Raw genomic sequence first — 115,343 nt, 5'->3', positions numbered from 1 at the left:
AAAACCCAAGATTTTTTTGCAGAGTTTTTCTTTCATGATGGGGCCCTCCGGCTTTCGAAAACAAAAATTTCGACACGACTTTCCTTAACTTGTAAACGAGGGAGGAACAGCTGTTATTGCACGGCATTCTGCACAAACCTCAAGCAGGACTTTTGTGCAGTATTTTCTGTACTTGCAAGGAAAACAAAACGCCGGTTTCCGGGGCGTTTTGACCCCAAATATGAACAAATTGTTTCCGGCTCACGGCCAATTCAGAACACTGACTTCACATTTATAAAGCAAAGCGAGCTTTTGCACTTTACTTCGATGAGTAAAACGAATTTCAACAAAAGCTTTCAATTGTTTCATGATTTCGGATATTGACTTTAGATTGAAATTGCGGTATAGTAAGGATGCGGAGAGCGGAAAACGCCCCGCTGTGTACTGAACTTCGGGTCCAAGACCCGTAAAAAGATATAGGAGGTTTGATTATGTACTATTACATTCTGGGCTGTGGTATCGCATGTCTGGTCCTGTTCGGCATCAACAGCATGGACACGGTATGTGTCAAGCCGGCCGAGATCTTGGGCAAGGTCATTCTGTGGCCTCTCGCCCTGATGGAAGCAGTTGTTCGTTACAGCTCCACTCATCACAACATCAAGACCGCGCTGTAAAACATCTCGTTCCCAGGTAAAACGACAATCAGGCGGCTGCGCTTTTTTGGAAGGCGCAGCCGCCTTTTTGTTTTGCACTTTGGCGCGGCGTATGGTACAATAAGAAAAACCCCGCCCGGCGGGCTCACCCTGAACAACGAATAGGAGAACTATGAAACCCGATTACAAGCTGGTCGCAAAGGCCAAATATATCCACATGACCGCCGACCTCGCCAGCGAGCTCTGGCACGAGGTCTACAAGCGCTATTACCCGGCGAAGCAGCTGGACGCGCTGGTGGAGACGCTGCAGAGCGCCGACGCCATTGAAGAGGACATCGACCGCGATGTGAACTACTTCCTCGTCTTTCTGGGCGACAAGCTCATCGGCTACTTTGCCTGGAAGATGGAGAACACCGCCCTGCACCTGCTCCACCTCTATCTGAAGCCGGAGTACCGGGGCAAGGCCATCGGCCGCGACATCGTGGCCTCCTGCGAGCGGCTGGCCCGCGGCGAGGGCCGGGGCCGCGTCTGCTGCGAGGTGCACACCAAGTGCCTGCCGGTGCAGCAGTTCTTCAAGGCGCGGGGCTACCGGCTGCTCAAGCCCGTAGAGAACGCGGTGGGCGGCATCTCCATGCAGCTGACCGAAATGGAAAAGATGCTCTGAAATTTCCCATTGCAATTTTCCTGCGTTTGTACTACACTAATGTAGTGCAATGAAGTGCCCATCGTGGGCCAGACCCCCACCAAAACGACAAGGGAGGAAACGAGCCATGGCAAAAGATCATCCCACCGGAGAGTCCGGCCTGTATTCGGCACTGCTGGAACTGAAAACGCCGGAAGAATGCTATCGCTTTTTGCAGGATGTGTGCAGCTACGCCGAGCTGAGTGCAATGGAGCAGCGCTACAACATCGCAGAAAAGCTGGTCAGCAAGCAGAGCTACACCAGCATCATGGGCAACATCGGCGCGTCCAGCGCCATCATCAGCCGGGTCAGCCGGGTCATCAGCAGGGAGGACAGTGTGCTGCGCCGCCTGCTGGAAGAAAAGGCCGAGGCACCCACCGAGGAATAATGCAGGACCGCGCACGGCGGGGCAGGGGAGCACTCCGCCCGCGGTGCGCTTTTTTATCCCCTGCTGCGCACAGCGCACAGCAGGGCCGCAGGAAGGAGCAGATACAATGAGCAAAGCAGTTGTCTTTTTCGCCGATGGCACCGAGGAGTGCGAGGCATTGCTGGTGGTGGACCTTCTCCGCCGCGCCAAAGTCGAGGTCATCGTGGCGTCTGCCATGGGCCGCAGAGAGCTGGTCAGCAGCCATAACATCCACCTGACCGCCGACGCTCTGGCCGAGGAGGTGGATTATTCCGACGTGGACATGGTCGTCCTGCCCGGCGGCATCCCCGGCACCCCGAACCTTGCCGCCAACAAGACCGTGACCGACACCTGCACCGCCTTTGCCAGGGCAGGCCGGAAGGTGGCAGCCATCTGCGCGGCCCCCAGCATCCTGGCTTTGCTGGGCCTGCTGGAGGGCCGGAACGCCACCGCCCACGCCGGGTTCCAGGACAAGCTGGCCGGGGCCGTCGTCCACGACGAAGAGGTCGTGGTGGATGGCAGCATCACCACCAGCTACGGTCTCGGCGGCGCTATCCCCTTTGCGCTGGAGCTGGTCCGCCAGCTGGCCGGCCCGGCGGAAGCCGACCGCATCCAAAACGCCATCGCCTATCGACACTGAGAGGAGGCTTCCCCCATGCGCTTTGTCACCTGCCGTCTGCCGGACGGCATCGAAGACCCGGCCATCCTGTCGGCAGATGGCCGTCAGGTCTGGCCGCTGAGCTGGCTGGGCCTGCGCTATGAGACGCTGTCCGACGCCATCCCGTTCCTGACCCCGCAGGTGCGGGCGGGGCTGTCGCTGGCCATTGCGGGCATCCCGGCCCTGCCCATCGAGGCCGTCACGCTGGAAAGCCCCATCCCGGCCCCGGCGCAGGACGTCATCTGCCTGGGCATCAACTACATGGCCCACTCGGACGAGGCGGAAAAGTATTCCGCCGACGCCTTTGCGACCCGGCATCAGGATGCCATCTACTTTTCCAAGCGGGTCACGCGGGCAGTGCCGGACGGTGGCTTCATCGAGGCCCACACCGACCTTGTGAAGAAGCTGGACTACGAATGCGAGCTGGCTGTGGTGCTGGGCATGGATGCCAAAGATGTGCCTGCCGGGCAGACGAAGGACGTTGTATTCGGCTACACCATCCTGAACGACGTCTCGGCCCGCGATGTCCAGACGGCCCACAAGCAGTGGTATTTCGGCAAGAGTCTGGACGGCTTCACACCCATCGGGCCTTGTATCGTCACGGCGGACGAGTTCGAGATCTACCCGCCCAGACTGGGCATCCGCAGCTTCGTCAATGGCGAGAAGCGGCAGGACTCCAACACCGGCCTGCAGATCTTTGACATCGACCACGTCATCGCGGAGCTTTCGCAGGGGATGACCCTGAAGGCGGGCACCCTCATCGCCACCGGTACCCCGGCGGGCGTCGGCATGGGGATGGACCCGCCGCAGTTCCTCGTCCCCGGCGATGTCGTGCGATGCGAGATCGACGGCATCGGCACCCTGACAAACCCCGTCCGTTGAACGGTGAGAACGACGGCCCCGGACATGATGCCGGGGCTGTTTTTGATTTCCAAACTGTAATATAATTGTTGGAATTTTGATTTTGTTTAGAAAAAGAGGAGCAAACCTGCCTTATTCATAAACTGTTCAAAATAAATTCATATACAGTTCATTGACATCCGGTATACATAGGGCAACGAAAGGCGCACCGCTGCGCCAAACCCCAGAACCGTACAGCAATGCAGACCCCAAAAAGAACGGCCTGTGTTTGAGGAAAGGAATTGGAACGCTATGAAAATTGGTTTTACAGAGCTGATCCTTGTCGTGATCGTTGCGTTCGTGGTCATCGGCCCGGATAAGCTGCCGGAGTACGCACGCAAGCTCGGCAAGATGCTGCGTGAGCTGAAGAAGTACACCGGCGCAGCCTCCGAGGAGATCCAGAAGAACGTCGTCGAGCCGCTGAACGAGATCCAGGCTCCCATCAAGGAGGCGGTCGCCCCCCTGACGGACCTCAAGAAGGACATCGACGACAGCATGAAGGATGTGACCAAGAGCTTCACCAACATCGGCAAGACCAGCAAGGAAGAGGCCAAGAAGGCCGAGGAGGCCGAAGAGGTCACCGAGCTGGAAGATGCCGTGGAGGAGCTGCCCGAAGAGCCTGCCAAGGCCGAGGCTGCTCCCGTAGAAGAGCCGGCGAAGGCGGAGGAAGCACCGGCTGAGGCTGCGGAACCCGTGAAGGCCGCAGAAAAGCCCGCCGAAACGGAAGCGCCCGCCCCGGCTGCGGAAGCTGCCCCCGCCCATGAAGCCGAGGCCGCTGCCCCGGCGGAAGAGGCCAAGGCATAACAGCCCCTATTTGGATGCACCCGCGCCCGCGGTTGTACGATACATTGTAAATCAGCCCGCCCGCACGGCGCGGCAAGAGGAAAAAGGAGATTTTATTATGAGAATCGGACCTCAGGAGCTTATCATCGTTCTGATCATTGTTCTGGTCATCTTTGGACCCAAGAACCTGCCGAAGCTGGGCAAGATGTTCGGCAAGACCATGAAGAACTTCAAGGAAGGCATGGACGACGTCGATGACAACGGCGAAGTCAAGAAGACCGAGACCCAGTCTGAGGACAAGGCTGAGAAGAAGGACGAGGAGTAATTCGTGGCTACAAACGTTAAGCGCAAAAAGAAAGCCGAAGTCATGTCGGAGGACGGCAGCATGACGCTGACCGGCCACCTGAAAGAGCTGCGGAACCGGCTGATCATCTGCGCAGTCGTGTTTGTGGTGGGTGTGATCGGTTTTCTGGCAGTTTCGGACAAACTGATCGATCTGCTGACGGCCATGGCCCGGAATGCGAACTATACCTTCGTCTTCCTGGCCCCGCAGGAGAAGCTGATGCAGTACTTCCGCGTCTCGCTGATCGCGGCGGTGGTCATCACCGTGCCGGTGGCGCTGTATCAGATCTACGCCTTTGCAAAGCCGGGCCTGAAGCGGAGCGAGAGCTTCTTCTTCAAGCTGGTGCTGCTGCTCGGCTTGATGCTGTTCTGCGTCGGCATCCTGTTCGCCTATAAGGTCACCCTGCCCTTTATGCTGAACTTCCTGGTCACTCTGGAAGGCACCGATTACATCACGGCGTCCATCAGCATCGAGAGCTACATCAACCTCTGCCTGACGATGTTCATCATCTTCGGCTGCGTCTTTGAGATGCCGCTGGTCACCATCATTCTGGCCAAGATGGGCATCGCAAACCCGGAGATCATGAAAAAGGGCCGCGGCGTTGCCATCGTGCTCATCTTCCTGGTCGCAGCCATCATCACCCCGCCGGACATCGTGTCCCAGTGCTTCGTGGCAGTGCCCATGTGCCTGCTGTACTTCGTCAGCATCTTCCTGAGCGGCATCTTCTACAAGCCCAGAACGGACGATGATGAGGACGACGAGGAAGAGGACGAACCCGACGAGGAATAAGCCTTCTGGCCTTTCATTGCAGCGAAAACGCGCTCTGCCTTGCGGCGGGCGCGTTTTTTGCGCCCTGCGGCCCACAGAACACAGCCGCGCCCCGCACGAGACTGGAAAAATCCGAAAAAATGGCTCCCCATCTGCGGCAGAATATGTTATAATGGCAACAAGGTAAAACGATCAGCGGGCGACCGCTGCGGAAAAGGGGTAAATGAATCATGAAAGAATACGCATTTGGCATTGATCTGGGCGGCACCACCGCAAAGGTCGGTCTGTTCACCACGTCCGGCGCATTGCTGGAAAAGTGGGAGGTGCCCACCGACACCTCCAACGCCGGTGAGCACATCCTCGAAAATCTGGCCGACGCCATTCACGGCAAGATGACCGAGAAGGAGATCGCCGCAGAGCAGGTCGAGGGCGTGGGCATCGGTGTGCCCGGCCCGGTTCTGAACTCCAGCGTCGTGCCCATCGTCTGCGCCAACCTCGGCGGCTGGGGCGAGCGGAACGTTTCCGCCCAGCTGTCCGGTCTGCTGGACGGCCTGAAGGTCCTTGTCGGCAACGACGCCAACGTCGCTGCCCTGGGCGAGATCTGGATGGGCACCGCCAAGGGCTGCCGCAGCGCAGTCATGGTCACGCTGGGCACTGGTGTCGGCGGCGGCGTCATCGTCAACGGCAAGGTCATTGATGGTGCCCACGGCGCGGGCGGCGAGATCGGCCACATCACGGTCGATCCGCACGAGACGGCCGTCTGCGGCTGCGGCAAGCGCGGCTGTCTGGAGCAGTACTCCAGCGCCACCGGCGTCGTCCGCTGCATGAAGAAGCTGCTGGACGAGAACCCGGAGGTGGAGTGCGTCCTGCGCGGCACCGATTTTGCTGCTAAGGATGTCTTTGATGCCGCCCGCAATGGCGATGTGCTGGCCTCCCGCGAGGTCGAGGATATGTCCAACACGCTGGGCATGGCGCTGGCCAGCATCGCCTCCACCACCGACCCCGAAATGTTCCTCGTCGGCGGCGGCGTGGCCCGCGCAGGCGATGTCCTGTTCGACCCGCTGGTCAAGCACTTCAAGGAATACGCCTTCCGCTCCTGCCGCGAGACCCCCATCAAGGCCGCAAGCCTCGGCAATGACGCCGGCATCTATGGTGCCGTCCGTCTCATCGTGGGCGAATAAGCCGAACGTTTCCACAACAAAAAGCGAAGCCGTTGAATGCTCAGCGGCTTCGCTTTTTTCGTACAGGGATTTCGGGTTACAGCGTATCTTTTCCCGGCAGCTGGTTCCACAGGCGGTAGTAGACGCCGTGCTGTGCGAGAAGCTCATCGTGGGTGCCGGATTCCTCGATGCCGTCGGAACCGAGGACGAGGATGCGGTCGTAGTTCTTGATGGTGGTCAGGCGGTGGGCGATGGTCAGGGTAGTGCGGCCGTGGGCCAGCTTTTCAAGGCTCTGGCCCACCAGGATCTCGCTCTCATTGTCCAGGGCGCTGGTGGCCTCGTCCAGAATCAGAATGGGTGGGTTCTTCAGAAAGACACGGGCGATGGCGATGCGCTGCTTCTGGCCGCCGGAGAGCTTAACGCCGCGCTCACCGACGTAGGTGTCGAAGCCGTTCTTCAGGGCGAGGATGAACCGCTCGGCACCGGCCAGACGGGCCGCTTCGATGATCTCCTCACGGGAGGCGCCGGGCTTGCCGTAGGCGATGTTGTCCGCCACCGAGCCACTGAACAGATACACGTCCTGCTGGACGATGCCGATGTCCTCACGCAGGCTCTTGAGGGTGATGTGCTGGATGTCCTGCCCGTCGATGAGGATGCGGCCGCCGGTCACATCGTAGAAGCGGGGGATAAGGTTGCACAGGGTCGTCTTGCCGCCGCCGGAGGGGCCGACCAGCGCCAGTCGCTCACCGGCTTTGATGTCGAGGCTGACGTGGTGCAGGACCTTGTTGTGGTCGTCCGGGTATTCGAAGCTGACATCCTCGAACCGGATGGCACCGGGGCCGGGCTGAAGGGGCTTGGCGTCGGGGGCGTCGTGGATGGGCACCGGGGTGTCCATGATCTCGGCAAAGCGCTCGATGCCGGTCATGCCGCGCTGGAACTGCTCGGCGAACTCGACGATGCGGCGGATGGTGGCGATGAGGGTGGTGACGTAGAGCATATAGGCCACAAGGTCACCGGCGGTGATCCTGCCGTTGACCAGCGACAGACCGCCCGCCAGAATGACCACCAGATACATCAGGCCGTCGAACAGGCGAGTGGAGGTGTTGAACGCAGCCATGGCGTAGTAGCCAAGGGTCTTGATCTGCTCAAAGTCTTTGTTGCCCTGCGCAAATTTCTCGCGCTCCTGGTCCTCGGCGGCAAAGGCCTTGACGACGCCCTGCCCCAGCAGGCTGTCCTCGATGGTGGCATTCAGCTCGCCGATCTGGACGCGCTGCTGGCGGAACCGGGCGCGGAGCTTCTGGTTCAGCTTGACCGAGACGACTCCCATCAAGGGCACACAGGCGAAGACCGCCAGCGTCAGCGGGATGCTGGCCCGGCAGAGGATGATGAAGGACGCCAGGATCTTGATGAAGGCGATGAAGAATTCCTCCGGGCAGTGGTGGGCGAACTCGGTCACATCGAACAGGTCGTTGGTGATGCGGCCCATGATGGTGCCGACCTTGGTGTTGTTGTAATAGGTGTGGTCGAGCAGCAGCAGGTGGTCGAAGGCATCGCGGCGCATGTCGGTCTCGATGTGGACGCCCATGATGTGGCCGATGCTGGACATGAAATACTGCGCCGCTCCATCCATGATGCGGAGCACGAAGTAGATGCCCGCCAGCTTGAGCACGATGCCGGCCGTCAGGGTGATGCCTACCCCCATGGCCGAGTTGGTGATGGCGCTCATGATCTTGGGCAGGATGATGTCGCACAGGGTGGTCAGCGCTGCGCAGAACAGGTCAAAAAAGAGGACGCCCTTGTACTTGGCCAGATACGGCAGAAAGCGCCGGATGAGGGCGCGGCTGCTGGTGTGGTGTGCGGCGGGGTCCTGGGTGGATCGGATCTGTGTTTTTGGCATGGTTTCTCCTATTTTTGACCCTCTCAGGCAGCGCGCCAGCGCTGACAGAGAGGGTCGTAACGTTACTTTTTACTATAATCCCGCTCGCCGTAAATGGCGGTGCCGATGCGGACAAGGGTGGCACCCTCGCGGATGGCGTTCTCGTAGTCGCCGCTCATGCCCATGGAGAGGGTCTCCATCTTCACATTAGCATAGCCGCGTTCTCCGGCCTGCACGAACAGCTTGTGCACCGCCGCTAAATAAGCGCGGTTCCGGGCGTCGTCGTCGTTGACGGGCGGGATGGCCATCAGGCCGCAGACCCGGATGTGCTCCTGTGCGGCGGCAGTGTCCAGCAGGGGCCAGAGCTGTTCCGGCGAAACGCCGGACTTTGACGCCTCGCCGCCGATGTTCACTTCCAGCAGCACGTTCTGGACAAGGCCCGCCCTGGCGGCTTCCTTCTCAATGGCGGCAAGCAGATGCTCACTGTCCACGCTCTGGATGAGGCTGGCGCGGCCCAGCACTTTTTTGATCTTATTGGTCTGCAAATGGCCGATGAAGTGGCTCGGTTTGCCGCAGTAGGCCCCGGCGTCAAAGTTTGCACAAAGCTCCTGCACATGGTTTTCGCCAAACACGTCAATGGGCAGGGCGGCACTGGCCGCCACGGTTTCGGCTGTGCGGGTCTTGCAGGCAGCGCAGAGCTGCACCTCGGCGGGGTCGCGCCCGGCCTCGCGGGCCGCAGCGGCCATGGTCTCCCGGATGGCGGCAACGGCCTCCCGCATCTCTTCCAGCGTTTTTTCAGCCATACAACTCAGTCCTCCTCCGTATATCTGGCGCGCTCACCGCCGATGAGCTTTGGGCGGGTGCGAGCGCAGAGAATGTTCGCTTCGCCGATCCGGGAAAGGTTCAGCCGCACCGGCACGGCCACCCGGCGCAGGTGCATCCCGATGAGGGTGCCGCCGATGTCGATGCCCGCATGGGCGCGGATCTCCTCCACTGCGATGGGGTCCTGGAACTGCTTCCAGCAGGTGGTGGCCCAGCTGCCGCCCGCGTGGGGGCGGGGCACGACGCAGACTTCCTCCCAGCCGTATTTCTCGGCGGCTTCCCGCTCGATGATGAGGGCGCGGTTCAGGTGCTCGCAGCACTGCGCAGCCAGCCAGATGCCGTTTTCGGCCAGCACCGGCGCGATGCCGGCATAGACGGCCTGTGCGGCTTCCAGGCTGCTGTCCTTGCCGATGTGCCCGCCGACGATCTCGCTGGACGAGCAGCCCACGACAAAGACATCGCCTTTGCGCAGCCCGGCCTGCGCCAGAAGTTCGGTCACGGCCTGCCGTGCCTCGGTTTCGATCTGCTGTTTGAATGCTTCCGTCATATGGATTCACCTCATATCTACCCTTGCACGCAGGGCCCGCCGCCTTTTGACATGGTGGGCCTGCGCGTTTTGTAAAAGACCGGCCCGGCCCGCAAAGCGGGACGGAGAGGGTTTACACCCTGACCCAGTGCAGTTTTGTTTCCCCGGAAATAGCCAGATAGACCCGGCTGCTCACCGGGCAGAGCGCCGTGGTGCTGCCGGAGCTGCCGCCGGGGATTGTCCGCTGCCAGCTGCCGCTGGCGGGTGCGACCGCCTCGGCGCGGATGTCGCTGGCCGAGAGGGAGAACAGCCCCTCCTGCATCGTCTGGCTCAGCCGCAGGGCCATGCCCCGCAGCAGAGTGCGTCCGGCGTGGTCTTCCAGCCAGCCGGACCGGGCCCAGCGGTAGCTGATGTAGAGCGTGCCGTCCGCGTCCAGCGACAGGGCACCGGGGTAGCCGGGCAGGCCGTATAGATGGGTCGAGCAGCCTTTGCCCCCGGCCGTCCGGTCGCGGGCGGCGGTGTCCACCGCCCAGACGCAGCGGCTCCCCAGGTCGGAGACATAGAGCGTCTCCGCTGCCTTATCCAGCGCAAGGCCGGAGGCCCCGGCGATGCCGGTCAGGACAGTCTCCACCGTGCGGGCGGCGGGGTCGTAGACGTAGACGCTTCCGGTGCCGGTGTGGGCAGTCAGTTCGGTGCGCAGGGCGCTCTCCACGCCGTGCCGGGCGCTGGCGGCGGCAAGGTCGGTGAAGTAGACCGCGCCGTCCGATGCGGCAGCCACTGCCGTGGGGCAGGAGAGGGCGCGGCCGTCGATCTGGCTCACGGTGAGTTCCACCGTCACGCCCCACTGGTCGCTGTTCACCCGGTAGAGCCGCCCGCCATCCGATTCCAATGTTGTCATCCAGATGGTGCCGTCCGGTGCAAAGGCGAAATCGGTGATCTCGCCTGCCGTCGTCAGCACTTCGGTCCGGCCGGTGCCGTCCGGCTGCATCCGCAGCAGGCAGCCATTCTTGCCGGATCGGGCGGCGGCGTAGAGCCAGCCGTTGTTCTCCCGCAGGGCGGAGATCTCCGTGTAGGGGGCCAGTTCCAGAACGCCGCCTTCGGCGGCGGTCTGCGCCCCGGTCTCCTGTCGGACGTCCGGGGCGGTGTAGGGCGTGGGCGCGGCCTCGATGGGCCGCAGCACCAGCCCCCAGATGAGGGCAACCGCAGCGCAGAGCACAAAGACGATGCTCAGCTTCTGGAACCGCTGCAGCACCTCTTCCCGCTCGGCGGCGCGCTGGGCCTCCTGCGCTGCCCGGCGGCGGGCCGCTGCGGCGCTGGTCTTCTGGGCGCGGCGCATCCAGCGGTCCACCCAGAGCGCCGCACTGGGGCCGACGGTCAGCGATGCGATGAGCAGGATGAGCAGCAATTCAACAAGTCCGATCCGCATGGAGGACTCCCTTCCTCTGGTCAAAAACAGATGGGTATTCGTATCGTTTCAGTATAGCACAACTGTGCCGGAAAGTGCAAGCGCGCCCCGCGGGGCAAACAAAAAGCAAGCGGCCCGGAACAGAGCCGCTTGCGGGAGGGTTCAGGTGCGCCATTTTTTCCGCCGCGCACCCAGAGCGCGGCGGAACGGACGGTAGTACCGGTAATAGAACTTTGCGCCGAGGAGCGGCTCCATCACCTCTTCGTCGAACCGCATGGCCCGGCTCTTCTCCTTCCAGCTGGCATGGTAATGGTGGATGGAGTAGGTATTGGGGGTGATGTCGCAGGTGGAACCGGCATAGGCCACCGGGCAGAAATACTCCACCGGAAAGACTTCCATCTCCGGGGTGGACTGGCGGGTGCCGTCGGCCCGGATGCCGAACCGGGCAAAGACGGGAAGATTTCGTTTCGGGCAGGGGGTCAGGTCGCAGCTGCCGTCCGGCAGCAGGAAGGGCAGGCCGTCGTAATCATCCAGCAGGGCTTTCACCACCGGGCTGCGGGCCTCGGCCCCGAAGCTAAGGCCGGTGGCGACCTCGTTGTTGTGCTGGAAGCCGAAGAAGGCCGGATATGCCAGCAGATCGTCCAGCGGGCGGAGCAGCTCAACGTCGGTGTCCATGTAGATGCCGCCCTGCTCGTACAGGATCTTCAGGCGGGCATAGTCGGCCACAAAGGCCCAGCGGCGGGCATCGTAGGCCTGCCGGGTGTAAAGCGACTGGGAAACGTCGAAGTTCTGCTCGTTCCACTCGATGATCTCATAGTCCGGGCAGTATTTTTTCCAGCTGCGGATGCAGTTCTGGATGTTTTTGGGTTTGGGCGCGCCGCCAAACCAGCAGTAGTGGAGAACTTTCGGGATGCTCATAAACAAAACCTCCGGCTTAGGATCGGATGCTGCTGCGCAGAGCGCGGAGCTTGCGCAGCAGGTCGTGGTCAAACAGGAAGGCAGCGCCCGCGAAGGCAGCGCCGATCCAGATCATATGCAGCAGGGCTACGCCGATGACGCCCGGCAGGCTGAGCTCCGGGCGGCTCTGGATGCCCACGATGCGCAGGATGAGGGCCATCAGGCCCAGATAACAGCCCCATTTCAGCGCCGGGCGGGCCATGCTCTGGTGCAGGATGTTCCGGTAGGTGTAGCGGAAGATGAGCACCAGGCGGCAGAGCAGCGCGGCCAGGGTGCCGAACAGGCAGCCGTAGATGCCGAAGAACTGGATGCCAAAGAGGGTGATGGCCAGATTGATGGTCATCTCGGCCAGCGCATGCCAGCGGGTCTGCTGGAACGCGCCTTCGTACTGGACGACATGGTGGTAGATGCCCTTGCCGCTGTCCAACACGGCCTTGAGGGCGAAGAGCAGCAGCAGGAAGGCGTCGATGTAGTTGGTGTCCTGGATGCCGCTGGTGTAGATGCGGATGACCGGCAGCAGAAAGGCCGCCGTCATGGTGTAGCAGAACGCGACAAAGGCCAGATACAGCGTCTCGCACAGGTCGAACAGGCCAAGGAACCGCTCCCGGTCGGTGTGGAAGATCTGACCCATCCGGAACGAGATGCTGTTGAGGAACAGGTTCATCACGAAGACGATCTGGACGAAGAACATGTTGTAGATGCTGTAGACGCTGACGAGCTGGAAATTGCAGAAGTAGGACAGCAGCACCATGTCCGTGTTGTTGAAGATGACGCCGGACAGCTGGTGCATCAGCACCGAGTTCTTCTGGGCGACGGCGGAGTAATCCGGTTTGGCGTGGTGGTCGATCCAGGGGTAGTTCTTGTGGGTGTACCACAGGATGACCGGGATGGGCAGCATGGAGCACAGGCAGTACAGCAGCTGCATGGCCAGAATGTTCCGGGTGAGCATCAGCACCAGCACCTTGCCGATGCCAGAGATCAGGTTGGTGGCAGTCTCCAGGTTGCTGAGCACATAGCGGCGGCCGTCCACATCCATCAGCAGCCGGTACTTGCCCTGCACAAAAAAGCTGGTGACGGAGGGCAGGCCGTACAGGATGGTGTACAGCAGCACGACTCCGCGCGGCAGGGTGAAATGCACCACCATGGGGTACACGATGCCGATGGCCACCACGATGAAGGCATACAGTGTGCCAGTGCGGCGGTAATAGTGGTCGGTGGCGGCCAGGATCTCGCTCACGGTCTGGTGCTCTTCCATCGCCACCGGGCGGTAGAGCGCCTGGGTGGTGGCCAGGCCGACCCCCGCTTCGAGCAGGTAGAGGTAGGCGAACAGCTGCTTGATGGTGTTCAGCTCGCCGTTGACGCCGGAACCGTAATAGGTCAGATAGAGCCGGGGCATGAGAAAGCCCAGCAGGATGGTCACAAACTGGCAGAACAGGCCGGTGAGCATGTTTCGCTCCACGCGGGAAAGGTTCTTAAATTTCATAGAAACTCCAACGCCTCCGGGAAGGCATACATTTTTCATTCTATTTTTTACTATAAAGGGTGCGGCCCGCCTTGTCAAGAAATCCGGACGAAAAAACGAACGATCTGCGCGTTTTCGCGGCAGGGACGGAAATTCGGTTGGATTGCACCGGTCAGGTGTGGTATACTGAATGTGTTCGGGTTTTCCAAAGCATTCACCCAAACTTCACAGAAATTTCCAAACTTCGCGGTATGATAACCTCAGAATACCAGACACTTTTGAGTGAGGAGGGAGCCATAGATGGCAAAAATTCTGATCGTTGATGATGAACCCCGCATCCGGGAACTGATCCGGGAACATCTGCAATATGCGGGCTATGTCTGCGAGGAGGCAGGCGACGGCTCGGCGGCGCTTTCGCTGCTGAGCGGCGGCGGATACGATCTGGTGATCCTGGATGTGATGATGCCGTTCATGGACGGCATGACCTGCCTGCGGGAGATGCGCACCCGCCACATCAACACGCCGGTCATCATCCTGACCGCACGCGGCGAGGAATACGATAAACTGGCGGGCCTGGAGGGCGGCGCGGACGACTATGTGGTCAAGCCGTTCTCCCCGCGCGAGCTGGTGGCCCGCGTCCGGGCCGTGCTCAACCGCACCATGCCCCGGAGCGAGGCTTCCGACGGCACCATGACCTTCGGTGACCTGACCATCGACACGGCCAGCCACACCGTCCGCGTGGCGGGCGAGGAAGTGAGCCTGACGCCCAAGGAGTTCGACCTGCTGGTCTTCCTGGCATCGAACAAGGGCATCGCCCTCAGCCGCGAAAAGATCTTGCAGAAGGTGTGGAACTACGATTACTTCGGCGAGGACCGCACCGTGGACACCCACGTCAAGATGCTGCGCGGCCACCTGGGCAAGTGCCGGGGCTACATCGCCACGGTCTGGGGCATCGGCTACAAGTTCGACCCCGATGCGGCACGATAAAACGGAGGAGCGCAGTTGATGCGGCAACTGGGAAAAAAGCGGCGTTCCATCGGCATCCGCGGGCAGATGATGTGGTTCTTGTGCCTGATCTGCCTGCTGCTGCTGGGGTTGTTCTGGTTCCTGAGCACCCAGCTGCTGGAGCCGCTGTACACCAAGCACATCCAGAAGCAGCTGACGGCAGAGGCCGAGATGATCGTGTCCGAGATGGACGACGCCATCGCAAAGGGGGAGATCCTCTCGTACTGGGCGTTCGGCGGCATCAAGGTGACGAACGACGACTTCTTCAGCCAGCTGGGCAGCGACATCTATTCCAACGGGGAACTGAGCAGCTTTTGCGTGGACATTTCGGACGCAACGCTCCGCACCATCAAAAAATACGAGAACCTCTCCTATTGCAGCCTGCACCAGAAGTCGTTCCCCGATACGCTGGATGACGACATCGTTTATTCCACCGCCCGGCAGGTGCGGCAGTACTGCCGCGAGAACGGGGCCTTCGCCCGTGTGCTCCCGGCGGCCAAGCCGTCGGCCTACAATCAGCTGGTCGTGGGCCGGATGACCGCCGATGGGGCCTATACGGTGCTGGTGAGCACCACCCTGATGCACGTGTCCGAGGCGGGCGAGGTGATGAGCACCGTGCTGCCGCTGGCGGCGGCGCTCATCTTTGCCTTCTCGATGAGCGCGGCGTGGATGTTCAGCGAGTGGTTCACAAAGCCACTGCGTCAGCTCTCCGGTGCGGCGCGGCAGGTGGCCCAGGGCGATTATGCCGTCCATGTGGAAACGGGCCGGAACGATGAACTTGGCGACCTGGCCGAGGATTTCAACCACATGGCGAAGGAAGTCCAGCGGGCCTCCCAGATGCAGCGGGACCTGCTGGCCAATGTCTCCCACGACCTGCGTACCCCGCTCACCCTCATCAAGGGCTACGCCGAGACGGTGCGCGACATCACCGGCGACGACAAGGCCCACCGCGACGAGCAGATGAACATCATCGTGGACGAGGCCGACCGCCTGACGGCTCTGGTCTCCAGCGTCATGGAACTGAGCAAGGTGACGAGCGGCGCGGAAAAATGCGAGAAAGTCCATTTCGATATGGGCCAGCTCTGCGACGAGGTCAGCGAACGGTACGACGCCGTCTGTGCCCAGAACGGCTGGCAGCTGAAACTGGAGCTGCCGGACGAGGAACTGCCCGTCTACGCCGACCCCAATATGATGCAGCGGGCGCTTCACAACCTGCTGGGCAACGCGATGCACCACATGGGAGCGGACGGCATCTTCGTGCTGCGGGCCGCACCATCTGCCGAGGGCGTCCGGGTCGAGGTCGAGGATCACGGCCCCGGCATCGCCGCGGAGGACCTGCCCTATATCTTTGACCGCTACTACCGCTCCCGCTCCGATGCGGGCAAGCAGGGCACGGGCCTGGGCCTGTCCATCACAAAAGCCATTTTCCAGCAGCACGGCTTCCGCTTCGGTGTGCAGAGCACCGTGGGCAAAGGAACGACGTTCTGGTTCATCATGACTTCAGAGTAACAAAAAATCCTGCGCAAAAGCGCAGGATTTTTTGTTACGAGTCGGCAGAACGGTAGATGCCCAGGCTGTTGTCCGGGTCGGGCATCTTGACACGGGAGGCGCGGTCGTTGACCTGGACCAGCATCCAGCCCATGAGGGCCAGCACGGCCAGAATGATGAGCCATTTGACGGCGTTGGGGAGCTTTTTCATCGTGACGTTCCTTTTTTCTTAAACTTCCGGGCGGCAACGCTTCCGGGCGCGGGCCAGCAGCGCGGCCGCATCGGCGGCGGAGAGTTCGTTCACCCAGGCCGGGCGGGGCGCAGCCCCTGCGCCGGAACTGCCCTCCTCCGCAAAGGAGGCAAGGCCGGTGTCGGTGCGGTCGTTCCAGGGCGAGAAGCCGTCGGGGGCGATGTGGGCACCGAGGCGGCAGTCCAGCATGGTGGTCTTGCCGGTGGGACGCCAGGGCCGGCCCAGATAGACTGTCCCGGCCGGGCAGTCCGAGACGAGATCGCAATCCCAGAAGACAAAGCCCAGCCCGTCCGCCGGGCCGGACGGCGCCGTGACGAAGCTGCGGGGGATGTGGTTGTTCACGGTGCGCAGAGTGCACTGCTCGAACAGGGCGTCTGCCCCGCCGAAGATGAAGTCGATGTCGCCCGCGATCTCACAGTTCTGGTAATATTGCGCGGAGGCCCGCCGGGGCGCAAAGGTGCGGGGGCCGAGGAAACCGTCCTTCTCCCGCTCCTTTTCGGGCAGCGGGGCGCAGAACAGGGTGTCCTGATTGCCCAGCAGCTTCACCCGGCGGAACACGGCCCGCGCACTGTCCACATAGGCTGCGATGGCCTGCCCAACCAGACTGCCCGGCCCGGCATCGTTGGCGATGGTCAGGTCCTCCACGGTGAGGCTCTCCCCGCTGAAGAAGGCCGTGTAGCTGCGGAAGGTGTGGGTGGGCCGCCCGTCCGGGTGGGGCAGTTTGCCGCCGTCGGCCCAGACGAGGATGGTCTGGTCGGCACCGGCACCCCGCAGGGTGATGCAGCGCTTTTCGCAGACCAGCTTTTCCCGGTAGACGCCGGGCCCGATGACGATCTCGGCTTCCAGTTCATAAGGTACGGCCAGCACGGCCTCGGACACCGAAGCGTAATCGCCGCTTCCGTCCTGCGCAACGGTAAGATGTAGCATAGAAAGGGACCTCCCACAAAAAAGATAGTGTTATTATAGTCCCTATTTGTGAATAAATCAACGCCCGCAGGCTTCCAGCCGGAGCACGGCTGCGGTGATGTCGTCGGGTCGGCCGGTCGCCTCGGCGCGGGCGCGGGCCGTTTCCACCAGCGTTTTGGCCAGCACTTCGGGCGGGTCGGCTGCGGCCGCAGAGAGCTCCAGCTGCTTGAGCACCCAGCCGGTGCCGTCCACGAGCAGGCCGTCCGACACCAGCACGGCGTAATCGCCCGCCGCCAGATGCACCACCCGGCTCTGTCCGTTCACCCCGCCCAGGATGCCGATGGGCAGGCTGGCATCCCCCACAGGCCGTGCCCGCCCGCCGTGGACCAGAAAACCCGGTGCGGCCCCGGCCTTGAACAGCCGTGCCGTGCCAGTATAGAGGTCCACGCTGATGAGGTCGAGGGTCGCGCCGCTCTCCTCATCGCTCTTGAGGGCCAGTGCCACATTGACCAGCCGTGCGGCCAGCTCGGCGGTGAAGCCTGCCTTGAGCAGGCGGGCTGTCAATTCTGCGGCCAGGTTGCCGTCCACAGCGGCCGGGCGTCCGGTGCCCATGCCGTCGCAGAGGATCATCTGCGCAGCGGTGGGGCTGCAGAACTGCTGGACTGCATCGCCGGAGATGCTGCCCCGCGCGGCGCTCCCGGCGGACCCGAAGACGGCCCGCAGAGCGGGCTTTTCGCAGAAGAGCAGGGTCGTCATCCCCTTGCAGGAGAGCACCTGGGGCGGGTCGAAGGTGCGGCGGCAGAGCCGCCCGACCTCCTGTGCCAGTGCGGCCAGCTCCGGGGCAGAGAACCGGGTGCGGGGCAGGGTGACAGCGGCCCGCGTCCGGCCCAGGTCGTCCAGCGTGACGGCAGATTCCAGCGGCGGGGTACCGAGGCTGGCAAAAAAGTCGGCCACCCGCCCGGATTTATAGGGTTCCGGTGTGCCGGGGCGGCCCAGCTGTTCGCTCAGCACCCCCAGCGCATCGGCCACGGCGCTGTACTGCTCAGTCAGGGCTGTACGCATGGCCTCGGCGTGGACGCGGGTCTCCTTCCGGCTGCGGTAGAGCGCGAAGGCTTTGTTCACCGCTGCGCAGAGCGCCGCCGGGTGGATGCAGCGCCCCAGCTGGGCTGGAAGGTCGCCGGTCTCCAGATGGCCGTTCCGTTCCAGAATGGGCCGCAGGGCATTCATGCCGTCCAGTGTCGCGGTGTATTCCTGCTTCCAGCAGCTCTCCCGCCGCCCGCAGTTGAAGCAGAGCGCATCGTGGGCGTTGTCGATGACCCAGCGGAAGGTCTCGCACCGGTGGGGCAGGGCGTCGTAGACCTCGTTGACGGTCTCCGCGAGGGAGGACAGGCTTTCGGCCACCGCTTCCAGCCGGGTGGCCGCCGCCGAAAAACGGGGCCGCTCCTCCGGTGCGTCCGGTTCGTCTGCGGGCACCGGGGCCAGCCAGCCGCCGGGCAGCAGCGCGGCCAGCCCCAGCCCCGCCCCGGCGCTGAAGGCAAAGCCAAAGGCACTGCCGGGCGGCTGGACGCAGAGCACCCCTGTCACACAGCCGCCCGCATAGGCGGCAAACGCTTCCACCCGGCGTCCGGGGGCCAGCAGAGCAGCCGCTGCACTGGCGCAGGAAAGCCCGGCCGCCGCCGGGCCGAGGGAGGCATCTGCCCCGCAGAGGGCCGCACCCAGCACGGCACAGCAGGCAAGGGCGGCTTTCCCCTGGCCCCGGCAGCAGAGGGCGGCTTCCAGCGCCGCGCAGAACACGACGCCAAGGCAGACCGGCCCCAGTGCGACCCCGCCCAGGGCCGCAGCGGCAGCGGCCCCGACGAGCAGCATCCCCGCGCCGGGCGTTTCGGGCGGGAACCGCCGCAGGGCAAAGCCCAGCGCCCCCGCCAGCAGAGCATCTGCCCCGCAGGTGAGCAGCAGGTCTACCCCGCCGCCGGTGGGGCCGAAGGCAAAGCAGACGGCCCCCAGCCCCAGGGCTCCGCAGCCCGCCAGCAGGGCGGGCCGGAACCGACCCGGCCAGAGCCACCGTGCCGCCACAGCGGCCCCGATGGCGCAGAGCAGACAGATGCTGTCCAGCGACAGCGCCCCGAACCCATGGAGCAGCAGCCCCAGCACTGCCCCAGCCGCACAGGCAGCGAAGCAGTCCTCCGCAAAGCCGAGCGTCAGCCCCAGCCCGAAGGGGATGAGCGCCCCATACAGCACCGCCCAGCCGCCGAGCAGCCCGGCCAGAAAAGCCGAACCCTGCCGCAGAGCCGGGCGGACGGCTGCGCGCGGCAGCAGCGCCGCCGCAAAGGGATGGAGGGCATCCTGCCTGAGAAGATCGTGCATAAAAAATCCCCGCTTTCCGGCGGGGATCGTTTGTGTTGTTCTGTTTCCCGCGCCTTGTGCATATACTGTAGCGCGGCCGCCGGGCGGTTTTTGGGAGGGTGAAGCGAAGCGGCATCCTTTTGCTAAAACCAAGAAAAAAGCCCTGCGGCGTACAAAAACCGCAGAGCTTTTTGGAAATTTTAGAAGATTCAGCCGTTCAGCTTCTCGATGGCGGCTTTCACGCGGGCAAGGGTCGTCTCGCGGCCCATCATGCAGGCGAGGTCGGTGCCGCCGCCGGGGGTGCGCTGCCTGCCGGACAGGGCGATGCCCAGCGGGTAGAGCAGCCAGCCGTTCTTCTTGCCCAGCTCTTCGGCCTTGGCCTTGCAGGCATCAAAGACGGCGTCGCGGTCGGAGAAGTCCAGAGCTGCATCACTCAGCACGGGCAGCAGTGCTTCCAGCGCTTCCTTTGCGGACTCCGGGGTGGTCTTCTGCTTCTTGTTGGTGTACAGGCTCACGTCGTACTCCGGCATCGCATCGAAGAAGTCCAGCTGCGCGGGGATCTCGCCCAGCACCTCGCAGCGGGGCTGCAGGTTGGCGCAGAGCAGCTTCTTGTCAATGGGGGTGTGGACGGCCTGGTCGATCCAGGGCTCCGCCGCAGCCAGGAATGCGTCCGGGCTCAGGCGGCGGATATACTCTGCGTTGATGGCCCGCAGCTTGAGCGGGTCGAAGATGGCCGGAGACTTGGAGATGCCGTCCGGGCTCCAGACCTTGCGCAGCTCGTCAAGGGAGAAGATCTCCTGCTCGGCGTATTCGCCTCTGGGGCTCCAGCCCAGCAGGCAGATATAGTTCAGGATGGCAGCGCTCAGGTAGCCCTTGGCGCGCAGATCCTGATAGCTTGCATCGCCGTTGCGCTTGGACAGCTTGTTCTGGGCGTCCTTCATGACCGGCGGGCAGTGGATATAGGTGGGGATCTCCCAGCCGAATGCCTGATACAGCAGGTTGTATTTGGGGGTGGAAGACAGGTACTCGCTGCCGCGGATGACATGGGTGATGCCCATCAGGTGGTCGTCCACGACGTTGGCGAAGTTGTAGGTGGGCATTCCGTCGGTCTTGATGAGGATCTGGTCATCCATCTCGCTGTTCTCGACCTCGATGTGGCCGTAGACCACATCGTCGAAGCCGGTGATGCCGGTGCGGGGAATCTTCTGGCGGATGACGTACGGTTCTCCGGCGGCCAGACGCTTCTGGACCTCCTCTTCGGGCAGGTCGCGGCAGCAGCCGTCGTAGTGAGTCATCTCGCCGTTGGCGCGCTGCTCGGCGTGCAGCGCTTCCAGTCGCTCCTCGGTGCAGAAGCAGTAATATGCCTTGCCCTCGGCGACCAGCTGTTCGGCATACTGTTTGAACATCCCCATTCGCTCACTCTGGACATAGGGGCCGACCGGGCCGCCGATGTCCGGGCCTTCGTCCCAGTTCAGCCCGGCCTCGCGCAGGGTGTTGTAAATGACGTCCACCGCGCCTTCCACATAGCGGCCCTGGTCCGTGTCCTCGATGCGGAGGATGAAGGTGCCGTCCTCGTGCTTGGCCATCAGGTAGGTGTACAGCGCGGTGCGCAGGTTGCCAACGTGCATATAGCCGGTGGGCGAGGGGGCAAAACGGGTGCGGACTTTATTGCTCGGCATAAAAAACGCTCCTTATCTATATCGGCAAATAAATTTGTGAATTGCTACCCTTTAGTTTAACTGTTCAGCGCGATTTTGTCAACGAGGAGACGCGAAGAACGGCCGGAAGGGGGCGTTCTCTCCCGGAAACGATCAAAATCGTCGAATCTGCCCAATTTTCGGAGAAAAACTTTGGAGCGAAACGCTGCCGAAACGATTGACAAACGGCGCAGAAAACGGTCAAATAAAAACGACACATTTCAACACATTCGGGCGGAGGTAGAGGCAATGAAACAAAAATCGTTCGATGCAGTGCGGCAAAAGAGCAAGGCGCTTGCGGTGCTGCTCTGTCTGGCCGTTCTGCTGCTGACCGGCTGCGGCGGAGGCGGGGCAGCTGCACCGGAACCGCCCGCGTCTGCTCCGGCGGCGGGCAGAACGGACGAGGATACGGCTTCTTCTCCGGCGGCACCCGCGCCTTCGGAACCGGAATCGGTATCCAGTTCGACGGCCGTGTCTGAGTCGGAAGCTCAATCGCCGCAGGAACCGGAGGTGGAAGACTTTCTCCGCTGTGAGCCGATGGACTACACCAGCGTATCGGCGGTCTGCTCCGGGCAGGAGGGCACCCTTATCGTGGTCAAAGTCCGCGTGGAAAATACGACGGAACAGGTCGTCCATGCGTTCAACACCAGCGCATCGCTTGGGAACGTGACGGTGGACAACGCAGTGGACGGCATGTCTGCGGACCGGGTCGCTGCGGGCAAGGCCGCAGAACATCTGACGGCGGTGCTCCGGACGACGCAGGAGACCGTGGTGAAAAAGCCGGTTGTTGCGGCCCTTGAAAGCGCAGCCGAAGCTCTGCAGCCGGGGCAGAGCGCGGTGGCGTATGGGTATGTATTCCTCCCGGCCAGCGAAGGCAGCTGGACACGGGCGGATTTTCTGTGGAAGGAGCAGGCCATCGGCAGCCTGACGCCGAAGAAGAAGCCGCAGGCCCCTGCGGAGTCGGCTGCGCCGTCGGGCAGTACCGCCGCTTCGGCGCCGTCCGCAAAGCCGGAGCCGCCGGCCAGCTCTGAGCGCCCGGCCGCGTCGGAACACCCTGCCGTCTCGGAGCCGCCCGCAGCTTCGCCGCCCACGGCATCGCCGGGCAGCCCGGCCGGGTCCGAACCGTCCTCGCAGCCGGAGACGTCAGCTGGGTCCGAACACCCCGCTGCATCCGAAACACCGGCCTCGCCGCCTGCATCCAGCGCACCGTCGGCCCCGGAAACACCGGCAGCGTCCGGGACGCCTGCTTCGTCGGAAGTGCAGGAGCCGGATACGTCTGCGGCGTTCCCGGAGTTTGCCGTGCTGGGGCAGACCCTGACGCCGTCCGGTTTCTGTGTGCACTTCCGGGTGAAGAACCGCACAAAGGAGACGCTGGACCTGGAAAATACCGCCGCACAGTTTACGGACGCTACGGATGGGACGTTCCGGGAAGACCGGCTTTACCAGAACGGCACAAAGAGCCGCTGGATCGGTTCGCTCTGCTATCTGACGAATGGAGCGCAGACGGACGAATATCCATGCTACGTCGTCACGTCGGCCCGGAGCACCGTGCTGAAGCCGGGGGCCTCGGCGGAGATCTGGGTCTACGGGCACCTGTCGGATACGGAGAAGGTGTCCCTGGTCGCCGTGTCGCTCTCTGCCTGCTGCGGCGGCAAAACGTGCCCCATCCCGGACGAAGATGCCCTGTTTCTGGTGCCGGGACGGAACGGCTCGAAGCGTGGGACGAGCAGCAAAAAATCTTAAAAAATCCCAAGAACCGGAACTTCTCGCCCGGAGGCGGACTGCCTTCGGGCGTTTTTGTGCCCATTCCAAAAACATCCGGGAAGTTTTTGTCGAAACGGACCGCAGGCGTTGACGAAGCAGGAACTATTTTGTATACTAATGAAGCACTGGAACAATTTTCCTATCACCGGATTTGTGGCCGGGCAGCGTGGCCCGGAAAAATGAGGAAAATACGAGAAGCAGTGTGAATTAGGCAAAGGAGAAGCACAAAATGAAAAGTACAGGAATCGTTCGCGGGATCGATGCGCTGGGGCGGATCGTTCTGCCCAAGGAGCTGCGCACCAGCATGAAGCTGGAAACGGATGCAAAGCTCGAAATCTTCGTTGACGGAGACGCCATCGTCCTCAAAAAGTACCGCCCGAAGGGAAGCTGTGACTTCTGTGGGACCGTCGATGAGCAGGCCGCGCAGTTTGCAGGCTACTGCATCTGCTCGGCCTGCCGGAAGAAGATCGGCGCCCTCTGAGCACGGGCCGCAAAAAGGAGAAGACGCTATGAGCCAGATGATCGATTTTACGCTGCCGTCGAGCGCACCGGGGCGGATGCTTCATGCGTTCCGCTGTGTGCCGGAGGGCGAAGTGCGCGCCATCGTGCAGCTCTCGCACGGGATGGTGGAGTTCATCGACCGCTACAAGCCGCTGGCCGAGTACCTCGCTGCACGGGGCATCCTCGTGACCGGAAACGACCATCTGGGCCATGGCGGGTCCATCCGGACCAGGGCCGACTACGGCTATTTTGCCGAGCCGGACGGCAACCGGGCAGTGCTGGATGACCTCCACGCCATGACCGTCTTGACGAAACAGCTCTACCCCGGCGTGCCGTATTTCCTGCTGGGCCACAGCATGGGCTCGTTCTATGCACGGCAGTATCTGTGCGAGTGGGGCAGTGAGCTGGACGGTGCCATCATCCTGGGGACCGGTTTCCAGCCGAAAGCGCTGGTCGCGTTTGCCCGCACGGTCTGCCGGGTGCTGGCGGTCTTTTTCGGCTGGCAGCATCGCAGCCGACTGGTGGCGGAGCTTTCGTTCCTGGGCTACAACAAGGGGTTGGAGGGCCGCACTACCCACGACTGGCTCAACCGCGACCCTGCCGAGGTGGACAAGTACCTCGCCGATGAGCGGTGCACCTTCACGTTTACGCTGAATGCCTATTACAGCATGTTCACGGGCATTCTGCGGCTGTACGACCCGGCCTTTCTGGCCCGGATGCCGAAAGACCTGCCGGTGCTCTTCCTGGCCGGTGATGCCGACCCGGTGGGCGAGCGTAGTGCGGGCGTCCGGCGGGCCGTGCAGAGCATGGAGGATGCCGGGATGCGGGACGTGCAGGTCAAGTTCTACCCCGGTGCCCGGCACGAGCTTCTGGTGGAGACGAACCGGGCCGAAGTCTTTGCCGACATCGGCAATTTTGTGGAACGGCACCTTCCCTGAGCGGCATTGCCGTGGGATCGGGATGGGTGTTCGGAAGATGAAAAAAGACACCTCATGGCGAGGTGTCTTTTTTCATAGGGTGATGGTGGGCCAGGCAGAACTTGAACCCGCGACCAAGCGGTTATGAGAACGTCGCTAATTTTGAAATCCCGTTTTTCTTAATGAACTGCTATTTCATTTTGCGTCCGCAGTTCGGACGGATCCGTTTGCTGGCTCCCATAGCCCCTATCGACTTTGTTTTCCTAATCGTGTTTAACGTATTTCGTGATCGTATCGATTAATTCCTCTATGTTAATCGGCTTGGAAATATGGTCATTCATGCCTGAATCCAGGGATTCCTGAATATCATCTATAAAAGCATTTGCAGACAAAGCTATAATTGGAATCGTAACTGCATCGGACCGCTCTACACCCAAGGCTCGAATGGCTTTTGCTGCTTGGTGTCCATCCATGTTTGGCATCATAATATCCATCAAAATAAAATCGTATGTGCCTCGTGGATGATTTTCAAACAAATTCACAACTTCTTTTCCGTCTGATGCGCGTGTTACGGTCATACCAGCATCTTCCAGTATTATCGTAGCAAGTTCAGCATTTAGATCATTATCCTCAGCCATAAGAACATGAATACCCGTCAAATCTCTATGGAGATGTTGTTTTTGTTCGGATGGAATAACCTGTTCTGTCAACTCCAGTGGGATCTCCACTGTGAATGTAGAACCTACACCTTTTTTGCTCTCAACAGCAATGGAACCGCCCATCATATCCACATATTTTTTTGTGATGGCCATACCAAGACCGGTTCCCTTATATTGGGTTCTGGCATTCGCATCATCTTCTTGTGAAAACGGATCGAATAATTTTTTCTGGAACTCTTCGCTCATGCCAATACCGTTATCTCGAACAACATAACGAATTATGATATGTTTCTCATCCGCTCCTGGGTAACTGCTGACATCCAAAGTAATCTTTCCGCCGTCCTTTGTGAATTTCACAGCATTGCCAAGAAGATTCACCAAGACTTCTCGGATACGCGCAACATCCGCAAGGACATATGGGTTCTTTGGGCTTTCTCGATGTACTTCAAACTTAAGATCTCGATTATAAAGAAGTCCATTCATAATCGCCTGGACGTTATCTGTCAATTGAGTAATGTCCACTGGTTCGAGCGAAATCGTAACTTTTCCGCTTTCAATGCGACTAAAATCCAGAACGTCATTCAACAAAGAGAGAAGATGATTCGAACTTTTTTGAACTTTCTCCAAGCTATCATGAATATCTGAAACCGTGTTCTGGTGAAGCGCAATGTTTGTAAATCCAATAATGGCATTCATCGGCGTTCTGATGTCATGGCTCATACTAAGCAAAAACGCAGATTTTGCTCTGTTGGCAGCATCTGCTTCCTCAGCGGCGGTCATTAATAATTGTTTTTGTTTTTGCTCTTCTGCCTTGTTTTTCTGGTAAACATAATAGGTATATAGACAAATTAAAAGCAATACAGCTCCTGCGACTAAACCGCAGATGATGGAAATATGATTCGTCTTTTCAACCATTCCATAAGCTGATTGCATATCCATTTCAATGCAAAATGCGCCAATGATTTCTCCTGTCCCATCATGATTTGCTCTTACAGGATAGCAAGCTGTAAAAATTGGACCCCATGTTGTATCAATAATATCCTGAGAGTACACATTCTCCCCAGAAATAGCCCGATCAATATACGGAACCATTTCTTCCTCAATATAATCTCCAGGGTGTCTTACATCATCTGCATTCGGATCCAAACCGTCTACCACATAAACGAGTTTCCCTTCTTCATTTTTTTTAGCGGTGTAAATATATCGAGTAGAATTCAGTGTTCTGATTTCATTGAAATATGAAGAAATATCCTTATATAATTGCTCCTTTTCATCAGATTGATCTTTGATCTGATCAAAATCTTCTTGGCCGATTCTTCCATCCACAAGTTTGTGTACTGCATCTGCACTCGCTGTGTCACGTGCGATTTCTGTTTCAAGGGCGGTCTTAGTGTAAGAACTTTGCAGAATAAATGTGTACAACGCTATTACAAAAATTATCAAAAGCCCCGCAATCACAAAGATACTGTCTGTATTCTTCAGCCTAAGGAGTTTTTTCGAATTAATTCCTTCTTTTGTTTTCTTCATGCCGCTCATTCACATCCTCTAAATCCTAATTTACCAATTTTATCATAGCACATTTTCATGCGATCTTCAATATAGAAAAAGCAGCCACCATTACAGTGACTGCTCTTTCTCAATTATCGAAAAAATCCATCCCCATATATTCCGGCACACCTTCGTCAGTATCCTGCTGTCCAATCCCAATATCGGTGTAGCAACGGTGGCCGCAGAAGCCGGACACGCGCAGCCCAGTACGACCCTTGCGATCTACACGCAGGTCTATGACAAGCGGCGCAAAGAGATTCGCAGCCAGATGAGCAAAGAACTGTATGAATGAGCAAAAAAAGCACGAAGGCCGAAACCTTCGTGCTTTTTTGGTGGAGCATTGTCAATAGCAGTCGAACCTAAAACTTCTTCAACAATAATTGCAAAAGTTGAGGGAAAACGTGAGAGCAAGAATCGTCCCGTGGCCACAAATTTTCAATTCTTGAAAATTTCTTGCCCATCCGAGACTTCACTTCTCAAACTCTGTCGAGTTTCCGAAGTGCTCTTGTTGGGGCGTGCCTGCCCCAAACCCTGCTTATGTTTACTGAGGCACAGGGCCTAACCCCAAAGTTCCAGCCAGCATAAAGGCACCAAATATCAGAGCAACTATCCCCAAGCCGGCAAGGGCAATCAAAAAGGTTTGGTGGCAAGACTGGCCTTTGCACTTTCGGTATATAGCGTATCCCAGCAGCACAAGGAACGAGAGGATTGCTATCAATGGGAGAATTATCCCCACTACTGTAAAAAGAAAGGTGTCGAGCCGCCATCCGATATTATCCAGATATAGAATGAAAATTATGGCAACTGTAAGGCATCCAATAATTGAGAGAACACTTTTTCTCTCCTGCTGAATTTGCTCCTCCGCAAAATTTAACGCATTGTTCACAATTTCATTGTTCATCGCGATAGACATCTCTGATTCATCTATCCTTTCGGATTTCATAAGTTCTGCAACACTGACATCTAAAGCTGCGGCCAATGGCTCGATGGTATTGATGTCGGGGAACCCCACACCTCTTTCCCAGCGGCTGATAGCTTTATCGGTCACATTCAATTTTGCGGCTAGGTCAGATTGTGTCATTTTCTTGTCTTTGCGGCACTGGGCGATAAATGTACCAAACTTCTGTGAATCCATTTTGCTCCCTCCTTGCCACTACAAGATAGCACGACCATAAACCATTATCAAGAAATACCGTGGCTATTTTCGCCGTAAGATACTCTACGAATCGTTTACAACGATAACCGGTTTGATTTTCAATCTGTATAAGAGAGATTTAGCCGGTTCCCTGCGTACGTGCGTACACGCTCCGCAGGGATTCTAAGGGGCTTGACCCCTTAGCACACAGACTTTGGCACAAAGTCTAGTGTGTTACACCTTGCCAGAGGTGTACAGGCTCTCCCCGGTACGCACGTATGCAGCGATTGCCCCCAGTGAGCCATATAGGGGGACGACCAAGTTCGCACAAAGCGAACTTGATTCCGCAAAGCAAAAGGCAGGATACCACCGTCATGGTGATACCCTGCCTTTGCTCGTTTACTGTTCCGAGTAGTCCCTTCGCAGAACCTCCTGTAAACAAAAAACGTACCCGAACCCTTTTTCGTAAAGAATCGGGTTCGAGTACGAACTGTATGGTGGGCCAGGCAGGACTTGAACCCGCGACCAAGCGGTTATGAGAACGTCGCTAATTTTGAAATCCCATTTTTCTTGTGGAATCTTGTGACTATCTCATAGTTCTGCAAAAACACCTTATGAACACACCCATACCGAACGCTGCCCGCATCCTCGGACAGACGGGTGTCCTGCGTGCTGACGACGGCGGCAGGCGCAGGATCAGCCGCTGCGGTCACAGCCTTTTTGGCAAGGCCGGTATGGATGGTGAGCAGTGCCATTACCAGCAGCACCAAAGCGCAGCCCAGCAGGCGGATATCCACATCACATTTCCAATCGTACATTCTGAAACGCCCCTTTTCCATTTTTGCCCTGCCCGGCGGACACGTTTCCGCTGCGGCGGGCCGACTGATGTTTCCTATCCTCTGCTGCGGACCCCCTCTATCTGTCCGCAGCAGAACAACAAAATGCAAAAAAGCCCAGAGCGATACCGCTCCAGACTCCTTTGTCTGTATGTACATATCACATTGTAATGTCCGGGGCGGATATTGTCAAGGGAAGTGAACAGGTTTCATCTCTAGGCGCCCACCGATTCATCTTGTTTGGTGTTTTGCATCCACCGCACCAGCGCTTCGGCGTCCTGTTCGCCTTTGGCGTACATTTTTTCAAGGCCGGCGCGGTTCTTGGTCAGGGTGGACATTCCCTCGGTGCTGTCCGGGGCGATGATGCAGACAAGGCCCTGCCGCTCCAGCTCCCGCGCCCGCTGGACAGCCGTGTTGTACCGCCATGCCCGGCGGCGCAGCCCCTCGGCTGCAGCGGGGTAATGCGACTGCAGCAGGTGTGCCAGATGCTTGTCCCGGACATCACTACTCACCAGCCCGATGGGCTTGGTCAGGATGAGAGCCACCCGGTCGCAGCCGTGGGCAAAGGCCCATTCCAGCGGGACGGGGTCGGCCAGGCCGCCATCAAAATAAGGCACGCCGTCGATGACGCAGGGCTGGTCGATGACCGGGATGCAGCAGGACGCCATGAGGACGCGGTAGTCGTCCGGGTGGAGGTCTGCCTTGGTGAAATACTGCGCCTCGCCGTTCTGTGCATTAGCGGCCACCACGCAGAGCTCTGCCGGGCTGCGGGCAAGCGCCGCGTAATCCAGCGGATTCTCGCCGCCTGCATTGCTGAGGGTGCCGTAGACATAGCCCAGATCGAGATAGGAGTGCTTGCGGATGAGGTTGTGCACGCTCATGTACTCCCTGCGGAAGGAGTATTCATCGTAAAATGGCTTGTTCCGCCCATGCTGGCCTGCCAGATAGGACGCCATATTGGCGCTGCCCGCCGAAACGCCGATGCAGAGATCGAAGCGGAGGTCCTCCTCCAGGCAGCGGTCCAGCACGCCAGCGCCGTAAATGCCTCGCAGGCCGCCACCCACATCGATGACACCGTATTTCATGGTCTGTTCCTCCATCGTTTCATTCCATTTCCCTCCCAGTATAACGGGACGGCGGGAAATACTCATTGAGCAAACGGCGGGATCTGATGCAATTTGCGGCAGAAAGCAGGATCTGCCGCAATGGGGGCCGCAGAAGCTGGACACGCACAGCCCAGTACGACCCTTGCAATCTACACACAGGTCTACGACAGACGACGTGATGAGATTCGGAAACAGATGAGCAGAGAACTGTATAGGGATAAGTTCTGATAGAAAAAAGAAAAGCACGAGACCGAAATCTCGTGCTTTTTTGGTGGGCCAGGCAGGACTTGAACCCGCGACCAAGCGGTTATGAGCCGCCAGCTCTGACCAGCTGAGCTACTGGCCCGCAGAGGCACCCGGCGAAAAAGCAGGGTGCAACAGATAGTATAGCAAAAAACTGCGAAAATGAAAAGCGTTTTCGGCCAAAATTATTTTGTGCGGTGGGCCTGGAGCTTCTGCATCATAAAGGTGTCCAGCATTTCCTGCGGGAAAAGCGGCTCTTTGTAGCCGAAGGATTCCCGGATGAAGATGAGGGTCACGATGGTCTGACGGCCGGGGTCGAGGCGGAGGGTGTAGAGGGTATCCAGCGGCTGCTGGGTGGGCTGATGGAGCGTGAGGTGGAGCAGGAAGCCGCCATCGTTCTCGCGGCGGCACTCGTAAGCAAACTCGTCGGTCTCGCTGTGGAGGTCGAGCCGGTCGAAGCACTCGTCCAGCGGCAGGTCGGTGCGGAACTCGCTCAGGCCGGCGGGGCCGTACTGGCTGCGGCGGGTGTTCTCGCGCCGGGTGAGCAGCAGAACGATGGCGCCCAGCGCCACCGCCAGCAGGATGATGGAAATGACAGCGTTCATGGAGCCCTCCTGAATGGCTTTTTTGATCAGAGTTTTCCTTATTGTAACACAACCCGCAGGAAATTGTGTTATAATATTGGAAAAATTCTAAAATTTGCGGTCGCCCATGCCGTCTCATGGGCGGGGAGGCTCACAATGAAACTGAAATTCACCCACAAGACCTGGTACTTTTTCCTGCTATGCGCAGCGGCGGCATCCATGCTGAACGGCTTTGCCGTGCTGGGCGGGATGGACTTCTCCTTCTTGGAGATGGCGGCATTCTGCATCACCGGCATCACCCTGCTGTTCCTGGCGGCGGAAAAAGGCAGCTCGGCCAAAGACAAGCGCAATTACTTCGGCCTCTTTGTGGTGCTGATGCTCAGCTACATGGGCCGGGGCTGGGCGGCATACATCTGCTCGGCGCTGGTCTGGCCCGGCCTGCTGGGCTACGAATACCAGAAGGGCAGACCCATTCAGCGGCAGCTGCAGCTGGTGGGCGCGGCAGAGGTGCTCCATCTGCTCTTTGTTCTGCTGACGGTCTACGGCGGCATGGCGGGCCTGAGCTTCTGGGCGAACCTGCTCTGGGTGTTGCTGGCCTGCGCCCGCGGCTGGGCCGCACTGAGCCTGTATAAGATGCAGGAGGACGCATGAGCCCGCAGCGGCGCGCACCGCGCAGGAAGAAAAAAATCGGCCGCCGACGGTTTCTGGCGGGGCTGGGCTGTGCCGCCGGGGCGTATTTTCTGTACCGTTCTGTCCGGAACGTAGAAAAAATAGACCCGCCCGCAGTGCTGCAGCCGGATGAGACGCCGAACCCGGCCCTGCCCTCCGGTGAGTGGCGGGCGGTCTGGGTGAGCTATCTGGAATGGGCGCGGATGAATTTTTCGTCCGAGGCAGCGTTCCGGGCGGACATCGCCGCGCTGATGGACAACTGCGCCGCTCTGGGGCTGAACACCGTCCTCGCGCAGGTGCGGCCCTTCGGGGATGCGCTGTACGAGAGCAGCCTGTTTCCGTGGAGCCATCTCTGCACCGGTGCGCAGGGGCAGGCACCCGGCTTTGACCCGCTGGATGTGCTCATCACCGAGGCACACGCGCGGGGGCTTTCGCTGGAAGCCTGGATCAACCCATACCGGCTGAAAAGCTCTGCGGCCATGCCGCCCAGCATTGGGGAGACGAATCTGATGCACACCCATCCGGAGTGGTGCTGCACGGTGGGCGAGGGAGTCTACCTGAATCCGGCCATCCCGGAGGCCGCTGCGTATGTGGTGCAGGGGGTAGCCGAGCTTGTGGAGCGCTACGCCGTGGACGGCATCCACTTCGACGATTACTTTTATCCCACGACCGAAGCCTCTCTCGACGCGGCGCAGTTCGCGGCCAGCGGTGAGAAGGATCTGGCATCCTGGCGGCAGCAGAACGTGACGAGCCTGGTCAAGGCTGCGCACGATGCCGTGAAGGCAGCAGACCCGACCCTGCGGTTCGGCGTCAGTCCGCAGGGGAATCCGGAGAACGATCTTGCCACCCAGTACAGCGACATCTACACCTGGCTGACGGCCAGCGGGGCCGACGCCGTGGTGGATTACCTCTGCCCGCAGGTGTACTGGGGCTATGGATACCAGCTGCAGTCGGGCAGCACCCGCTTTGCCTTTGAGAACATCGTGCCGGAGTGGCTGGGCATGGCCCGCGCCGGGGATGTGGCGCTGTATTTCGGGCTGGGGGCCTACCGCATCGGCGTGGGTGACGGCGGGGCCAACGCCGACAGCACGAGCCAGTGGGCCACCGGTTCCGCGCTGGCCCGGCAGACGGCCGATCTGCGCAGCCGGGGCGCGCAGGGCTGGGCGCTCTACCGGTACGATTCGCTCTTCGGCCCGGCCCGGAACGACCTTGCCGCCGCCGAATGCGCGGCCCTGACGGCACAGAATGGGGAAACGCGCTGAAGTGTCTTGTATGCAGGAAAAAAATGCGGTATACTATATCCGTATCATGCCTTGCAAAAGTACACTTTTCTGCGATTTTTGAGGATAAAAAACCATGAAGAAAACAAAACGGATCTTTGCCTTTGCGCTGGCGCTGCTTCTGGCTGCGCTGATGCTCACCGGCTGCAAAAGCACACTGACGTCCATCGCCCACAAGCTGACCGGCGCGTCGGACGAGGTACAGGAGGAGGACACCACCCAGTGGGCGGCCCCCAGCAGCGACCCGCTGATGATCGAGGGCATCGCCGACACCTCCGCCAAATACGCCACGGCTGTGGCCAACGGCTCGCTGAACATCGTCTTCAACGGCATCTGGAGCCGCCAGACCGATTACTTCACCGCGCCGAACGGGCTGCTCTCCGTCTACGGCTGCGGCACGGCGGAGGGTGTGCAGAAGTTCAAGATCTCGCTGTGGAAGAAGGTCGATGGCGGCGCACAGTATGTGGACAACACAACCTACTACTTCGTCACCGACGGCCAGAACTACCACTGCGACATCGGCAATCTGGACCCCAACGCCAGCTACCGGCTGACCATCTCCTATGATTCGAGCAAGTATTACCTCTACGGACTGCTCAAGGTGGAGGGGATCGGCGGATGAATACACAGACTCGGCATTCCCTGATGCTGATGCTCTGCGCCCTGATCTGGGGCACGGCCTTTGTGGCCCAGAGCGCAGGCTCCGGCATGGGGGCCTATTCCTTTCTGGCCGGGCGGAGCTGGCTGGCCGTGCTGGTGCTCCTGCCCACCGTTTACGCCTTTGACGCCCTTCGCCGCCGCCGGGGCGAACCCACCGGCAGGCCGCAGACCGCTGCCGACCGCAAAACGCTGGGAACAGCGGGCTTTGTCTGCGGCACCTTTCTGTTTGCGGCCAGCGCGGCCCAGCAGATTGGCATTACGCTGAACCCTTCCACGGCCAAGGCCGCGTTCCTGACGGCGATGTACGTCGTGATGGTGCCGGTGTTCGGGCTGTTCGTAGGGCGGCGGGGCAGTGCCCGGCTCTGGCTGAGCATGGTCATCGCCGTGGGCGGGCTGTATCTGCTCTGCATGAAGAACGGCTTTGGCGGCATCGAATCCAGCGACTGGGTCCTGCTCAGCTGCGCCGTGCTCTTCAGCTTCCAGATCATGTCCATCGACCACTTTTCCCCGCTGGTGGACGGCGTCCGGCTGAGTCTGGTGCAGTTCGTTGTGGTGGCGGTGGAGAGCACCGCCGCCGCTTTCCTGTTTGAGACGCCCACCCTTGCCGAGTTCGGCACCAACTGGCTGCCCATCGTCTACTGCGGTGTGCTGTCCAGCGGCGTCGGCTATACGCTGCAGATTCTGGGGCAGAAAGAGCTGAACCCCGCCGTCGCAAGCCTCATCATGTGTCTGGAAAGCGTGTTCAGCGCTCTGGGCGGCTGGCTCATCCTGCACCAGAACCTCTCGGTGCGGGAGGCCTCCGGCTGTGTGCTCATCTTTGCAGCCGTGGTGCTGGCCCAGCTGCCGGTGGAGGAGTGGCAGAAATGCCGAAGCGCAAGCCGGAAGTGACCCTGCGCACGGCGGGCGGCATCCTCTACAAGGCCACCCGCCGGAAGGTGAAGAACCTGAACATCCGGGTGCATCCGGACGGCACCGTGGCCGTCAGCATCCCGTTCCGCTCCTCGTGGGAGGAGGCCGACCGCTTTGTGCTGCGGCATCGGGACTGGGTGCAGGAGGCGCAGAGGGATCTGGCCGACCGCGAGGCCCGCACCTACTGGCGGCCCCTGCCCGAAAAGGACGTGGCGCTGGCCCATTTTTCGGTCATGAGCGACAAGGTCTACCCGGCCTTTGCCGAGGTGCTGGGCGGGCAGAAGCCCATCCTGAAGGTGCGGAGCATGACGAGCCGCTGGGGCGTCTGCACACCGGGCAAGCGGCAGATCACGCTGGCATTGGAGCTTTACAACATGCCCGAAGCGGCACAGATCTATGTGGTAGTACATGAGTACTGCCACTTTCTTGTGCTGGACCACAGCCCGAAGTTCTGGGCGGAAGTGGAAAAGATCCTCCCGGACTGGAAGGCCCGGCGGGAGCTGCTGAAATAACCCTCGCAGTTTCGTATTCGTGGAGGGGGAACGTATCAGAGAATCGCCCTGCGGGCTCCAGAACAAGCGGGCCCTGCGCACAGGGGCGGATAGTACAGGAGTTGAAAAACGTGGCAAACGAAAAAAGCTCCGGCGGCGACAAGTATTCCAAGCTGGCCGGAAATACCATCATTTTTGCGATCTCAAGTTTTTCGTCGAAGCTGCTGACCCTGCTGGTCCAGCCGTTTCTGACCTATGCCATGGCGGAGATCTCCGACCTTGGCCTTTCGAAGATCCTGAGCCAGTACGCCAACCTGCTCATCCCGTTCGTGTCGATGGGCATGTCCAACGCCATCATCCGGTTCGGCCTGGACAAGGGCAACAGTGAAAAGCAGGTGTTCACCAACGGCCTGCTGACCATCCTGGGCGGTTTCGGCATTCTGGTGCTCTGCTGGCCCATCGCGCAGTTTTTGCCCGATATGGCACAGTACGGCCTGCTCATCTACATCTATGTCCTCATGAGCTGCCTGCGCACCCTGTGCACCCAGTTCGTGCGCAGCCGCCAGTGGAACAAGCTGGTGGCCGTGGACGGTGTGCTCTGCACGGTGGCGACCATGGCGTTCTACGCGCTGTATCTGGTGGGGTTCCACTGGGGTGCCAACGGCTATCTGCTGGCCATCATCAGCGGCGACCTGGTCAGTGTGCTCTTCCTCTGCCTGACCGGAAAGCTCTGGAACTTTGTGGAGCTGAAGGGCCTGAACAAAGACCTGTGGAAGCAGATGCTCCACTTCTCGCTGCCCATGATCCCGGCCCAGATCAGCTTCTGGGTCATCAATGCGTCGGACCTGTTCTTCGTGCGTGAGATGTGCAACGGGCTGGACGGCCACAGCGGCGACGCCTGGAGCGGCCTGCTCTCCACCGGCTACTTCCTGCCCACCATCCTCACGACGCTGGGCCTCATCTTCTACGACGCCTGGCAGCTCTCCGCCGTGACGGAAGAGGACGGGCGCGCCCGGTTCTTCACTAAGATCTTCCGCACCTATTCCAGTGTGCTGTTCTGCTGTGCGGCGGGCATCATCTGGCTCTGCCGCCCGGTCATGCACATCATGAAGGCGAACTATTATTACGCCTGGCACTTCGTGCCCTTCCTGACGCTGGCATCCACGTGCAGCTGCTACAACCAGTTTTTGAACAGCGTCTATGTCGTCAACAAGAAATCCAGCCACAGCCTGTGGACCATGCTCTCCGGTGCAGTGAGCAACTGCATCATGAACTACTTCTTCATCAAGTGGTGGGGCCCCATCGGCGCGACGTATGCGTCCTTCCTGGGGCTGGGCCTGGTGTTCACCCTCCGTGCGCTGGATGCCCATCACATGATCGGGATGTCCATCCATCCGGTGCGGGTGGCGGTCAACTTCGGCGCGTTGGCGGCGGAAGCCTTCGTCCTGCTGGCGGATGTCCCGCTCTACGGCCTGTGGACCGGACTCATCACCGCAGCGGTCATCCTGTACAACTTTGCAGGGGTCTGGGCCATGGCCCGCATGCTGCTGCCCAAGCTCTTCGGCCGCCGCGGCCGGGCGCTCGTGAACGCCGTGGACGGCTGGGCCGGTCATCGCAAGTGACCGCCGGTAAAAAAGCATAAAACAAAGGCGTCTGCATCGACCGGGTGCAGACGCCTTTGTTCGTTTCAGGGGATGGTCAGTTCGAGCTTGCGGCCGCGATCTTCCGGGCCGGGAGCTTTCCCATGGCGGAGCTGTCCAGGCTGTGCTGCATGGAGGCACCATAGGCAGCCAGCGCATCCTGCAGCTCATCGCTCTTCATGTCGGCCAGGACCTGTGCACGGACATCGTCCAGCGCTGCCCCGTCCAGCGGGTCGAGACGGACGGCCAGCATCATGGAGAGGGAGGAATACTGCACGGCGGCGGCCTGACCGAAGGACAGGCTGCGGATGGTGTCGGCAGAGCCTTCGGTGGAGAACGCCGAGTCGAGGGTGCTGCTGCTCAGAAGCTCGGTCTGCAGGGAGGCGGTGCCGTCGGTGGGGACGGTGGAGTCCAGCACGGCGTAAATGCCGCTCAGGGCCGCAGAGGACACCTCATGGAAGGCGGTGAACTGGCTGACCGCATCTGCCGGAGCGGAGGCGTTGTAGCTGTCCACAGCAGCCTGTGCCAGGCGGAGCATCGTGTCCTTCTGGTCGTCATCGGCGAAAGCGTAGGTGCTGGAGTTGTAGAGCGGGATGCTGTAATAGGCCAGCTTGTACATCTTGTTCTCCAGATGGCTGGTCAGGTCGGTGTCGGAAACCGGGGTCTCGCCGTTGGTGCCGTACACGAGGTCGAGCAGGTCGGTGCTCTTGAGCAGGATGCGCTCGAAGCGCTGCAGCGTCTCCAGACCGATGCCGTTGGCCTTGTAGGTGTCGCCATACTGGTCCATCAGCTGGGAAGCGTAGCTGTCGGCCTGGGCCTCCTCGGCTTCGGTCAGCTGGCCGCCCAGCTCGTCGAAGCGGGTCTCGACGGCGGCGTACAGCTCCAGATTCTCCTGGGTCTTCTGGGCGACATAGTCGCTGACGGCTGCGGTCTCGCCGGAGTCCGCGTCGGTGGTGATGGTCTCCTTCAGGAAGCTCTTGACGTTGGTGGAATCCTGGTCGGAGGAAGCGAGCTTTGCGGCGGACTGGTAGGCGTTGTACTGCGCCAGCAGATAGAGGCCGGAGGAAATCTCCACATTGCCGATGGAACCGACCGTGTCCGGCGTGGAAAGGACGCAGCCAGCCAGACCAAAGGCCAGTGCCGCCGCGCAGAGAAGGGCAAGAAGTTTGTGTTTCATAAAAGTGTACTCCTGATGTTTTGTGTTACGACCGCTCCGGCATCGCGGAGGGGGTTATTTTGTTCCTAAGATCTCGGCCATCGCCTTGAGGATGCTTTGCAGCAGGTCCAGCGGCTTTTCGTCGGGCTGCAGGGTGACGGAAAGATAGGGTTTGCTGCCGGCACCGGCGGTGACGCGGCCATTGAAGGCCACGAGCAGGCCGCGGATCATCGGGACATCCAGCGTCTCGACCTGCAGGACGAGGGTGTCCTTTTTCTGGGTGACTTCGTACACGCCCACGGCGGTGGCCTGCACCCGGACCAGCGAGACGTTGACCAGGTCGCTGACCGAGGGCGGCGGGTCGCCGTAGCGGTCGATGAGTTCATCCAGCACGTCGGCGGCGTCTTCGGGGGTCTGGATGGCCGCGATGCGCTTGTAGGCTTCGATGCGGCCGGGGCCGTCGGCAATGTAGGATTCGGGGGTGTAGGCATCCACCCGCAGGTCCACAAGGCACTCGCTCTTGTCGCGCTGGATGGGCTCGCCCTTGGCCTGTGCGATGGCCTGCCCCAGCATCTTCACGTACAGGTCGTAGCCGACGGCCTCCATGTGGCCGTGCTGGCTGTGGCCCAGCAGACTGCCCGCGCCGCGGATCTGCAGATCGCGCATGGCGATGCGGAAGCCGGAGCCGAAGGCCGTGAACTCCCGGATGGCGGACAGCCGCTTCTGCGCGATGTCGGAGAGGGTCTTGTCCCGCCGGAAGGTGAAGTAGGCATAGGCTTTGCGGCCGCTGCGGCCCACGCGGCCCCGGATCTGGTACAGCTGGGCCAGACCCATCCGGTCGGCGTCCTCGATGATGAGGGTGTTGCAGTTGCGCACGTCGATGCCGGTCTCGATGAGGGTGGTGCAGACGAGAATGTCGATCTCGCCGTTGAGCAGGTGCTGCCAGACGGGGTTCAGCTCCTCCTCGGTCATCTTGCCGTGGGCGATGCCGACGCGGGCACCGGGCACCATCTGGCTGACGTGGGCGGCGGTGGACTCGATGTTGTCCACCCGGTTGTGCAGGTAGTAGACCTGCCCGCCGCGCGCAAGCTCTTTCTTCATGGCTTCGGCCAGGATGACGTCGTTGTATTCGAGGACGAAGGTCTCCACGGGCTGGCGCTCAATGGGCGGCTGCTCGATGGTGGACAGGTCCCGGATGCCGCTCATGGCCATGTTCAGGGTGCGGGGGATGGGGGTGGCCGACAGGGTCAGCATGTCCACCCCGATGAAGTTCTCCTTGAGCTTTTCCTTGTGCTTGACGCCGAACCGCTGCTCCTCGTCGATGATGACAAGGCCCAGGTCATGGAAGCGGACGTCTTTGGACAGCAGGCGGTGGGTGCCCACCACGATGTCCACGCTGCCTGCCTGCAGGCCGCGCAGGGTCTCCTTCTGCTGTTTGGCGGTGCGGAAGCGGGAGAGCATCCCAACCTTGACCGGGAACGCCTCCATGCGGGAGAGGACCGTATTGTAGTGCTGCCAGGCCAGCAGGGTGGTGGGGGCCAGGATGGCGCACTGCTTGCCGCCCATGACGCACTTGAACGCGGCCCGCAGGGCCACTTCGGTCTTGCCGACGCCCACGTCGCCGCAGAGCAGGCGGTCCATCGGGTAGCTGCGCTCCATGTCCTTTTTGATCTCGGAGGTGGCGTTGAGCTGGTCGTCGGTCTCATCGTACTCGAAGCGGGCCTCAAAATCGCTTTGCCAGTCGCCGTCCGGCGGGAAGGCATAGCCGGTGGCCTGCCGCCGCCGGGCATACAGCTCGATCAGCTCCTGCGCCATCTCCTCGGTGGCCTTTTTGACTTTGGCGCGGGTGCGCTGCCACTCGGTGCCGCCGAGCTTGGCCAGCTTGACCTTTTCCTCGTCGCCGGGGGCAGTGTAACGGCTCAGCAGGTCCAGCTGGGTGACGGGCACATACAGCACATCCGAACCGGAATACTGGATCTTCAGATAATCCTTGATGGCACCCTGCACTTCCAGCCGCTGGATGCCCGCATACATGCCGATGCCGTGGCTCTGGTGGACCACATAGTCGCCGGGTTTGATGTCCGACAGGCTGGACAGGGCATTCTTGTTCTTTTTGCGTTTTTTGGCCTCGGCGGCTTCGTCCAGACCATGCCGCCGGGACGAGATGACCGCCATCCGGGCGAACGGGAAGTTACACCCGGCGGTCAGGTGGCCGGGCAGCACCTGCACCAGCCCTTTGGCGGGGCGGACGTCCCGGCTCATGCTGACGGAGTAGCCCTTGTCGGCCAGGTCGCGGGTCAGGGCCGCCGCGCCTTTGGGCGTACCGGCAAAGAGGGTGACGGCGTAGCCCTGGGCGATGAGCGGGTCGAGATCCTCCCGCAGGGAGGCCAGGTCGCCGCCCCAGTTGGGGGCCGCAAAGGCCTCTGCGTTGATGAGGTCTTTCAGCTGGAACTCGTTCATCCCGCGCAGGAAGTTCTCACACAGCAGAGTGCTCTGTTTCTGCACCGCAAAAACGAGGTCGTCCATGGTCTGGTACAGCACATCCAGGCCGGGGCAGAGCACACCCTCTTCGAGCAGGCCGGTCAGCTCTTCGCCGCGCCGGAACTCGGTGGCTTTCTGGGCGTCCCGAATGCCGCCCACCTCGTCCAGCACGAAGAGCGGAGAATCGAGGTGGTCCAGCAGGGTGGCCGGGGCGGGATACCGCAGGCCGTAGTATTTGTCCATGGCTTCGGGCATCAGGCCGGAGTCCAGCTGAGACAGGTCGGCCTCCATGGCCTTTTCCAGCGCCGTGCGGTGTTTGCCGCGCGCCTTTTTCTGGGCCGCGCGCAGGGCCTCGGCGGTGTCGGCGGTGCTGCCGAACAGCACTTCGCGGGCGGGGGAGAGATAGATCTTTTCCAGCGAGCCGTCCCGCCGCTGGGTCAGCAGGTCAAAGGAGGCCAGCGAGTCGATCTCGTCGTCCCAGTATTCGATGCGGGCGGGCTGGTGCATGTCGGGCGCATAGATGTCCACGATGTCGCCGCGCACACTGAACTGGCCGGGGCCGTCCACCTGGCTGCGGCGGACATAGCCGGCCGAGAAGAGCCGCTCCACCAGCGCCTCCCGGTTGTAGACCATGCCGGGCTTGAGGGTGAGGGTGTTCTTCTGGAACTCCGCGCGGGGGACGGTGTATTGCAGCAGGGCTTCTGCCGGGACGCAGACGGCGTTCAGCCGCCCGCCGGCCAGTGCACCCAGCACCGACAGCCGCCGGTACTCGTACTCACGGCCGGCACCCTCCACTGGGCGGAGCATAAAGTCGCGGGGCGGGAAGACCGCCGCCGTCAGGCCCAGCGCCTTGAGGTCGTCGGCGAAGTGGGTGGCCTCGGCCTCGCCGGGCGTCACGATGCAGAGTACCCGGCCCAGGTCTTTTTGTAGGGCTGCGTACAGCAGGGCGCGGCCCGCCGGGGGCAGGCCGAACAGCGCCGCCGGGCCGGGCGTGGCAAGGCTCGCAGAAATCTTCTGGTACTCTGCCGTGTGCTTCAGCAGGGATTCGTACATCGTGGACCTCCTCTCGTTTACAGCATCCGATTACCCGTTGTAGCGGCTCTGTGCCAGCCCAAGCTTGCCGTCCATGATGAGCCTGGCGGCCGCTTCCAGATCGGGGTAGCGGTCGGTCATGGCCTTGACGTCGTCGGGCGGGAACTTGCCCAGCACCCAGTCGGCCAGATCGTAGTCGGGGCGGGGCTTGGCACCCACACCGATGCGGATGCGGGGAAAGTTCTCGCCGCCCAGCCGGGCGATGATGCTCTTCAGGCCGTTGTGGCCGCCTGCCGAGCCGGAGGGCCGGATGCGCAGCTTGCCGGGGGCCTGGGTGATGTCGTCGCACAGGACGATGACGTGGTCGGCCGGGATCTTGAAGAAGCCGGCCAGCGGGGCGATGGAGTCGCCCGAAAGGTTCATGTAGGTCAGGGGCTTGAGCAGCACGACCTTGTGGCCGTCCACCTCGCCCTGGCCCCACAGGCCCTGGAATTTGGTTTTGCTGACCGCGATGCCCCACTTGCCCGCCAGATGGTCCAGCGCGGCAAAACCGGCATTGTGGCGGGTGCCGTCGTACTTGGACTCCGGGTTGCCCAGACCGGCGATCAGCCAGATGTCATTTGCATTCATAGATGATTTGCCTTTTCCTGTTTTATTTTTGCTCTGAAAGCAAGTTCTTAGTATAACATACGTGCGCGTAAAAAGATATACATTTAGAGTGAAAAATCGTAAAGCGACGAAAAAGAACCCTCTCCGTCATTGCTTCGCAATGCCACCCTGTCCCCTTCTGGCACTAACGTGCCACCTCCCCCGGCCGGGGGAGTCTGTCAATGGGCGAGGTCTTATACTGTACGGTGAAGTACGGCAAAAGCTCCCCCATCGGGGGAGCTGGCGAGCGAATGCGAGACTGAGAGGGGCATTCAGAACGAGCAGGGGCTTACTTGCCCTGCTCATCCTCCAGCTTCTTCTTTTTGGCGATGTAAGCTTCCATCTTGGGGGCGGCCCAGCCTTCGAGGTTGGTCTGGCGGTCACGCGCGATGCCGAGGGCCTGCGCGGGCACATCCTTGGTGATGGTGCTGCCTGCGGCGGTGTAGGCACCGTCGCCGACCTTGACCGGAGCCACGAGGTTGGTGTTGCAGCCGATGAAGCAGTAGTCACCGATCGTGGTGCGGAACTTGTCCTTGCCGTCGTAGTTGCAGGTGACGGTGCCGCAGCCGAAGTTGCAGTACTTGCCCACATCGCTGTCGCCGATGTAGGTCAGGTGGCTGACCGTGTTGCCGCGGGCGAAGTTGGAGTTCTTGGTCTCCACATAGGCACCCAGATGGACGCCGTAGTCGGTGACGGTGTTCACCCGCACATGGGTGAAGGGGCCGATGTTGTTGTGGGGGCCCAGATGGGAGCCGTAGACCTGGCTGGCGTTGACGGTGGTGCCCTCGTCCACGGTGCTGTCCTCAATGAGGCTGTTTGGGCCGATGACACAGCCTGCGCCGATGACGGTCTTGCCGCGCAGGATGGTGCCGGAAAGGATGGTGGCACCGGGTGCGATGACGACGCCCTCGTCGATCTCTACGGTGCGGCTCTCGATGTTCACGCCGTTGGCGATGTGGTACAGCAGGATATCCTCCCGCTTTGCCTCAGCGGCGGCCAGCCTGGCGCGGGCAGCCTCACGTGCAACATTGGAACTGGATTCCATGAATGATCCCTCCTTGGAACTGGATCGAAATTGGTTGGGGAGAGGAGAAATTGCGGCAGATCCCCGGAGGGCTGTCCGCAACAAAGCTCATTGGATAGAAAGATGTATCCAACAGACGGAAAAATGGCTCCAGATAACAAAAACCTCTCGAAATCTCTCCCATTCTATATTACTCAAAAACTCAGTAAAATGCAAGGGATTGCACAAAAATTATCAAACAAATTCGGTGTTTTGCATGGTGGCAAGGAAGTGATTTTCTGGTATAATAATTGAGCATTCACATGATAATGTTCATCGTATCAGTAATTGTGAGCAAACGATGAGACCGCCGGGACATTTGGACCGGGGGCCACGATTGGGAGGTAAACAACGCATGAGCAAAAAGTATCTGTACTACTTCAGCGAGGGCAACGACGCCTTCGGTGGCGACAAAGTCACCATGAAGAACACGCTGGGCGGCAAGGGTGCCGGCCTGGCTGAAATGACCGCAGCCGGTATGCCGGTGCCGCAGGGCTTCACCATCACCACCGAGGCCTGCACCCAGTACTACGCTGACGGCCGCCAGATCAACGACGAGATCACCGCTGACATCTTCGAGCACGTCAAGGGCCTGGAGAAGATCACCGGCAAGACCTTTGGCGACAACACCAACCCCCTGCTGGTCTCCGTCCGCTCCGGCGCACGTCAGTCCATGCCCGGCATGATGGACACCATCCTGAACCTGGGCCTGAACGACGAGGCTGTTGAGGGCCTGGCCAAGAAGACCAACAACGCCCGCTTTGCATACGACTGCTACCGCCGCTTCGTGCAGATGTTCGCAGACGTCGTCATGATGGTCCCGAAGAGCCTGTTCGAAGTCGAGATCGATAAGATGAAGGAAGCCAAGGGCGTCAAGAACGACGTGGACCTGACGGCAGACGACCTGAAGGAATTGGTCGGCATCTTCAAGAAGATCTATGAGGAGAACGAGGGCAAGCCGTTCCCCCAGGATCCCCGCGATCAGCTGATCGAGGCTGTCAAGGCTGTCTTCCGCAGCTGGGACAACCCCCGTGCAAACGTGTACCGCAAGATGAACGAGATCCCCTACGAGTGGGGCACTGCGGTCAACGTGCAGCAGATGGCATTCGGCAACTCCGGCGACCGTTCCGGCACCGGCGTCGCATTCACCCGTGACCCCGCCACCGGCGCGAAGAAGCTGATGGGCGAGTACCTGATCAATGCACAGGGCGAGGACGTCGTTGCAGGTGTGCGCACTCCTTCTCCCATCAGCCACCTGAAGGATCAGATGCCTGAGGTGTACGATCAGTTCGTTGAGATCGCGACCCGTCTGGAGAACTACTTCCGCGACATGCAGGATATGGAGTTCACCATCGAGGACGGTCACCTGTACATGCTGCAGACCCGCAACGGCAAGCGCACCGCGCAGGCTGCTCTGCAGATCGCATGCGACCTGGTGGACGAGGGCATGATCACCGAGCAGGAGGCTGTCCTGCGCGTGGAGCCCAAGCAGCTGGATACCCTGCTGCATCCCCAGTTCGACGCCGCTGCTCTGAAGGCAGCTGAGGTCGTCGGCAAGGGCCTGGCAGCTTCTCCCGGTTCCGCCTGCGGCCAGATCGTCTTCACTGCAGAAGAGGCAGAGGAGAAGGTCAAGTCCGGCGAGATGAAGAAGGTCGTTCTGGTCCGTCTGGAGACCTCTCCCGAAGACATCGTCGGTATGCAGGTCTCTCAGGGCATCCTGACGGTCCGCGGCGGCATGACCAGCCACGCAGCCGTTGTTGCCCGCGGCATGGGCACCTGCTGCGTCTCCGGCTGCGGCAATGACAACGACGTGAAGATCGATGAAGAGGCAAAGACCTTCGAGATCAACGGCCACAAGTTCGTCGAGGGCGACTGGATCTCCATCGACGGCTCCACCGGCAACATCTACGGCGAGCAGGTCGCAACCGTCGCCGCTACCGGCAACAAGAACTTCAACCGCTTCATGGGCTGGGCAGACGCTGCACGTCAGCTGCTGGTCATGACCAATGCGGATAACCCCCGTGACGCACAGCAGGCCGTTGACCTGGGTGCTGAGGGCATCGGCCTGTGCCGTACCGAGCACATGTTCTTCGCAGAAGACCGCATCAAGGCCGTCCGTGAGATGATCTGCGCACGTACCGTGGAAGAGCGCGAAGCTGCTCTGGCCAAGGTCGAGCCGTTCCAGCAGGGCGACTTCGAGGCCATGTACCGCATCATGGGTGAGCGCCCGATGACCATCCGTTATCTGGACCCGCCTCTGCACGAGTTCCTGCCCACCAAGGATGAGGACATCAAGGAGCTGGCCGCCGATATGGGCATGACCTTCGATGACCTGAAGAACGTCGTTGCTTCCCTGCACGAGTTCAACCCCATGATGGGCCACCGTGGCTGCCGTCTGGCTGTCACCTACCCGGAGATCGCAGCCATGCAGACCCGCGCTGTCATCAAGGCAGCTCTGAACGTCTCGGCTGAGACCGGTTTCATGATCACCCCGCACATCATGATCCCGCTGGTCGGCGAGGTCAAGGAGCTGAAGTTTGTCAAGGACGTCGTCGTCAAGGTCGCAGACGAGCTGATCGCTGCTGCCGGTGTTGACATGAAGTACCAGGTCGGTACCATGATCGAGATCCCGCGCGCTGCTCTGACCGCAGGCGAGATCGCCAAGGAAGCTGAGTTCTTCAGCTTCGGCACCAACGACCTGACCCAGATGACCTTCGGCTTCAGCCGTGATGACGCTGCCAAGTTCCTGGGTGCTTACTACGAGAACAAGATCTACGAGAGCGATCCGTTCCAGCATCTGGATCAGGTCGGCGTCGGCAAGCTGGTCAAGATGGCTGCACACGACGGCCGCGAGACCCGCCCCGACCTGGGCCTGGGCATCTGCGGCGAGCACGGCGGCGACCCCACGAGCGTCGAGTTCTGCCACAACGTTGGCCTCGACTACGTCAGCTGCTCTCCCTTCCGTGTGCCGATCGCACGTCTGGCCGCTGCTCAGGCTGCGATCAAGAACCCCCGCAAGTAATCGCGTGAGGGCTTGAAAAAGCACAAGTAAAGCATCAACTCCCCCTGATTTCCGCAACAGGAGATCAGGGGGAGTTTTTTTCTTATGTAAGGTGTGAAGCAGGTTGAAAACAATGCAGACTATAAGATACTGGAAGATGGAAAATGATAAGTGATAGAAAGGATAGGGCAAGCAACAGATTATGCCGTCAACGGTGCGTTGCACTATGCACAGCACATCTTGCAGAAAACCACTTACAAAAAGGTTTTTGCGTTCGGCAATGCTGGTGATAGCAAGCACCATACTTTACAGCCGCTATTTGTAGATAAGAACGGTTATAAGTGGCTGCCGGAAGTTCAGACATTTGAAAACTTTTCAGCAGCTCATATTGTGGAATATTACAAGCAGCTTGTACTTGAGGAAACGCCGCCGGAAGATATTGAACTTGCTGACATTCTGAAGAAGGCAAAGGAACTTCACGAATTTTTGCGGAATTACGGCGGGCTTGGAGAAGATGAAAAGCCGCTTGTTGTATCTGCAATTCTTCTTGCATTGCGGGAAAAAGAATACGGCTTTAATTTGAATCAGTTGATGGGTGACACACTGGAGAGCAACACGGACGGCGCTATTTTGTATCAGTATCTTGAAAAGAATCTGCAACGCGCAAAAGTTGCCCCGGAAGTAAAAAAACAGCGTGTTTTGAACCAATTCACACTGATAAAGGATAGACCGCAGTTAAACACAAAGCGTCAGGATCTGGGCGACAAAACACCTCTGAAATACTTCACGGAGTATATCAACGACAATATTTTTCAGGCGATTGTTTCAAACGGGCGTGAAGATTATCTGGGACGGTTTTACGGAGAATTTGTTTCTTATTCGGGCGGGGACGGTCAGGCTTTGGGCGTTGTGCTTACGCCTCGCCATATTACGGAATTATTCTGTGAATTGGTGGATTTAAAGCCTGCAGATGTTATATTTGATCCATGCTGCGGCGCAGGTGGCTTTTTGATTTCGGGAATGCACAAAATGCTCCGGGCTGCGAAGAATGAAACAGAGCGTAAGCACATCAAACAGCAGCAAATTCACGGAATAGAAATTCGTGACGATATGTTTTCAATCGCTACGACGAATATGATTCTGCGCGGTGACGGGCAAAGCAACCTGATTTGTGAAGATTTTCTGGCACAAGACCCCGGCGAATTACAGCTAAAGGGCGGTGGCATTACCGTAGGTTTTATGAATCCGCCATATTCACAGGCAAAAGGCAAGGATACTGCGAACCTTTCAGAACTGTGCTTTATCCGTCATTTGCTCAATTCAATCACAACAGGCGGGCGCGCTGCTGTGATTGTCCCCGTGTCCGCTATGATTGGAAAGACAAAAGAGGACAAAGCGGTCAAGCAGGATATTTTGAAAAAACATACCTTAGAGGGTGTTATCAGTCTGAACAAGGACACTTTCTATCGGGTCGGCACCGTTCCCTGCATTGCTGTTTTCACGGCAGGCGAACCGCACCCGGCAGATAAGATTGCAAAGTTCATCAATTTTGAAGATGATGGCTTTGAAGTCAAAAAGCATTTGGGACTTGTGGAAACGGAGCGTGCAAAGGATAAACGGCAGTATCTTCTTGATTGCTGGCGTGGTAAGGTTGCGGATTTTCCGTCAAGTTTCATGGTGAAAACAACCGTTGAAGATACAGACGAATGGCTGCATTCCTTTTACTACTATAACGACGAAATACCAACAGAAGCGGACTTTATGAACAGCATTGCCGATTATCTGACGTTTGAGTTCAACATGGTTACGCATGGAAAAGGGTATTTGTTCGGACAGAAAGGCGGTGACGGCAATGCTTGATTTGCATGATAGAGAATGGTTAGCAATTCCATTAAGTAGTGTTTTTTCGATTAAATCCACATCAAGTGGAATAGATAAGAATAAATTGATATATCAGTCTGGTAAATATCCGTACGTGACACGCACGGACACAAACAATGGAATCAACGATTTCATATGTAAACAACCTTCTTATGGTATGGATACAGGTAATTGTATTACTGTTGGATTAGATACGCAAACTGCATTTTATCAAGAAAATTCCTTCTATACAGGACAAAATATACAGGTGCTTAGGAACGATAAATTGAATGCGGTAAATGCAAAATTCCTTGTTCCACTAATAAAAAACACATTATCTATTTTTAGTTGGGGCGGAAACGGTGCAACATTGACGCGTTTAAGGCGCAGTAAAATTATGCTCCCCGTTGATGAATCCGGCAATCCTGATTATGCTTTTATGGAACAGTACATTAAGGAACGGGAAAGGCAGATAGTACAAAGTTACATTGATTATATTAGTGAAAACATCCAAACGGGGGGAGCGCTTCCGACATTGAATGAAAAAGAATGGAAGTCTTTCCTTATTTCCGATATCTTTGATATTTTTCCGGGAAAACGGTTGGTTGCGGCAGATACTACTGCCGGAAATAGACCGTTTATTGGGGCATTAGATAACAACAATGGCGTTGCGCGTTTTGTAAGTGATACGAACGAATCGTTGGATAAAAATGTGCTCGGAGTTAATTATAATGGAAATGGTATGGTTATTGGTTTTTATCACCCTTATGAGTGCATTTTCTCCGATGATGTCAAACGCTTTCACTTGAAGCACCATGAAGATAATGAATTTGTCTTGTTGTTTATGAAAGTTGCTATTTTACAGCAAAAAAGCAAATTTGGTTACTTGTATAAGTTCAATTCCGAACGAATGGCAAATACTGGGGTGATGCTTCCTGTTGATGAATCCGGAAATCCTGATTATACTTTTATGGAACAGTATGTGAAACGGGTGAAAGAAACAATAGAATTACAATATCTGCAAGGGAAAATGGCGGTCATTGTTTGATCGCCATTTTTTTCCAAAATCAGAAAAATAGCGGAAATATGTATAAGAGCTGCGATGTGTGCGCGTGTTTCAACCGAACATGAAGCGCAAATCAACGCACTAGAAAATCAGTTGGAGTGGTATAAAATCGAATGTTCCCGGCATTCGGACTGGGAAATCGTGGAGGTCTACGTAGACCAAGGCATCACCGGAACACAAGCACAGAAGCGGCCAGAGTTTTTGCGCATGATGGAAGATGCTCAGAAGGGCAAATTTGACCTAATCATTACTCGCGAAGTGAGTCGCTTTGCACGAAATACAGTTGATACGCTGTCCTACACACGGGAGTTGAAAGCACGTGGGGTGGACGTATTTTTCATCAACGATGGTATCAACACGGCGACCAACGATGGCGAACTTCGGCTGACGATCATGTCTTCTATGGCACAAGATGAGAGCCGCAAAATTTCAGAGCGCGTAAAGGCTGGGCAGAAAGTCAGCAGAGAAAAGCACGTTCTGTATGGCAGCGGAAATATCTTAGGATACCGCAGGGAGAACGGAACCTATGTTCCTGACCCTGACCAAGCTGAAACAGTAAGGCTGATTTTCCAAATGTATTCTACCGGAGAAAATGGGCTGGTTAAAATCGTAAACGAATTATACCGCCTTGGCCGATTAGATGCAGGCGGCCATGTTTCGTGGGACGCTTCCAAGGTGAGTCGGGTCCTGCACAATGCAACATATAAGGGGTATATTTGCTATAATAAATCCCATAGTGACGATTACTTGACGCAGAAGCGTATCAAAAATCTGGATGAAAGCAGCTACATCTATGTGAAAGGGAATTTTGAACCATTGGTTTCGGAAGAAATGTGGGAGAGATGCCAGCAGATTCTGGCATCGAGATCAGCACGAGTAATCGATGAAAACGGAAAAAAGCACAAGTACATGAGAAATACGCCTAAGTCGGTCTGGACGGCAAAATTGCGTTGCAGTTGCGGTGCAGGATTTATTCAGTTCAAGTGGCGTGTGAACCGGGATGGTGCTGTAATTCATGGATTTCAGTGCTACCGCCGTACACGCAGGCCGAGCATCAGCTACTTGCAGGAACATGGCCTTGATTTGAGCATCAGCTGCCAAATCAAGGCTATCAGTGAGTGGAAGCTGGACTTGATGGCGGCAAAGGTGTTTGAACATCTCACATTTGACAAGGGAAAGACAGTCAAAGAGGTCTATAAGATCCTGAGCCGCTGCATGGCAGAGGAAAAGACGGTTCGTATTTCCAGAAAGGCAATGCTGGAAAAGAGCATCGCTAAGCAGAGAGAGCGGCTGGATAAGTATATTGACCTGTGTGCAGACGGCATCATCACCAAACAGGAATTGGCAGAACGGCGAAAGGGGCTGGATGCGCAGATTGCAGAATTGCAGTCTCAATATGAGAATGTGGAACAGGAGGATGAGCGCAGTGGAACTCTTGACATGAATTTGATTGCGCAGAAGTTGGATGAGTGGCAGAAAGCATCGAGGAATGATGTTGACCGGGAGCTTGTCAATAGCTGTGTGGCGCAGATTACGCCGCTGACGAATGAGGACTACCGCTGGGTACTTGATTTCCAACTGACAGAAGTGCAGAGTGGAAATAGTGCCACTTGTACGTTGGATGGCTTTATGGAGATGGCTCGTTTTAGGATTTCTTTTGAAGAAGCTAAGGCTTTTAAGGCTTCCCGGAATCAGGGAATTCGTAAAAATGAGTGGCATGACCTCACAGTAGCCGTGGGTATCCGCACAAAGACTTGAACGTAAAACACTGTGTCAGCTGTGCCGGATGTGTCAGGATTTTTGAGAAACCTTTATTATATATTATCTATTATCCCTATCGCTTTATCTAAGAGAGAAAATAGAGTAGAAGGGATAAAAATAAAGAAATATATAGAGAGTTTCATAAAAACCTGACACATTTGACACACCTGACACAAGACAAAGCGTATCTGAAAGAATTACAGTTATATATTATCTTTGTAGAAAGACCTGTGAGCAGTTTGATTCTGTCCACAGGTCTTTACTTTTTACTTGAAAAATGGAGGAAAAACAATGGCTGATATTATGGTAAAGATTCTGATGAAGGGTGCAAAAGCAATCGGGAAAACTGCTGTAATACTCATTATTTGGATCGCCCATAAACTCGAAAACAAGTAATCACATTAAAATTTCAGGAGGTAGTAGTTATGTCTGCAAATGTTGAAACCATGTTCTCTGTCCGTGAAACCCCTTGGCACGGTCTTGGCCGTATCGTTATGGATGCCCCTGCAAGCCGTGAAGCATTGGAGCTGGCTGGTCTGGATTGGCAGGTGGAAAGCCGCAACATCTATTCCGGCACGGGTGCTATGATCCCCGGCTATCGTGCCAATGTCCGCAGCACGGATGATGCTGTTCTGGGCGTGGTGTCTGACCGCTACCGCATTGTGCAGAACGAAGAAGCATTCCAGTTCACCGATGACCTGCTGGGTGAGGGCGTTACTTATGAGACTGCCGGTTCTTTGCAGGGCGGCAAAAAAGTCTGGATGCTGGCAAAGCTGCCGGAGAAGTACATCATCGCCGGAGACGAAGTGACCCCCTATCTTGTGTTCTTCAACAGTCACGATGGCAGTTCTGGTGTGAAGGTGGCCATGACCCCGGTTCGTGTAGTCTGCCAGAACACTTTGAATCTGGCTCTGGGTACTGCAAAGCGCATCTGGACTGCCCGCCACACCGAAAATGTTCTGCTCCGGGTGCAGGATGCCCGTGAAACCTTACAGCTTGCCAACAACTACATGGGGGAACTGGGCAAGGGCATCCATGAACTAACCACTATCAATCTGTCTGACCGCAAGGTGCAGGAGTTCATCAATGAGTTTTTCCCTGTCACCGAAGACATGACCGATGGCCAGAGGAAGAACAACCTGCGCTTGCAGGAAGATTTGAAGGCTCGCTACTACAATGCACCTGATCTGGAATGGGTTGGCAAGAACGGTTGGCGCTTTATCAACGCAGTCTCTGATTTTGCCACCCACGCAGACCCCATCCGCAAGACCCGGAACTACAATGAAAATCTGTTTTTGCGCACCGCAGAGGGCAATCCGATGATTGATAAAGCTTATAAGATGGTGCTGGCCGCAGCATAAAGGAGCGAATCATGAATGATGTGAGCAATCGGGCTGTCCGGGAATTTTCTGAGTTCCTGAACAGCATCGAAGCCGATTTTCCAAAGCCTACTTGCACCACGGCATACGAGATCACGATGAAAAGCACCATTGTCAGTGCCTTGATTACGCTGGACACCGAAAAGCAAATGGACGAGCGTTTCTGGAACCATCTCCGGGTGCAGCGGAACATTCTGGATTTCCTGTATGCCCTGTGGCTGGATGATGACCGCACTTTGGTGGACGAGTTTTCCACCATTATCAAAGACTTGGTGGAATATGATTTCTCTATCGCAGAAGAACAGCTGAAAGAGAGGTTGAACATTGCATTAAACGACTTGTATCTACATTGAATTTGCCCAAAGAGGATTGGCTCCGCTACCGTAAGAGCGGCATTACCGGCACGGATGCCGGGGCTATCCTTGGCCTGAATCCCTACCGTTCTGCATTTCAGGTGTACCACGATAAAATCAGCGATACCATTGAGAATATGGACAACGAAGCCATGCGGCAGGGCCGTGACTTGGAGGATTATGTGGCGCAGCGGTTCTCCGAAGAAACGGGCTTTAAGGTGCGCCGGGCAAATGCCATCTATCAAAGCGAGGAACATTCGCTGCTGTTGGCAGACTTTGACCGTTTGATTGTTGGACAAAAAGCTGGATTGGAGTGCAAGACGGTTTCGCCGTTCTCTGCGGATAAGTGGGCAGATGGAAAAATCCCTGCGCACTATCTGGCTCAGGTTGACCACTATTTAGCTGTCAGCGGTTTCGACTGCTGGTATGTAGCGGCTCTGATTTTCGGCAGAGAGCTGGTCATCCATAAAATCGTGACGGATAAACAGGTGCTTTCTGATCTCATTGATAAGGAAGAGCGTTTCTGGACGAACCATGTTGTGCCCCAGATTCCCCCTGCACCCAACGGTTGCGATTGTGACACCCAGCAGATCAACCAGCTTTATGAGGTAGACAACCGGGACAAGACTGCTGACCTGAGTGCCTTGCATGGACTTCTGGATAAGCGGCAGGAGCTTTCCGACCAAATCGAGCAGATGGAACAGGAAAAGACGGCCATCGAGCAACAGGTCAAGCTGCAAATGCAGGATGCTGCCTATGGCACAGCACCGGGCTATAAGGTGTCATGGGTATCCTCCGAAAGCAAGCGTGTGGATTCCCAACGCCTGCGGAAAGAGCAGCCGGACATTTTCAACCAGTACAGCAAAAATGTAAGCAGCCGCAGGTTTACCATCGTTCATGCGGCATAAATCTTGTATCAGGTGGCAGGGAGTAAATTCTCTGCCGCCTTTTTTCTTGGAGGTTTATTATGGCCACAGAAAATCCATTCGTAAAATTATTTGCTATCGATTTCAAAGATCATCTGGAAGTCAAAAAGTCCGGCAACACGGAACTGAAATATGTAAGCTGGGCGTATGCTTGGGCAGAGGTGAAGAAGCTGTATCCCTCTGCCAGCTATGAAGTCAAAAAATTCAACGGTCTGCCCTATGTTTATGATCCCATAACCGGCTTCATGGTGTACACCTCGGTCACGATTGAGGGCGTTTCGCACGAAATGTGGCTGCCTGTACTGGATAGCGCAAATAAAGCGATGAAAGCCACGCCTTATACCTACACCACTCCGAAATGGGACTACAATCCGCAGACTCGCCGCCGTGAAAAAGTCGGCATGGAAGAACGCACCGTAGAAGCAGCCTCCATGTTCGATGTGAATAAAGCTATCATGCGGTGCTTGGTGAAGAACCTTGCTATGTTTGGCCTGGGTCTGTACGTCTACGCCGGAGAGGATTTGCCGGAAGATGCTGCACCGCAGCCGGAGGCAGAGCCGCAAAAGCAGCCGAAGCCGAGATCCACCAGCCAAAAGCAGGAACAGCCGCCTGTTCCCTGCATCTGTGCCCGGTGCAGTCAGCCCATCAAGAGGGTCAAGCTGAAGGGTGGCTCCATCATGCAGGCGGCAGAGTTTGCAGCCACCCATGAGGGAATGTGCGCTGACTGCTATAAGGCTACAAGGCTAAACGTGGCATAAGGAGATTTTACGATGAAAGAGGAAAAAATCAAAGCCCTTGCGCTCCTGCCAATGGAACTGCCAAAGGAGATCGAACTGGACAACACTCTTGAAGCCATGCAGAAATTTGTAGGCGGGCTGATTGAATGCATCACATTGAGTGATACCAGTTCAGAGGTCACACTGGTCTGCAATGATGAGGGCAAGCTGCTTGGCCTGCCGCTCAATCGTCCGCTGTGGGATGGAGCCGATGTTCTTGCCGGGCCGGGATTTCTGGCCGGATGCGACAGCGAAGGGAATCTGACTTCCCTGCCGCAGAGTGCAATGGATTTCTACAAAGAGAAATTCAGAGCTTTTATCATTGAAATTTAAGGAGGAACGCCTTATGACCTTTAATGCAATGACCGAACGTTACGAAGAAATCACGGTTTGCGGAAAGCCTGCGCTGTTCACCAGCATCCGCATCAAGAGAGATACCATCCCGGATGGTCTGTACGCCTACGATGTCCGGCATGATGATGAGTGCCGGGGCATCCCTTGTGAGATCGCGCCCTTTGTGATGGTCAACCACTGGGGCACCATCATCCTTGCGGAACCGCTGGAACTGCCCGATGATGGGCGGCGGTGTATTAACGAGGACACCGACTGGAACTACGCCCCGTTTGGAGGAACAGAGAAAAATCAAAAGCCATGTGTCACAGTGGAAGAATTTATAAAGACCTATATGAAGCAAGAATAACAGAAAACTTGTGCCGGAAAAGTATTAAAAATGCCGTAGAGGTAAAAGAGTATCAAATTCTCTATCGTTTGAGAGAGTTGCGTCAGCAAATCGGCAACGCTAAAATGACGAACGGAATTTTTGATACAGAAAGAAAAGAGTTATGAGCATTTATGGCTATTGCAGAATTTCTACTGCAAAACAGAGCATTGACCGACAAATCCGCAACATCAAGGCAGAATACCCGACTGCCCATATCGTGCAGGAAGCTTACACCGGTACATCCATTTTTCGCCCGGAGTGGCTGAAGCTCTACCGGGTTCTGAAAGCAGGAGATACGGTGGTGTTCGATTCGGTGTCCCGGATGTCCAGAAATGCAGAAGAAGGTGTTGCTTTGTACGAAGACCTCTACCACAAGGGCATCCGACTGGTGTTCTTGAAAGAGCACCACATCGATACCGAGACCTACAAAAAAGCCCTGTCCGGCAGCATTGCCATGACAGGGACAAATGTAGACTTCATCTTGAAGGGTATCAACGAATATTTGATGGCTTTGGCTAAGGAGCAGATCAAGCTGGCCTTTGAGCAGTCCGAAAAAGAAGTTGCCGATCTGCACCAGCGTACCCGTGAGGGCCTTTTGACCGCCCGGCTGAACGGCAAGCAGGTTGGCCGTAAGAAAGGCATTGGCTTTGAAACCAAAAAGTCCAAAGCAGCCAAGGAGAAAATCCGTATCCATTGTAAGGCGTTTGGCGGCACATTGGATGACATGGAGTGCATGAAATTGACCGGTCTTGCCCGGAATACCTATTATAAATATAAGCGTCAGATTCGGGAGGACGCTGAAATGAAGGATTGACTTCTATGTAGAAGAAGTGCTGCAAAAGCGGACAGAAGGAACACGGTACATTCAAAATGAGAATGCCGTGTTCCTTTTTTGTGGCTTGTGTAGGATGGACGACCATACTGTCCAGCCCAATCTGTATAATGAGGGCAGAAAAGTGACGGAATCATAAGACAGAAGGAGAAAAGCATATGAAAAAGTTTTTGATGGTATTGCTGAGCATTGCATTTGTGCTGAATCTTGCGATTGTGATTGGACTGATTGGCGGATATGGTTCGCCACGCCGGGCGCTTTACACCATCACAGATGAACTGATGAACAGTGCCTATCGCTTCAAAAGAGGTTGGCAATTTAAGAATAGTCTACCTTGACTTTTTAGGAGATGGACAGACAAGCTGTCCATCTTTTTTTTGTATACTAGGGTTGTGCAAAAGAGACAAAAATTTTTTTGTAATTCCGTGAAACGACAAAACTTCACACAAAGAATTGCAGTGATAGTTGTGTTGTGTTACAATGAAACGGAAAGAAATCGAAGAGTTATTGACTATGCAGTGGATTTATTACTCTATACCGTGCATAGTAAAGATTGAGACTCTCAGTAAGAAGCAGAGAATGAATAAGAGGAGTATCTACATGGAAAAGAAAACGATTCGGCAGACAGGGCTTGAGGTTATTCGAAGGCTGGAAAATCAGGAGGAACTACAGACGTTTTCAGAGTTTCAGCAGAAACTTAGATATTTTAAGAAGCGCTTCGAAGATGAAGAGTTTCGCATTGCGGTCGTGGGCGAGTTCAGTTCAGGAAAATCGACATTTATCAATGCGCTCATCGGGCAGGATGTGCTGCAGCATGCCAAAAAGGAGACGACTGCAACTATTACCAGACTAGTGAATGTTTCGCCGCAGGACACTCGCTGCGGAAAGGGAAATGTCAAGCTCCACAGTGGTGAAATTGTGACGCTGAACGATTTTACAAGCTTGAAAGAATATACGACGACTGCAAGTGATAAGCTCGATGTGGCAGCGGAAGTAGAACAGGCGGAGCTGTTTGTGCCGCTGATGAAAAGCACACGTCTGATGGTGGTTGTAGATACACCGGGCCTGAATGGTATAGAGGGTGGACATCGGGAACAGACAATGGCACTGGTCCAGCAGGCACATGCCTGTATTTATCTCATTTCTCGCCGAGGAATTTCTGAGAGCGATACGCTGCTACTGCGGCAGCTGGCCGCAATTCAGAAAAACTTTATCTTTATCCAGAACTTTATCGACGACCTGAACGCCGCCGAGGGAGAGACGCTGCGCCAAAAACTGGATGAACAGAAACGTATCCTACAGGAAAAGGTGCTGTATGATGCGCCGGACGTGAAATTTTCACTGTGCGGCGTCTCTGCGCTTCTGGCGCTGGCAGCACAAGATCAGAGCATCGACAGGCTGTATGCCGGTGTCAATGAACCGAAACTGACCGAAGAAATGCGGAGGCAGATGTATCAGCGGTCGAATTTTCAACAATTACTCGATCTTTTGGCAGAAACATTTCAGGAAAAAAATCTGGCAGAGATCCAGTATGGCGACAGCGCCCGGGCACTGTTGGACTGGATGAAGCAGATGGCGAGCCAAGTTAGTCTGCATAGCGAACAGGTCAGCGAGGCGTACGAACTCAGCCGGGACCGAATGGCAATCAAAAAGCTGGATGAACAGGCTGAACGGACGCTGAAAGCGCAAAAGGATAACGAGAAAAAGCTGACGAATTTTGTCCTGTCACAGGGTTTGGAACTCCGGAAAAAGATAAAGACAGAGATCAAAGAGGTGCTGTCTGCAACAGAGCAGTACATAGATGAAGATATTGCCGGATATAGAGGAGGACGGCTGCCGCAAGATGCAATCCACAGCTTGGAAGGGTATCAGAAAACTATGCTTGTACCGTTGATGGAAGACGAGCTGAACCGACGCTTCAGAGTGGTTCAGAAAAACTGTGTGGGCGAGATCGACGGCATCAGAAGTTGGCTTCTGGAAAAGATCGAGAGATCACAGGATGTCAAAGCAAAACTGGAACTGAAGATGGATCAATTCGACAAGAGTGAAAATGTCGACGTAAAACTGAAAGTTATGGAAGATAAAGAAGCGCAACTGAAAAAAGAAATCATCGAGTTGAAAAAGAACCATACGGATGAATGTGAAAAATCGACGCAAGAGCTTGAAAGTCTGCAAGAAGAAAAAATCAAAACCCAGGAAGACCTGAAAGAAAAGGCACTAGAGTACCGGATCGCGCATAATGATACAGAAATCAAAAAAAAGACAGCTGGGAGAACGACCGAAGATCGAGCAGAAACCGGTGGAGGTCGAAGTAGGGCGCAGGGGCCTCTTTGGAATAGTTGCGAATATCGTCTGCGGCCCAAAGATGGAGACCCAATATGAAAATGACGATACCAAACTGAGAGAGTGGGAAGAAAAACTGGGAGAAATCAACGACCTGACATCAAAGGAAGCGGAAGCAAAGGAGAAACTGGAAGCGGCGAGGAGACAGGTGGACAAGCTGAAAAACGAGAGTGGCTGGGCTGAAGAGAAACTGGAGAGGCTGCAGGAAAATTATGATCGGATGAGCAAAGAGCTGGAAGCGAGACTGGAGCATATCCAACTGGAAAAAACCAAAGCGGCCAGTGAGTATCTGGATCTGTGCAAGAAAAACCTCATGAGACAGGTCGCAAACTGCCTTGACGAGAATGGCGAGACTGCCCAGAGGATGAACGAGATCATGGAAGATCTCATATCGAGCATGGAAAAGGAGTGTATTGAAAAGGCTGTCGAGGGTCTTCGGGATGCCATGGCGGAAAAGCTTCGGCTTATCAATATGGCAAAGGCAGAACATCGAACCGAGCTGGAAAACGAAGTGGAGCAGCTGGAACAGTGCAAGAGTCAGCTGTGCGAAATGAAACGATGGATGGAGGAACAACTGGCATGACGAACGAATATAAGATAGAATACATTCAGCGGAAAAACGATGTGATGGATTTTCTGAACCAGAGCATTCAAGTAATGGAAGCGCTGGAGAAAAAGGATGAGGCGGACAATCTGCGTGTTTTCTATAACAATGTGGAGAAAAATGTGTTCAGCATCGTAGTCGTGGGTGAGTTCAGTGCAGGTAAATCTACTTTTCTGAATGCAATGATGCACAAAAAGGCGTTGCCGACCTTTTCGACCGAAACGACTGCGACGGTCAACTTCCTGCGGCATGTCACCTGTGCGCCTAATGGGGAAGCAGGTATCGTGTATTATCGTGAGCCGAAGGGCAGCACAGAAGTCTTGAAAAGCCTTGATCCGGCTACGATTGAACGTGTTGTCAGCACCCGCGGTGATGAAGAAAATGATTGTGCCGCGACCCGTGTCGACCATGTAGACCTCTTCTTCGATTCCGATTTCCTGACCGACGGCGTGACGCTAGTGGACAGTCCGGGTCTGAATGGAACGGCAGATCATCACCGCGAAATCACTGAGGAGCAGATCTGCCGTTCCAGTGCGTGCATTTTCCTGTTCAATGCTGAACAGCCCGGTTCGAAAAGCAATTTTGATTTCCTGCGTGAGCTGAAGAGCCGAAATTCCAATATTTTCTTTGTGCTGAATAAGATCAACACCATCAAAACTGCTGAAGGGGAAACGGTGGAAGGAATTGTAAATCACATCGCCCGAATCTACCACGAACAGTTCCCGGAAGAAACGCAGATCCCACACATCTGGCCCATTTCGGCAAACGAGGCGCTGACAGCGCGTGATCTAAATATCAAGAGCATTCTGGACATCTGGGGCAATGAACGCTCTATCGACACGCCGGAGGAGCGAGAACGGCTAGAAAAGAAATCCCGCATGAAAAATTTTGAGGATCATCTGTGGAATTACCTGACAAATGGTGCGCGTGCAAGAGATCAGCTGCTCAGTCCGCTGGGCAGCACCCTGAGAGCGCTTAGTGCCCAGAAGGAGGGTCTGAAAACACAGATCGAGATGTTGGAGCGGGAGTCTGGAAGTGAAGAGCTGGAACAGCAGAAAGAGATCCTGGAAGGAAAAATCGCCGAGCTGCAAACACGCCGGATGGAAGCATCCAGACAGCTGAAAGGCCAAATGCGTGAGACGCTCAACGACCTGCAAAATCAGGCAAAGACAGAGTGCGGCCAGCTGCAGGAGAAGATCAAGGGCGAGCTGAAACGCAAGGGTTCTCCGGAGGATCTGCAGCAGTACAGCACCAAGCTGGGCGACAAATTACAGCGTGAATATGGCCGCATTGCCGCAGAGTTGGACGAACAGCTGCGGAGAGAACTGCTGGATATGGTATACACCGAATTTATGGATCATGCCGAAGAGCTTGCAGAAAAACTGGATGGCGCCGGTTCACCGGTCAAGCTGGGTATTGATCCGAAGAACTTTCAAATCGAAAGCATCTCCAGCGGCTTGGATTTAGGCGAGTTTGATAAAAAGTGCGAAGCACTGGAAAAGAGAGTCGAGGAACTGCAAGAAAAGAGCGAGCAGCTGAAGGACGACTTCATTGCAGCCCGCGCAAATGAGCGTGACCTTCAGGAAGCTCAGAAGTGGCTGAAGCAGCTGAAGGAAAACCGAGAAGAGTTCAAGGCGGCGTTCAAGATCCCGGAAGTAAATAAAACCAAGAAAACCGAAATGGTGGATCGCGGCCGAAATGGTATTTTTGGTAAGATTGCGAATGTTTTTGTGGGAGGTCGACGGGAGCAAGTAGAGACAGAAGAGACGGATAGCGCGGCCCATGATGCAGCAATCAAAGACCGGAATGAGATTCTGAATGACAAGGACAAGGTGATTCGTGAAGCGGAGGCAGCGGTCAACGAAGCAAAAGCACGGGTGCATGAAACGAGAAGTGAGGTTCTGGATGGCAGACAGCAGCGTGAGGCCATCCGGTTGGAAGAGGCACTTCGGAAGCTGGAAGAGACGCGCGAGAATCAGGCCAAAGAAATCAAAGAGGCCAGCAGCCGGACACTGGATCGACTGCAGGACGAACTGCTGGGAAAGGTAGAGGATTGCTCGTACAATGTTGTCAGCATGGTGAAGAGCTATCTATGGGAACGCCAGAAGAGCTACATTCAGATGGTGCAGGATCTCGTCAATATCAGTCTGAACGAGGAACTGAGCAAGAAAAAGTCGGAGTTGGAAAAGCTCATCCAGACCATTCAAAGCAAGGGTGAAGAGCGAGAAAAGGCTCTGAACGATGCGAAAATAAATTTGGAAAAGACGAAAAAACTGATGGATCAGGGCGCGTTGCTGCAGGTCCAGCTGGAAAGCGGCGAAAGCGCAAAAATTGATATGGAAAAGGTGTGAGGTGCGCTATGAACGAGGAATTCAGATTGCTTCAACAGGCATCGGAACAACTGAACTGGGCAGAAGAAAAACGTCAGCTGGAAGAGCTGGAACAACAGGAGCAGGAAAGAAATTTCTTTGTTGCTTTTGTGGGGCGGTACTCTGCAGGTAAGTCCTGCCTGATCAATAATCTACTTGGGCGAGAGCACGGCACCACCGAAACAACGACGGCATTGACCTATCTCCGCTTTGGTGAAGAAGAAAAGGCACTGATCCACACAGTGGATGGTGGTGTCCAGCAGGTTACATTGGAACAGGTGCGAGATGTTGACCAGCGCAAGGAACTTTGGGAACCTGACACGCTGGAATATCTGGAAGTGTTCGTGAACAGCGACCTTCTACGCGGCGGTATGATCCTGCTGGATACGCCGGGCATCAACACAGTCATTCAGCGGCACGAGCAGCTGCTGGCTCGGTCGCTGGCATTAGCTGCACGTGTGGTCTATGTAATGGGCGGTTCACCGACACAGGTGGACGCTGACCTGCTGCGTCAGATGAAAAAGCGCGGCCTGCAGACAGTCTGTGTGCGTACACATTTCGATCAGGTCAACCCGACGGAAGAAGACCCTGAGCAGACCTGTGCTTCAGATCGTGCCACACTGGAAAAGTGCGGTGTGGATGCAGAAAATTGCTATTTCGTGTCCAATCTGGAAACCTCGAAATATTATGCCCGAAAGGAACCTCTGCGTTCGATGCTGATGGAGTGCGGTTCCCATGCGCAGGAGGAATTGGAGCAGGCAATCCACGCGCAGACCGTTCTGCTGGCAGAGCGTTGCTGTAAAGGACTGGCAGAGCGTCAGGAGGTACTGAACTCCCTCAACAGCGCAGACAGGGAAGCAGTGCAGAAAAAACTGGATGCTCTGAGTCGACAGATCGAATCGTTGGAACAGAGCGCAGAAAAGCGGGAAGAGCAGATGAACGAACGCCTGCAAGAGGCAGAGCGGAAGCTCAGCGGCCCTGTGACGCGCGAAATGGAAGAAAATCTGGATGATTCGATCGAGCGTGTCTGCAGCAGTGATGTCGCACCGGAGGAAATGGCGGCACTCCTGAAAAAGGAAGCCCGGAATCAGATGGCGCAGCTGACCGAACAAATCAGCAGCGTGAGTGACTGTACCTTGCAGCAGACCAACAGCGCATGGAATGGAACGCTGGAAAATATAGAGATGGAGCAGCTGCCAGAGCTGGAGGTGGACCGTTTTGCGACCTTGCAGATGGAACAGGACAGCGAACGGGAAGCACTGCTGCGTCAGATGCAGGCACTGAAGGAGAACAAGGAGCAAATCGAAGAGTGGCTTACCGGGATCAAGGATACACCGGAATATCAGGAGGTGGAAGAGGCTGTCCGTGAAGCAAACGAGGACCTACGGACGTCTGAAAACGCCTACGAGAACATGGGAGAATATGTTCCGCAGATGCGGCAGGTGGAGCAAAAAGGCATGAAGCCCTCGGACGTTGCAGAGGGTGTTGGCAGGATTGCAGAGATGGCATTTCTGCTGATTCCTGGTTCGGCGTGGGGAAGTGCCGCAGGAAGTGCAGCCAAGGCATTGAAAAATTCGGGCAGAGTCGGAACGACGCTTTATAAAGGCCTGACCGTGGTAGCAAACAACAGCAAGGTTTTGAATGCGGTCGACGCGGTGAATGACACCGTCACAAAGACCAATTGGATGAGCAAGTTGTTTACCAGCAAGGCCAAACGGCAGGAAATGCAGGATCTTAAAAAGATCGAGGCGCTGGCTGCCGGAGCAGCGACGAAGGGCGTCGTAGCGCTGGACGAATTCAAACGGTCACAGGGTTATGATCCGGACAGTGATGACAATCCTACCTTCCTTGATATGCTGAGTGTCCCGTACTGGACAAAAAAGGTTGGCAAGAAATTTGATGCACCACCGAAATATGTGGACGTGGGGGATCAGGAAGGCTTCAAAGAGGAAAAGAAACGCCTGCAGGAGGAGATCCGGCAAAAGAAGTTGAAAGCGTTTGAAATGAAGCAAAAACTGAAATTCTATGATTCGCAGGCAGAAGAAATGGAAGCAAAGCGTCAAGCGGCAGTCGTAGACGAGGAAGAGCTGGAATGGGAACTGAAAAAGCACGAGCAGGAAATCGCAGCAAAGGCAAGAAAGGACGCATTTGAAAAGTGGCGTGAAAACTGCGGACAATGGTATCGTGACCAGTTGCAGCCCGAACTGAAAAAGATGATCGCGGACGCAAGAGTCCAGCTTCCGGAGCGGTTGACCTATTATCAGGAAAAGCGTCTGCGTTCAGTGCGCCAGCGTCTGGAAGAGAAAAAAGCGGAATACAACAAGCTGATGGATGCCCCGGCAGGAGAACACGCCGAAGACCTGGAACGGACCACGACCCTCTTGAACCGTATCCGGGAGGTCTATGCAAATGGCTGATGAAAAACCATTGGTGTTACCGGATCGCGTCCTGATCGGAGAACCCTGTTATGATTTCTTGGGTTGGATGGCAGACCTTGCCATCCAACCGGAATGGAAGCAGAAAAATATCTGGCTACGCTATGGGGACAAAAATGCAGTCACGCCAGATGGCGAAGATTGGCAGGTATCCTCCTACCGGATGCTTCCCGGAATGACGGCGCTGATTCCGCCAAAGGGTGTTGTCCAGAAAGCGGCTGCGATGAGGCCAGAGACTCAGTTTGTGATTTTTGAGGGGTTTCCGTTCGGAAAGGGCCCCACAAGAGATTGGTGGAAGGAGCTGAGCATGGCATATGCGGTGAAGGTCGTTCTGGTCGACATGCCGATCCGAAGTGGAAGTACCGATCTGGACGCAGATAAGGTGGACAATGATGCCCAGAGTCAGTGTGAACGGTATCGCCAGGAGGGAATGGATGCTGTCTGCATCCAGCCGCCGGAGAAGGATGGCACAGTATCGGCCGCAGTTGTCTTGGGAGGAAGCGATTCGCTCCGTCTGCAATGGAAACGGAATCTTCGGGGTAAGCTGGAGACGGTGTCGCTCATGACCGACCTTATGAAATGTGACTGGGATTTTTCCCTCGACGACAGTGTGATGACAAAAAAAGTCCTGTCCTTTGAAGCATTTCAGCAGAGCGGACAGATGTCTTTCTGGCGGGCCTACGCTTTGCAAACTGAGAAACTGTTATTCCAGACGGAAAGCGAGTTTCTTTCAAAGGTGAAGGAAAAATATGAGGATTCCCAATTGAATGCCATTTTGAAGCCGCCGGTCTGGGATGCAGAGCGCGACTGGGAAACTTTAAGGAAGAAACTGCTGGAAGCGTATCGGGAGGCGATGGAGACTCCCAAACGGGAAACGGAAATCCTGCGAAAGTTAACAGAGGCAGAGTATTGGAACCGCGCTGTTGACACTATAGGTGCATTTAGTGGAACGCTGGACGATTACTTGAAAAATATTGTGCCGGAACAAATACAGAAATACGCGAAAACGCGATACAAGCAGATCAAAGGAGCGATGAAAGATGGACACGATTTCTGAACTGGCAGCGGCAGGCTTCTTTTTTGCCGCAGGGCTGCTGGCAGCGGTTACAGCACCGGATTGGATCATTGGAGCAGCCGTTGGCGTCTGTCTGTTGCTGGTGGGTACGGTTTTGTTTCAGAAGGGAATGAAACAGCTCATGCAGGAGATGCAGACCCGCCGCACGGAAGAAAGAGAGCAGACGGCAAAGCAGCTTGAAAAGCTGCAAACGGCACTGGATGAGCTACAAGTCTCGGAGGAAAAGCGGCTAGGAGCCATGTGCAGTGAAGTCGCCGATCTGCACACTACCGCGAAAGATGCCAGTGAGAAAGCACAGGAAGCGGCAGAAGGCATCATGCGGGCGTTGGACAATCAGAAAGACGACCAACACAGAAATATTGAAAAACTTTGCGGGAAGCTGGATAACACAGAAAAGGATATCTGCGCTAAGCTGAACAGTCAGCAGACAGAACTACAGGCCTGCCGCACGAAAGAAAGAGAACAGACGGCAAAGCAGCTTGAAGTGCTGCAAACGGCACTGGATGAGCTGCAAGCCTCGGAAAAAAAGGGTCTGGAAGCAGTATGCAATGAAGTTGCCGACCTGCACACTACCGCGAAAGATGCTAGTGAGAAAGCACAGGAAGCGGCAGAAGATATCATACGGGCGTTGGATAATCAGAAAGACGACCAGCGCAGAAATATTGAAAAACTTTGCGGGAAGCTGGATAACACAGAAAAGGATATCTGCGCTAAGCTGAACAGTCAACAGACAGAACTGCAGGTCTGCCGCACGAAAGAAAGAGAACAGACGGCAAAGCAGCTTGAAAAACTGCAAACGGCACTGGATGAGCTGCGTACCTCGGAGGAAAAGCATCTTGGAGCCATGTACAATGAAATCGCCGATCTGAACGACGCCGCGAAGGATGTCTGCGAGAAAGCACTGGAAGCTGTAGAAGATACCATGCAGGTGTTGGACAATAAGGAAGAAGACCAGTGCAAGGATATCAAAGACGTATGTAAAAAGCTGGATGACGCAACAAAAGATATTTGCGAGAAGCTGAGCAGTCAGCAAACAGAACTGCAGACCTTCCTGAAAGCGGAAAACGAAGCGAACCGCAAGTCGATGGAACAGATCATGAAAAACTATTCGGATGTGACGGAACAGGATGTGAAGGTACTTACCGCACTTGGCGAGGAGGTTCGTCATGGATGAAGGCCATTTTATGACAAAACAGCAGACGGAGCAGAAAAGCCAGCTGGAAGAACTTGCGCGGAATTGTCAAAAACACTGGAATACCGAAGAAAATCTGTTTCTGATTGAGCTGGCAGGTACGCCCGAACAGTACCGGAAACTGGAACGGGCAGACGCACTGTATCGCAGCGTGGAGATGTCACTCCGCTTCAATCAGTATCGGCGGGCGGTGTGGTATCTGACGGCATACCAGCGGCTGTGTCAGAATCTCTTTTCGTCGTCTGTGCTGGAAAATGCCCGCAAAATGATTGCAGGTTGGATCGAATGCTGAACCGCTGCCTGCTGCTATATGGCAAGAAAAACAAAGAGGAGAACGGACTGTGCACAATAGTAGGTTAGACCGTATACTCTATATCCAGCAGGTGCTTGTACAGGGCGGTGTGCTGAACAAACAGCAGACGGCTGACCACTTTGGTGTCAGCGAGAAGACCATTCAGCGCGATCTGGATACCCTGCGCAATCATTTTGCCGACAGTGAGCCGCGGCGGGAGATTTTGTATAACTCGGCCAAGGGCGGTTATCTTCTGGATGATACGCTAGCCCGCTTTCTGACCAGTAGCGAGATCTTGGCCGTCTGCAAAATTCTTTTGGGGAGCCGCTCGATGGTTAAGGAAGAGATGTTCCCTATCCTTGACAAGCTGATTCGGGCCTGTACGCCACTGGACCGGCTGAATCAAGTAAAAGATCTCATCGGCAACGAACGCTTCCACTATGTCGAGCCGCAGCATGGCCGAAGATTTATTGAGAGCCTGTGGGAAATCGGGACGGCGGTGGAAAACCATAATGTCATAGAGATTACCTACTGCCGCACCCACGACGGTGAGACCCGTGTACGCACCATCGAGCCGGTGGGCATCCTGTTCAGCGAATATTATTTCTATCTGGCGGCATTCATCGAAGGCATCGACAAAAAGGAGCATTTCAAAAATCCGCAGGATAACTCCCCGACCATCTACCGCATCGACCGTATCCAAAATTGTAAGACGCTTGACCGTCATTTTGCTCAGCGGTATGCCAACCGTTTTCAGGAAGGTGAAATGCGCAAGCGCATCCAGTTCATGTATGGCGGCGAGTTGCAGACCATCTGTTTCGAGTACACCGGGCCGAGTCTGGAATCGGTGCTGGACCGGCTGCCGACCGCCAAGGTCCTTCAGGTGACGGAAAAAGGCTGGATCGTGGAAGCGGAAGTGTTCGGCACGGGTATCCAGATGTGGATACGGAGTCAGGGAGACTATGTGAATGTCATTTCGGAAATTCCGTGAACATAGGTAGCAAAAGAGGGAGAAGAATAGATGGAAGACTGCAGTACAAATACCTTGATGAATATCTCATCCGTCCGCATGGAACCTGAAACAAAAGCCGCGTTCTGCAAAGATAAGTGTGACAGGTACGATTACCTTGCAGCAGTCGGCTGCGGTGTGATGAGCGGTCTTGTGGATATTTTTCTGGTGGGAATGCCGAACGTAAAAACGACAAAGACCAACAGCATTCTTGGTAACTGGACAGATGCACAGGCGGATAAGGCAGTAGAAGCATTTGCAAAGTCGCTGGGTTGGAAAGGAAATGGAACCGGCAGTGCCATCGGCTTTTTGGAAAGACGCTTTCCTGTTAACTACGATCAGGGCAAAGGGAAAGATGCGGGAAATCTGCTCAAAATGAGAACGCAGAACCACCATATGAAGTCGCTGGGGCATTCACCGGATATTGTGGGGCTGTTTTTCTCCCTGCTGAGTCAATTCACCGGGGCATCGGTCTTTCTGGACTCGGAAACCGGAAAGCTTGTTTTTTATCCGGCCGGCACACAGAAACTGCAGGGGCGGACATTCATCGAAAAGCTGTTCTACGGAACGGCAAACTGGTTCGGCCATCTTGTGTCGGATTTTGCAGGCAGCTCTGGCGGCAGAAATAGTACCAGCGGCAAGGGCAGCGGCATCGTTATTCCGTTTTACGAGTTGTTTGGTTTGTGCAATTTTGGACGTTTCCGTGTGAAAGGGCCAGATAAAAAGGTATATGAAAACACCGTGGCAACTCTTGCAACAAAAGTGTTTGAGCAGGGCTACGATGCCCGTTGGGGCCTGACCATGGCGATTCCAGTGGTTCTATGTGACCTGAGCATCAAACTGATCTGGGCGATACGACATTATTTCTGCGATCAATGGCCGTTGACGGCCTGCATCCCCACCAGAAAGCATGATGATCTCCGGGTCATGCTGATTGTAGGCGATGCAACGCTCTGCCTGATGGATGGCGCAGACGCCGCAATTCGTAGCGGCGGTGACGCCTTGACGTTCTGCCTGCATTTGAACCTGATCGCATGGTATCGGTTCGTGACACTGGTGATTCGGGAAATATGTATTCGCCTTGGGGTCGGAAACACGGTGGCAGAGCAGCTTGAAGCATACAGGCAGGTCAATGCGGAACTGGAAAGAGAGCTGACGCAGCTGAAACAGTTGGATACAGAGCGGTTCCATCAGGAAACCGAGCGGTATCAGGCAGCACTCGCCGGAATGCAGAATGCTCGTACAGAAAGGGAGCTGACCCGCGTTCTGGAGCGTGAACTGGTCCAGATGGGAAGTGAGAAACCATATCAGGGAAATTTTGAGGATTTTATGCAGGACCCGAATGCGGTTTTGCAGTTTCGTTGAAATGCCAGGAGGACGGGAAGATGTCGATTTCGATTTTATTGCTCGGTGCATCTGCTTTGGCAGGAGCGGCAGGTGTTGGAGGAATTGCAAAAGGCGGCTCGCAGGTATTGAAAGCCAATTCGACCATGAAAGAGCTGCAGGTACAGCATCAACAGAATCTTGCAAGGCTGGAAAAGCGCAATAAAGAGTGCGTCCGGGACATGGATAAGCTTGGCCGGAAAGAGCTGGAGATTCTGAAAAGCTTTCAGGAATTTTCGACTGTGTTTGAAAAAATCAAAAATCGTCCGGAGTTTGCTAAAATTCAGAAGCAGGGTATCTGTCTGCCTCAGTATGATGGCGAAGAATTGAAAAAAGCCTCGGTGGGTGCGAATACCCTTCTGGGCGGCCTTGGCGGCGCAGCCGCAGGCACGGCAGGCGGGTTTGCAGCATCCGGCGCGGCGACGGCGGTCGTGATGGCTCTGGGAACGGCTTCAACGGGGGTTCCAATTGCTTCGCTGAGCGGTGCAGCGGCGACAAATGCAACGCTGGCAGCATTGGGCGGCGGCTCGCTGGCGGCAGGCGGCGGAGGAATGGCCCTGGGAACAACCGTTCTGGGAGCGGCAACCCTGGGTGTCGGTCTGCTGATCGGCGGTGTGATTTTTGGTATCGCTGGAGGTAAAATCTCTTCAGACGCCAAGAAGGCACAGAAGGAAATCGAAAAAGAAACGCAGCAGACAGAGGAAATCTGCAATTATCTGTTAGACTTGCAGGGAACAGCAAACCGTTACGGGCGAAAACTGGACGAAGTAGGCAGCATGTACCATGAGCACATGGAAAAGTTGAAATGGATGGTGGTCATGCAGGGACGTGCAGATTGGGACTGGTATACAGAACCGGAAAAGCAGCTGGTGAACAATACGGCGCTGCTCGTGAAACTCCTATATGATATGTGCAAGGTGGAACTGGTCCAGAAGAGCGAAGAGGAAGATGCAATGAATACGATCAACACAACAGGACTCAAAGAACAGTATCAGAAGGTGGAGCAAGTTACAGAAAGTCTGAACGCAAATTTTTGAGTGGGGTTTTCCTTTTGAGTCCACTGCACTTTCAGGTTATTACAATCCTGGTCGATTGCACATACAATACAAGTATCACTTCACAAAACGGAGGGTACTTGTACTATGGTGGACTACGCCGACATCGGAAAACGCATCCGTGCCTGCCGCCTGGCAAAAGGCATGACGCAGGAGCAGCTGGCCAATGAGGTCGGCGTGGTGGTCACGCATATCAGTCATATCGAAACAGGCAACTCCGTGCCCAGCCTGAAAACGCTGATCGACATCATCAACGCGCTGGACTGCTCGGCGGATGAGTTGCTGTGTATCGAGATCAAAAAGGCAAAGCCGGTGTTTGACAGCTGGATGACCGAACAGCTTGCAGATTGCTCTGCCGATGAAGCAAAAATCATCAAAGAAACGGTGGTCAGCCTGAAAAAATCACTCCGAAAAGTGTACGGAAAGTCCTCTAAATACAGATATGACTAAAATTTCAAAAACTGAATGCCAGTTGGTAGGCATTGAGTGCCTGAAAAAGCACCCATAAAGTAAACGAACCGCCCCGGTTTCCATAGCAGGAAGCCGGGGCGGTTTTTCTATGCAAAGCTATATTATAGAAAAATTCGAATGGAAGTTTGCCGGATGGACAATATTGGTGTCCAATCAACGCTTTATAATAAAAGCATCAAAATGATTCATTTGAATCATTCCGAACGGAAGAAGGTTACGCATCCATTGAGATAGGAGGAAACATCATGAAAGAACGGTTTGAAATCTATGATGGCAGTGCAGAGGCTAAAAAAGCTAAAGGAAAATCCAAAAATCTGAGCGGCTTTCATCTGCTGTTTACCGCAGCTGCCCGCAGAAGCATTGCATTGGATGCCTTAAAGATCTGGCTGCTGCTGGGGTTCGTTTTGGGCGTGGTGACAGGTGTTGCAACCGGTGCCGGAGTGGTATCCGTCCTTTTGGGGCTTCTGATCGCCGCGGTGATCTACTTCGGCTTCCGGGATGATGTCTACAAAAAAGTATACGGCCCGGAGCATGACAGAGGCCAGTTGCCTTTGCCGGAAGGAATGAGCTGGGAAGAAGCCGTAGATCGCATCCGCCGTGGATTTGCCAACCTGGACGTTGAACAGGTTACGGATACTGCGGATGCCATGACCTTTTACAGCAAAAAGCGTGGTACCTATCAGCTGAAAAACACAGCCGATGGTCTGAAAATGACCATCCTGACCAAACCATCCAAAAGCAGTAAAAAAGAATACCTGTATGCAGTTTTCAGCAGCGTTCTGCTGTCGCAGGTGATCGCCATCCTGTACCCTGAAAAAATCTCTGCAGAGCAGGTGGAAGAAGAAAAGGCGGCAGTCCGGAAGCTGTTCAGCGCACACAAGATGCCTCTGGTCATTGAACTGGCGATTACAGCGGCATTTGTTGCATTCGCAGCGTATGTGCTCTATACTACGTTCTATTCGGATAGTGCCCGCTCCAAATGTATCTCGGACAGCTATCTGAACCTGTTCCCGGCAGAAGCCACGGTAGGCGAGGTGCTGGACGATTTCTTTACGGACGGCAAGTGGGACAACTACGAGCAGAACGGCGTGACTTATGTCAGCTATACCGGCATCGGGCAGAATACGCAGACCGGTGAGAAAATCGAAATCAGCATTTATTTTAAGCTGAACAGCGATAAAACCTTTGGCATCGACCGGATGACATGGAACGGCGATACCATGAATACCTTGGAACAGCTTGGCGTGATCTCAGCTCTGAACGACAGCTACCGGGAATCTCACGGCCTTGCCAGCAGCAATGCGCTGGACAGTGCATTCGATGAACTGGAAAATGCACTGGATGATGCTCTTGCGGATTCATCTTCCAGCGTCAGCATGGCAGAACCTGAGAGCGAAACGGTGAGTGTTGCAGAAAGTACGGTATACGATGAACCGGAGGAGTATACACAAAATCAGACAGAGTCTGATAGCACTGGATATGAGATCCACCAAAACAGTCTGGCTGAAGATATCTATATCTCTATTGGTGATTATACAAGTGGAAATATGACAGAAGAACAAAAAGCAGAGTTCCGGAGCTACGGAGAGAATGCTTTTTATTCGGCATGGCAAGACGCAATGTATAGCGATGTATATCGGTGCTGGGGAAGATATGGCTATCTGGTTGCATGGGAACAGTTTGGCGATTATCTGGACTTTTACGAGGGCATTTTTGGAAGTGAACGCTTGAAGGATTATGATAGTATCTATAATAATGCGCCGACTGGAATGGAAACAGATGATGAGGCCGGATATTATGTAGATGAAGTTCTTGCTCTTGCAGAGAAGAATAATGCGGACATGATCTTCAACTAAGTAAGGAGCAAGTGCATTAAAAATCAATAAGATTGAATCCCGCTGGATTCCTGTTGCGGAGTCCAACGGGATTCTTTTTGCCCCAAACGAAGGATATGGTTTACTGACATTGGCTCATATACTGAATCAGGTCTTGTTTGTAAACCTTCCAGAGTTTTCCCATCTTGAAGGCAGGGATTTCGCCGCTGTTCAGAAGACGCAGCAGTAGATTTCTGCCAACATGCGTAATTTCCATGACCTGCCGGAAGCTCAGGACATCGGGATAGTTGTCTAGCATTGAAAATCAACTCCATTCTTGTGATTCTGATGAATTTTCGTTCTGTTTTGCACGGATCATTTTTTGTTCGCTCAAAGCCCTTGTACCCTTGTGCATAAGGGCGCACATGGAAATCTGCCACATTGACGATCGTTCAGGATGCGACAAGGGATGATCACGTCGTTGATCTCTATTTTTTCCAAAGCCTTTGCGATTTTCTTTTTATGATGTATCTTATCGGTCGGTTCCGGCTCATCCTGCGCTTCGATGTACGCAGCGACAAGTTCCTTGGTATCGTCATCAAGGTTGCTCGTTTGTACGGCTTTCAGGGCAGTTGGAACGTTATACCACGAATGCTTACCAAAATAATCGACGGCATACCGATATAGAAAGAGCGGAATATCATCGCTGATTTTGTCAAAATAATGAAACAGCGTATGATTTTCAAACCGGAACTTTGAAGATTTCGATTCCAACTTATCGTGCTCAAATTCTTTCAGACTGGGGCGCTTTAATTGAATTTCATATCGGACCAGATTTTTTGAGCGTTCCAAATCATCTGGAGAAATTGGATAGCTCTCCTTTTCACAATTCAAGAGCTGCTGATGCTTGTCATAGAGTGCAAAATCGTACCACGTTTTTTCAAATTTACAGCTTCGGATCTCATTGTGCTGGTTATAGTGTAGTGCGCGACCTTTTCTGTACGGGTCAACGCTTCCTGCATAGCGAATAATTTTTATCATCAGCGAGGGATCGCATTTCACATAGAAGTCTTGTGTAATATCCAACCGATGCATTTTCCATTTAACAGAATCCTCAATTTCAAGGAGTCCAAGCTGCTCCAATTCATCCAGAAATGCCTGCTCTTGCATGACCAAACCTTCTGGTGATAAGTCTGTTAAACTTAAACGAGATGGATCACCTGCAATCCGAGCGAGGTTCACACCAGATAACGTTATGTATCGCTTCTTAAAATCTGGATAATCTGTCAATGTGATGGTCAAACCGCCATCTTTTCTTTTATAAGAGTAGCCTTTTTTCGAGGAGCCATGATACGGAATCCGATAGTATTTTCCAGCGGATACCATTTTTTGAATTGCCATAAATACAGTACGCTTCGCTTCGCAATCCGTGTACGTTCCATTCACTTCAAACGTATGAATGGAAGGTGCTAAAAGTGGGAGCTTCTTTGCCATTGTCATAAAAAACACCTCTTTTTGTGATTTATCAGGATGTTATGAATCAAATAGAAATTGATCGGGAGGAACAACTACTATAAAAACGCATAGCATTCTATCTGGTGATTTATGACACTGTTATCCATAGATCGAAATCTATAGCAATTCAACTTTTTAATGCAACAGCAACAACGTTGAATTGCATATCGCAAATATGCTGTTTGAATGTTGCACTAATTTCTTGACTTGCGATAATAGGATGATAATAAACTGCTTTTTGGGATTTCTTATAGGGCGATTTGATCAAAGGCAGCATATTTCCTACCTCTGCCCTTCAAATTCATTATGCCGAATGAAAAAATCATTACAGACCGCAATAAATCCAGTTTTGACATTTGGGGTGGTTTTCGTCCGATCAGACAGGTCTGTTTTTCTTTATCAAGAGCCAACGGGCATTTTGTGTCTTGTTTTGTGAGTGGAAAGAAGGTACAATAATAGCAAATGACTCACATCTGCGAGGTGATACCATGCTGAACATCTACTTTGGAGATATGCCGGAGGCTGTCTACAATACTTCGGTCTATTTTAACTATACCTACGAGGACGAGTGGCTGACTTCTGACTTTGCCAAAGAGGTCATCAAGAAAATTGATAAGTCCGATGTCAAAGGCCCTCATGCGGTGGAAAGCCCGGTTCTGGGGGGCATCTCGCCGGAAAAACTGTCTGGAGGCACGAAAACGCTGTTGCTGATGGCAAACGACCCGGAAAAGGTATTCAATGCCTCAACTTGCGGTGACAACTGCGCACCCTTCATTCTGAAGCTGGCGAAAAAGAAGGACTTGACCATCAACCTGCGGCATCTCATGGACTTTGGTAAGAAAAAATTCCCGGTGGATATAAAAGTCCTGAACACCGGTGATGTGGTGCACAGCATGGAAGAACTGATGCCGATTGCATTTCAGTTTGTGTGACAGCTGAAAGTGAGTTTTTTTGACGAATTGAAATGAAATTCTGAGATTGATGTTTTTCGGTTGCTATGGTAAAAAAGCAGGTTGCTGATCTGCCCGCCATCGTCAGTAAAGACGAAGCCTATCAGAATGCTATAAAAAACTCAGATGCACGGAATGCTCGTGTTGAAAGCGACCGTGCAACGATGCAGGCGATTCTCGATTCCATGAGTACAACGATTGAACTGTATAAGGCAGTGAATGAAAACCCGGCACTCTGTAGGTGGATTCAGGATATGGTTTTTGCCAACACGTATCAGACTTCGCCGCCTGCCAAAGAAGATCAGCCTGATTTCGATTGAAACACCAAAAGATATGTGATAAAATCAACTTATGATAGGGGATTATGCCCATCACCGGGTGCTCGGCCTATCAATTCGCATGAAATCTGGATTTTGGAAGGAAGCAGCTATGCGTATTGACAATCTGACCTTGAAGAATTTCAGGAACTTTGAAAATGCCGAGATTCCGCTGAATCCTAAAATGAATATTGTGATCGGCAACAATGGCAGTGGAAAAAGTTCTCTGCTTATGGGGGCATTGACCGCTGCCAGCACTTTCTTCCTTGGAATTGACTATGCTTCTCCTCGCAGTATCAAAACGGAAGACGTTCGCCATGTGGCGTATGAAACCAATAAAATTTATCAGCAGCGCGAAGTTTATCCGGTTGAGGTGTCCTGTCAGGGTGTTATAAACGGTAATGCTTGTACATGGTCTCGCTCTCTGAGTGGACCAAAATCCAACACTACCTATGGTGCTGCATCGGATCTGAAAAAAATTGCATCTGAACTTCAAAAAGAAGCAGCACTTCCTTCTTCGCAAACGGTACTTCCGCTCATTGCTTACTATGGTACGGGCCGCCTGTGGGCACAAAAGCAGGCGAAACAGAAGGAAAAACAGAAGCTGAAGTCCCGCTTTGAAGGCTATCAGGACTGCATCGCAGAGCAGGCCACGGACAAGCAGCTTATGGAGTGGTTCAGCGACATGACTCTCCTTGTCAGTCAGGAAGGACCTATTCCGCAGGTGAGTGCAGTCCAGCGGGCGTTGGAATGCTGCTTTGCGGATTTGATCGACCATGATGAAACGCAGCGCGTTAAGGTGGAATATCGCCAGAGGTATCGGGCGATTGTTGTTGAATACGTTAATCGGAATGGTGAACATGAGCTTCATCCGATGTCTGAGATGAGTGATGGATACCGGTCTGTGCTGAATATGGTAGCAGATATTGCGCACCGGATGGCTGTTTTGAATCCTCAGCTCGGCGATTCTGTTTTGGAAACACCCGGTATCATCATCATTGATGAGATTGAATTGCACTTGCATCCCGGCTGGCAAAAGCGAATCCTGAATGATTTGACAACGGTTTTTCCCAATATTCAGTTTATTGTATCCACGCATTCCCCGGAAGTGATTACTTCCTATAAGGATGCAAATCTTATTCTGCTGAAACATGAGGGCAGTGCAACACAAATCGATTCTGCCTATGGCAAGGATGTAAACACTGTTCTGCGAAGCATCCTGCTGGTTGGAGATCGTCCGATTGAAATTGAAAAGCTCTTTGATAAATTCTCGGAGCTTCTCCATAAGGAGGATTACGCAAAAGCCAAAGAGGTGCTGGGAAATCTGGAACAGATTTTGGGATATGATGATCCGTCCGTCTATGAGGCCAGAAGCAGTCTGGAAATCGAGCAAATGGAGTGGCCGGAATGAGGTATATCAAAAAGTCAGAAACGGAACCGCGAGACTTGCGAGAGTATAAAAAGAACTGTCGCAAAGCATCCCCGCCGTTAAAAATCACCTATAAAGATATGCCGAAGGACGGTACACGGCAGCAGTTGGCACGAGACCAAGGTTACCTTTGCGCATATTGTATGCGTCGTGTAAGTCTTGATCCGGCAGACCAACTCAACTATCTGAATATTGAACACCTTGATCCGCAAAATCAGTTGACGGATGAGGCAGCTACGGATTTTTCAAATCTTCTGGGCGTGTGTCCCGGAAATCGGAGTTCTACGGAAAATGCAAAAAAGACTTGCGATGCCTACCGTGGAATCTTGGAAGAAGATCAGCAGACAATGCGCTTGAATCCGCTGGATGAAGCTCAGATGGATACAATCTTCTACCAAAGAAATGGTGAGATAGGATCAACCGACACGGAACTTAACAAGGAACTTTCCGACAAGCTCAACCTGAACAGTGAAGCGGCCTACTTACCGCAAAATCGTGAAACTGCTTACAGTCAGTTGGTAAGATTTCTGAAAGCCAAAAAGCCCATAGGTGAATGGTCAAAGCCATTTCTTCAGCAGGCATGGCAGTTGTTTTGTACGCCGGACAAAACAGGGCTCTATCGGGAATATGTTGGGGTCTATGAATACTGGCTCAAGCATTGGATGAAGAAGTGATTTCGTGCTAAGTGTTAGTCTGCTATACCGGTGCTTGAAACACAAAGTCTGCTGCCAGGCTCAATATCATGTGTTTTATAGCCTACTTAAAATAAAAACGGCATACCACCGTAAATCCCAATACTCTGTAATTTTGGCACCCGCCCAGGCTGCGATCAAGAACCCCCGCAAGTAATCGCGTAAGGGCCTGAACCGACACAAATAACGCAAACGAACCGCCTCGGTTTCCGAAAGAGGAAGCCGGGGCGGTTTTTTGCGCTCACGGAGGGGCAGATGAAAAACGCAGTATGAATATATACCGTACAAAAATGAATATATGCTAAAATTTCTGGAAAATACTTGCATTTTCATTAAAATGGGTGTATTATAACACCCGCCGACGAAATGCCGACAATCAACAAGAGAGGGATCGATACTATTATGTCTTTGAAGAAGAAAATTGCTGCGGCTTTCATCGCCTGTGCGATGACGCTTGCCGTGGTTCCTTCCGCCTTCGCCTGCACGGCACTCTATGTCGGCAGCGACCTCACCGAGGATGGCACCACCATGTTTGGCCGGATCGAGGATCTGGGCACTAACGATTACAACAAGCTGTTCAACATCAGCCCCGCCGGGAAGCACACCGCGGGCGAGGTGTACGAGGGCTGCTACGGCTTTACCTACACCTTCACCCACGACAGCTACCGCTACACCGCCCGCCGGGACGACAACGGTCTGGGTGTCTGCCCGGACTGCGACAGCACCCACGAGCACACCCCCTATGAGGAGGCTGGCACCAACGAGAAGGGCGTCATGGTCTCTGCCACCGAGTCTCTCTACGGCACCGACGCCGTGCTGAGCGTAGACCCCTATGTGGACAATGGCATTGAGGAAGCCGAGATCACCACGGTGCTGCTGAGCGAAGCTTCCACGGCCCGCGAGGGTGTTGCCCTGCTGACCTCCATCTACGACAACGCCGGTGCAGCCGGCGGCTCCGGCGTGTTCATTGCCGACCAGAACGAGACTTGGTTCGTGGAGAACCTGACGGGCCACACCTACCTTGCCCTGAAGCTCTCCTCCAGCGTGGTCTTCATGCAGCCCAACATCGCCGCTATGGGCAAGATCGATCTGGATGACACCGACCATGTGGTGGCCTCTGCCAACCTGATCTCCGTGGCCCAGAAGGCCGGTACCTTTGTGGGCGACGCCGCTGCCAATGTCATCGATCTGGATGCCTCCTACAACGGCGACATCGCATCGGACCGCATGGCAGCCGGCCTGAACTACCTGTACGGCACCGACACCTTTACGAAGGACAACTACAGTGAGACCGACTTTGCCATCAGCAACGTCGGCGAGAACGGTGCCATCGTCCCGGTCTATTCCAATATCCAGCTGACCAAGAAGTTCTCGGTGGAGGATTCCATCCACTTCTTTCAGACCGAGCCCATCGGCAAGACGGGCAATGTGGAGACTCATCTGTTCCAGGTGAGCGCCACCGGCGATCTGAACACCGCCATTACCGAGTGGACCGCTTTTGACGACGACGTGTACAACGCCTTCGTCCCTTACTATCCGATGCTGACCACCGACACCGCAGATGTCTACAAGGTCTCGGTCCATAAGGTCACCCGCTCCGACGAGCAGCCCACCGAGGGCGTCTGGTATCAGGATGCCAAGGGCCGCTACTATACCTACCCGGACGACTGGACCGACTCCTTCTACGGCGTGCGTGACGCCCTCTCCAACCTGCTGACCTACGGCAGCAATGGCAATCAGGTCACCGCAAAGGATCAGGCTGCAGCCAAGGCCAGCTATGCCGCGCTCCAGCAGGAGATCATGGCCGACTACGCCGATATGAAGGCCGCCGTTGCCGCCGCCGACACGCTTGAGGCCAAGCAGGCTGCCGCCACCAACGCCAGCAATGCCATGAGCCAGAAGGTGTACAACACCACCCTGAAGATGTATAACAAGCTCCAGGCCAAGACGGCCGCCCGGGCATGGGTCAGCTCCCTGCTGCACTGAGGCTTTGCAGCGCCTGAGGCGTTTCCCATAAAACCGCAGCGCCCCCGGTTTCCATGACAGGAAGCCGGGGGCGTTTTGTGTATGACTGCTCCTTGCAAACGTCGCCCATTCGTTCTATATGACAAGGCAAAACTGCCGGAATTCTATAAAAGCCAAGCATACAATAAGGTTCACCGTCAATTTTGGCGGTGAGCCTTATCATATCATAGCACCGTCTGTTTTTTGCCGTTTTGGCGCAGAACAAGCCCCATGAGACCGGGGACGGCAGTACACCGTCCGGGTTCCATGGGGCTTGTTGTTTGCAGGGGGAAAGAAGCGTTACCGCAGGTCCCGCAGCCGGGAGGCGGGGAGATGCGTCTTCAGGCAGTCCCACACCGCGTCCCGCTCCTCGCCGTTGACGAGGTAGGCTTGGGTCTGCTGGACGTAAAGGTACACGGCATCCGGGGTGCGGTAGGCTACGTGAAGGTCCTGCCATGGGTACTGGTGGCTGGGCTGGGGCTTGTCCTGTTCCCCGGCCATCCAGACGGAAAGGCCTGCATCGTCCAGCCGGAGGCGGTAGAAGGGCCGGGGGAGGCCCAGCTTCTGGATAGTGGTGCGCAGATCCCGGAAGAAGGTGTAAAAGTACACTGCCGGGAGCCCCAGCGCCACTATGGCCAGCACTACCGCCAGCAGGGAAGCCCCCTCCCGCACTCCCACCTGCGACAGGCAGATGCCGGAGGACCCCAGCAGGATAGCAGCGAACAACAGGGGCCGCTGCCAGCGCTTTTGGTGGTGGAACAGGTCGAAGGAACGGAATTTCTGGAACGATTCGGCGTCCATGGTGACAGAGGTCGTAATGGGCTGCAACATAGACAAGCATCTCCTTTTTTAGTCATAGTACCATATTCTTTTTCAGCAGGCAAGGGAAATCTTGCACAAATGGTCCAAAACGTGGTAGAATAAAAACATCTATGGGGCAAAAAACAAGCCGGGGAGGGGAAAACCTTGCATCGACAAAGTACGCTGAAGCAGCGGATGGTGCTGTGTCTGACGGCATTTTTTGCCGCGCTGGCGGCTCAGATCGTTCTGAGCTTTTACCAGTCCGGCACGGTGCTGCGGGAACTGGACGACCAGATGGGCAACTTCAATGCCATCAGCCGCTTTCAGAACGGGGTGGAGCGCAGCCTTACGGCGTTGGACGACTACCGCTGGGAGTACGGCGACACCGATGCGCTGCTGGCAGAGCTGGACAGTGCCTTTTCCGTTACCAATGCGTGGCTGTGGCGCATCAACGGCAGCCTGGACACGGTGAGTGAGGAGCAGTATCTGCTGTACAGTGCCGTCTGCACCACCTATGACAGCTACACCGCCCTTGTGGAGGAGCTGCGGGCTGAGATCGCCGCCGGGCAGGACGCTGCGGCGGCCCAGCTCTACTACGAAAAAGTCTCGCCCTGCGGCAGCTATCTGCGGCAGTACGCCCAGCAGCTGCTGAATACCGCCATCTCCGACGCACAGAGCACCTACACCACGGTGTCGGCCCTCAGCAGCCGGGTCAAGTGGGCCCAGACGGTGGTGGTGGGGCTGTGCCTTGTGCTGGGTCTGGTGATGGCATGGTCCCTCATGCGGCTGCTGACCCCGGTGCAGGAGATGATCGGGGCATCGCAGGCCATCATCCGGGGGGAGCTGGAGACCCCGGACATCCCGGTGCCCCGGCAGGACGAGGTGGGCCAGCTGACGGATGCCTTCAACCACATGAAGCACTCCATGGCCCAGCAGGTGAACACCCTGCGGGAGAAAAACGAGATGGAGCAGGCCCTGCACCAGCAGGAGACCCAGGCTCTGGAGCTGCAGAACCGCATGGAGCGCAGCCGGATGCAGCAATTGCGCAGTCAGATCGACCCGCATTTCCTGTTCAACACCCTGAACGTCATATTGCAGACGGCAGGGCAGGAAAAGGCCTACCGCACCCAGGCGCTGATCACGGCCCTGAGCCACCTGCTGCGGTACAGCCTGATGAGCAACGATGAGCAGGTGCCGCTGGCCCGCGAGGTGCGGATCGTGGATGAATACTACTCCATCTATCACGTTCGCTTTGGTGACCGTGTAAAGATGCGGTGGTGCATCTCGGATTCCATTGACCTGACCGAGACGATGGTGCCCTCGTTTATTTTGCAGCCCATTGTAGAAAATGCGTTTAAGCATGGGATTGCCCCCAAGGAAGAGGGCGGTGCAGTACGCATCCGCATTACGCCGCTGCGGGAGCAGGGGCTGCTGCGGATCAGCGTGTGTGACAATGGTCTGGGCATTGAGCCGGAACAGCTGGCCCGGCTGCAGGCGGGGCTGGCGGCCCCCGGCGACCGGTGGGAGCACATTGGTGTGTATAACGTGGCGGCACGTCTGCGGCTGCTGGACAAGCGCTGCCGGTTCGAGGTGCGCTCACACCCAGGGCGGGGCACGGCGGTGAGCCTGTATCTGCCCCTTGTGGAATTGACAGAAGAGGAGGACTTGGATGATGATTCGCCTGTTGATTGCGGATGACGAGCGGCTGGAGCGGGAAGCGCTTGTGGAAATGGTGTCCCGGCGCTTTGAGCATGAGGTGGTGCTGGAAACCGCCGAGAATGGCCGCAAGGCTGCTGATACCGCCATCCTGTGGGGAGCGGACCTCATTTTGATGGACATCGAGATGCCGGGTATGAGCGGTCTGGATGCTGCCCGCGCTGTGCTGGCCCAGCGGCCTGGCTGCCGGGTCGTCTTCGTCACGGCCTACAGCCTGTTCCAGTACGCCCACGAGGCGGTGCATCTGGGGGCCTGCGATTATCTGCTGAAGCCGGTGGACCCGGACGAGCTGGAAGCCTCCATCCGCCGGGCCATCCGGCAGATCGAAACGGAGCGGAAGCTGGAAGCGCTGGCCCCGGTGCAGCCGGAGCCGGAAGCTCCCACCGCCCCGGAGGCCCCGGCACCCGCCCACCCGGAAAGTGAGAACCAGCAGACCGCCCTTGTAATGGCCCACGTGCGGCGGTATCTGGAAGACAACTATATGTTTGACATCTCGCTGGACAGCGTGGGGGAGATCCTGCACATCAGCCCCGCCTACCTGTCGGCTCAGTTCAAGAAATACCAGAAGATGAACTTCCTGGACTGCCTGACGGAGCTGCGCATCAACGCCGCCAAGGAGCTGCTGAACGACCCCTTCCGCTCCTCGGCGGAGGTGGCCTCTATGGTCGGCTATGAGGACGCCAGCTACTTTGCCCGTGCCTTCAAAAAGCGCACAGGCGTCACCCCCACCCAATACCGGAAACAGGCCGCCAAGGCCGCCAAAGACCAGCAGGAGGCGGCACTGTGAGCCGGGCGTTTACCCGGCGGCAGGTGCTGGCGGCGGCCGCCGGAGCTATGCTGGGCTTTGGGGCCTGCCAGAAGCAGGAAACGGCCTCGGACAAGCCGGAGCTGGTGCTGCGCTACGCCGAGAACCAGCCGGAGGATTACCCCACCACGCAGGCGGCTCTGGCCTTTGGAAACCTGCTGGAAGAGCAGACCGGAGGCCGGGTGAAGGTGGCCGTGTACAGCAAGGGAGAGCTGGGGGCGGAGATGAGCGTCATCCAGCAGATCCAGTTCGGCGGCATCGACTTTGCCCGTGTCTCGCTGAGCCAGCTGGCAGAATACATGCCTGCCCTGAACGTGCTGCAGCTGCCGTTCCTCTATCAGGATGCCGGCCAGATGTGGCGTGTGCTGGACGGAAGCATCGGGGACGAGTTTCTGACCCGGCTGGATGCGATTGACCTGACGGGGCTTTCCTGGTTCGATGCCGGTGTGCGCAGCTTCTACACCCGCCAGAAGGTCACATGTCTGGCAGAGCTGCAGGGGCTGAGGCTCCGTGTGCAGGAATCCGACACCATGAGCATGATGGTCTCGGCTCTGGGGGCCGACCCGGTGCAGGTGGTGTACAGTCAGGTATACGCGGCCCTGCACAACGGCCAGATCGATGGGGCGGAAAACAACTGGCCCAGCTATGAGGCCATGAGCCATTACGAGGTGGCACCCTACTTCCTGCGGGATGAGCATACCCGCGTACCGGAGATCCAGCTGGCCAGCATCCCGGCAATGGAAAAGATGGCCGCGCTGGACCCGACGTTCCCGGACATCCTGCGCAGCTGCGCGCGGGAGTCGGCGCTGATCGAGCGCACCCTCTGGGCCGAGCAGGAGGAGGGTGCGGAACAGGAGATGCTGGCCCGCGGCATTGTGGTCACCGAGCTTTCCAGTGAGGAAAAACAGAAATTCCGCGCTGCAGTCCAGCCCCTGTACGATCAGTTTGCGGACCAGTCGGAGCTGATCGCCCGCATTCAGAACAGTTAAAAAATATCAGGAAGAATCCCAGCCGTTGGCAGGTATACCCAAAGGCTGGGATTTTTATTTGTACAGGATGCACAGAAGTTGTTTTCACATTTTTTCGAAAAACAGGACATTTTTTGGAAGCCCTTGTTCTGACCAAGAAATTTTGCTAAAGTGTGAACAGTGAATGAACGACAGCACCGCACCTGTGCAGGAGGATGCTGCCGGAAGGAAACAGAAGAATATATTTCAGGAGGGTTTTTACCATGAAAAAGATCTCTCGTCGCAGCTTTCTCGCCGTTGCTGGTGCAGCTACCGCAGCTGCTGCCCTGACCGCATGTGGCGGCTCTTCCAGCTCCACTGCATCCTCTGCCGCCGGTTCCACCGCCGCTTCTGCTGCGGGCGATGCCACCGCCGCTGCCAACGATCCCAAGGTCACTCTGGTCTACGCCGAGGTCAACCCGCTGGATACCATCGTCGGCCAGACCGCTACCCACTTCAAGGAGAAGGTCGAAGAGCTGACCGGCGGCTCTGTTGTCATCGATGTGCAGGCTTCCGGTGTTCTGGGTTCTGAGAACGACGTTCTGGACGCCATCCTGGGCGGCTCCACTTCCATTGATATGAGCCGTATCTCCGCTTTCGCACTGACCAGCTACGGCTGCAACAAGTCCAAGCTGCTGAGCATCCCCTTCACCTTTGAGAACCGCGCACACTTCTGGAACTTCGCCAACAGCGACCTCGCACCGGAGTTCCTGAACGAGCCCCAGGAGCTGGGCCTGCCCGTTCGCGGCATCTTCTACGGCGAGGAGGGCTTCCGCCACTTCTTCACTGTCAAGCCTGTTTCCGGCATCGCTGATTTCAAGGGCCTGAAGCTCCGCGTGTCCAACGACCCCGTCATGAACGGCATGGTCGAGAGTCTGGGTGCAAACCCCACCGTTGTTTCCTTCGGTGAGCTGTACAGCGCACTGCAGACCGGCGTTGTCGATGGCGCTGAGCAGCCCATCGCAAACTACAAGTCCAACGCTTTCCCTGAGGTTGCCAACAACCTGATCCTGGACGGCCACACCCTGGGCGCGATCCAGGCTGTTATCACCGATAACGCATGGGCAAAGCTGACCGAGAACCAGCAGGCTGCCATCATGGAGGCCGGTGCTGACACCCAGAAGTTCAATGCAGACCTGTCTGAGAGCGCTGAGAACAAGGTTCTGGATGAGCTGAAGTCCTCCGGCTGCAATGTGGTCGATGTTCCCGATAAGGCACCCTGGCAGGAAGCATGTGCCAAGGTCATCAGCGACAACACCTCCGATCAGGCTGAGCTGTACCAGAAGCTGCTGGACATGAAGGCATAAGCAAAAGCGCCTTTTCCATGCAAAAATAAAATGGCCCGGCGGGGACAACGGGAAATCGGCCCGCTGCCCTGCCGGGCTTTTATAGTAAAGGAGGAAACCTTATGCCGAAAATCTTTACCACATTGGATAAGATCAAGCCGGCGTACGACATCACCTATAAGGTGGTGCTGTTCATCTGCAAGATTTTGCTGATCCTGGACATCCTCATCACCACCATGTCGGTCATTGGCCGTTACGTCCCCTTCATCCCGGACCCTGCCTGGTCGGAAGAGGTCGTGCTGACCTGCATGAGCTACATGGCCGTGCTGAGTGCAGCGCTGGCCATCCGCCGCGGTGCCCACATCCGCATGACCGCCTTTGATGTCTACCTGCCCAAGACAGTCGTCAAGGTGCTGGACATCCTGGCCGATGCTGCCGTGATGGTGCTGGGCATCATTATGATGGTGGTGGGCTGGAACTACGCTACCACCTTGGGCGGCCGCGGTTTCTACGTTTCCATGCCCTGGCTGAGCCGCTTCTGGATGTACTTCCCCGTGCCGCTGGCCGGTGTTGCCATGGTCGTGTTCGAATTTGAGTCCATCTACAACCACATCAAGAGCCTGTTTGTAAAGGAGGAGAATTGATATGACAGTTCAGACACTGGCGATTCTTGTCCTTCTGGTCAGCTTCTTTGTGATGATCTTCCTGCGGTTCCCCATTGCATACGCCGTTGGCCTTTCCAGTGTGTTCTGCATGATGGTGCAGGGCCAGGCCCTTACGGATGTCTGCCGTCTGATGGTCAAGGGCATTTCGTCCTTCAGCCTGATGGCCGTGCCCTTCTTCATCACCATGGGTGTGCTTATGGGCTCCGGCGGCATCTCTGAAAAACTGATCGCTCTGGCCGATGCCTGCGTCGGCTGGATGCGCGGCGGCATGGCCATGGTCAACATCGTGGCTTCCTACTTCTTCGGCGGCATTTCCGGTTCCGCCTCCGCCGATACTGCTTCCATCGGCTCCATTATGATCCCCATGATGGTGGATCAGGGCTACGATGCCGACTTCTCCACCGCTGTTACCATCACCTCCTCCTGCGAGGGCCTGCTGGTTCCTCCGAGCCATAACATGGTCATCTACGCCACCACCGCCGGCGGCATCTCCGTGGGCAGCCTGTTCCTGGCTGGCTACCTGCCCGGCGCTCTGCTGGCCATCGTCCTGATGATCGGCTCCTACATCATCTCCGTCAAGGAAAACTACCCCAAGGGCTCGCCCTTCAGCATCAAGGGCTTCATTAAGCAGCTGGGTACTTCCATCTGGGCGCTGGCAGCCGTTGTCATCGTTGTCTTTGGTGTTGTGGGCGGCGTGTTCACCGCCACAGAGTCCGCAGCCATCGCCGTTATCTACTCCCTGTTCGTGTCCGTGTTCATTTACAAGGGCCTGGATTGGAAGGGCGTCTGGTACGCTCTGGACGAGTGTGTGAACACCCTGTCCATCGTCCTGATCCTGATCGCCACTTCTGCGGTGTTCGGCAACTGCCTGACCATGCTGCATGTGCCCGATCTGGCCGCAAACGCCATCACCAGCGTGACCGATAACCCCTACATCATCGCCCTGCTCATTGATGTCATCATTCTGGTTCTGGGCTGCATCATGGATATGGCCCCCATCATCCTGATCGCTACCCCCATCCTGCTGCCCATTGCAACCTCCATTGGCATCGACCCCATCCAGTTCGGTATCATCGTGGTGCTGAACTGCGGCATCGGCCTGCTGACTCCTCCTGTCGGCGCTGTCCTGTTCATCGGCTCTGCCGTTGCAAAGCGCCCGATGGAAAAGGTCGTCAAGGCGACCCTGCCGTTCTACCTGTGCATGTTCATCGCCCTGGTGCTGCTGACCTTTATCCCCGACATCAGCCTGGCCATCCCCAAGCTGCTGGGCGGCTACGTCAGCCCCATCCCCAATCCCCTTGGCCCGGTGTTCATCCACTGATGTGCGTGTGAGCAAGTTTCTTCTCCTGAAACGATAACCTATCTGCAAGAGCCATTCTCACGGTGCGATTCCTGCGCCGTGGGGATGGCTCTTTGTTTGGCGTTTTTTTTGCTGGAATCTCCAATTTTGCGGCCTTGAAATTGTGATATGATACAAAAATAAAATAATCTATTGAATAAATTGTGACAAAATGGTAATATAAGGCCAACAAATCGGGTGTATGGAAAGACCATCACTCGGATGGGTGCAGTGCGAAACTATTTTGGAGGATACGATTATGAAAATGTTCAAAAAGCTCATGGCTGTTGCGCTCGCTGGCGTTATGGCACTGGCAGTCCTGACCGGCTGCGGTACTTCTCTGAATGGGAAAGAACTCATCAAGCAGATGAACGACCAATTGACTTACACTTCGATGGTCGATCCGAGTTTTAAGAACTATAAGGAGTTCAAGGCCGACAAGGAAATGGATGCAAAGGCTGAGACGATCGCAAAGAAGGTCGCAGAAAAGGCAAAGACCCAGGCTGAGATCGTGACCGTGCTGAAGTCTGACGACGTGAAGAACATCCTGGTGGGCAAGGACGATACCAATATCTACGAGGTCAGCTATGTGAAGAGCGTTTCCTTCGGCAGCAAATACTATAAGACCAACAAGGACATGGTTGACCTGCAGGTTATTGATGAAAACGCAACAAGCCATTTTGACATCACCGCACAGGTGGGCCGTGAAGTGAAGGATGCCGTGGTTGGCGTTGGCTTTGCAGATGCAACGGTTGGCGGCAGCGTTTATACCATCGTTGTCATGAAGGTCCCCACCCAGAAGATCGCATAACTTCGAACGATACCTTTTAACTTGGGCATTGCAATAAGATTGAAACACCCTGAACTGCACCAAACGAATCATTGAATCACACTCCTGCCCCGGAGCGAGCCATGCGGCCTCGCTCCGGGGCCTTTTGTGTTTGCAGTCACATCACTGCCCGGCCCGGCATAGGCTGACACAGATCTTGGAGAGGGGGAGCCGGGCATGGAAGGACGAAAGCAGGTTGCGGTGATCGGCGGCGACGCGCGGCAGGCGGCAGCGGGCCGGGCGCTGGCGCGGGCGGGATACACCGTCTGCGGGGCAGAACAGGTGGCCCTTGCGGATTACATTTTGCTGCCGCTGCCGCTGGATGAGACCCGCACACCGCTGGCGGAGCTGCTGCGGGCGGCAAAGCCGGGGGCACTGGCGCTGGGCGGCAGGCTCTCGGCGCAGGCAAAACAAATTGCGCAGGAGGCCGGGGTCGAGCTGGTGGATTACTTTGCGCGGGAGGAGCTGACCATCCGGAATGCCATCCCGACGGCAGAGGGCTGCCTCGCCATCCTGCTCCGTCAGCGGAAGCGGACGCTTTGGGGCAGCGGGGTGCTGGTGACCGGCTTCGGCCCGGTGGGGCAGGCGCTGGGGCCGCGTCTGGCGGCGCTGGGGGCCGACGTGACCATTGCGGCCCGCCGCCCGGCGCAGCGGGCGCTGGCCGAAAGTCTGGGGCTGCGCAGCGTCCCGCTGGCGGCACTGGCCGGGGTGGCCCCGGCGTTTGATACGGTGGTGAACACCATCCCGGCGGTGGTGCTCACCGAGCCGGTGCTGGCGGCGCTGCGGCCGGGAAGCCTCATCGTGGATTTGGCGTCCCGCCCCGGCGGCACCGATTTAGCGGCCGCCCGGCGGCTGGGGCTGACGGCGCTCCATGCGCTGAGTCTGCCAGCGGCCTGCGCACCGGAGACGGCGGGCGAGTTTGTGGCGCAGACGGTCTGTGAGATCCTGCGGGAACGGGAGGGGAGTGCATGAACACGCAACATCGGGGCAGAGCCGCATTTGCGGTCTGCGGGAGCTTCTGTACGCTGGGCGCGGCAGCCGCGCAGGCAGAGCAGCTGGTGCGGCAGGACTGGGAACTGCTGCCGGTCATGAGCTTTGCAGCGTCCCGGCTGGACACCCGCTTTGGGCGGGCGTCGGAATGGAAAGAGCGGCTGGAGCAGCTGACCGGGCATCCGGTGCTGGACAGCCTGCAGGCGGTGGAACCTCTGGGGCCGAAGCGTCTGGCTGAGGCGCTGGTCATCGCGCCCTGCACCGGCACCACGCTGGCCCGGCTGGCGGCGGGCCTGTCCGACACGCCGGTCACGCTGGCGGCAAAAAGCCTGCTGCGGGTGGGGTGCCCGGTGGTGGTGGCCGTCTCCACCAACGACGGCCTGGGCGCATCGGGGGAGAACATTGCCCGGCTGCGCCAGCGCAAGCACTATTACTTCGTGCCCTACGGGCAGGATGACCCGGTGGAAAAGCCGCAGAGCCTGAAGGCCGATCTTTCGCTGCTGCCCGCCGCGCTGGAAGCGGCGCTGCAGGGGCGGCAGCTCCAGCCGATGCTGCGGATGTTCTGAGCGTTGCATTTCTCTTTTCAGCGGGGAAAAAGTGTGGTATACTAAAAAAGATTAAATTGACGATGGAGTATACCAGATGAAAAAACAGATCGCCGTGCTGTGTGCGGTGCTGCTCTGCCTGCTGACGGCCTTTGTGCCCGGCGCGGCGGCCGCTGCCCCGGCACTGACCACCACCGAAGCCTACTGCATCATGGATGCGGACACCGGCCTGGTGCTGGAACAGCAGAATATGGACGAAGAACTGCACCCGGCGTCCATCACCAAGGTGATGACGCTGGGCCTTGCCTGTGAAAAGGCGCAGGGCCAATGGGAGGATGTCAAGCTGACCGTCAGCCACGAGGATGTCTACTCGCTGGCGGGCACGGATTCCAGCCACATTGCCCTGCAGGAGGAGGAAGAAGTTCCGCTGACGGATGCCCTCTATGCCACGATGATGGCCAGCGCCAACGATGGCGCGAACCTGCTGGCCGAATACTTTGGCGGCGGAACCATCGCCGACGGCGTGGCCGCGATGAACGCACAGGTGAAGGAGCTGGGTTTGCAGCACACCCATTTCGCCAACCCGCACGGCATCAGCGATGAAGACCACTACACCAGCTGTTACGACATGGCGCAGATCCTGCGCTGGGCGCTGACCCAGCCGGGGTTCGAGACCCTCTTCACCCGGAACGAGATGTACACCATGGCCTCCACCAACGTCCAGCCGGTGACCCGGTACTTCCACCAGCAGGATAAAATGCGGGTGGCGTCCAGCCGGTTCTATATCCCGGCTATCCTGGGTTCAAAGATCGGCTACACCAACATCGCCCGGTACAGCTACGTCTGTCTGGCCGAGCAGAACGGCGTCCGGCTCATCTGCGTGACCATGCAGAGCAACATGAAGACCGATAAATACAACGATGTCCGCACCCTGCTGGACCATGCGTTTTCCACCTTCACCGGCTACACCGAGATCCCGGCGCAGGGCGTGACGGCCCAGCTGGAGGTCGTGGGCGGCGGCGATGCCATGGGCACCGTGACCGTCAGCGACCCCGGCGTCCGGCTGCTGCTGGCAAATGGCCTGACCGCCGAAAATGTCTCGGTGAGTCTGGAACTGCCCGAACGCTACATTTTGGGGGTTGACCCGGAGGCGTATGCGGTGTATACCATTCAGGGCGGTGGATTGCAGGAGTCGGCCAGTGTCCGTGTCAAGGCGAAGATCGAGGGGCTGGAAGAGGTCGTGGCGGCCAACGCAGACGTTTCGCTCCCGGCCTCCCGCAGCCTGAAAAAGACCGCAGGCGGGCTCATCGCCATCTCGCTGGGCAGCACCGTGCTGGCCGCCGTGGTGGTGTTTGCAGTCATCCGCATGCAGGCAAAAAAGAAAAAGCGAAAGCCAGGAAGTAAGCATTAACATGCGCAAAAGCCGTCAAGGCTTTTCCAAATAAAACCAAAACGATATTTTTCAAAAAAGAAAACAGAGAGGAAACAATTATGGGTAAGTTCACATTTACGCAGACCGAGATCCCCGGTGTCGTCGTCATTGAGCCGCAGGTGTTCGGCGATGACCGCGGCTATTTCATGGAGACCTATCAGAAGGACCAGTTCGCGGCAGCCGGCATCGACAAGGAATTCGTGCAGGACAACCAGAGCCGCTCCACCCGCGGTGTGCTGCGCGGCCTGCATTTCCAGAAGAACCACACCCAGGGTAAGCTGGTGCGCGTGACGAAAGGCGAAGTGTATGACGTCGCCGTGGACTGCCGCCCCCACAGCGCCACCTTCGGCAAGTGGGTGGGTGTGACCCTGAGCGAGGAGAACAAGAAGATGTTCTATATCCCGGAGGGCTTCGCACACGGCTTCCTGGTGCTGAGCGACGTGGCAGAGTTCTGCTACAAGTGCACCGACGTCTACGACCCCACCAGCGAGGGCGGCATCCCCTACGACGACCCCACCGTCAATGTGCAGTGGCCGGACTGCGGCTGCGAGCACAAGACCAGCGCCAAGGACAAGCTGCATGAATCCTTTGCTTCCCAGAAGTTCGAGTTCTTTGAAAAGTGGTGATCGCCTGTGGCAAAATGGAAAGGAATGCTCAACGGCTTCTGGCGGTACCGCTATCTGCTGTGGAACCTCGTCAGCCGTGACTTCAAGCTCAAATACCGCCGCAGTGTGCTGGGCGTGCTGTGGAGCGTGCTGAACCCGCTGCTGATGTGTCTGGTGTACTGGGCCGTGTTCAGCAGCCTGATGGATATGCGGGGCAGCGGCATCGACAACTTCCCGGTCTTCCTGATGTGCGGCCAGCTGCTCTTCAACTTCTTCAATGAGGCCACCTCGTCCAGCATGTCCAGTGTGCTCAGTGCGGCCCCGCTGCTCAAAAAGGTGTATATCCCCAAGTATATCTTCCCGCTGGAAAAGTGCTGCTTTGCCATGGTGAACTGCGTGTTCAGCTTCGTGGCGCTGCTGCTGGTGATGATCTTCACCGGGGCACCGTTCCACCTGACCCTCATTGAGGCCGTCTATCCGCTGGTGACCCTCTTCTTCTTCAGCCTGGGCGTGGGGCTTTTTCTGGCAGCGGCCACGGTGTTCTTCCGCGACATCATGCACATTTGGAGCGTCTTCATCACGGCGCTGCTCTATTTCTCCGCCATCTTCTACGACCCCACCCAGATGACCTTCTCCATCGGCGGCTTCAACATGCAGCAGATCATCAAGCTGAACCCGATGTACTGGTATATTACGGGCTTCCGCCGCACGTTGATGTGGGGCATCTCGCTGGACTTCAACATGTTCGCCGTCTGCGGCCTGTGTGCTGTGCTGTCCATGGTGGTGGGCGTCTGGATGTTCCGCAAAACGCAGGACCGCTTTGTGCTGCACATTTAAGGAGGGGAGAAAATGGAACCGATCATCAAAGTGGACAATGTTTCCATGTGCTTCAACCTCTCCACTGAAAAGCACGAGAGTCTGAAGGAATATCTGCTGGCCATGGTGCAGGGGCGGCTGCAATACGATGAGTTCTACGCCCTGCGGGACGTGAGCCTCGACATCATGCCCGGCGATTTTTACGGTCTGGTGGGCCTGAACGGTTCGGGCAAGTCCACCCTGCTCAAGACCATTGCGGGCGTGTACAAGCCCACCAAAGGCAAAGTGACCGTCAACGGCACCATTGCGCCCCTTATCGAGCTGGGCGCGGGCTTTGACATGGACCTGACCGCCCGCGAAAACATCTACCTCAACGGCACGGTGCTGGGCTTTTCGCCCAAGTACCTCGACGAGAAATTCGACGAGATCGTGGAGTTCAGTGAGTTGCAGAACTTTCTGGACGTCCCGCTCAAGAACTACTCCTCCGGCATGGTGGCCCGCATCGGCTTTGCCATCGCCACCATTACCAAGCCCGACATCCTCATCGCCGATGAGGTGCTGTCGGTGGGCGACTTCCTCTTCCAGCAGAAGTGCGAGAAGCGGATGCAGGAGCTGATGGCGGGCGGCACCACGGTCATTCTGGTGTCCCACTCCATCGAGCAGATCGAGCGGATGTGCTCGAAGGTCGCCTGGTTGAGCCATGGCCGCCTGAAGATGAACGGCGACACCGAGACGGTCTGCAACGCCTACAAGGCAACGCAGCGCGGCGAGGCATAAGCGATGAATGTACGACTGAAACGCGCCAGAGAGCTGGCGGGCTATGCCGTCCAGCTGACGAAGGACGAGGGCCTGGGTACCATGCTGGTGCGGGGTGCGGGCTTCGTCCGGCGCCGCTGCTTTGGCAAAAAGGCCCGCTATCTGCCCGCCAAAAAGGTGCTGGAAGCCCAGCGCGCCGAACTGGCCGGGAAGACGGCAGACACCTGCGGCCTGCCGACCATCTCCATCCTGACGCCGCTGTATAATACGCCGGAACGATACCTGCGGGAATTTCTGGATTCCTTCCTTGGGCAGACGGCCCCCAACGGGGAGCTTTGCCTTGCCGATGCGTCCGATGCGGAACACGCCGGGGTGCAGCGGGTCGTGGAGGAATATCAGGAAAAGAATCAACGCATCGTATACAAAAAGATCGAAAACAGGGGCATTGCGGCCAACACGAACGCGGCCGCAGCCCTTGCTTCGGGCGAATATCTTGCGCTGGCCGACCACGACGACATTCTGGCCCCCCATGCGCTGTACACGATGGGCAAGGCCATTTTGCAGCTGCGGGCGCAGGGAAAGCCGGACGGCTTCCTTTACAGCGACGAAGCGCTCTTCTCCAAAACCATCCAGCGGCCCATCGTGGCGCATTTCAAGCCGGATTATGCCCCGGACTACCTGCTCTGCTGCAACTACATCTGCCATCTGGCCGTCTTCCGGAAAACGCTGTGGGAGGCCGTGGGCGGTGAGCGCCCGGCCTGCGACGGCAGCCAGGACCACGACCTCTTCCTCCGGCTCATCGAGCAGGTGGGCGGCGCGGCCCATGTGCCCCAGGTGCTCTATTACTGGCGGGTCCACGCCGGGTCTACGTCCGGCGGCACCGAGGCCAAGCCCTACGTGGCCGAAGCCGCAAAAAAGGCGCTGGCCGACCATCTGGCCCACACCGGCCGGACCGGCACCGTGGAGAATGGGCTTTTTCCAAGCACCTACCGCGTGAAGTGGGACATCGAGGGCGACCCGAAGGTCAGCATCCTCATCCCCAACAAGGACCACACCGCCGATCTGGAAAAGTGCCTGCAAAGCATCTGGAAAAAGACGACGTGGGACAATTACGAGGTCATCGTCATCGAGAACAACTCCACCGACCCGGCGACCTTCGCCTACTACGAAGCGGCAAAGCAGCGGTACGACGGCCTGCGGGTCGTCACCTACCCGGAACAGGGCTTCAACTTCTCCGGCATCAACAACTTCGGCCGGAAAGCGGCTGCGGGTGAGTACCTGCTGCTGCTCAACAACGACGTGGAAGTCCTGAACGGAGACTGGCTCACCGAACTGCTGCGGCAGTGCGCCCACAAGGGCGGTGCCGCCATCTGCGGTGCCATGCTCTATTATCCGGACGATACGCTGCAGCATGCGGGCGTCATCACGGGTCTGGGCGGCTACGCGGGCCACAGCCACAAGTATAAGCAGAAGGGCGGCAGCGGCTATCTGTTCCGCACCGCCACCGTGCAGGACTTCTCCGCCGTGACGGGGGCCTGCCTGCTGGTCCGGGCCAGCGTCTACGACGAAGTGGGCGGGCTGGATGAGCAGTTCGCGGTGGCGTTCAACGATGTGGACTTCTGCCTGCGGGTGCGGGATGCGGGCTACCGCATTGCCTGGACGCCCTATGCACAGCTGGTCCACTACGAGAGCAAGAGCCGCGGCGGCGATGAGAAAGACCCGGCCAAGGCGGCGCGGTTCGCGGCGGAACAGCAGCGGCTCTATGCCATCCACGGCAAAGAGGATATCCTGGACGACCCCTACTACAACCCCAATCTGACCCGCGACCGGGAGGATTTCTCGGAGAGCGACGATCTGCGGCGGCTGAAAGAGGGAACGGTGACCGTACGTTTTCGCGGAGGCGAAGCATGAACATCAAAGGCCATTTTGAGACCATCACCCGGCACAAGCTGCTGGTGATGAAATACTGCTTTGAATGCGGTCTGTACGAACAGGGCCTGGCCCATGACCTGAGCAAATACAGCCCCACGGAGTTCATCCCCGGCTGCATCTACTATCAGGGCGACCACAGCCCCAATGAGGCCGAGCGGGAGGCCAGAGGCTACTCCTCGGCGTGGCTCCACCACAAGGGCCGCAACAAGCACCATCTGGAATACTGGATCGACTACAGCACCAACAAATCCGGCATGGCGGGCATGAAGATGCCCCTGCGCTATGTCTGCGAGATGGTCTGCGACCGGGTCGCGGCCAGCCAGATCTATCTGGGCGACCGGTACACCGACGCCTCGCCGTGGGAATATTACGACCGCAGCAAGGGCCACTATATGCTCCACCCGGAGACCCGCGCCCTGCTCGAAAAGCTGCTGAAAATGGTGCGCGACCTCGGCCAGGAGCGGACCTTCGCGTACATGAAATTTCTGCTCGGCTGTCAAACGGATTACTGAAAAAAGACCTCTCCGGCTGTGTTCGGAGAGGTCTTTTTGTCAGTCCAGTGTGACCGGAGCTTCGGGTTTGTTGGCCGTGCGGGCGCTGGTGCGGCCTTCCGGCTCGATCTCACCCGCCGCAGTCAGGCTGATCTTGGTCAGGGTCGGGCCGACCAGCTCATACACGAGCACCGAGAAGAGCACGACGTTCCGCACCATGTGGCCGTCGGAGAGCTCGGCGGCTTCGGCCGCCATGCCCAGTGCAACGCCGGCCTGGGGCAGCAGAGTGATGCCGAGATACTTCTGGATGTTGTCGCTGCAGCGGGTGGCGCGGCAGCTGAAGTAAGAGCCGGAGATCTTGCCCAGCGAACGGGATGCGATGTACACCACGCCGATGAGGAGCACCAGCGGGTTCGAGAGGATGTTCAGATCCAGCTCGGCACCGCTGAGCACGAAGAACAGGATGTTGACCGGCGAGACCCAGCGGTCCAGACGGTCCATCAGCTCATCGGACGTGGGGCAGATGTTGCAGAAGACGGTGCCGGTCATCATGCAGACCAGCAGCAGCGAAAAGCCGCAGTGCACCGGCCCGATCTGGAAGGTGACCATGGAGAAGCCGACCGTCAGCAGAACGAAAGCCACCGAAAGGCTCATGCGCTTGGAGCGGGAGTGGAAGTAGATCTCCAGTTGGTTGAGCACAAAACCGGCCAGCGCACCCAGACCCAGCGAGAGGATGATCTCCACCAGCGGCTCCACGATGACGCCGAGAGGGTCGATGCGGCCCTGCTCCAGCGCGTTCGCCACGCCGAAAGAGGCAGAGAAGAGGACGAGGCCGACGGCGTCGTCGATGGCGACGACCATCAGCAGCAGGTGGGTCAGCGGGCCGTTGGCCTTGTACTGCTTGACGACCATCAGGGTCGCAGCCGGGGCCGTGGCCGCTGCGATCGCACCCAGCGTGATGGCCGAGGCCATGGAGATGACATCCGGGCGGAGCAGGTGCAGGACGACCAGCGCGAGATCCACCAGTGCGGTGGTAACGACGGCCTGCAGGATGCCGACCGTGATGGCCTGCCGGCCCATGCTTTCCAGCGTGGTCAGACGAAATTCGTTGCCGATGACGAAGGCGATGAAGCCCAGCGCCACCTGGGTGATGAGGCCGTAGCTCTCCACCTGGGCCAGGCTCCCGAAGCCGATGCCCCAGCCGCTCAGGCCGAGCCGCCCCAGAAAGAAGGGCCCCAGCAGCAGGCCCGCCACCAGATACGACGTCACGGCGGGCAGGTGGGCGACCTTGGCCAGCCGGGACATCAGAAGCCCCGCGATCAATGCGAGGGACAGACAGATGAGTAATTGTTCCATGTTCATTGCGGGAGCGCGTTTTACCCTTCGGCTCCCCGATCCTTCCTTTGAATGTGCTGCAAGCGGGGCGGATGCCGGGCCGCCGGGCGCTGCGCGTTGAAATGATGCCTAAAAATTATACTCCATTGTAAGCAAAAAAGCAACAACAGTTCATCTGCTTAAAATCTGAAGTTTTCCTAACGTGCTGGGATACAAGAAAAAACCGGGCTGCTGAAAACGACAGCAGCCCGGTTTTGGAAACATTTGTGCAAAAATGCAACAAGAATTGTCTCAATTGAATTTGAAGATCTTCTGTGCGATGCGGTAACAGCCCACCACGATGGCATCGCCCTTGGGGAAGTTCAGGTTGGTGATGCCGCCGAAACCGTAGCGAATGGCGCGGTAGACATCGGGTTTGGTGTTCTCCTTGAGGTACTTCCACAGGTCGGCTTTCTTGGCCTGCGCCTCGGCGCTGCCGTCCAGCAGCAGGAAGATGTCGCTGACGGCCATCATCGTGGAAAGGTAGTGCAGCATATAGGCGCGCAGGCGCTTTTCGTTCTTGAGGGCGTCGAGGTCCTGGCAGGCGATCATGTGTCGGGTCACGCGCAGCTGCTGATCCACCCGCTTGACCATGACGCTCTCGTTCACGCTCTGGTCCGAGCGGCCGATGAAGTAGCGGTAGAGGTCAAGATCCATGTAGTACATGCTCTTGACGTAGGGCAGCGGCTGGTAGACGAAGATGTTGTCCACATAGAAGGTGTGCTTGGGCAGCACCATGCCGCAGTCCCGCAGGACCTGGGTGCGGTAGATGACCGAGTGCATCAGCAGGTTCTGGTCCGGGCGGAAGTGGCCCACGTGCATCCAGCTGAACAGGCGGTTCTCCGGGAAGACGTTGGTGTAGCGCACGGTGTGGCTGGTGTTGTCCTCCACATGCTCGTAGACGTAGTTGCAGATCATCAGGTCGGGGGCGGTGCCGCGGGCCACAAGAGTCTGCAGCTTGGCCAGCACGGTCTTCAGGGCGGCGGTGTCCAGCCAGTCGTCGCTGTCCACGACCTTGTAATACAGGCCGGTGGCGTTCCGGATGCCCTGATTCACGCCCTCGCCGTGGCCGCCGTTCTCCTGATGGATGGCCTTGACGATGGTGGGGTATTGGGCGGCATATTCATCGCAGATGGCCGGGGTCTCGTCCTTGACGGAACCGTCGTCCACCAGGATGATCTCGGCCTGCTCCCCGGCGGAGAGCAGGGTCTCGATGCAGTGGCGCATATAGGCCGCCGAGTTGTAGCACGGGACGGCAAAGGTAATCAATTTCTGCATAGGTTGAAATACTCCTTTTTTCATCAGATCCGGCACAGCATGGGCCGGGATGGAGATATGTGTTCTTATTATATCATTTTCGCGCCTGAAAAGCTATCCGTTGGAAAAAATCCGTTTGTTATTTCGCGCATTCCGGCAAAAAAACGAGGCCATCCCCCTGCGAAACCGGCAGTTTTGTGGTATACTGAGAGGGCTGCGAAGGCAGCTCTCATAGAGTATAACGGAGGAACGCATGGAAAACCCGCATTCGATTCTAAAAAAAGTGTTCGGCTATGATGGCTTCCGCCCCGGTCAGGAAGAGATCGTCTCCCGGCTGCTGGCCGGGCAGGACGTTCTGGCCGTGATGCCCACCGGTGCGGGCAAGTCCATCTGCTACCAGGTGCCCGCGCTGCTGCTGCCGGGCATCACCATCGTGGTCTCGCCGCTGGTCAGCCTGATGAAAGATCAGGTTGGGGCGCTGGTGCAGGCCGGTGTGGCGGCGGCGTTCCTGAACAACAGCCTGACCGACAACCAGAAAGCCCTGATGCTCCGCCGTGCGCGGGAGGGCTGGTATAAGATCATCTACGTGGCCCCGGAGCGGCTGGAGATGCCGGGTTTCCAGCGGTTCGCGCAGGAGCGGGAGATCAGCATGGTGACGGTGGACGAGGCCCACTGCATCAGCCAGTGGGGGCAGGACTTCCGCCCCAGCTACCTCCGCATCAAGGCGTTCGTGGACGGCCTGCCCAGGCGCCCGGTCATCGGGGCGTTCACAGCGACGGCCACGGCCCACGTCCGGGACGATATCCGGAGCTGCCTCGAACTGAAAGACCCCTACGAGGTCACGGCCAGCTTCGACCGCCCGAACCTCTACTTCGAGACCCGCCGCGCCCTGCCCAGCGAGAAGCCCCGCGTTCTGCTGGAACTGGTGCTCAGGGAGCGGGACCATGCGGGCATCATTTATTGCAGCACCACCCGGCAGGTGGACGAGACCACCCGCCTGCTGCAGAGCCGGGGCATCCGGGCAGCGGCGTACCACGCCAAGCTCGACCCCGATGCCCGGCGGCAGAATCAGGACGACTTTCTGTACGACCGCATCCAGATCATGGTGGCGACCAATGCGTTCGGCATGGGCATCGACAAGCCCAATGTCCGGTTCGTCATCCACTACAACATGCCCAAGGATCTGGAGAGCTACTATCAGGAGGCCGGGCGGGCCGGCCGCGACGGCGAACCGGCCCGGTGCACCCTGCTCTACTCCGGCACCGATGTGCGGACCATCCGGTTCTTCATCGAAAAGGAGATGGAGGCCGACAACGGCCTGCCCGCCGACGTCAAGGCCGAAGCCGCCCGCAAGGCCGAAGAGCGGCTCAAGTATATGACCTTTTATTCCACCACACCGCGCTGCCTGCGGGGCTTTCTGCTGAGCTACTTCGGCGAGGCTGCACCTCAAAAGTGCGGCAATTGCTCCAACTGCCTGCTGGCCGAACAGGCGGCAGAACAGGTGGAGCAGCAGGCGGCGCAGGCCAGAGAACGGGCCGCTGCCAGCGCCAGACGTCTGGCTGGCGGCCGCCGCCGCAATGCAGACGATGTGCCCCTGAGCGAAGCGGACGAAGCGCTGCTGGGCGCGCTGTACGCCCTGCGCAAGCGGCTGGCGGCAAAGCAGAAGGTGCCCGCCTACATGATCTTCAACGATGCCACCCTGCGCGAGATGGCCCGGAAAAAGCCGCTCAGCCTTGACGAGCTGCTGAACATCACCGGCGTGGGCGAAAAGAAAGCCGCCCACTATGGCCGCGACTTCCTCCGCGTCATCGAGGAGATGGTGGAGAGCCGGGGCTGAAAAAACGAACAGGCCCACCGGCGCTGCCGGTGGGCCTGAGATGGTTCAGGTTGTTTGGTAGAGCTTCAGGGTCGCATCCACGACCTTGTCCCACTGGAAGCGGTCGCAGATGTAATCCGAGGAGAGCCGCTTGAACATCCGGACTGCGTTGGGATGCTCGATGGCATAGCGCAGCTTGGCTTCCAGATCGTTCACGTCGCCCTGGCGGAAGGTGATCCCCCGGTCATGGATGACGTTGGTGCATTCCTCAATGTCCGACACCAGCACACAGTTGCCGTAGCTCATGGCCTCCAGCAGGGAGAGGGGCATTCCCTCCAGGTCGCTGGGCAGAACGAACAGATAGGCGTTGCTGTACAGCTCATCCCGCAGCGCGCCGTCCACGAAGTCGGTGAAGAGGATGCGGTCGTCGCCGGCGGCCAGAGCCTTCAGGGTGTTCATGTAATCGCCGGAGTCGGACACGCCGCCCGCAATGACCAGCTTTTTGTCGGTCTTGAGCCGCCTGAAGGCTTCGCACAGATGGTGGCAGCCCTTTTCCGGTACCAGACGGCCCAGAAACAGCAGGTAGGAACCGTATTCCAGCCCAAACCGTTCCCGGATGAGCTCCGGCGGGGCATATGCCGGGCGGTTGACGCCGTTGGGGATGTAGTGAGTCTCGCGGTGATAGGTGTCGCGGAAATAGGTCTGGTTGCTGTGGTTGAGCACGATGATCTCGTGCGCGAACCGGGCACCGACCTTCTCGCCGAAGTGGATGTACCAGGAGCCGAAGCTGCCCTTCCACTTGTCCCGCGCCCAGTCCAGCCCATGGACCGTCAGGACGACCCGCTTGCCGAACAGCCGGGGAAGCCAGCAGAAAGCGGCCGGGCCTTCGGCATGGACGTGCACGACATCGTAAGGGCCGAGCGCCGCCGCAAGGCTGGCAAAAAAGCTGGATGTAACGGCCGCAAGCCCTTTTTTGTCCAGTGTAGGCACATGGCGGATGCGAATGCCGCGGTATTCGTCCAGCTTTTGCACTTCATATTCTTTTCCGCTGACGTGCTGGCCGGTACGGTTGAAACAGGTGACCTGATGCCCCTTTTCGACCATCCGAGCGGCCAGCTCTTCAACAACGACCTCGATGCCGCCCTCGTGGGAGGGGACACGCTTGTGGCCGAGCATTGCAATCCGCATGATTGTCCATTCCTTTGTCTGTTGTAGAGGAGCACCGGCAAGCCCTGCGGTGCTCTGATGTGTCTTTCATTCTACACAGTTTTGCGGTTCAGGTCAAGAAAAAATAGGAAATCCGCGAAAATTTGCAAAATCATGTCGAAAGAATGAAATTTATTGAATGATCTGAAAGGTTTCCACTGCTTTTGGGAAAATCCAAATTCAGGATGGAAACTTCCGCGTCAATATGTTATGATATAAAATACAGAACGATCTTGCTGAACAAATACTGATTTTATATAGAACGAAAAAGGAAGGATCATTATGGGAAAGTATTTTGGGACCGATGGCTTCCGCGGCGAAGCCGGGATCACGCTGACCGCTGACCACGCCTACAAGGTGGGCCGCTTCCTCGGCTGGTATTACAACAAGCTCCGCGAGCGCAACGGCAACAACGAGCCTGCCCGCATCGTCATCGGCAAGGACACCCGCCGCAGCTCCTACATGTTTGAGTACAGCCTTTGTGCCGGCCTGACGGCCTCCGGCGCAGATGCCTATCTGCTGCACGTCACCACGACGCCCTCTGTGGCCTACATCGCCCGCGTGGATGACTTTGACTGCGGCATCATGATCTCGGCCAGCCACAACCCGTTCTACGACAACGGCATCAAGCTCATCGACTGCTACGGCGAGAAGATGCCCGAAGAGACCCTGCTGCTGGTGGAGGACTACATCGACGGCAAGCTCCACGTCTTCGATCAGGACTGGCCGGAGCTGCCCTTTGCCCACCGCGAGCACATCGGCTGCACCGTGGACTATGTGGCAGGCCGCAACCGCTACATGGGCTACCTCATCAGCCTGGGCATCTACTCCTTCAAGGGGATCAAGGTCGGTCTGGACTGCGCCAACGGTTCCAGCTGGAACATCGCGAAGTCTGTGTTCGATGCTCTGGGTGCCGACACCTACGTCATCAACAACAAGCCGAACGGCCTGAACATCAACAACAATGCCGGTTCCACCCACATCGAGGGCCTGCAGAAGTTCGTGGTCGAGAATCATCTCGACGTCGGCTTTGCCTACGACGGCGACGCCGACCGCTGCCTGTGCGTGGACGAGAAGGGCAATGTCATCACCGGCGATCACATCCTATACATCTATGGCTGCTACCTGCAGGAACATGGCGAGCTGATGAACAATACCGTCGTCACGACCGTGATGTCCAACTTCGGTCTGTACAAGGCCTTTGATGAAAAGGGCATCGGCTACGCCAAGACCGCCGTCGGTGACAAGTATGTTTACGAGTACATGGCCAAGAACGGTTGCCGCATCGGTGGTGAGCAGAGCGGCCACATCATCTTCAGCCAGTACGCCAGCACCGGCGACGGCATCCTGACCAGCCTGAAGATGATGGAAGTCATGCTGGCCAAAAAGCTGCCCATGAGCAAGCTGGCCGAGCCGCTGACCATTTATCCGCAGGTGCTGGAAAATGTCCGCGTGACCGACAAGAAGGCGGCGCAGGCCGATGCCGCTGTGCAGGCCGCCGTCAAGGCGGTGGCTGAGGCACTGGGCGACACCGGCCGCATTCTGGTCCGTGAGTCCGGCACGGAGCCGCTTGTCCGCGTTATGGTGGAAGCCCCCGACCACGACACCTGCCAGAAGTACGTGTCGCAGGTCGTGGAGGTCATCGAGGCGCAAGGGTATGGCGTCTGAACGACGCCTCAAAAAGAGGAAGTGCAATGAAACGAGTAAAACAGAGGCTCGCCGTGCTGCTGTGCATCGCAGCACTGTGTGTGCTGGCCCCGGCGGCGCTGGCTGCCCAGCCGTTGGACGAGAGCGAGAACGACGGAAAAGTTATCATTTATTTTGAAACCTGCGGCGGCACCGGCATCCCGGTGGTGGAGCGTACCAATGCCGACGGCAAGCTGTCCAGCCTGCCCACCCCCATCATGGAAGGCTATACCTTCAACGGCTGGTTCACCGACATCGTGGGCGGCGACGCCATCGTCGCGGGTGAGACTGTGTTCTCCGGCGAAGAGGCCACCGTCTACGCGCAGTGGAGCCCCATCGACCAGGTGCCCACCGAGCCGACGGCTCCGGCTGACACCGCTGCGGGCATTCTGGAGCGCCATAAGGGCACGATTTTGATCGTGGGCGGCATGCTGGTGCTGGTCGCAGTAGGCCTTGCAATGTGAAAGGGACTGGAATGGAACAAAAACTGAAACTGCCCGCCCAGTGCGCAGCGATCCCGCAGGAGGAGCTGGAATCCATCTGCGGCGGTGCCCCCGCCTGGTTCGAAAACACCGTCACCGCAGTCAAAAATACCCTCCGCCCGGCCAAGCCCTACCTCAAGGCCGCCTGGGAGGTGCTCATGGTCACGATGGCCTGCATCAATGAGCTGTATCAGGCATACGGCTATGGCATGATCGTCATCTCTTCTCTGAAAGGCATCAAGAAGTGCCTGAAGGAGTTTGGACAGTAAATTACAGAAAACGCAACAGGCCCCCACCTTCTGAGTTTCGATGCTTCAGAAGATGGGGGCCTGTTTATCATACGGGAAAGGGACGAGGAATATCACTGACGCCAGTGATATAGTTCATATCGACGTTATAAAACTTCGCTAATTGAATCAGGCACTCGACGGGGATTCGAACTTTCCCTTTTTCATAGTCTGAATAGGTCGTTTGCGCAACATGAATCGCTTTTGCAACCTGTGTTTGATTCAGGTCATGGTCGTTGCGAAGCTCTCGAACACGTTCAACGTATAGCATGAAATCACCTCTTTGTAGAAAGTCTACAAAGGATGAATGTCGCATCTTGATTTTTAACGGAAAATCCGTTAAAATGGAGTGGGAATTGAAAATACAGGAAAACAGACAAGTTCTTTGTGTTTTCAACAATCAAAAATTCGCAAGTGCAAAAAGGAAGGAAATCATGATGAAAAAAGTTGAATGGATCCGTACGACTGAAAAACTGAAAGAGATTCCGACAATTGCGTTTAACAGCGATGTGTTTGAATGCCCGAACTGTCATAATACGGAATATCGTCTTGTTCCGAGTTGGCAGAATAAGTCTGACACGCCTTGTAGCGCATGTGGCTATTCTCCGATGTACCGTGTGCAGTGATTGAAATAAACGAAGAGGTTCAAAATGCGATTCGCGACTGTGTTTTGAAAAGCGGCCAGAAGTTTGAAGTAGGCGGAATCCTGTTGGGAAGGAAAATGCCACAAAAGATTCTGGTGGAAGAACTTACAATTCCAGAAGACTTTCAAAATTGCAAGAGAGGAAGTTTTCAATTGGATGGAAAAGTAGCTGCTGAAAGTTGCGAAAAACTCATAGCGAAAGCGCCTTGGCTTGATGTGGTCGGTTTGTGGCACAGTCACCTATATGGAATTGCCGAGTTTTCATCACAAGACCGGCAGACAAATCAACTGTTTTCAAGAATTTATGGAAGATGCGTTTCAGTTCTTGCGGTTCAGTTGATAGAGACTGTCCAAATCAATCTTTATGAACTGGACGATGAAGGAAACGCTTATTTAGCGAAGATACTTTTGAATGGAGGATATGAATCATGAACGAAATGACTTTGAAGTGTATGGCATACGACGGCGAATGCTGCAAAGACTGCCGATTTTATGTGCAGGGATATTGTCAGTGCAAGGATGAATCGACCAGTGCATACCGCACTGCCTGTGCAGATTTTGAGGAGATGTAACTGCAATGATTCGTGATAACGATTTGAAAAGCTGTGAGGGGACAAACTGCTATTTTTCCGGGGCAGCAGCTGAAAAAATTAACTTGAAATTGGTAGAAGAACTCCTGAAAGAGAAGAATGATGCACAATACGGTCTTCCGATTCAGTTCGGAAGGGATGAAGTAAAACATGGTGGTTTGCTGAATGCAACGAAAGAAGCCTGTCTGACCATTGTGAATCAGACGCATCCGGAAGATTATTTCAAGTACTGCATCATTCTTCGCAAACAAGGAAACAAGGTTTGGTTTCAGTGCTTCTACTACGGGCAAAGCGTCCTGACGGGAAAAAAGCATCAAGAACAGGAGAGAGCAAATAGTCTGAGCGGAATGCTTTTGAACGCACTTTCGCATGTGAATGAAATGGACTATGATGCGGAGTATCAGTACTACCATGATTTTGAAAACATGGTAAAAGACGTGTTCGTCTAAAGATAACAAAAATAAAATAGCAAAAAACCGCTTCGTGTATGAACATTCACACGGAGCGGTTTTTTATAAAAAGGGATTGTTAATCAATCGTCATCGCTGTCGAGCTTCAGCACGGCCGTGAAGGCCTCGCTGGGAAGGGAGACGCTGCCGAGCTGGCGCATCTTCTTTTTGCCTTCCTTCTGCTTTTCGAGCAGCTTCTTCTTGCGGGTGATGTCGCCGCCGTAGCACTTGGCCAGAACGTCCTTGCGCATGGCCTTGACGGTCTCACGGGCGATGATCTTGCCGCCGATGGCAGCCTGGACCGGGATCTCGAACAGGGTGCGGGGGATGTTGTCCCGCAGCTTTTCGCAGATGCGGCGGCCCTTGCCGTAGGCGTTGTCGCGGAAGACGATCATGGACAAAGCGTCCACGGGGTCGCCGTTCAGCAGGAAGTCCAGCTTCACGAGGTCGCTCTCGCGGTACTCCTTGAACTCGTAGTCGTAGCTGGCATAGCCGCGGCTGCGGCTCTTGATGGCGTCGAAGAAGTCATAGACGATCTCGCCCAGCGGAAGTGCATAGTGCAGGTCCACCCGGACGTCGTCGAGATACTTCATGTCGGCCAGAACGCCGCGCTTCTGCTGGCAGAGGTCCATCAGGCTGCCCACATATTCGTTGGGGGTGTAGAGGTGGACGTCCACGAACGGCTCCTCCTGCTTGACGATGGTGGACGGGTCCGGATAGCTGGACGGGTTGTCGATCATCTCGACCGTGCCGTCGTTCAGGGTCAGGCGGTAGCGGACGCTGGGGGTGGTGGTGATGATGTCGAGGTCGAACTCGCGCTCCAGACGCTCGGTGATGATCTCCATGTGGAGCAGGCCGAGGAAGCCGCAGCGGAAGCCAAAGCCCAGGGCCGCACTGGTCTCCATCTCAAAGGTCAGGGAGGCGTCGTTCAGCTGCAGCTTTTCCAGTGCGTCCTTCAAGTCGGGGTACTTGGCACCGTCGGCGGGGTAGATGCCGCAGAAGACCATGGGCTTGACCTGACGGTAGCCGGGCAGGGCTTCGGCAGTGGGGCGGTTGGCCAGCGTGACGGTGTCGCCCACGCGGGTGTCCTGCACGGTCTTGATGCTGGCGGTCAGGTAGCCGACCTCACCGGCCTGCAGCTGGTCGCAGGGGGTCAGGCTGGTCGCGCCCATGTGGCCGACCTCCACCAGCGTGAACTGGGCACCGGTGGCCATCAGGCGGATGGTGTCGCCGGGCTTGACGGTGCCCTCGAAGACGCGGATGTAGACGATGACGCCCTTGTAGCTGTCATAGATGCTGTCAAAGATCAGGGCCTTGAGGGGGGCGTCCGGGTCGCCGGTGGGGGCGGGGATGTCGCTGACCACCCGCTCCAGCACCTGGTCGATGTTCAGGCCGGTCTTGGCCGAGACGCGGGGTGCATCCAGGCAGGGCAGACCGATGACGTCTTCCACTTCCTGCGCCACCTCGTCCGGGTGGGCGCTGGGCAGGTCGATCTTGTTCAGGATGGGTACCAGCTCCAGATCGTGTTCCAGCGCCATGTAGGTGTTGGCCAGCGTCTGGGCCTCGACGCCCTGGGTAGCGTCCACCACCAGGATCGCGCCTTCGCAGGCGGCCAGGCTGCGGCTGACTTCATAGGCAAAGTCTACGTGGCCCGGCGTGTCGATGAGGTTGAACTCGTAGACCTTGCCGTCTTTGGCGGTGTAGTTCATGGTCACGGCGCGGGCCTTGATGGTGATGCCGCGCTCGCGCTCGATGTCCATGTTGTCGAGGATCTGGTCCTCCATGGTGCGCTCGTCCACGCTCTTGGTCAGCTCCAGAATGCGGTCCGACAGGGTGGATTTGCCGTGGTCGATGTGTGCGATGATGCAGAAATTGCGGATGTTGTCTCTTGCCATCTGTTCCTCCAACGGAAAATAGTGGGTGTTCGATTTATGATAAGATCCAGTCCTCCACGGCGATGATCCGGCCGTGTTCGAGGTAGACGCGGGGCACCCGGCGGGAGACCCCGCAGAGCACCTCGTAGGAAATGGTATCGGTCTTGCGGGCGATGTCCTCGGCGCTGTCGCTGACGGTGCCGCCCCAGAGGATGGCCTCGTCGCCCTCCTGCACAACGGGCACGGCGGTGACATCCACCATGAGCTGGTCCATGCAGACCCGGCCCAGCACCGGGCAGGGGACGCCGTGGACTTCTACGATGCCCTTGCCGCAGCTCAGCAGGCGGGGGTAGCCGTCGGCGTAGCCGGTGCAGAGGGTGGCCACTCTGGTGGGGGTTTCGGCGGTGAAGCGCCGGCCATAGCTGGTGGATTGGCCCGGCTGCAGCTCCTTGACCATACTGACCACGGTTTTGAGTTTCATGACCGGGCGGAACTTCCCGAAGCGGACTTCGTCGCTGGGGTCGAAGCCGTACAAAATGATGCCGGGGCGGGCCATGCAGGGCACGGAGACCGCGCTGCTGGGCCAGTCGGGATGGAGCATGACCCCGGCGGAGTTGTCGCAGTGGACGAGCGGCGGCTCCTGCCCGGCAGCCTTTAAGGCGCGGTAGGCGCGGAGAAAGAGCTGGTACTGCTCCTCGGTGTAGGCGACATTCCCGGCATCGGTGTCGTCGGCCACGGCGAAGTGCTGGAACAGGCCGGTCATCCGCAGGCCGGGCAGGGTGCAGACCTCCAGCATCTCGGCGATGGCCCAGTCAAAATCGGTGCGCAGGGCAAAGCCGATGCGGCCCATGCCGGTGTCGGCCTTGAGGTGGATGTCCACAGTCCCGCCCGCCCGTTCGGCAGCCGCACTCAGGGCCTTTGCCTGCGGCAGCGAGTAGCAGGCGGCGGTGATGTGCTGCTCGATGAGGGCGGAGGCGTACTCCGGCTCCACATGGCCCAGAATGAGGATGGGCAGCGTCCGCCCGGCATTGCGCAGCTGCAAGGCCTCGGCCAGGCAGCTGACGGCCAGCCAGGCCGCGCCCTCCTCGGCGAAGACGCGGGAGCACTGGATGGCCCCATGGCCGTAGCTGTCGGCCTTGACGACGGCACAGAGCGGCAGGCCGCCCGCCCGCTCCTTCACGGCCCGGAAGTTGGCCCGCAGGGCGTCGAGGTCGATCTCGGCCCAGACATGTTTTTCAAAGGTGGTTGTCGGCATGGAAGATCCCTTCCTTTTCTGTGAGCGGCCCTCAGGTCAGGGAAACGCTCTCTACAAGATTCACGATATCACTGATGGAGGCCAGCTTGGTCAGGCCCGAAACATAGACCACATCGCCGCTGTCGTATTCCACGGTGGCAAGGACTGCATAATAGGCCTGAATGTCGCAGCGCACGGCGGTGACGGTGGCCCCCTCGATCTGGATCTTGACCTTGCGCGGGCTGATGACGCCGTAGGCGCTCTTCAGGTCGGATTCCGACTGGCCGATGTAATCCTCGTAGGTCGAGGCGTCCCCCCGCTGGAACAGCACGATCTGATAGTTCGCGTTGTCGCTGTCGGTGCCGGAGGCCAGCTTGAGGGCGTGGCCGAGGGTGTCGTCCTCGGTCATCTCGCACACGGGCCAGACGGCGCTTTCGTAGTCCAGCACGATGCCGTTGTCGGCGGTGTAGTGGGTGTCGGGGGCTGCCGGGGTGCGGCGGTTGACGACCAGCGTCAGCACAAAGTAAGCCAGCGCACCGACCAGCACGATCACGCCCATGGCGAGCAGCAGCCGGGATGCCCGCTGCTGGGAAGAGTCCTGCGTGTGAATGTTCTTCGGCATGGAATCGTCTCCTTTTTACAATATCAAATATAGTATAGCACATCTCTGGGCAAAATTGTAGCGCCCTGCCCCAGAAATCCGCCCGCAGCGGCAAAAAATCAGTTGAAAAATCCAAAATCTGAAATCGCGAGATTTCAAGAGATTTCAAGCGAAAACGAGAGAATGAAAAGTTTGTACCGAAAAAATCAAAAAATTCTGTTGACAGGCGCGTTTTTGTGATGTATACTGACACTCGCGCCCCAAAAGGGTGCCTGAACCGTTAAAACACTTATCAGGAGGAAATAGATATGAGCACTACTCTCGTAAAGCCCGCTGAAGTCGAGCGCAAGTGGTATCTGCTCGACGCATCCGGCAAGAGCCTGGGTCACGTCGCTGCTGAGGCTGCTGTTCTGCTGCGCGGCAAGCAGAAAGTCAACTACACCCCCAACGTCGATTGCGGCGATTACGTCGTCGTCATCAACTGTGACGAGGCTGTCCTGACCGGCAAGAAGGCCGAGCAGAAGTTCCACATCACCCACAGCAAGTTCATCGGCGGCCTGAAGAAGGTCCAGTACAGCAAGCTGATGGCTGAGAACAGCGATCTGGCTATGACCTACGCTGTCAAGGGCATGATCCCTTCCAACACCATCGGTGCCAAGGCTCTGACCCGCCTGCACTGCTACAAGGGTGCTGAGCATGCTCAGGCAGCTCAGAAGCCCGAAAAGATCGAGTTCTAAGAAGGAGGCAATCGAATATGTACGAAACCAAACCTTATTTCTACGGCACTGGTCGTCGTAAGAATTCCGTTGCCCGCGTTCGCGTTTACACCGGCACCGGCAAGATCACCATCAACGATCGCGACATCGACAGCTACTTCGGTCTGGAGACCCTGAAGCTGATCGTCCGTTCTCCGCTGGTCCTGCTGGGCCTGGAGGGCAAGTATGACGTCGTCGTCCGCGTTTCCGGCGGCGGTGTTTCTGGTCAGGCTGGCGCAATCCGCCACGGCCTGAGCCGCGCCCTGCTGCAGCAGAGCGATGAGAACCGTGCAGTCCTGAAGAAGGCTGGCTTCCTGACCCGCGATCCTCGTATGAAGGAACGTAAGAAATACGGCCTCAAAGCTGCACGTCGCGCTCCGCAGTTCAGCAAGCGATAATCGACTGCTCAGACTATATCAAAATGGTTCAAAAAGCCCGGAAAATCAAGGTTTTCCGGGCTTTTGCTATATCTAAACGGGCTGATATGGTTTGACCAAATTTGGCAAAACGAGAGCCGATTTCATCCAATTTTTAGTGGTCCGCAAGTGGTTAACTGGCTAAAAAGAGGGCAAAAAGAGGGGAAAGTGGTTCCCAAAGTGGTTAACCGAGAGCCGATTTTTGGGGTGCTTTTCAGCCCTCCTTCCCCTCGTTTTTTGGCTGTGGCAGTTTGGCATAGTTTGAGCTAATTTGAATAATTGAATATGAATTTGATGTAGCACACAGTATAAATGCTGGGTGCTTTTTTCATTTCAGGAACTCGTATTCCGGCGATAGAAAGAGCCGTCACTTCACTGTTAATTTTGAAGTGGCGGCTTTTTCTATTTCCAGAAACAACAGCAACAATCAGAAATGAGGTGAAGTCATGAACACACAAATCATCGCCATCGCCAACCAGAAAGGCGGCGTTGGCAAAACAACAACCTGTGCGAACTTGGGAATAGGTCTGGCACAGGCCGGAAAGAAAGTGCTTCTGATCGACGGGGACCCGCAAGGAAGCCTGACAATCAGCTTGGGAAATCCGCAACCAGACAAGCTGCCATTTACACTATCGGATGCAATGGGCAAAATTCTGATGGATCAGCCTATACGCCCCGGAGAAGGTATTCTGCATCATGCAGAAGGCGTTGACCTGATGCCTGCGGATATTCAGCTTTCCGGTATGGAGGTTTCTCTGGTAAACGCCATGAGCCGTGAAACGATTTTACGGCAATACCTGGACACACTGAAGGGACAATATTCCCATATCCTGATTGACTGTCAGCCTTCGTTGGGGATGCTTACGGTCAATGCGCTGGCGGCTGCGAATAGGATCATCATTCCCGTTCAGGCAGAGTATCTGCCCGCTAAAGGGCTGGAACAGCTTCTATCTACGGTCAGTAAGGTGAAACGGCAGATCAATCCAAAGCTCCAGATTGACGGTATCCTGCTGACGATGGTGGATAACCGCACCAACTTTGCCAAAGAGATTGCTGCTTTGCTGCGGGACACCTATGGAAGTAAAATCAAAGTCTTTGGAACGGAAATCCCCCATTCTGTCCGGGCAAAGGAAATTAGCGCAGAGGGAAAAAGTATTTTCGCCCATGACCCTGGCGGCAAGGTGGCAGAGGGGTATCGAAATCTGACGAAGGAGGTGTTGAAACTTGAAAAGCAGCGCGAAAAAAATAGAGCTGGCCTCGGTAGATGATCTGTTCTCCACCGAAGAAGGCCGTCAGGATGCAAAGCTGGAAAAGATTCAGGAGATTCCGCTGTCTGAACTGCATCCCTTTAAGAACCACCCATTCAAAGTCAAGGATGACGAAGCCATGATGGAGACCGCTGACAGTATCAAGCAGTATGGCGTTCTGGTTCCGGCGATTGCTCGACCGGACCCGGAGGGCGGTTATGAGCTGGTAGCCGGACACAGGCGGCACAGAGCCAGTGAGCTGGCAGAAAAGGAGACCATGCCGGTCATTGTTCGGGATTTGGATGATGATGCCGCCACGATCATTATGGTTGACAGCAACCTGCAACGAGAAAGCCTGCTTCCCAGTGAAAGGGCCTTTGCCTATAAGATGAAACTGGATGCCATTAAGCACCAAGGAGCCAGGACGGATTTAACCTCGGCCCAAGTTGGGCCGAAGTTGACTGCGGCAGAAAAAATCGCGGAGAACAGTCCAGATAGCAAATCACAGATTAAAAGATTTATCCGTCTGACCGAGCTGATTCCCGAACTGCTGGACATGGTGGATGAAAAGAAGATTGCCCTGAACCCTGCCTATGAGCTGTCCTTTCTCAAAAAGGAGGAACAGGTAGACCTGTTGGACGCGATGGACAGCGAACAGGCTACCCCTTCTCTTTCTCAAGCCCAGCGGCTCAAGAAATACAGTCAGGAGGGGCATCTGACCCTCGATATGATGCGTGTCATCATGGGTGAGGAAAAGAAAAGCGATCTGGACCGAGTGACATTTACCTCTGACACGTTGCGGAAGTATTTTCCTAAAAGCTATACGCCCCAGCGGATGCAGGAGACCATTATCAAGCTATTGGAACAATGGCAGCGTAAACGTCAGAGAGACCAGGAGCGATGAAAGGAGCCGCCTATGAAAGATATTTCAGCCCGTGAGCTGAAAGGACACAACATTCTCGCCGTAGAGAGGTTTTGGGATAACACCCGCTGGATGATTGAGTTTTCCGTCCTGCGTCCCAGCACAGCTTACGGCAGTCCCGGAGAGGAAATGCGGCTGTTTTTGACTGAAGACGGGTATCAGGCCGCCCTGCAAAGCCAGCAGCGCCGGGAGATCAAGATCAAGCGTTACGCTCGTGTGATTGAGGGACATATCCTCGATTTCAAACCGGGAAAACGCCGCCGCTCATAAACCCATACAACGAAAGGAAAGGAATGACTATGTGTACGGTAAAGGAAATTCAAGAAGCAATCCGGGAAGATTGCAAATCTCAGCATGACATGGAATCAACGGATATTGACCGAGTGATGCAAACACTTCCTTTCGCCCAGGAGGAGCCATTTACAGAGGCGCGTCCTCGAAAGCCGCTGTTTTGGTTCTATGCAAGAAAATTTGAAAAGTGTTGAACACCGCAATTCTTTGGAATGAGGATTGCGGTTTTTTTGTACCCAAAATTCGGAAGGAGTGAGGTCGATGGCCGTTTTTCGCATTGAACGGACCCGTGATTATACCGTGATGAGCAATCATCATTTACGAAATGCAAACCTGTCGTTAAAAGCCAAGGGACTGCTTTCCATGATGTTATCTTTGCCAGAGGACTGGAATTACACCACCCGTGGTCTTGCAAAGATCTGTAAGGAGGGCGTGGATGCCATAGGCGCTGCGTTGCGGGAATTGGAGGCTGCCGGTTACATTGTGCGGCACAAGCTGCGTGACCGGCAGGGACGCATCAGCGATACAGAGTATGTCATATACGAGCAGCCACAGCTTAGAAAACCGGATACGGATTCACCAGATACGGAAAACCCGTATATGGATAAACCGGATACGGAAAAGCCCGCAGAATTAAATATAGAGAAATCAAATACTCAAAAACAAAATATTTATGGATCAAGTACCGATTCCATTCCCTTCCGGGATTGCGCGGCAGATTGTCTGCCGGAACGGAAAGGAAGGGATGCGATGTCACTCACAGAGATAGAGAGTTATCGGGAATTGATTCAGGAGAATATCGGGTATGAATACCTGTGTCAGCAGTATGAAACTTATCGGGAGGATTTGGATGAGATTGTGGAGCTAATCGTGGAAACGGTCTGTGCAAAGCGAAAGACCACCCGTATTGCAGGAAGCGATTTTCCGCATGAAATCGTTCGTTCCAGGTTCTTGAAGCTGGATAACTCGCACATTGAGTTTGTCATGGACTGTTTACAGAAGAACACCACGGAAATTCGTAACATGAAGCAGTATCTTCTGACCGTTCTGTTTAATGCACCGACCACGATAAGCAATCATTACACCTCACAAGTAAATCACGATCTGTATGGCGGCTGGTAAATGGTCGCTTTTTTATTGCCCGGAACTGCCGGGAGAAAGGAGCAAGCATAATGTCTGAGGGAAAGACCATAGGGCAGCTGATGGAAGAAATGCGGGCAAAGGCAGGAGCGCAGAATTATCACGGTCATGGATATATGGACCTCCAGCGTTTTGCGGAGGACACCCGGCACATGATTATTTTTGATGTGCTGACGAACGATTCCCCTGTTGGCTGGAAAGGCGAACGAACCCGCCTGTTCCTGTCGGATACCGGTTATGAAAAAGCACTGGATAGTCAGGAAAAGGGGCAGATTAAGATTTTGAGCCACGCAAAGGTACGTCAGGGCAATCTGCACTATGACCGTTCTGACCAGTTACGCTAAGGAGGGCGGTATGAAGCGTTATCTTCTGCGGCGGCTGGTGGTTCCGCCTTAGCAAAAAAAGAGATTCCCTGCAAACTTCGTGGAAAGGAGGCGAGAAAATGCAGGAAGAAGTGGAAAACAGAACTTTGACGCTGGTTGTCAGTGGAACAAAGTTTACCGGCAGAATGTTTAAGGCTGCCATAAGCAAGTACATGGCACATCGCAAGGAAAAGAAGCTGGAAAAACAGAGAAGCCGTGATGCGCCGGTTGTTCCGCATGGAAAACAGACTGTGAAGCAGCTTGTCGGGCAGAATCAGGGAATATCCAACATTGAGATCACAGACCCCTCTATCAAGGAGTTTGAGAAAATCGCCCGGAAATATGGTGTGGATTATGCGGTGAAAAAGGACCGCAGCAGTTCTCCGCCAAAGTACCTGATTTTTTTCAAAGGCCGTGATGCAGATGCTCTGACAGCAGCTTTTACAGAGTACACCAACAAAAAGGTCAAAAAGGCAACGAAAACAGAGCGCCCGTCCGTACTGGCAAAACTTAACCAGTTCAAAGAGATGGTTAAAAATGCTGTGGTGGATCGCACCAAGCGAAAGGAGCTGGAACGATGAAAAAGACATTGGACATCAAAAAGCTCGTTTTGCTGAATATGCCGTATATCCTGCTGGGGCTGTTTGCTACCAATTTTGGAGAGGCATGGCGAATGGCACAAGGGGCAGATGCTTCAGAAAAGTTTCTTTCGCTGGTTGCGGTTCTGCCTGGGGCGTTGCAAAGTTTCTGGCCAAGCCTGCATCCATTGGATTTGTTGGTAGGGCTGTGCTGCGGTGTTGGTCTGAGGCTGGCGGTGTATCTTAAAAGCAAGAACGCCAAGAAATATCGACATGGTTTGGAATATGGTTCGGCCCGCTGGGGAACCCGTGAGGATATTGCACCTTACGTTGATCCTGTATTTCAGAACAATGTGATTCTGACGAAAACGGAGAGCCTGACCATGAACAGCCGCCCCAAGGACCCCAAGACTGCCAGAAACAAAAATGTACTGGTGATTGGCGGCTCCGGTTCCGGTAAGACCCGATTCTGGCTGAAACCCAACCTGATGCAGATGCACAGCTCCTATGTTGTGACGGACCCGAAGGGAACCATTTTGGTGGAGTGCGGAAAAATGCTCCAAAGGGGTGCGCCCAAGCTGGGGAAGGACGGAAAGCCCATGAAGGATAAGCACGGCAAGGTCATTTATGAGCCGTACCGAATCAAGGTCCTAAATACCATCAACTTCAAAAAATCCATGCATTATAATCCCTTTGCGTATATTCACAGCGAAAAGGATATTTTGAAGCTGGTAACAACGCTGATCGCCAATACCAAAGGCGAAGGCAAGGCCGGAGACGATTTCTGGGTAAAAGCGGAAACATTGCTGTATTGCGCGTTGATTGGATATATCCACTATGAAGCTCCGGTGGAGGAGCAAAACTTCTCCACCCTCATCGAGTTCATCAACGCCATGGAAGTCCGTGAGGATGACGAGGAGTTCAAAAACCCCGTAGACCTGATGTTTGATGCACTGGAATCGGAAAAGCCAAACCACTTCGCAGTGCGGCAGTATAAGAAATATAAGCTGGCAGCCGGTGTTGTATGCTCTAAAAGACTTCTTAATCAAGCGGTTGGGAAGTCTCTTAGAACACACAACCTAAAACCGAAGAAAGGAGCGCAAGTTATGAGAAAAAACGAGAAAATCACAGCTCTGTACGAACGACTGAGCCGTGATGACTTTGGCAAAGATGATGACCAACAGCGTGAGAGCAATTCCATTTCCAATCAAAAGGCTATGTTGGAGGAGTTCGCCGCACGGCAGGGCTTTACGAACATTGTCCATTTCACGGACGATGGCATTAGTGGTACTTGCTTTGACCGTCCCGGATTTTTGGCAATGATGAAAGAGGTGGAAGCCGGGAATGTGGAGTACCTGTGTATCAAGGACATGAGCCGCATGGGTCGTGACTATCTGAAAGTCGGTCAGATTATGGAAATCCTGCGTCAGCGTGGCGTTCGACTTATCGCCATCAATGACGGCGTGGACAGTGCCAGAGGGGACGATGATTTTACCCCTTTCCGCAACATTATGAACGAGTATTACGCCAGAGACACCAGCCGTAAAATCCGTTCCACTTTCCAGTCAAAAGGCAAGTCCGGCAAGCACCTCACAGGCACGGTCATTTACGGCTATCTCTGGAACGAAGCCAGAGACCAATGGTTGGTTGACCCCGAAGCCTCTGATGTGGTCAAGCGCATCTTTGCCATGACGATTGAGGGCTACGGTCCGTATCAGATCGCCAGCAAGCTGAAAGAAGAAAAAGTCCTCATTCCGTCCGCTTACCTTGCCCAGCACGGCGAGGGCGTGAACAAGAATAAGACTTTCAAAGATGTGTACGGCTGGGGTTCTTCCACCATCTGCAACTTTCTTGAAAAGCGTGAATATCTGGGACACACCATCAATTTCAAGACCCGAAAGCACTTCAAGGACAAGAAAAGCCATTATGTCCCGGAGGACGAATGGACGATTTTTGAGAATACGCACGAAGCCATTATTGACCAGCAGACCTTTGACCTTGTGCAGAAAATCCGTGGGAATGTCAGACGCTACCCGGACGGCTGGGGCGAAGCAGCTCCCCTCACAGGCTTGCTTTATTGTGCCGATTGCGGCGGCAAGATGT

At 56.2% G+C, this 115,343-nt stretch carries 114 protein-coding genes and 1 tRNA gene (1 of these 115 running past the window's edge); 83 read left to right on the top strand and 32 right to left on the bottom strand.

The window, feature by feature from the left end:
• Positions 1–36 carry the 5' end (the start) of a hypothetical protein gene (locus J3350_RS04820; protein ID WP_207685887.1) on the bottom strand. 936 nt of this gene lie to the left of the window's left edge, so the window shows 36 of its 972 coding nt (coding positions 1–36); the start codon lies at positions 34–36; its stop codon lies off the left edge, out of view.
• A 434-nt stretch (positions 37–470) separates the two neighbouring features.
• Between J3350_RS04820 and J3350_RS04815 the strand changes: the two genes are divergently transcribed.
• The 9 genes from J3350_RS04815 to J3350_RS04775 all read left to right on the top strand — a co-directional run bounded on the left by J3350_RS04815 (position 471) and on the right by J3350_RS04775 (position 6,353).
• Positions 471–653: a hypothetical protein gene (locus J3350_RS04815; protein ID WP_118552181.1), complete on the top strand. Its 183-nt coding sequence runs from the start codon at positions 471–473 to the stop codon at positions 651–653.
• A 151-nt stretch (positions 654–804) separates the two neighbouring features.
• Complete coding sequence (locus J3350_RS04810) at positions 805–1,296, top strand: GNAT family N-acetyltransferase (RefSeq protein ID WP_118552183.1); 492 nt, start codon at positions 805–807, stop codon at positions 1,294–1,296.
• Positions 1,297–1,402: 106 nt separating this feature from the next.
• Positions 1,403–1,702: a YerC/YecD family TrpR-related protein gene (locus tag J3350_RS04805; RefSeq protein WP_118552185.1), complete on the top strand. Its 300-nt coding sequence runs from the start codon at positions 1,403–1,405 to the stop codon at positions 1,700–1,702.
• Positions 1,703–1,808: 106 nt separating this feature from the next.
• On the top strand, positions 1,809–2,360 hold the full coding sequence (locus J3350_RS04800) for a DJ-1 family glyoxalase III (protein WP_207685886.1): 552 nt from the start codon (positions 1,809–1,811) through the stop codon (positions 2,358–2,360).
• Between the two features lie 15 nt (positions 2,361–2,375).
• The gene (locus J3350_RS04795) at positions 2,376–3,260 is read left to right on the top strand and encodes a fumarylacetoacetate hydrolase family protein (protein WP_207685885.1); all 885 of its coding nucleotides are present in this window, start codon (positions 2,376–2,378) and stop codon (positions 3,258–3,260) included.
• A gap of 270 nt (positions 3,261–3,530) precedes the next feature.
• On the top strand, positions 3,531–4,082 hold the full coding sequence (locus J3350_RS04790; RefSeq protein WP_207685884.1) for a twin-arginine translocase TatA/TatE family subunit: 552 nt from the start codon (positions 3,531–3,533) through the stop codon (positions 4,080–4,082).
• A 97-nt stretch (positions 4,083–4,179) separates the two neighbouring features.
• Complete coding sequence (locus J3350_RS04785; RefSeq protein ID WP_097792935.1) at positions 4,180–4,386, top strand: twin-arginine translocase TatA/TatE family subunit; 207 nt, start codon at positions 4,180–4,182, stop codon at positions 4,384–4,386.
• Positions 4,387–4,389: 3 nt separating this feature from the next.
• Positions 4,390–5,193 carry a twin-arginine translocase subunit TatC gene (gene tatC, locus J3350_RS04780; protein ID WP_097792934.1) on the top strand — a complete coding sequence of 268 codons (804 nt, stop codon included), beginning with the start codon at positions 4,390–4,392 and terminating at the stop codon, positions 5,191–5,193.
• Positions 5,194–5,402: 209 nt separating this feature from the next.
• Entirely contained in the window at positions 5,403–6,353 is a 951-nt protein-coding gene (locus tag J3350_RS04775) for an ROK family glucokinase (RefSeq protein WP_207685883.1), read from the top strand.
• Between the two features lie 76 nt (positions 6,354–6,429).
• Here J3350_RS04775 and J3350_RS04770 read toward each other — a convergent pair whose 3' ends face one another.
• From J3350_RS04770 to J3350_RS04745, 6 genes are all read right to left on the bottom strand, one after another.
• Positions 6,430–8,229: an ABC transporter ATP-binding protein gene (locus tag J3350_RS04770; protein ID WP_207685882.1), complete on the bottom strand. Its 1,800-nt coding sequence runs from the start codon at positions 8,227–8,229 to the stop codon at positions 6,430–6,432.
• A 62-nt stretch (positions 8,230–8,291) separates the two neighbouring features.
• On the bottom strand, positions 8,292–9,011 hold the full coding sequence (locus J3350_RS04765) for a YggS family pyridoxal phosphate-dependent enzyme (RefSeq protein ID WP_207685881.1): 720 nt from the start codon (positions 9,009–9,011) through the stop codon (positions 8,292–8,294).
• A gap of 5 nt (positions 9,012–9,016) precedes the next feature.
• Positions 9,017–9,577, bottom strand: coding sequence for a TIGR01440 family protein (locus J3350_RS04760; protein ID WP_118552203.1), 561 nt, complete (start codon positions 9,575–9,577; stop codon positions 9,017–9,019).
• A gap of 112 nt (positions 9,578–9,689) precedes the next feature.
• Entirely contained in the window at positions 9,690–10,982 is a 1,293-nt protein-coding gene (locus J3350_RS04755; RefSeq protein ID WP_207685880.1) for an SMP-30/gluconolactonase/LRE family protein, read from the bottom strand.
• 141 nt (positions 10,983–11,123) lie between these two features.
• A complete protein-coding gene (locus tag J3350_RS04750) occupies positions 11,124–11,879 on the bottom strand; it encodes a glycosyltransferase family 32 protein (RefSeq protein ID WP_207685879.1) in 756 nt (251 codons plus the stop codon).
• Between the two features lie 16 nt (positions 11,880–11,895).
• Entirely contained in the window at positions 11,896–13,401 is a 1,506-nt protein-coding gene (locus J3350_RS04745) for a lipopolysaccharide biosynthesis protein (RefSeq protein ID WP_207685878.1), read from the bottom strand.
• Between the two features lie 279 nt (positions 13,402–13,680).
• Between J3350_RS04745 and J3350_RS04740 the strand changes: the two genes are divergently transcribed.
• A complete protein-coding gene (locus tag J3350_RS04740; protein WP_097792924.1) occupies positions 13,681–14,367 on the top strand; it encodes a response regulator transcription factor in 687 nt (228 codons plus the stop codon).
• An 18-nt stretch (positions 14,368–14,385) separates the two neighbouring features.
• Positions 14,386–15,894 (top strand): cell wall metabolism sensor histidine kinase WalK, encoded by a 1,509-nt coding sequence (locus J3350_RS04735; protein ID WP_207685877.1) that lies wholly within the window; start codon positions 14,386–14,388, stop codon positions 15,892–15,894.
• Between the two features lie 34 nt (positions 15,895–15,928).
• Here J3350_RS04735 and J3350_RS04730 read toward each other — a convergent pair whose 3' ends face one another.
• The 4 genes from J3350_RS04730 to gltX form a co-directional block, all read right to left on the bottom strand.
• Entirely contained in the window at positions 15,929–16,084 is a 156-nt protein-coding gene (locus J3350_RS04730) for a hypothetical protein (protein WP_179859523.1), read from the bottom strand.
• 18 nt (positions 16,085–16,102) lie between these two features.
• Entirely contained in the window at positions 16,103–17,050 is a 948-nt protein-coding gene (locus J3350_RS04725; RefSeq protein ID WP_207685876.1) for a pectinesterase family protein, read from the bottom strand.
• A 57-nt stretch (positions 17,051–17,107) separates the two neighbouring features.
• Positions 17,108–19,393, bottom strand: coding sequence for a SpoIIE family protein phosphatase (locus tag J3350_RS04720; RefSeq protein ID WP_207685874.1), 2,286 nt, complete (start codon positions 19,391–19,393; stop codon positions 17,108–17,110).
• Between the two features lie 188 nt (positions 19,394–19,581).
• Complete coding sequence (gene gltX, locus J3350_RS04715; protein ID WP_097792918.1) at positions 19,582–21,051, bottom strand: glutamate--tRNA ligase; 1,470 nt, start codon at positions 21,049–21,051, stop codon at positions 19,582–19,584.
• Between the two features lie 267 nt (positions 21,052–21,318).
• Here gltX and J3350_RS04710 point away from each other — a divergent pair, with 267 nt between their 5' ends.
• From J3350_RS04710 to J3350_RS04700, 3 genes are all read left to right on the top strand, one after another.
• Positions 21,319–22,812, top strand: a complete 1,494-nt coding sequence (locus tag J3350_RS04710; protein WP_207685872.1) for a hypothetical protein — start codon at positions 21,319–21,321, stop codon at positions 22,810–22,812.
• Between the two features lie 250 nt (positions 22,813–23,062).
• Entirely contained in the window at positions 23,063–23,314 is a 252-nt protein-coding gene (locus tag J3350_RS04705) for an AbrB/MazE/SpoVT family DNA-binding domain-containing protein (RefSeq protein ID WP_207685870.1), read from the top strand.
• 28 nt (positions 23,315–23,342) lie between these two features.
• Entirely contained in the window at positions 23,343–24,272 is a 930-nt protein-coding gene (locus J3350_RS04700) for an alpha/beta fold hydrolase (protein ID WP_207685869.1), read from the top strand.
• A 242-nt stretch (positions 24,273–24,514) separates the two neighbouring features.
• Here J3350_RS04700 and J3350_RS04695 read toward each other — a convergent pair whose 3' ends face one another.
• A complete protein-coding gene (locus J3350_RS04695) occupies positions 24,515–26,446 on the bottom strand; it encodes an ATP-binding protein (protein WP_242700137.1) in 1,932 nt (643 codons plus the stop codon).
• A 13-nt stretch (positions 26,447–26,459) separates the two neighbouring features.
• Between J3350_RS04695 and J3350_RS14120 the strand changes: the two genes are divergently transcribed.
• A complete protein-coding gene (locus J3350_RS14120) occupies positions 26,460–26,750 on the top strand; it encodes a tyrosine-type recombinase/integrase (RefSeq protein ID WP_370569265.1) in 291 nt (96 codons plus the stop codon).
• Positions 26,751–26,999: 249 nt separating this feature from the next.
• Here J3350_RS14120 and J3350_RS04685 read toward each other — a convergent pair whose 3' ends face one another.
• The 5 genes from J3350_RS04685 to J3350_RS04665 form a co-directional block, all read right to left on the bottom strand.
• A complete protein-coding gene (locus tag J3350_RS04685) occupies positions 27,000–27,593 on the bottom strand; it encodes a helix-turn-helix domain-containing protein (RefSeq protein ID WP_207685868.1) in 594 nt (197 codons plus the stop codon).
• 533 nt (positions 27,594–28,126) lie between these two features.
• Complete coding sequence (locus J3350_RS04680) at positions 28,127–28,411, bottom strand: hypothetical protein (protein WP_207685866.1); 285 nt, start codon at positions 28,409–28,411, stop codon at positions 28,127–28,129.
• 233 nt (positions 28,412–28,644) lie between these two features.
• Complete coding sequence (locus J3350_RS04675) at positions 28,645–29,514, bottom strand: patatin family protein (RefSeq protein WP_370569261.1); 870 nt, start codon at positions 29,512–29,514, stop codon at positions 28,645–28,647.
• Between the two features lie 290 nt (positions 29,515–29,804).
• Positions 29,805–29,881 (bottom strand) — tRNA-Ile (locus J3350_RS04670).
• A gap of 82 nt (positions 29,882–29,963) precedes the next feature.
• Positions 29,964–30,383 (bottom strand): hypothetical protein, encoded by a 420-nt coding sequence (locus tag J3350_RS04665; RefSeq protein ID WP_207685864.1) that lies wholly within the window; start codon positions 30,381–30,383, stop codon positions 29,964–29,966.
• 135 nt (positions 30,384–30,518) lie between these two features.
• Here J3350_RS04665 and J3350_RS04660 point away from each other — a divergent pair, with 135 nt between their 5' ends.
• The 6 genes from J3350_RS04660 to J3350_RS04635 all read left to right on the top strand — a co-directional run bounded on the left by J3350_RS04660 (position 30,519) and on the right by J3350_RS04635 (position 35,993).
• A complete protein-coding gene (locus tag J3350_RS04660) occupies positions 30,519–31,013 on the top strand; it encodes a conjugal transfer protein TraD (protein ID WP_097791544.1) in 495 nt (164 codons plus the stop codon).
• On the top strand, positions 31,010–32,293 hold the full coding sequence (locus tag J3350_RS04655) for a glycoside hydrolase family 10 protein (protein ID WP_207685863.1): 1,284 nt from the start codon (positions 31,010–31,012) through the stop codon (positions 32,291–32,293). Before J3350_RS04660 ends, J3350_RS04655 begins: the two co-directional genes overlap by 4 nt.
• Positions 32,294–32,387: 94 nt before the next feature.
• Entirely contained in the window at positions 32,388–32,933 is a 546-nt protein-coding gene (locus J3350_RS04650; protein WP_097791546.1) for a hypothetical protein, read from the top strand.
• Positions 32,930–33,859 carry a DMT family transporter gene (locus J3350_RS04645; protein ID WP_097791547.1) on the top strand — a complete coding sequence of 310 codons (930 nt, stop codon included), beginning with the start codon at positions 32,930–32,932 and terminating at the stop codon, positions 33,857–33,859. The genes J3350_RS04650 and J3350_RS04645 overlap by 4 nt, the downstream gene beginning before the upstream one ends.
• Entirely contained in the window at positions 33,835–34,392 is a 558-nt protein-coding gene (locus J3350_RS04640; RefSeq protein WP_207685862.1) for a M48 family metallopeptidase, read from the top strand. The genes J3350_RS04645 and J3350_RS04640 overlap by 25 nt, the downstream gene beginning before the upstream one ends.
• A gap of 110 nt (positions 34,393–34,502) precedes the next feature.
• A complete protein-coding gene (locus J3350_RS04635; protein WP_207685861.1) occupies positions 34,503–35,993 on the top strand; it encodes a lipopolysaccharide biosynthesis protein in 1,491 nt (496 codons plus the stop codon).
• Between the two features lie 76 nt (positions 35,994–36,069).
• Here J3350_RS04635 and J3350_RS04630 read toward each other — a convergent pair whose 3' ends face one another.
• The 4 genes from J3350_RS04630 to J3350_RS04615 form a co-directional block, all read right to left on the bottom strand.
• A complete protein-coding gene (locus J3350_RS04630) occupies positions 36,070–37,188 on the bottom strand; it encodes a foldase (RefSeq protein ID WP_207685860.1) in 1,119 nt (372 codons plus the stop codon).
• Positions 37,189–37,242: 54 nt separating this feature from the next.
• Positions 37,243–40,701, bottom strand: a complete 3,459-nt coding sequence (gene mfd, locus J3350_RS04625) for a transcription-repair coupling factor (RefSeq protein ID WP_207685859.1) — start codon at positions 40,699–40,701, stop codon at positions 37,243–37,245.
• Positions 40,702–40,731: 30 nt separating this feature from the next.
• Positions 40,732–41,310, bottom strand: a complete 579-nt coding sequence (gene pth / locus J3350_RS04620; RefSeq protein ID WP_097791552.1) for an aminoacyl-tRNA hydrolase — start codon at positions 41,308–41,310, stop codon at positions 40,732–40,734.
• A 307-nt stretch (positions 41,311–41,617) separates the two neighbouring features.
• Entirely contained in the window at positions 41,618–42,373 is a 756-nt protein-coding gene (locus tag J3350_RS04615; RefSeq protein ID WP_207685858.1) for a DapH/DapD/GlmU-related protein, read from the bottom strand.
• Between the two features lie 373 nt (positions 42,374–42,746).
• Here J3350_RS04615 and ppdK point away from each other — a divergent pair, with 373 nt between their 5' ends.
• From ppdK to J3350_RS04495, 24 genes are all read left to right on the top strand, one after another.
• Complete coding sequence (ppdK, locus tag J3350_RS04610) at positions 42,747–45,413, top strand: pyruvate, phosphate dikinase (RefSeq protein WP_207685857.1); 2,667 nt, start codon at positions 42,747–42,749, stop codon at positions 45,411–45,413.
• Positions 45,414–45,563: 150 nt separating this feature from the next.
• Positions 45,564–47,252 (top strand): class I SAM-dependent DNA methyltransferase, encoded by a 1,689-nt coding sequence (locus J3350_RS04605; protein ID WP_370569260.1) that lies wholly within the window; start codon positions 45,564–45,566, stop codon positions 47,250–47,252.
• Positions 47,245–48,300, top strand: coding sequence for a restriction endonuclease subunit S (locus J3350_RS04600; RefSeq protein WP_207685856.1), 1,056 nt, complete (start codon positions 47,245–47,247; stop codon positions 48,298–48,300). Before J3350_RS04605 ends, J3350_RS04600 begins: the two co-directional genes overlap by 8 nt.
• Positions 48,301–48,354: 54 nt before the next feature.
• Positions 48,355–50,076, top strand: coding sequence for a recombinase family protein (locus J3350_RS04595; protein WP_242700136.1), 1,722 nt, complete (start codon positions 48,355–48,357; stop codon positions 50,074–50,076).
• A gap of 428 nt (positions 50,077–50,504) precedes the next feature.
• Entirely contained in the window at positions 50,505–51,440 is a 936-nt protein-coding gene (locus J3350_RS04590; protein ID WP_207685855.1) for a DUF932 domain-containing protein, read from the top strand.
• Between the two features lie 11 nt (positions 51,441–51,451).
• A complete protein-coding gene (locus tag J3350_RS04585; RefSeq protein WP_207685854.1) occupies positions 51,452–51,811 on the top strand; it encodes a DUF3848 domain-containing protein in 360 nt (119 codons plus the stop codon).
• On the top strand, positions 51,808–52,719 hold the full coding sequence (locus J3350_RS04580) for a YqaJ viral recombinase family protein (protein ID WP_242700135.1): 912 nt from the start codon (positions 51,808–51,810) through the stop codon (positions 52,717–52,719). Before J3350_RS04585 ends, J3350_RS04580 begins: the two co-directional genes overlap by 4 nt.
• A 59-nt stretch (positions 52,720–52,778) precedes the next feature.
• Complete coding sequence (locus tag J3350_RS04575; RefSeq protein ID WP_207685853.1) at positions 52,779–53,495, top strand: DUF1071 domain-containing protein; 717 nt, start codon at positions 52,779–52,781, stop codon at positions 53,493–53,495.
• Positions 53,496–53,507: 12 nt separating this feature from the next.
• Positions 53,508–53,846: a DUF3846 domain-containing protein gene (locus J3350_RS04570; RefSeq protein ID WP_207685852.1), complete on the top strand. Its 339-nt coding sequence runs from the start codon at positions 53,508–53,510 to the stop codon at positions 53,844–53,846.
• Positions 53,847–53,859: 13 nt separating this feature from the next.
• Entirely contained in the window at positions 53,860–54,213 is a 354-nt protein-coding gene (locus J3350_RS04565) for an LPD28 domain-containing protein (protein ID WP_207685851.1), read from the top strand.
• Between the two features lie 142 nt (positions 54,214–54,355).
• A complete protein-coding gene (locus J3350_RS04560) occupies positions 54,356–55,048 on the top strand; it encodes a recombinase family protein (protein ID WP_207685850.1) in 693 nt (230 codons plus the stop codon).
• Between the two features lie 176 nt (positions 55,049–55,224).
• The gene (locus tag J3350_RS04555) at positions 55,225–55,404 is read left to right on the top strand and encodes a hypothetical protein (protein WP_117554102.1); all 180 of its coding nucleotides are present in this window, start codon (positions 55,225–55,227) and stop codon (positions 55,402–55,404) included.
• Between the two features lie 262 nt (positions 55,405–55,666).
• The gene (locus J3350_RS04550) at positions 55,667–57,448 is read left to right on the top strand and encodes a dynamin family protein (protein WP_207685849.1); all 1,782 of its coding nucleotides are present in this window, start codon (positions 55,667–55,669) and stop codon (positions 57,446–57,448) included.
• Complete coding sequence (locus tag J3350_RS04545; protein ID WP_207685848.1) at positions 57,366–57,992, top strand: hypothetical protein; 627 nt, start codon at positions 57,366–57,368, stop codon at positions 57,990–57,992. Before J3350_RS04550 ends, J3350_RS04545 begins: the two co-directional genes overlap by 83 nt.
• Positions 57,953–60,364 (top strand): dynamin family protein, encoded by a 2,412-nt coding sequence (locus J3350_RS04540; protein ID WP_207685847.1) that lies wholly within the window; start codon positions 57,953–57,955, stop codon positions 60,362–60,364. The genes J3350_RS04545 and J3350_RS04540 overlap by 40 nt, the downstream gene beginning before the upstream one ends.
• A gap of 8 nt (positions 60,365–60,372) precedes the next feature.
• Positions 60,373–62,799 (top strand): dynamin family protein, encoded by a 2,427-nt coding sequence (locus J3350_RS04535; RefSeq protein WP_207685846.1) that lies wholly within the window; start codon positions 60,373–60,375, stop codon positions 62,797–62,799.
• Positions 62,792–63,874: a hypothetical protein gene (locus tag J3350_RS04530; RefSeq protein ID WP_207685845.1), complete on the top strand. Its 1,083-nt coding sequence runs from the start codon at positions 62,792–62,794 to the stop codon at positions 63,872–63,874. The genes J3350_RS04535 and J3350_RS04530 overlap by 8 nt, the downstream gene beginning before the upstream one ends.
• Before the next feature lie 94 nt (positions 63,875–63,968).
• Positions 63,969–65,066, top strand: a complete 1,098-nt coding sequence (locus J3350_RS04525; RefSeq protein ID WP_207685844.1) for a hypothetical protein — start codon at positions 63,969–63,971, stop codon at positions 65,064–65,066.
• Positions 65,059–65,376 (top strand): hypothetical protein, encoded by a 318-nt coding sequence (locus tag J3350_RS04520; RefSeq protein ID WP_207685843.1) that lies wholly within the window; start codon positions 65,059–65,061, stop codon positions 65,374–65,376. The genes J3350_RS04525 and J3350_RS04520 overlap by 8 nt, the downstream gene beginning before the upstream one ends.
• Before the next feature lie 49 nt (positions 65,377–65,425).
• A complete protein-coding gene (locus J3350_RS04515; RefSeq protein WP_207685842.1) occupies positions 65,426–66,367 on the top strand; it encodes a WYL domain-containing protein in 942 nt (313 codons plus the stop codon).
• A 30-nt stretch (positions 66,368–66,397) separates the two neighbouring features.
• Positions 66,398–67,750 carry an OmpH family outer membrane protein gene (locus J3350_RS04510; protein WP_207685841.1) on the top strand — a complete coding sequence of 451 codons (1,353 nt, stop codon included), beginning with the start codon at positions 66,398–66,400 and terminating at the stop codon, positions 67,748–67,750.
• Positions 67,751–67,770: 20 nt separating this feature from the next.
• Positions 67,771–68,805 (top strand): hypothetical protein, encoded by a 1,035-nt coding sequence (locus tag J3350_RS04505; RefSeq protein ID WP_207685840.1) that lies wholly within the window; start codon positions 67,771–67,773, stop codon positions 68,803–68,805.
• Between the two features lie 105 nt (positions 68,806–68,910).
• Positions 68,911–69,273 (top strand): helix-turn-helix domain-containing protein, encoded by a 363-nt coding sequence (locus J3350_RS04500; RefSeq protein WP_015537470.1) that lies wholly within the window; start codon positions 68,911–68,913, stop codon positions 69,271–69,273.
• Positions 69,274–69,539: 266 nt separating this feature from the next.
• Complete coding sequence (locus J3350_RS04495; protein WP_207685839.1) at positions 69,540–71,150, top strand: hypothetical protein; 1,611 nt, start codon at positions 69,540–69,542, stop codon at positions 71,148–71,150.
• Between the two features lie 100 nt (positions 71,151–71,250).
• Here J3350_RS04495 and J3350_RS04490 read toward each other — a convergent pair whose 3' ends face one another.
• From J3350_RS04490 to J3350_RS04480, 3 genes are all read right to left on the bottom strand, one after another.
• Positions 71,251–71,427: a helix-turn-helix domain-containing protein gene (locus J3350_RS04490; protein WP_005920908.1), complete on the bottom strand. Its 177-nt coding sequence runs from the start codon at positions 71,425–71,427 to the stop codon at positions 71,251–71,253.
• Positions 71,428–71,498: 71 nt separating this feature from the next.
• Positions 71,499–72,608 carry a hypothetical protein gene (locus tag J3350_RS04485; RefSeq protein WP_242700133.1) on the bottom strand — a complete coding sequence of 370 codons (1,110 nt, stop codon included), beginning with the start codon at positions 72,606–72,608 and terminating at the stop codon, positions 71,499–71,501.
• Positions 72,609–72,750: 142 nt separating this feature from the next.
• Complete coding sequence (locus tag J3350_RS04480) at positions 72,751–72,900, bottom strand: hypothetical protein (RefSeq protein ID WP_207685838.1); 150 nt, start codon at positions 72,898–72,900, stop codon at positions 72,751–72,753.
• Between the two features lie 211 nt (positions 72,901–73,111).
• Here J3350_RS04480 and J3350_RS04475 point away from each other — a divergent pair, with 211 nt between their 5' ends.
• The 5 genes from J3350_RS04475 to J3350_RS04455 all read left to right on the top strand — a co-directional run bounded on the left by J3350_RS04475 (position 73,112) and on the right by J3350_RS04455 (position 77,997).
• Positions 73,112–73,555: a DUF4869 domain-containing protein gene (locus J3350_RS04475; protein ID WP_207685837.1), complete on the top strand. Its 444-nt coding sequence runs from the start codon at positions 73,112–73,114 to the stop codon at positions 73,553–73,555.
• A 65-nt stretch (positions 73,556–73,620) separates the two neighbouring features.
• Positions 73,621–73,893, top strand: a complete 273-nt coding sequence (locus tag J3350_RS04470) for a hypothetical protein (RefSeq protein ID WP_207685836.1) — start codon at positions 73,621–73,623, stop codon at positions 73,891–73,893.
• A 109-nt stretch (positions 73,894–74,002) separates the two neighbouring features.
• Positions 74,003–75,301 (top strand): AAA family ATPase, encoded by a 1,299-nt coding sequence (locus tag J3350_RS04465; protein ID WP_207685835.1) that lies wholly within the window; start codon positions 74,003–74,005, stop codon positions 75,299–75,301.
• Positions 75,298–75,993, top strand: a complete 696-nt coding sequence (locus J3350_RS04460; protein WP_055185450.1) for a hypothetical protein — start codon at positions 75,298–75,300, stop codon at positions 75,991–75,993. The genes J3350_RS04465 and J3350_RS04460 overlap by 4 nt, the downstream gene beginning before the upstream one ends.
• Positions 75,994–76,413: 420 nt before the next feature.
• A complete protein-coding gene (locus J3350_RS04455) occupies positions 76,414–77,997 on the top strand; it encodes a C69 family dipeptidase (protein WP_242700132.1) in 1,584 nt (527 codons plus the stop codon).
• Between the two features lie 318 nt (positions 77,998–78,315).
• On the opposite strand, the gene J3350_RS04450 is transcribed toward J3350_RS04455, so the two are convergent.
• Complete coding sequence (locus tag J3350_RS04450) at positions 78,316–78,846, bottom strand: YcxB family protein (RefSeq protein WP_207685834.1); 531 nt, start codon at positions 78,844–78,846, stop codon at positions 78,316–78,318.
• A 135-nt stretch (positions 78,847–78,981) separates the two neighbouring features.
• Here J3350_RS04450 and J3350_RS04445 point away from each other — a divergent pair, with 135 nt between their 5' ends.
• From J3350_RS04445 to J3350_RS04375, 15 genes are all read left to right on the top strand, one after another.
• Positions 78,982–80,514, top strand: coding sequence for a sensor histidine kinase (locus J3350_RS04445; protein WP_242700131.1), 1,533 nt, complete (start codon positions 78,982–78,984; stop codon positions 80,512–80,514).
• Positions 80,486–81,319, top strand: a complete 834-nt coding sequence (locus tag J3350_RS04440) for a helix-turn-helix domain-containing protein (protein ID WP_242700130.1) — start codon at positions 80,486–80,488, stop codon at positions 81,317–81,319. Before J3350_RS04445 ends, J3350_RS04440 begins: the two co-directional genes overlap by 29 nt.
• A complete protein-coding gene (locus tag J3350_RS04435) occupies positions 81,316–82,326 on the top strand; it encodes a TRAP transporter substrate-binding protein (RefSeq protein WP_242960616.1) in 1,011 nt (336 codons plus the stop codon). The genes J3350_RS04440 and J3350_RS04435 overlap by 4 nt, the downstream gene beginning before the upstream one ends.
• 242 nt (positions 82,327–82,568) lie before the next feature.
• Entirely contained in the window at positions 82,569–83,651 is a 1,083-nt protein-coding gene (locus J3350_RS04430; RefSeq protein ID WP_097791562.1) for a TRAP transporter substrate-binding protein, read from the top strand.
• Between the two features lie 101 nt (positions 83,652–83,752).
• Entirely contained in the window at positions 83,753–84,274 is a 522-nt protein-coding gene (locus J3350_RS04425; protein WP_207685833.1) for a TRAP transporter small permease, read from the top strand.
• Position 84,275: 1 nt separating this feature from the next.
• Positions 84,276–85,616 (top strand): TRAP transporter large permease, encoded by a 1,341-nt coding sequence (locus J3350_RS04420; RefSeq protein WP_207685832.1) that lies wholly within the window; start codon positions 84,276–84,278, stop codon positions 85,614–85,616.
• A gap of 277 nt (positions 85,617–85,893) precedes the next feature.
• A complete protein-coding gene (locus J3350_RS04415; protein WP_207685831.1) occupies positions 85,894–86,445 on the top strand; it encodes a hypothetical protein in 552 nt (183 codons plus the stop codon).
• 195 nt (positions 86,446–86,640) lie between these two features.
• Positions 86,641–87,435: a dipicolinic acid synthetase gene (locus J3350_RS04410; protein ID WP_207685830.1), complete on the top strand. Its 795-nt coding sequence runs from the start codon at positions 86,641–86,643 to the stop codon at positions 87,433–87,435.
• On the top strand, positions 87,432–88,019 hold the full coding sequence (locus J3350_RS04405; protein ID WP_207685829.1) for a dipicolinate synthase subunit B: 588 nt from the start codon (positions 87,432–87,434) through the stop codon (positions 88,017–88,019). The genes J3350_RS04410 and J3350_RS04405 overlap by 4 nt, the downstream gene beginning before the upstream one ends.
• Before the next feature lie 76 nt (positions 88,020–88,095).
• Positions 88,096–89,409 carry a D-alanyl-D-alanine carboxypeptidase family protein gene (locus tag J3350_RS04400; protein WP_207685828.1) on the top strand — a complete coding sequence of 438 codons (1,314 nt, stop codon included), beginning with the start codon at positions 88,096–88,098 and terminating at the stop codon, positions 89,407–89,409.
• Positions 89,410–89,489: 80 nt separating this feature from the next.
• Positions 89,490–90,056 (top strand): dTDP-4-dehydrorhamnose 3,5-epimerase, encoded by a 567-nt coding sequence (gene rfbC, locus J3350_RS04395; RefSeq protein ID WP_097791569.1) that lies wholly within the window; start codon positions 89,490–89,492, stop codon positions 90,054–90,056.
• Positions 90,057–90,062: 6 nt separating this feature from the next.
• Complete coding sequence (locus tag J3350_RS04390; protein WP_242960618.1) at positions 90,063–90,872, top strand: ABC transporter permease; 810 nt, start codon at positions 90,063–90,065, stop codon at positions 90,870–90,872.
• A gap of 12 nt (positions 90,873–90,884) precedes the next feature.
• Entirely contained in the window at positions 90,885–91,628 is a 744-nt protein-coding gene (locus J3350_RS04385; RefSeq protein ID WP_097791571.1) for an ABC transporter ATP-binding protein, read from the top strand.
• Between the two features lie 3 nt (positions 91,629–91,631).
• Positions 91,632–93,518: a glycosyltransferase gene (locus tag J3350_RS04380; protein WP_207685827.1), complete on the top strand. Its 1,887-nt coding sequence runs from the start codon at positions 91,632–91,634 to the stop codon at positions 93,516–93,518.
• Complete coding sequence (locus J3350_RS04375) at positions 93,515–94,051, top strand: DUF5662 family protein (protein ID WP_207685826.1); 537 nt, start codon at positions 93,515–93,517, stop codon at positions 94,049–94,051. Before J3350_RS04380 ends, J3350_RS04375 begins: the two co-directional genes overlap by 4 nt.
• Before the next feature lie 39 nt (positions 94,052–94,090).
• On the opposite strand, the gene J3350_RS04370 is transcribed toward J3350_RS04375, so the two are convergent.
• Positions 94,091–95,392 carry a cation:proton antiporter gene (locus tag J3350_RS04370; RefSeq protein ID WP_242700129.1) on the bottom strand — a complete coding sequence of 434 codons (1,302 nt, stop codon included), beginning with the start codon at positions 95,390–95,392 and terminating at the stop codon, positions 94,091–94,093.
• A gap of 264 nt (positions 95,393–95,656) precedes the next feature.
• A complete protein-coding gene (locus J3350_RS04365; protein ID WP_207685825.1) occupies positions 95,657–96,682 on the bottom strand; it encodes a glycosyltransferase family 2 protein in 1,026 nt (341 codons plus the stop codon).
• Between the two features lie 232 nt (positions 96,683–96,914).
• On the opposite strand from J3350_RS04365, the gene J3350_RS04360 reads away from it, so the two are divergent.
• Positions 96,915–98,498, top strand: coding sequence for an ATP-dependent DNA helicase RecQ (locus J3350_RS04360; RefSeq protein ID WP_207685824.1), 1,584 nt, complete (start codon positions 96,915–96,917; stop codon positions 98,496–98,498).
• 45 nt (positions 98,499–98,543) lie between these two features.
• Here J3350_RS04360 and J3350_RS04355 read toward each other — a convergent pair whose 3' ends face one another.
• Positions 98,544–99,665: a glycosyltransferase family 4 protein gene (locus J3350_RS04355; RefSeq protein ID WP_207685823.1), complete on the bottom strand. Its 1,122-nt coding sequence runs from the start codon at positions 99,663–99,665 to the stop codon at positions 98,544–98,546.
• Between the two features lie 300 nt (positions 99,666–99,965).
• On the opposite strand from J3350_RS04355, the gene glmM reads away from it, so the two are divergent.
• Genes glmM through J3350_RS04340 form a run of 3 tightly spaced genes read left to right on the top strand, consistent with a single transcriptional unit; the run spans position 99,966 to position 102,120 of the window.
• Positions 99,966–101,351, top strand: coding sequence for a phosphoglucosamine mutase (gene glmM / locus J3350_RS04350; protein WP_207685822.1), 1,386 nt, complete (start codon positions 99,966–99,968; stop codon positions 101,349–101,351).
• 26 nt (positions 101,352–101,377) lie between these two features.
• Entirely contained in the window at positions 101,378–101,833 is a 456-nt protein-coding gene (locus J3350_RS04345) for an InlB B-repeat-containing protein (protein WP_207685821.1), read from the top strand.
• Positions 101,834–101,844: 11 nt separating this feature from the next.
• Positions 101,845–102,120 carry a hypothetical protein gene (locus J3350_RS04340; RefSeq protein ID WP_118552354.1) on the top strand — a complete coding sequence of 92 codons (276 nt, stop codon included), beginning with the start codon at positions 101,845–101,847 and terminating at the stop codon, positions 102,118–102,120.
• Positions 102,121–102,187: 67 nt separating this feature from the next.
• Here the strand turns inward: J3350_RS04340 and J3350_RS04335 are convergent, their stop codons facing one another.
• Positions 102,188–102,409, bottom strand: a complete 222-nt coding sequence (locus J3350_RS04335; RefSeq protein WP_207685820.1) for a helix-turn-helix domain-containing protein — start codon at positions 102,407–102,409, stop codon at positions 102,188–102,190.
• Positions 102,410–102,455: 46 nt separating this feature from the next.
• Here J3350_RS04335 and J3350_RS04330 point away from each other — a divergent pair, with 46 nt between their 5' ends.
• Genes J3350_RS04330 through J3350_RS04315 form a run of 4 tightly spaced genes read left to right on the top strand, consistent with a single transcriptional unit; the run spans position 102,456 to position 103,820 of the window.
• Positions 102,456–102,764, top strand: coding sequence for a hypothetical protein (locus tag J3350_RS04330; RefSeq protein WP_207685819.1), 309 nt, complete (start codon positions 102,456–102,458; stop codon positions 102,762–102,764).
• Entirely contained in the window at positions 102,731–103,213 is a 483-nt protein-coding gene (locus J3350_RS04325; RefSeq protein WP_242700128.1) for a Mov34/MPN/PAD-1 family protein, read from the top strand. The genes J3350_RS04330 and J3350_RS04325 overlap by 34 nt, the downstream gene beginning before the upstream one ends.
• Positions 103,210–103,353 (top strand): hypothetical protein, encoded by a 144-nt coding sequence (locus tag J3350_RS04320; RefSeq protein ID WP_207685817.1) that lies wholly within the window; start codon positions 103,210–103,212, stop codon positions 103,351–103,353. Before J3350_RS04325 ends, J3350_RS04320 begins: the two co-directional genes overlap by 4 nt.
• 5 nt (positions 103,354–103,358) lie before the next feature.
• The gene (locus tag J3350_RS04315; RefSeq protein ID WP_207685816.1) at positions 103,359–103,820 is read left to right on the top strand and encodes a hypothetical protein; all 462 of its coding nucleotides are present in this window, start codon (positions 103,359–103,361) and stop codon (positions 103,818–103,820) included.
• An 83-nt stretch (positions 103,821–103,903) separates the two neighbouring features.
• On the opposite strand, the gene lepA is transcribed toward J3350_RS04315, so the two are convergent.
• From lepA to J3350_RS04300, 3 genes are read right to left on the bottom strand one after another with little or no spacing between them, the layout of a single operon-like run.
• Positions 103,904–105,715 (bottom strand): translation elongation factor 4, encoded by a 1,812-nt coding sequence (lepA, locus tag J3350_RS04310; RefSeq protein ID WP_207685815.1) that lies wholly within the window; start codon positions 105,713–105,715, stop codon positions 103,904–103,906.
• A gap of 34 nt (positions 105,716–105,749) precedes the next feature.
• Positions 105,750–106,949 (bottom strand): alanine racemase, encoded by a 1,200-nt coding sequence (gene alr, locus J3350_RS04305; protein ID WP_207685814.1) that lies wholly within the window; start codon positions 106,947–106,949, stop codon positions 105,750–105,752.
• Positions 106,950–106,980: 31 nt separating this feature from the next.
• Positions 106,981–107,550, bottom strand: a complete 570-nt coding sequence (locus tag J3350_RS04300) for a hypothetical protein (protein WP_207685813.1) — start codon at positions 107,548–107,550, stop codon at positions 106,981–106,983.
• A gap of 287 nt (positions 107,551–107,837) precedes the next feature.
• Here J3350_RS04300 and rplM point away from each other — a divergent pair, with 287 nt between their 5' ends.
• The 10 genes from rplM to J3350_RS04250 all read left to right on the top strand — a co-directional run.
• Positions 107,838–108,266, top strand: coding sequence for a 50S ribosomal protein L13 (gene rplM / locus J3350_RS04295; RefSeq protein WP_097791583.1), 429 nt, complete (start codon positions 107,838–107,840; stop codon positions 108,264–108,266).
• Between the two features lie 17 nt (positions 108,267–108,283).
• The gene (gene rpsI / locus J3350_RS04290; RefSeq protein WP_097791584.1) at positions 108,284–108,682 is read left to right on the top strand and encodes a 30S ribosomal protein S9; all 399 of its coding nucleotides are present in this window, start codon (positions 108,284–108,286) and stop codon (positions 108,680–108,682) included.
• A gap of 464 nt (positions 108,683–109,146) precedes the next feature.
• Positions 109,147–109,968: a ParA family protein gene (locus J3350_RS04285; protein ID WP_014078512.1), complete on the top strand. Its 822-nt coding sequence runs from the start codon at positions 109,147–109,149 to the stop codon at positions 109,966–109,968.
• The gene (locus J3350_RS04280; RefSeq protein WP_207685812.1) at positions 109,925–110,851 is read left to right on the top strand and encodes a ParB/RepB/Spo0J family partition protein; all 927 of its coding nucleotides are present in this window, start codon (positions 109,925–109,927) and stop codon (positions 110,849–110,851) included. The genes J3350_RS04285 and J3350_RS04280 overlap by 44 nt, the downstream gene beginning before the upstream one ends.
• A 12-nt stretch (positions 110,852–110,863) precedes the next feature.
• Entirely contained in the window at positions 110,864–111,139 is a 276-nt protein-coding gene (locus J3350_RS04275) for a DUF5720 family protein (protein ID WP_009322018.1), read from the top strand.
• Between the two features lie 29 nt (positions 111,140–111,168).
• A complete protein-coding gene (locus J3350_RS04270) occupies positions 111,169–111,354 on the top strand; it encodes a hypothetical protein (RefSeq protein ID WP_009322017.1) in 186 nt (61 codons plus the stop codon).
• A 67-nt stretch (positions 111,355–111,421) separates the two neighbouring features.
• On the top strand, positions 111,422–112,282 hold the full coding sequence (locus J3350_RS04265; RefSeq protein WP_007886611.1) for a DUF6017 domain-containing protein: 861 nt from the start codon (positions 111,422–111,424) through the stop codon (positions 112,280–112,282).
• A 50-nt stretch (positions 112,283–112,332) separates the two neighbouring features.
• Positions 112,333–112,644, top strand: coding sequence for a DUF5720 family protein (locus tag J3350_RS04260; RefSeq protein ID WP_008728385.1), 312 nt, complete (start codon positions 112,333–112,335; stop codon positions 112,642–112,644).
• 98 nt (positions 112,645–112,742) lie between these two features.
• On the top strand, positions 112,743–113,243 hold the full coding sequence (locus J3350_RS04255) for a PcfB family protein (protein ID WP_007886614.1): 501 nt from the start codon (positions 112,743–112,745) through the stop codon (positions 113,241–113,243).
• Positions 113,240–115,343: recombinase family protein (locus J3350_RS04250; RefSeq protein WP_207685811.1), on the top strand; the 2,104-nt coding region annotated here is incomplete at its 3' end. The genes J3350_RS04255 and J3350_RS04250, both read left to right, overlap by 4 nt.

Origin of the sequence: Faecalibacterium sp. Marseille-Q3530 (genome assembly GCF_017377625.1) — a bacterium.
Classification (GTDB): Bacteria; Bacillota; Clostridia; order Oscillospirales; family Ruminococcaceae; genus Faecalibacterium; species Faecalibacterium prausnitzii_E.
This window is presented reverse-complemented; position numbering and strand designations above follow the sequence as displayed.

Bases quoted from the DNA above. Each gene is read 5' to 3' on its own strand.
- J3350_RS04455 (WP_242700132.1), top strand. From the start codon at position 76,414: ATGTCTTTGAAGAAGAAAATTGCTGCGGCTTTCATCGCCTGTGCGATG.
- J3350_RS04255 (WP_007886614.1), top strand. From the start codon at position 112,743: ATGCAGGAAGAAGTGGAAAACAGAACTTTGACGCTGGTTGTCAGTGGA.
- J3350_RS04720 (WP_207685874.1), bottom strand. From the start codon at position 19,393: ATGCACGATCTTCTCAGGCAGGATGCCCTCCATCCCTTTGCGGCGGCG.
- J3350_RS04415 (WP_207685831.1), top strand. From the start codon at position 85,894: ATGAAAATGTTCAAAAAGCTCATGGCTGTTGCGCTCGCTGGCGTTATG.
- J3350_RS04270 (WP_009322017.1), top strand. From the start codon at position 111,169: ATGTGTACGGTAAAGGAAATTCAAGAAGCAATCCGGGAAGATTGCAAA.
- J3350_RS04375 (WP_207685826.1), top strand. From the start codon at position 93,515: ATGAACATCAAAGGCCATTTTGAGACCATCACCCGGCACAAGCTGCTG.
- J3350_RS04285 (WP_014078512.1), top strand. From the start codon at position 109,147: ATGAACACACAAATCATCGCCATCGCCAACCAGAAAGGCGGCGTTGGC.
- J3350_RS04645 (WP_097791547.1), top strand. From the start codon at position 32,930: ATGAATACACAGACTCGGCATTCCCTGATGCTGATGCTCTGCGCCCTG.
- J3350_RS04345 (WP_207685821.1), top strand. From the start codon at position 101,378: ATGAAACGAGTAAAACAGAGGCTCGCCGTGCTGCTGTGCATCGCAGCA.
- J3350_RS04300 (WP_207685813.1), bottom strand. From the start codon at position 107,550: ATGCCGAAGAACATTCACACGCAGGACTCTTCCCAGCAGCGGGCATCC.
- J3350_RS04275 (WP_009322018.1), top strand. From the start codon at position 110,864: ATGAAAGATATTTCAGCCCGTGAGCTGAAAGGACACAACATTCTCGCC.
- J3350_RS04700 (WP_207685869.1), top strand. From the start codon at position 23,343: ATGAGCCAGATGATCGATTTTACGCTGCCGTCGAGCGCACCGGGGCGG.
- J3350_RS04795 (WP_207685885.1), top strand. From the start codon at position 2,376: ATGCGCTTTGTCACCTGCCGTCTGCCGGACGGCATCGAAGACCCGGCC.
- rpsI (WP_097791584.1), top strand. From the start codon at position 108,284: ATGTACGAAACCAAACCTTATTTCTACGGCACTGGTCGTCGTAAGAAT.
- J3350_RS04595 (WP_242700136.1), top strand. From the start codon at position 48,355: ATGTGTGCGCGTGTTTCAACCGAACATGAAGCGCAAATCAACGCACTA.
- J3350_RS04785 (WP_097792935.1), top strand. From the start codon at position 4,180: ATGAGAATCGGACCTCAGGAGCTTATCATCGTTCTGATCATTGTTCTG.
- J3350_RS04535 (WP_207685846.1), top strand. From the start codon at position 60,373: ATGAACGAGGAATTCAGATTGCTTCAACAGGCATCGGAACAACTGAAC.
- J3350_RS04355 (WP_207685823.1), bottom strand. From the start codon at position 99,665: ATGCGGATTGCAATGCTCGGCCACAAGCGTGTCCCCTCCCACGAGGGC.
- alr (WP_207685814.1), bottom strand. From the start codon at position 106,949: ATGCCGACAACCACCTTTGAAAAACATGTCTGGGCCGAGATCGACCTC.
- J3350_RS04320 (WP_207685817.1), top strand. From the start codon at position 103,210: ATGAACGAAATGACTTTGAAGTGTATGGCATACGACGGCGAATGCTGC.
- J3350_RS04555 (WP_117554102.1), top strand. From the start codon at position 55,225: ATGAAAAAGTTTTTGATGGTATTGCTGAGCATTGCATTTGTGCTGAAT.
- J3350_RS04425 (WP_207685833.1), top strand. From the start codon at position 83,753: ATGCCGAAAATCTTTACCACATTGGATAAGATCAAGCCGGCGTACGAC.
- J3350_RS04730 (WP_179859523.1), bottom strand. From the start codon at position 16,084: ATGAAAAAGCTCCCCAACGCCGTCAAATGGCTCATCATTCTGGCCGTG.
- J3350_RS04600 (WP_207685856.1), top strand. From the start codon at position 47,245: ATGCTTGATTTGCATGATAGAGAATGGTTAGCAATTCCATTAAGTAGT.
- J3350_RS04710 (WP_207685872.1), top strand. From the start codon at position 21,319: ATGAAACAAAAATCGTTCGATGCAGTGCGGCAAAAGAGCAAGGCGCTT.
- J3350_RS04615 (WP_207685858.1), bottom strand. From the start codon at position 42,373: ATGGAATCCAGTTCCAATGTTGCACGTGAGGCTGCCCGCGCCAGGCTG.
- J3350_RS04315 (WP_207685816.1), top strand. From the start codon at position 103,359: ATGATTCGTGATAACGATTTGAAAAGCTGTGAGGGGACAAACTGCTAT.
- J3350_RS04400 (WP_207685828.1), top strand. From the start codon at position 88,096: ATGAAAAAACAGATCGCCGTGCTGTGTGCGGTGCTGCTCTGCCTGCTG.
- J3350_RS04370 (WP_242700129.1), bottom strand. From the start codon at position 95,392: ATGAACATGGAACAATTACTCATCTGTCTGTCCCTCGCATTGATCGCG.
- J3350_RS04650 (WP_097791546.1), top strand. From the start codon at position 32,388: ATGAAGAAAACAAAACGGATCTTTGCCTTTGCGCTGGCGCTGCTTCTG.
- J3350_RS04750 (WP_207685879.1), bottom strand. From the start codon at position 11,879: ATGAGCATCCCGAAAGTTCTCCACTACTGCTGGTTTGGCGGCGCGCCC.
- J3350_RS04585 (WP_207685854.1), top strand. From the start codon at position 51,452: ATGAATGATGTGAGCAATCGGGCTGTCCGGGAATTTTCTGAGTTCCTG.
- J3350_RS04775 (WP_207685883.1), top strand. From the start codon at position 5,403: ATGAAAGAATACGCATTTGGCATTGATCTGGGCGGCACCACCGCAAAG.
- J3350_RS04380 (WP_207685827.1), top strand. From the start codon at position 91,632: ATGAATGTACGACTGAAACGCGCCAGAGAGCTGGCGGGCTATGCCGTC.
- J3350_RS04735 (WP_207685877.1), top strand. From the start codon at position 14,386: ATGCGGCAACTGGGAAAAAAGCGGCGTTCCATCGGCATCCGCGGGCAG.
- J3350_RS04530 (WP_207685845.1), top strand. From the start codon at position 62,792: ATGGCTGATGAAAAACCATTGGTGTTACCGGATCGCGTCCTGATCGGA.
- J3350_RS04665 (WP_207685864.1), bottom strand. From the start codon at position 30,383: ATGAACGCTGTCATTTCCATCATCCTGCTGGCGGTGGCGCTGGGCGCC.
- J3350_RS04340 (WP_118552354.1), top strand. From the start codon at position 101,845: ATGGAACAAAAACTGAAACTGCCCGCCCAGTGCGCAGCGATCCCGCAG.
- J3350_RS04630 (WP_207685860.1), bottom strand. From the start codon at position 37,188: ATGAAACACAAACTTCTTGCCCTTCTCTGCGCGGCGGCACTGGCCTTT.
- J3350_RS04260 (WP_008728385.1), top strand. From the start codon at position 112,333: ATGTCTGAGGGAAAGACCATAGGGCAGCTGATGGAAGAAATGCGGGCA.
- J3350_RS04805 (WP_118552185.1), top strand. From the start codon at position 1,403: ATGGCAAAAGATCATCCCACCGGAGAGTCCGGCCTGTATTCGGCACTG.
- J3350_RS04740 (WP_097792924.1), top strand. From the start codon at position 13,681: ATGGCAAAAATTCTGATCGTTGATGATGAACCCCGCATCCGGGAACTG.
- J3350_RS04655 (WP_207685863.1), top strand. From the start codon at position 31,010: ATGAGCCCGCAGCGGCGCGCACCGCGCAGGAAGAAAAAAATCGGCCGC.
- J3350_RS04520 (WP_207685843.1), top strand. From the start codon at position 65,059: ATGGATGAAGGCCATTTTATGACAAAACAGCAGACGGAGCAGAAAAGC.
- J3350_RS04465 (WP_207685835.1), top strand. From the start codon at position 74,003: ATGCGTATTGACAATCTGACCTTGAAGAATTTCAGGAACTTTGAAAAT.
- J3350_RS04745 (WP_207685878.1), bottom strand. From the start codon at position 13,401: ATGAAATTTAAGAACCTTTCCCGCGTGGAGCGAAACATGCTCACCGGC.
- J3350_RS04500 (WP_015537470.1), top strand. From the start codon at position 68,911: ATGGTGGACTACGCCGACATCGGAAAACGCATCCGTGCCTGCCGCCTG.
- J3350_RS04365 (WP_207685825.1), bottom strand. From the start codon at position 96,682: ATGCAGAAATTGATTACCTTTGCCGTCCCGTGCTACAACTCGGCGGCC.
- J3350_RS04505 (WP_207685840.1), top strand. From the start codon at position 67,771: ATGTCGATTTCGATTTTATTGCTCGGTGCATCTGCTTTGGCAGGAGCG.
- J3350_RS04265 (WP_007886611.1), top strand. From the start codon at position 111,422: ATGGCCGTTTTTCGCATTGAACGGACCCGTGATTATACCGTGATGAGC.
- J3350_RS04565 (WP_207685851.1), top strand. From the start codon at position 53,860: ATGACCTTTAATGCAATGACCGAACGTTACGAAGAAATCACGGTTTGC.
- J3350_RS04405 (WP_207685829.1), top strand. From the start codon at position 87,432: ATGAACACGCAACATCGGGGCAGAGCCGCATTTGCGGTCTGCGGGAGC.
- J3350_RS04490 (WP_005920908.1), bottom strand. From the start codon at position 71,427: ATGCTAGACAACTATCCCGATGTCCTGAGCTTCCGGCAGGTCATGGAA.
- J3350_RS04430 (WP_097791562.1), top strand. From the start codon at position 82,569: ATGAAAAAGATCTCTCGTCGCAGCTTTCTCGCCGTTGCTGGTGCAGCT.
- J3350_RS04770 (WP_207685882.1), bottom strand. From the start codon at position 8,229: ATGCCAAAAACACAGATCCGATCCACCCAGGACCCCGCCGCACACCAC.
- J3350_RS04335 (WP_207685820.1), bottom strand. From the start codon at position 102,409: ATGCTATACGTTGAACGTGTTCGAGAGCTTCGCAACGACCATGACCTG.
- J3350_RS04470 (WP_207685836.1), top strand. From the start codon at position 73,621: ATGGTAAAAAAGCAGGTTGCTGATCTGCCCGCCATCGTCAGTAAAGAC.
- rplM (WP_097791583.1), top strand. From the start codon at position 107,838: ATGAGCACTACTCTCGTAAAGCCCGCTGAAGTCGAGCGCAAGTGGTAT.
- J3350_RS04760 (WP_118552203.1), bottom strand. From the start codon at position 9,577: ATGACGGAAGCATTCAAACAGCAGATCGAAACCGAGGCACGGCAGGCC.
- J3350_RS04570 (WP_207685852.1), top strand. From the start codon at position 53,508: ATGAAAGAGGAAAAAATCAAAGCCCTTGCGCTCCTGCCAATGGAACTG.
- J3350_RS04660 (WP_097791544.1), top strand. From the start codon at position 30,519: ATGAAACTGAAATTCACCCACAAGACCTGGTACTTTTTCCTGCTATGC.
- rfbC (WP_097791569.1), top strand. From the start codon at position 89,490: ATGGGTAAGTTCACATTTACGCAGACCGAGATCCCCGGTGTCGTCGTC.
- J3350_RS04810 (WP_118552183.1), top strand. From the start codon at position 805: ATGAAACCCGATTACAAGCTGGTCGCAAAGGCCAAATATATCCACATG.
- J3350_RS04575 (WP_207685853.1), top strand. From the start codon at position 52,779: ATGGCCACAGAAAATCCATTCGTAAAATTATTTGCTATCGATTTCAAA.
- glmM (WP_207685822.1), top strand. From the start codon at position 99,966: ATGGGAAAGTATTTTGGGACCGATGGCTTCCGCGGCGAAGCCGGGATC.
- J3350_RS04475 (WP_207685837.1), top strand. From the start codon at position 73,112: ATGCTGAACATCTACTTTGGAGATATGCCGGAGGCTGTCTACAATACT.
- J3350_RS04755 (WP_207685880.1), bottom strand. From the start codon at position 10,982: ATGCGGATCGGACTTGTTGAATTGCTGCTCATCCTGCTCATCGCATCG.
- J3350_RS04480 (WP_207685838.1), bottom strand. From the start codon at position 72,900: ATGCTGCCTTTGATCAAATCGCCCTATAAGAAATCCCAAAAAGCAGTT.
- J3350_RS04385 (WP_097791571.1), top strand. From the start codon at position 90,885: ATGGAACCGATCATCAAAGTGGACAATGTTTCCATGTGCTTCAACCTC.
- gltX (WP_097792918.1), bottom strand. From the start codon at position 21,051: ATGCCGAGCAATAAAGTCCGCACCCGTTTTGCCCCCTCGCCCACCGGC.
- J3350_RS04560 (WP_207685850.1), top strand. From the start codon at position 54,356: ATGAGCATTTATGGCTATTGCAGAATTTCTACTGCAAAACAGAGCATT.
- J3350_RS04695 (WP_242700137.1), bottom strand. From the start codon at position 26,446: ATGAGCGGCATGAAGAAAACAAAAGAAGGAATTAATTCGAAAAAACTC.
- J3350_RS04495 (WP_207685839.1), top strand. From the start codon at position 69,540: ATGAAAGAACGGTTTGAAATCTATGATGGCAGTGCAGAGGCTAAAAAA.
- J3350_RS04680 (WP_207685866.1), bottom strand. From the start codon at position 28,411: ATGTACGATTGGAAATGTGATGTGGATATCCGCCTGCTGGGCTGCGCT.
- ppdK (WP_207685857.1), top strand. From the start codon at position 42,747: ATGAGCAAAAAGTATCTGTACTACTTCAGCGAGGGCAACGACGCCTTC.
- J3350_RS04450 (WP_207685834.1), bottom strand. From the start codon at position 78,846: ATGTTGCAGCCCATTACGACCTCTGTCACCATGGACGCCGAATCGTTC.
- J3350_RS04790 (WP_207685884.1), top strand. From the start codon at position 3,531: ATGAAAATTGGTTTTACAGAGCTGATCCTTGTCGTGATCGTTGCGTTC.
- J3350_RS04725 (WP_207685876.1), bottom strand. From the start codon at position 17,050: ATGCTACATCTTACCGTTGCGCAGGACGGAAGCGGCGATTACGCTTCG.
- J3350_RS04510 (WP_207685841.1), top strand. From the start codon at position 66,398: ATGGAAGACTGCAGTACAAATACCTTGATGAATATCTCATCCGTCCGC.
- J3350_RS04440 (WP_242700130.1), top strand. From the start codon at position 80,486: ATGATGATTCGCCTGTTGATTGCGGATGACGAGCGGCTGGAGCGGGAA.
- J3350_RS04410 (WP_207685830.1), top strand. From the start codon at position 86,641: ATGGAAGGACGAAAGCAGGTTGCGGTGATCGGCGGCGACGCGCGGCAG.
- J3350_RS04360 (WP_207685824.1), top strand. From the start codon at position 96,915: ATGGAAAACCCGCATTCGATTCTAAAAAAAGTGTTCGGCTATGATGGC.
- mfd (WP_207685859.1), bottom strand. From the start codon at position 40,701: ATGTACGAATCCCTGCTGAAGCACACGGCAGAGTACCAGAAGATTTCT.
- J3350_RS04590 (WP_207685855.1), top strand. From the start codon at position 50,505: ATGTCTGCAAATGTTGAAACCATGTTCTCTGTCCGTGAAACCCCTTGG.
- J3350_RS04325 (WP_242700128.1), top strand. From the start codon at position 102,731: ATGTGGCTATTCTCCGATGTACCGTGTGCAGTGATTGAAATAAACGAA.
- J3350_RS04800 (WP_207685886.1), top strand. From the start codon at position 1,809: ATGAGCAAAGCAGTTGTCTTTTTCGCCGATGGCACCGAGGAGTGCGAG.
- J3350_RS04705 (WP_207685870.1), top strand. From the start codon at position 23,063: ATGAAAAGTACAGGAATCGTTCGCGGGATCGATGCGCTGGGGCGGATC.
- lepA (WP_207685815.1), bottom strand. From the start codon at position 105,715: ATGGCAAGAGACAACATCCGCAATTTCTGCATCATCGCACACATCGAC.
- J3350_RS04675 (WP_370569261.1), bottom strand. From the start codon at position 29,514: ATGAAATACGGTGTCATCGATGTGGGTGGCGGCCTGCGAGGCATTTAC.
- pth (WP_097791552.1), bottom strand. From the start codon at position 41,310: ATGAATGCAAATGACATCTGGCTGATCGCCGGTCTGGGCAACCCGGAG.
- J3350_RS04420 (WP_207685832.1), top strand. From the start codon at position 84,276: ATGACAGTTCAGACACTGGCGATTCTTGTCCTTCTGGTCAGCTTCTTT.
- J3350_RS04550 (WP_207685849.1), top strand. From the start codon at position 55,667: ATGGAAAAGAAAACGATTCGGCAGACAGGGCTTGAGGTTATTCGAAGG.
- J3350_RS04815 (WP_118552181.1), top strand. From the start codon at position 471: ATGTACTATTACATTCTGGGCTGTGGTATCGCATGTCTGGTCCTGTTC.
- J3350_RS04685 (WP_207685868.1), bottom strand. From the start codon at position 27,593: ATGGATTCACAGAAGTTTGGTACATTTATCGCCCAGTGCCGCAAAGAC.
- J3350_RS04485 (WP_242700133.1), bottom strand. From the start codon at position 72,608: ATGACAATGGCAAAGAAGCTCCCACTTTTAGCACCTTCCATTCATACG.
- J3350_RS04765 (WP_207685881.1), bottom strand. From the start codon at position 9,011: ATGGCTGAAAAAACGCTGGAAGAGATGCGGGAGGCCGTTGCCGCCATC.
- J3350_RS04640 (WP_207685862.1), top strand. From the start codon at position 33,835: ATGCCGAAGCGCAAGCCGGAAGTGACCCTGCGCACGGCGGGCGGCATC.
- J3350_RS04460 (WP_055185450.1), top strand. From the start codon at position 75,298: ATGAGGTATATCAAAAAGTCAGAAACGGAACCGCGAGACTTGCGAGAG.